General features: G+C 54.4%; 95 protein-coding genes, 1 tRNA gene, 1 pseudogene and 1 riboswitch (1 of these 98 only partly in view). Of the genes and pseudogenes, 56 read left to right on the top strand and 41 right to left on the bottom strand.

The features are described from left to right. Positions 1-164 precede the first annotated feature (164 nt). Positions 165-2,558, top strand: a complete 2,394-nt coding sequence (locus METMA_RS0107500) for a penicillin acylase family protein (RefSeq protein ID WP_020158459.1) — start codon at positions 165-167, stop codon at positions 2,556-2,558. Between the two features lie 155 nt (positions 2,559-2,713). Here the strand turns inward: METMA_RS0107500 and METMA_RS0107495 are convergent, their stop codons facing one another. After that, positions 2,714-2,896, bottom strand: a complete 183-nt coding sequence (locus METMA_RS0107495) for a hypothetical protein (protein WP_020158458.1) — start codon at positions 2,894-2,896, stop codon at positions 2,714-2,716. Positions 2,897-3,700: 804 nt separating this feature from the next. On the opposite strand from METMA_RS0107495, the gene METMA_RS0107490 reads away from it, so the two are divergent. The 8 genes from METMA_RS0107490 to METMA_RS0107455 all read left to right on the top strand — a co-directional run bounded on the left by METMA_RS0107490 (position 3,701) and on the right by METMA_RS0107455 (position 10,844). Beyond that, a complete protein-coding gene (locus METMA_RS0107490; RefSeq protein WP_020158457.1) occupies positions 3,701-4,681 on the top strand; it encodes a FecR family protein in 981 nt (326 codons plus the stop codon). Positions 4,682-5,206: 525 nt separating this feature from the next. After that, positions 5,207-5,491 carry a hypothetical protein gene (locus METMA_RS0107485; protein WP_020158456.1) on the top strand — a complete coding sequence of 95 codons (285 nt, stop codon included), beginning with the start codon at positions 5,207-5,209 and terminating at the stop codon, positions 5,489-5,491. Between the two features lie 73 nt (positions 5,492-5,564). Next, a complete protein-coding gene (locus tag METMA_RS0107480; RefSeq protein WP_020158455.1) occupies positions 5,565-6,344 on the top strand; it encodes a DUF3450 domain-containing protein in 780 nt (259 codons plus the stop codon). Then, complete coding sequence (locus METMA_RS0107475) at positions 6,341-7,717, top strand: MotA/TolQ/ExbB proton channel family protein (RefSeq protein ID WP_020158454.1); 1,377 nt, start codon at positions 6,341-6,343, stop codon at positions 7,715-7,717. Before METMA_RS0107480 ends, METMA_RS0107475 begins: the two co-directional genes overlap by 4 nt. Further along, a complete protein-coding gene (locus METMA_RS0107470) occupies positions 7,701-8,276 on the top strand; it encodes a MotA/TolQ/ExbB proton channel family protein (RefSeq protein WP_020158453.1) in 576 nt (191 codons plus the stop codon). The genes METMA_RS0107475 and METMA_RS0107470 overlap by 17 nt, the downstream gene beginning before the upstream one ends. Positions 8,277-8,551: 275 nt before the next feature. Further along, positions 8,552-8,956 carry an ExbD/TolR family protein gene (locus tag METMA_RS0107465; protein WP_020158452.1) on the top strand — a complete coding sequence of 135 codons (405 nt, stop codon included), beginning with the start codon at positions 8,552-8,554 and terminating at the stop codon, positions 8,954-8,956. Beyond that, positions 8,953-9,615 carry an energy transducer TonB gene (locus METMA_RS0107460; RefSeq protein ID WP_020158451.1) on the top strand — a complete coding sequence of 221 codons (663 nt, stop codon included), beginning with the start codon at positions 8,953-8,955 and terminating at the stop codon, positions 9,613-9,615. Before METMA_RS0107465 ends, METMA_RS0107460 begins: the two co-directional genes overlap by 4 nt. Next, on the top strand, positions 9,615-10,844 hold the full coding sequence (locus METMA_RS0107455; RefSeq protein ID WP_020158450.1) for a tetratricopeptide repeat protein: 1,230 nt from the start codon (positions 9,615-9,617) through the stop codon (positions 10,842-10,844). Before METMA_RS0107460 ends, METMA_RS0107455 begins: the two co-directional genes overlap by 1 nt. 678 nt (positions 10,845-11,522) lie before the next feature. Here the strand turns inward: METMA_RS0107455 and METMA_RS0107450 are convergent. The 6 genes from METMA_RS0107450 to METMA_RS0107425 form a co-directional block, all read right to left on the bottom strand. Further along, on the bottom strand, positions 11,523-12,350 hold the full coding sequence (locus tag METMA_RS0107450; RefSeq protein ID WP_020158449.1) for an alpha/beta hydrolase: 828 nt from the start codon (positions 12,348-12,350) through the stop codon (positions 11,523-11,525). A 66-nt stretch (positions 12,351-12,416) separates the two neighbouring features. Continuing rightward, positions 12,417-12,791 carry a hypothetical protein gene (locus METMA_RS0107445; protein ID WP_027147120.1) on the bottom strand — a complete coding sequence of 125 codons (375 nt, stop codon included), beginning with the start codon at positions 12,789-12,791 and terminating at the stop codon, positions 12,417-12,419. Positions 12,792-12,932: 141 nt separating this feature from the next. Then, positions 12,933-13,412, bottom strand: a complete 480-nt coding sequence (locus tag METMA_RS0107440) for a hypothetical protein (RefSeq protein WP_232216332.1) — start codon at positions 13,410-13,412, stop codon at positions 12,933-12,935. 213 nt (positions 13,413-13,625) lie between these two features. Further along, a complete protein-coding gene (locus METMA_RS0107435) occupies positions 13,626-14,183 on the bottom strand; it encodes a hypothetical protein (protein WP_020158446.1) in 558 nt (185 codons plus the stop codon). A gap of 183 nt (positions 14,184-14,366) precedes the next feature. Then, a complete protein-coding gene (locus tag METMA_RS0107430; RefSeq protein ID WP_020158445.1) occupies positions 14,367-14,837 on the bottom strand; it encodes a VOC family protein in 471 nt (156 codons plus the stop codon). A gap of 358 nt (positions 14,838-15,195) precedes the next feature. Then, the gene (locus tag METMA_RS0107425; RefSeq protein ID WP_020158444.1) at positions 15,196-15,672 is read right to left on the bottom strand and encodes an Lrp/AsnC family transcriptional regulator; all 477 of its coding nucleotides are present in this window, start codon (positions 15,670-15,672) and stop codon (positions 15,196-15,198) included. A 182-nt stretch (positions 15,673-15,854) separates the two neighbouring features. On the opposite strand from METMA_RS0107425, the gene leuA reads away from it, so the two are divergent. Continuing rightward, complete coding sequence (gene leuA, locus METMA_RS0107420; protein ID WP_020158443.1) at positions 15,855-17,507, top strand: 2-isopropylmalate synthase; 1,653 nt, start codon at positions 15,855-15,857, stop codon at positions 17,505-17,507. Between the two features lie 70 nt (positions 17,508-17,577). Here the strand turns inward: leuA and METMA_RS0107415 are convergent, their stop codons facing one another. Continuing rightward, positions 17,578-18,636: a winged helix-turn-helix domain-containing protein gene (locus METMA_RS0107415; RefSeq protein ID WP_040590437.1), complete on the bottom strand. Its 1,059-nt coding sequence runs from the start codon at positions 18,634-18,636 to the stop codon at positions 17,578-17,580. A gap of 353 nt (positions 18,637-18,989) precedes the next feature. On the opposite strand from METMA_RS0107415, the gene METMA_RS27460 reads away from it, so the two are divergent. The 3 genes from METMA_RS27460 to METMA_RS27760 all read left to right on the top strand — a co-directional run bounded on the left by METMA_RS27460 (position 18,990) and on the right by METMA_RS27760 (position 22,278). After that, a complete protein-coding gene (locus tag METMA_RS27460; RefSeq protein ID WP_020158441.1) occupies positions 18,990-19,838 on the top strand; it encodes a choice-of-anchor P family protein in 849 nt (282 codons plus the stop codon). A 118-nt stretch (positions 19,839-19,956) separates the two neighbouring features. Further along, a riboswitch (cyclic di-GMP riboswitch) is annotated at positions 19,957-20,038 on the top strand. A 33-nt stretch (positions 20,039-20,071) separates the two neighbouring features. Further along, positions 20,072-20,614 carry a hypothetical protein gene (locus METMA_RS27765; RefSeq protein ID WP_020158439.1) on the top strand — a complete coding sequence of 181 codons (543 nt, stop codon included), beginning with the start codon at positions 20,072-20,074 and terminating at the stop codon, positions 20,612-20,614. Between the two features lie 1,061 nt (positions 20,615-21,675). Continuing rightward, entirely contained in the window at positions 21,676-22,278 is a 603-nt protein-coding gene (locus METMA_RS27760; protein WP_020158438.1) for a hypothetical protein, read from the top strand. A 225-nt stretch (positions 22,279-22,503) separates the two neighbouring features. On the opposite strand, the gene METMA_RS0107390 is transcribed toward METMA_RS27760, so the two are convergent. Next, complete coding sequence (locus METMA_RS0107390) at positions 22,504-23,199, bottom strand: response regulator (RefSeq protein ID WP_020158437.1); 696 nt, start codon at positions 23,197-23,199, stop codon at positions 22,504-22,506. After that, positions 23,196-24,599 carry a histidine kinase gene (locus tag METMA_RS0107385; RefSeq protein WP_020158436.1) on the bottom strand — a complete coding sequence of 468 codons (1,404 nt, stop codon included), beginning with the start codon at positions 24,597-24,599 and terminating at the stop codon, positions 23,196-23,198. The genes METMA_RS0107390 and METMA_RS0107385 overlap by 4 nt, the downstream gene beginning before the upstream one ends. Before the next feature lie 281 nt (positions 24,600-24,880). Here METMA_RS0107385 and METMA_RS0107380 point away from each other — a divergent pair, with 281 nt between their 5' ends. From METMA_RS0107380 to METMA_RS0107345, 9 genes are all read left to right on the top strand, one after another. Then, positions 24,881-26,029, top strand: a complete 1,149-nt coding sequence (locus METMA_RS0107380) for an IS701 family transposase (RefSeq protein ID WP_040591051.1) — start codon at positions 24,881-24,883, stop codon at positions 26,027-26,029. Further along, entirely contained in the window at positions 25,986-26,231 is a 246-nt protein-coding gene (locus METMA_RS26320) for a hypothetical protein (protein ID WP_036251846.1), read from the top strand. The genes METMA_RS0107380 and METMA_RS26320 overlap by 44 nt, the downstream gene beginning before the upstream one ends. Before the next feature lie 18 nt (positions 26,232-26,249). Beyond that, positions 26,250-26,774, top strand: coding sequence for a DUF3280 domain-containing protein (locus METMA_RS0107375; RefSeq protein ID WP_020158434.1), 525 nt, complete (start codon positions 26,250-26,252; stop codon positions 26,772-26,774). Positions 26,775-27,505: 731 nt separating this feature from the next. Then, positions 27,506-28,558, top strand: coding sequence for an alpha/beta hydrolase family protein (locus METMA_RS0107370; RefSeq protein WP_020158433.1), 1,053 nt, complete (start codon positions 27,506-27,508; stop codon positions 28,556-28,558). Positions 28,559-28,626: 68 nt separating this feature from the next. Then, positions 28,627-29,490 carry an acetoacetate decarboxylase family protein gene (locus METMA_RS0107365; protein ID WP_020158432.1) on the top strand — a complete coding sequence of 288 codons (864 nt, stop codon included), beginning with the start codon at positions 28,627-28,629 and terminating at the stop codon, positions 29,488-29,490. Positions 29,491-29,527: 37 nt separating this feature from the next. Next, complete coding sequence (locus METMA_RS0107360; protein WP_020158431.1) at positions 29,528-31,108, top strand: patatin-like phospholipase family protein; 1,581 nt, start codon at positions 29,528-29,530, stop codon at positions 31,106-31,108. A 165-nt stretch (positions 31,109-31,273) separates the two neighbouring features. After that, on the top strand, positions 31,274-32,998 hold the full coding sequence (locus tag METMA_RS0107355) for a GMC oxidoreductase (protein WP_020158430.1): 1,725 nt from the start codon (positions 31,274-31,276) through the stop codon (positions 32,996-32,998). Positions 32,999-33,130: 132 nt separating this feature from the next. Further along, a complete protein-coding gene (locus METMA_RS0107350) occupies positions 33,131-34,633 on the top strand; it encodes a metallophosphoesterase (RefSeq protein ID WP_020158429.1) in 1,503 nt (500 codons plus the stop codon). A gap of 1 nt (position 34,634) precedes the next feature. Continuing rightward, entirely contained in the window at positions 34,635-36,599 is a 1,965-nt protein-coding gene (locus METMA_RS0107345) for a CHAT domain-containing protein (RefSeq protein ID WP_020158428.1), read from the top strand. 218 nt (positions 36,600-36,817) lie between these two features. On the opposite strand, the gene METMA_RS0107335 is transcribed toward METMA_RS0107345, so the two are convergent. Continuing rightward, positions 36,818-38,263: a mechanosensitive ion channel gene (locus METMA_RS0107335; RefSeq protein WP_198014478.1), complete on the bottom strand. Its 1,446-nt coding sequence runs from the start codon at positions 38,261-38,263 to the stop codon at positions 36,818-36,820. A gap of 634 nt (positions 38,264-38,897) precedes the next feature. Between METMA_RS0107335 and METMA_RS26315 the strand changes: the two are divergent. Further along, positions 38,898-39,077, top strand: a pseudogene (locus METMA_RS26315) (IS1 family transposase); the annotation flags it as partial. Positions 39,078-39,397: 320 nt separating this feature from the next. On the opposite strand, the gene METMA_RS0107330 reads toward METMA_RS26315, so the two are convergent. The 16 genes from METMA_RS0107330 to speE all read right to left on the bottom strand — a co-directional run bounded on the left by METMA_RS0107330 (position 39,398) and on the right by speE (position 57,834). Beyond that, positions 39,398-39,880: a hypothetical protein gene (locus tag METMA_RS0107330; RefSeq protein WP_020158425.1), complete on the bottom strand. Its 483-nt coding sequence runs from the start codon at positions 39,878-39,880 to the stop codon at positions 39,398-39,400. A gap of 1 nt (position 39,881) precedes the next feature. Then, positions 39,882-40,781, bottom strand: a complete 900-nt coding sequence (locus METMA_RS0107325) for a hypothetical protein (protein ID WP_020158424.1) — start codon at positions 40,779-40,781, stop codon at positions 39,882-39,884. Between the two features lie 316 nt (positions 40,782-41,097). After that, positions 41,098-41,913, bottom strand: coding sequence for a hypothetical protein (locus METMA_RS0107320; RefSeq protein WP_198014476.1), 816 nt, complete (start codon positions 41,911-41,913; stop codon positions 41,098-41,100). A 216-nt stretch (positions 41,914-42,129) separates the two neighbouring features. Continuing rightward, the gene (locus METMA_RS24195; RefSeq protein WP_232216331.1) at positions 42,130-42,396 is read right to left on the bottom strand and encodes a hypothetical protein; all 267 of its coding nucleotides are present in this window, start codon (positions 42,394-42,396) and stop codon (positions 42,130-42,132) included. A gap of 11 nt (positions 42,397-42,407) precedes the next feature. Then, positions 42,408-45,896 carry a type I restriction endonuclease subunit R gene (locus tag METMA_RS0107310; protein WP_020158421.1) on the bottom strand — a complete coding sequence of 1,163 codons (3,489 nt, stop codon included), beginning with the start codon at positions 45,894-45,896 and terminating at the stop codon, positions 42,408-42,410. A gap of 192 nt (positions 45,897-46,088) precedes the next feature. Further along, complete coding sequence (locus METMA_RS27455) at positions 46,089-46,466, bottom strand: hypothetical protein (protein ID WP_198014474.1); 378 nt, start codon at positions 46,464-46,466, stop codon at positions 46,089-46,091. Positions 46,467-46,480: 14 nt separating this feature from the next. Then, positions 46,481-47,731: an ATP-binding protein gene (locus METMA_RS24190; RefSeq protein ID WP_198014472.1), complete on the bottom strand. Its 1,251-nt coding sequence runs from the start codon at positions 47,729-47,731 to the stop codon at positions 46,481-46,483. Then, positions 47,728-48,951 (bottom strand): restriction endonuclease subunit S, encoded by a 1,224-nt coding sequence (locus METMA_RS0107300; RefSeq protein ID WP_020158420.1) that lies wholly within the window; start codon positions 48,949-48,951, stop codon positions 47,728-47,730. Before METMA_RS0107300 ends, METMA_RS24190 begins: the two co-directional genes overlap by 4 nt. Further along, on the bottom strand, positions 48,948-51,122 hold the full coding sequence (locus METMA_RS0107295; protein ID WP_027147115.1) for a class I SAM-dependent DNA methyltransferase: 2,175 nt from the start codon (positions 51,120-51,122) through the stop codon (positions 48,948-48,950). The genes METMA_RS0107300 and METMA_RS0107295 overlap by 4 nt, the downstream gene beginning before the upstream one ends. A 466-nt stretch (positions 51,123-51,588) precedes the next feature. Then, a tRNA-Arg gene (locus METMA_RS0107290) sits at positions 51,589-51,665 on the bottom strand. Between the two features lie 33 nt (positions 51,666-51,698). Further along, complete coding sequence (gene rep / locus METMA_RS0107285) at positions 51,699-53,702, bottom strand: DNA helicase Rep (RefSeq protein WP_020158418.1); 2,004 nt, start codon at positions 53,700-53,702, stop codon at positions 51,699-51,701. Positions 53,703-53,754: 52 nt separating this feature from the next. Further along, positions 53,755-54,324: a retropepsin-like aspartic protease family protein gene (locus tag METMA_RS0107280; RefSeq protein ID WP_020158417.1), complete on the bottom strand. Its 570-nt coding sequence runs from the start codon at positions 54,322-54,324 to the stop codon at positions 53,755-53,757. 142 nt (positions 54,325-54,466) lie between these two features. Further along, positions 54,467-55,975, bottom strand: a complete 1,509-nt coding sequence (locus METMA_RS0107275; protein WP_020158416.1) for a YifB family Mg chelatase-like AAA ATPase — start codon at positions 55,973-55,975, stop codon at positions 54,467-54,469. Positions 55,976-56,067: 92 nt separating this feature from the next. Further along, a complete protein-coding gene (gene ubiK / locus METMA_RS0107270) occupies positions 56,068-56,328 on the bottom strand; it encodes a ubiquinone biosynthesis accessory factor UbiK (RefSeq protein ID WP_020158415.1) in 261 nt (86 codons plus the stop codon). Between the two features lie 64 nt (positions 56,329-56,392). After that, positions 56,393-56,971 (bottom strand): MarR family winged helix-turn-helix transcriptional regulator, encoded by a 579-nt coding sequence (locus METMA_RS0107265; RefSeq protein ID WP_020158414.1) that lies wholly within the window; start codon positions 56,969-56,971, stop codon positions 56,393-56,395. A gap of 8 nt (positions 56,972-56,979) precedes the next feature. Next, positions 56,980-57,834, bottom strand: coding sequence for a polyamine aminopropyltransferase (gene speE / locus METMA_RS0107260; RefSeq protein ID WP_027147114.1), 855 nt, complete (start codon positions 57,832-57,834; stop codon positions 56,980-56,982). Between the two features lie 78 nt (positions 57,835-57,912). On the opposite strand from speE, the gene speA reads away from it, so the two are divergent. The 11 genes from speA to METMA_RS28010 all read left to right on the top strand — a co-directional run bounded on the left by speA (position 57,913) and on the right by METMA_RS28010 (position 69,464). After that, positions 57,913-59,751 (top strand): biosynthetic arginine decarboxylase, encoded by a 1,839-nt coding sequence (gene speA / locus METMA_RS0107255; protein WP_020158412.1) that lies wholly within the window; start codon positions 57,913-57,915, stop codon positions 59,749-59,751. Positions 59,752-60,034: 283 nt separating this feature from the next. Continuing rightward, positions 60,035-60,277, top strand: coding sequence for a type II toxin-antitoxin system Phd/YefM family antitoxin (locus tag METMA_RS0107250; protein WP_027147113.1), 243 nt, complete (start codon positions 60,035-60,037; stop codon positions 60,275-60,277). After that, on the top strand, positions 60,274-60,537 hold the full coding sequence (locus METMA_RS0107245; protein WP_020158410.1) for a Txe/YoeB family addiction module toxin: 264 nt from the start codon (positions 60,274-60,276) through the stop codon (positions 60,535-60,537). Before METMA_RS0107250 ends, METMA_RS0107245 begins: the two co-directional genes overlap by 4 nt. A 245-nt stretch (positions 60,538-60,782) precedes the next feature. Next, positions 60,783-61,637, top strand: a complete 855-nt coding sequence (locus METMA_RS0107240) for an NAD(P)-dependent oxidoreductase (RefSeq protein WP_020158409.1) — start codon at positions 60,783-60,785, stop codon at positions 61,635-61,637. A 452-nt stretch (positions 61,638-62,089) separates the two neighbouring features. Then, positions 62,090-62,626 (top strand): GspH/FimT family pseudopilin, encoded by a 537-nt coding sequence (locus METMA_RS0107235; protein ID WP_020158408.1) that lies wholly within the window; start codon positions 62,090-62,092, stop codon positions 62,624-62,626. Between the two features lie 37 nt (positions 62,627-62,663). Beyond that, a complete protein-coding gene (pilV, locus tag METMA_RS0107230; RefSeq protein ID WP_020158407.1) occupies positions 62,664-63,149 on the top strand; it encodes a type IV pilus modification protein PilV in 486 nt (161 codons plus the stop codon). Between the two features lie 23 nt (positions 63,150-63,172). Next, a complete protein-coding gene (locus tag METMA_RS0107225; protein WP_027147112.1) occupies positions 63,173-64,207 on the top strand; it encodes a PilW family protein in 1,035 nt (344 codons plus the stop codon). Positions 64,208-64,221: 14 nt separating this feature from the next. Next, positions 64,222-64,707 carry a pilus assembly PilX family protein gene (locus METMA_RS0107220; protein ID WP_027147111.1) on the top strand — a complete coding sequence of 162 codons (486 nt, stop codon included), beginning with the start codon at positions 64,222-64,224 and terminating at the stop codon, positions 64,705-64,707. Positions 64,708-64,757: 50 nt separating this feature from the next. Then, a complete protein-coding gene (locus tag METMA_RS24180; RefSeq protein ID WP_084254096.1) occupies positions 64,758-68,354 on the top strand; it encodes a pilus assembly protein in 3,597 nt (1,198 codons plus the stop codon). A gap of 90 nt (positions 68,355-68,444) precedes the next feature. Then, entirely contained in the window at positions 68,445-68,873 is a 429-nt protein-coding gene (locus METMA_RS0107205; protein ID WP_020158402.1) for a type IV pilin protein, read from the top strand. A 462-nt stretch (positions 68,874-69,335) separates the two neighbouring features. After that, entirely contained in the window at positions 69,336-69,464 is a 129-nt protein-coding gene (locus METMA_RS28010; RefSeq protein WP_020158401.1) for a hypothetical protein, read from the top strand. A 91-nt stretch (positions 69,465-69,555) separates the two neighbouring features. Here the strand turns inward: METMA_RS28010 and METMA_RS0107195 are convergent, their stop codons facing one another. Both METMA_RS0107195 and METMA_RS26310 read right to left on the bottom strand, forming a co-directional pair. Then, a complete protein-coding gene (locus METMA_RS0107195) occupies positions 69,556-70,041 on the bottom strand; it encodes a YchJ family protein (RefSeq protein ID WP_020158400.1) in 486 nt (161 codons plus the stop codon). A gap of 37 nt (positions 70,042-70,078) precedes the next feature. Beyond that, a complete protein-coding gene (locus METMA_RS26310; protein WP_020158399.1) occupies positions 70,079-70,474 on the bottom strand; it encodes a type IV pilin protein in 396 nt (131 codons plus the stop codon). 174 nt (positions 70,475-70,648) lie between these two features. Here METMA_RS26310 and METMA_RS28005 point away from each other — a divergent pair, with 174 nt between their 5' ends. From METMA_RS28005 to METMA_RS0107170, 4 genes are read left to right on the top strand one after another with little or no spacing between them, the layout of a single operon-like run. After that, on the top strand, positions 70,649-71,227 hold the full coding sequence (locus METMA_RS28005; protein ID WP_020158398.1) for a pilus assembly FimT family protein: 579 nt from the start codon (positions 70,649-70,651) through the stop codon (positions 71,225-71,227). Positions 71,228-71,243: 16 nt separating this feature from the next. After that, complete coding sequence (locus METMA_RS0107180) at positions 71,244-71,969, top strand: prepilin-type N-terminal cleavage/methylation domain-containing protein (RefSeq protein ID WP_020158397.1); 726 nt, start codon at positions 71,244-71,246, stop codon at positions 71,967-71,969. 25 nt (positions 71,970-71,994) lie between these two features. Continuing rightward, entirely contained in the window at positions 71,995-73,233 is a 1,239-nt protein-coding gene (locus METMA_RS0107175) for a hypothetical protein (RefSeq protein WP_020158396.1), read from the top strand. Positions 73,234-73,262: 29 nt separating this feature from the next. Then, on the top strand, positions 73,263-75,584 hold the full coding sequence (locus tag METMA_RS0107170) for a PilV family protein (RefSeq protein WP_156830467.1): 2,322 nt from the start codon (positions 73,263-73,265) through the stop codon (positions 75,582-75,584). Between the two features lie 626 nt (positions 75,585-76,210). Here the strand turns inward: METMA_RS0107170 and METMA_RS0107165 are convergent. The 4 genes from METMA_RS0107165 to METMA_RS0107150 all read right to left on the bottom strand — a co-directional run bounded on the left by METMA_RS0107165 (position 76,211) and on the right by METMA_RS0107150 (position 82,086). Beyond that, a complete protein-coding gene (locus METMA_RS0107165; protein WP_156830466.1) occupies positions 76,211-78,469 on the bottom strand; it encodes a multiheme c-type cytochrome in 2,259 nt (752 codons plus the stop codon). A 447-nt stretch (positions 78,470-78,916) separates the two neighbouring features. Next, positions 78,917-79,579 (bottom strand): ABC transporter ATP-binding protein, encoded by a 663-nt coding sequence (locus METMA_RS0107160; RefSeq protein WP_020158393.1) that lies wholly within the window; start codon positions 79,577-79,579, stop codon positions 78,917-78,919. Continuing rightward, positions 79,576-80,712 carry an efflux RND transporter periplasmic adaptor subunit gene (locus METMA_RS0107155; RefSeq protein ID WP_020158392.1) on the bottom strand — a complete coding sequence of 379 codons (1,137 nt, stop codon included), beginning with the start codon at positions 80,710-80,712 and terminating at the stop codon, positions 79,576-79,578. Before METMA_RS0107155 ends, METMA_RS0107160 begins: the two co-directional genes overlap by 4 nt. Positions 80,713-80,856: 144 nt before the next feature. Continuing rightward, positions 80,857-82,086: an NADP-dependent isocitrate dehydrogenase gene (locus METMA_RS0107150; protein WP_020158391.1), complete on the bottom strand. Its 1,230-nt coding sequence runs from the start codon at positions 82,084-82,086 to the stop codon at positions 80,857-80,859. 307 nt (positions 82,087-82,393) lie between these two features. Between METMA_RS0107150 and METMA_RS0107145 the strand changes: the two genes are divergently transcribed. The 5 genes from METMA_RS0107145 to METMA_RS24170 all read left to right on the top strand — a co-directional run bounded on the left by METMA_RS0107145 (position 82,394) and on the right by METMA_RS24170 (position 86,224). Beyond that, complete coding sequence (locus tag METMA_RS0107145) at positions 82,394-83,014, top strand: methylthioribulose 1-phosphate dehydratase (protein ID WP_020158390.1); 621 nt, start codon at positions 82,394-82,396, stop codon at positions 83,012-83,014. Beyond that, positions 83,011-83,574, top strand: a complete 564-nt coding sequence (locus METMA_RS0107140) for a 1,2-dihydroxy-3-keto-5-methylthiopentene dioxygenase (RefSeq protein ID WP_020158389.1) — start codon at positions 83,011-83,013, stop codon at positions 83,572-83,574. The genes METMA_RS0107145 and METMA_RS0107140 overlap by 4 nt, the downstream gene beginning before the upstream one ends. Continuing rightward, on the top strand, positions 83,571-84,281 hold the full coding sequence (gene mtnC, locus METMA_RS0107135; protein ID WP_020158388.1) for an acireductone synthase: 711 nt from the start codon (positions 83,571-83,573) through the stop codon (positions 84,279-84,281). Before METMA_RS0107140 ends, mtnC begins: the two co-directional genes overlap by 4 nt. Before the next feature lie 138 nt (positions 84,282-84,419). Then, positions 84,420-85,475, top strand: coding sequence for an AI-2E family transporter (locus METMA_RS0107130; protein WP_020158387.1), 1,056 nt, complete (start codon positions 84,420-84,422; stop codon positions 85,473-85,475). Positions 85,476-85,780: 305 nt separating this feature from the next. Next, positions 85,781-86,224, top strand: a complete 444-nt coding sequence (locus tag METMA_RS24170; protein ID WP_036251477.1) for a DUF4383 domain-containing protein — start codon at positions 85,781-85,783, stop codon at positions 86,222-86,224. A 105-nt stretch (positions 86,225-86,329) separates the two neighbouring features. Here METMA_RS24170 and zwf read toward each other — a convergent pair whose 3' ends face one another. The 3 genes from zwf to METMA_RS0107105 all read right to left on the bottom strand — a co-directional run bounded on the left by zwf (position 86,330) and on the right by METMA_RS0107105 (position 91,858). Beyond that, positions 86,330-87,814 carry a glucose-6-phosphate dehydrogenase gene (zwf, locus tag METMA_RS0107115; protein ID WP_020158384.1) on the bottom strand — a complete coding sequence of 495 codons (1,485 nt, stop codon included), beginning with the start codon at positions 87,812-87,814 and terminating at the stop codon, positions 86,330-86,332. 23 nt (positions 87,815-87,837) lie between these two features. Next, the gene (gene gnd / locus METMA_RS0107110) at positions 87,838-89,283 is read right to left on the bottom strand and encodes a decarboxylating NADP(+)-dependent phosphogluconate dehydrogenase (RefSeq protein ID WP_020158383.1); all 1,446 of its coding nucleotides are present in this window, start codon (positions 89,281-89,283) and stop codon (positions 87,838-87,840) included. Between the two features lie 289 nt (positions 89,284-89,572). Next, positions 89,573-91,858, bottom strand: coding sequence for a TonB-dependent receptor family protein (locus METMA_RS0107105; protein ID WP_027147108.1), 2,286 nt, complete (start codon positions 91,856-91,858; stop codon positions 89,573-89,575). Between the two features lie 652 nt (positions 91,859-92,510). Here METMA_RS0107105 and METMA_RS0107100 point away from each other — a divergent pair. The 3 genes from METMA_RS0107100 (at position 92,511) to METMA_RS0107090 (ending at position 97,010) form a co-directional block, all read left to right on the top strand. Next, positions 92,511-93,971, top strand: coding sequence for an OprO/OprP family phosphate-selective porin (locus tag METMA_RS0107100; RefSeq protein WP_020158381.1), 1,461 nt, complete (start codon positions 92,511-92,513; stop codon positions 93,969-93,971). A 145-nt stretch (positions 93,972-94,116) separates the two neighbouring features. Beyond that, the gene (locus tag METMA_RS0107095; RefSeq protein WP_051114332.1) at positions 94,117-95,622 is read left to right on the top strand and encodes a hypothetical protein; all 1,506 of its coding nucleotides are present in this window, start codon (positions 94,117-94,119) and stop codon (positions 95,620-95,622) included. Between the two features lie 101 nt (positions 95,623-95,723). Further along, complete coding sequence (locus METMA_RS0107090) at positions 95,724-97,010, top strand: lipopolysaccharide biosynthesis protein (protein WP_020158379.1); 1,287 nt, start codon at positions 95,724-95,726, stop codon at positions 97,008-97,010. Between the two features lie 12 nt (positions 97,011-97,022). Here METMA_RS0107090 and METMA_RS0107085 read toward each other — a convergent pair whose 3' ends face one another. The 3 genes from METMA_RS0107085 to METMA_RS0107075 are packed head-to-tail and all read right to left on the bottom strand — an operon-like array spanning position 97,023 to position 99,522. Continuing rightward, the gene (locus METMA_RS0107085) at positions 97,023-97,424 is read right to left on the bottom strand and encodes a hypothetical protein (protein WP_020158378.1); all 402 of its coding nucleotides are present in this window, start codon (positions 97,422-97,424) and stop codon (positions 97,023-97,025) included. Positions 97,425-97,469: 45 nt separating this feature from the next. Then, complete coding sequence (locus METMA_RS0107080) at positions 97,470-98,858, bottom strand: sensor histidine kinase N-terminal domain-containing protein (protein WP_020158377.1); 1,389 nt, start codon at positions 98,856-98,858, stop codon at positions 97,470-97,472. Then, positions 98,851-99,522, bottom strand: a complete 672-nt coding sequence (locus METMA_RS0107075) for a response regulator (RefSeq protein WP_020158376.1) — start codon at positions 99,520-99,522, stop codon at positions 98,851-98,853. Before METMA_RS0107075 ends, METMA_RS0107080 begins: the two co-directional genes overlap by 8 nt. Positions 99,523-99,684: 162 nt before the next feature. Here METMA_RS0107075 and can point away from each other — a divergent pair, with 162 nt between their 5' ends. From can to METMA_RS0107020, 10 genes are all read left to right on the top strand, one after another. Further along, positions 99,685-100,365, top strand: a complete 681-nt coding sequence (gene can, locus METMA_RS0107070) for a carbonate dehydratase (protein ID WP_020158375.1) — start codon at positions 99,685-99,687, stop codon at positions 100,363-100,365. A gap of 390 nt (positions 100,366-100,755) precedes the next feature. Next, complete coding sequence (locus tag METMA_RS0107060; protein ID WP_020158373.1) at positions 100,756-101,634, top strand: universal stress protein; 879 nt, start codon at positions 100,756-100,758, stop codon at positions 101,632-101,634. Positions 101,635-101,736: 102 nt separating this feature from the next. Next, positions 101,737-103,425, top strand: coding sequence for a SulP family inorganic anion transporter (locus METMA_RS0107055; protein ID WP_020158372.1), 1,689 nt, complete (start codon positions 101,737-101,739; stop codon positions 103,423-103,425). 386 nt (positions 103,426-103,811) lie between these two features. Then, a complete protein-coding gene (locus METMA_RS25720) occupies positions 103,812-104,210 on the top strand; it encodes a hypothetical protein (protein WP_156830464.1) in 399 nt (132 codons plus the stop codon). A gap of 223 nt (positions 104,211-104,433) precedes the next feature. Continuing rightward, positions 104,434-105,900: a complex I subunit 4 family protein gene (locus METMA_RS0107045; protein ID WP_027147107.1), complete on the top strand. Its 1,467-nt coding sequence runs from the start codon at positions 104,434-104,436 to the stop codon at positions 105,898-105,900. A gap of 23 nt (positions 105,901-105,923) precedes the next feature. Beyond that, positions 105,924-109,193, top strand: a complete 3,270-nt coding sequence (locus METMA_RS0107040; RefSeq protein ID WP_020158369.1) for a DUF2309 domain-containing protein — start codon at positions 105,924-105,926, stop codon at positions 109,191-109,193. 4 nt (positions 109,194-109,197) lie between these two features. Further along, positions 109,198-110,760 carry an NADH-quinone oxidoreductase subunit 5 family protein gene (locus METMA_RS0107035; RefSeq protein ID WP_020158368.1) on the top strand — a complete coding sequence of 521 codons (1,563 nt, stop codon included), beginning with the start codon at positions 109,198-109,200 and terminating at the stop codon, positions 110,758-110,760. Positions 110,761-110,767: 7 nt separating this feature from the next. Further along, on the top strand, positions 110,768-112,357 hold the full coding sequence (locus METMA_RS0107030) for a complex I subunit 4 family protein (RefSeq protein ID WP_020158367.1): 1,590 nt from the start codon (positions 110,768-110,770) through the stop codon (positions 112,355-112,357). Beyond that, positions 112,350-113,927, top strand: coding sequence for a complex I subunit 4 family protein (locus METMA_RS0107025; protein ID WP_020158366.1), 1,578 nt, complete (start codon positions 112,350-112,352; stop codon positions 113,925-113,927). Before METMA_RS0107030 ends, METMA_RS0107025 begins: the two co-directional genes overlap by 8 nt. 43 nt (positions 113,928-113,970) lie before the next feature. Further along, entirely contained in the window at positions 113,971-114,588 is a 618-nt protein-coding gene (locus METMA_RS0107020; RefSeq protein ID WP_027147106.1) for a class I SAM-dependent methyltransferase, read from the top strand. A gap of 22 nt (positions 114,589-114,610) precedes the next feature. On the opposite strand, the gene hspQ is transcribed toward METMA_RS0107020, so the two are convergent. Beyond that, complete coding sequence (hspQ, locus tag METMA_RS0107015; protein WP_020158364.1) at positions 114,611-114,922, bottom strand: heat shock protein HspQ; 312 nt, start codon at positions 114,920-114,922, stop codon at positions 114,611-114,613. Further along, positions 114,922-115,343: the 3' portion of a gamma-glutamylcyclotransferase family protein gene (locus METMA_RS0107010; RefSeq protein ID WP_020158363.1), read on the bottom strand. It continues 109 nt past the right edge of the window; only the last 422 of its 531 coding nucleotides appear in the window; its start codon lies beyond the right edge, outside the window — the gene reads right to left on this strand; it ends in the stop codon at positions 114,922-114,924. The genes hspQ and METMA_RS0107010 overlap by 1 nt, the downstream gene beginning before the upstream one ends.

Genomic DNA, 115,343 nt, shown 5'->3' with positions numbered 1-115,343 from the left:
CGAAAAATGGTTCGGAATTACAAGGCTTTATCCCAGTCTATAAGCTGATTGACATTACCCAAGCCCTATGAAAACAAAGAGCCCGAAATTTTATAGGCTTGCCCCTTCGAGGGCTTTATGATAATTCCAGAATAATCAAGAAGGGCACAAAATCCGGAACATCCATGCAACGAATTCGAAAACTATTCCTTTATACCCTGTTCACTCTCCTCGGTCTAAGCGTTCTCATCGCCGGCGCGGGCCTGCTGTTTCTGCAACAATCGCTGCCGCCGCAGGACGGCGAATTCATGGTGAGAGGACTGTCCGCGCCTGTCACGATCACATCCGACCGGCACGGCATTCCCGTGATCAAGGCCGGCGACCGTGCCGATGCCCTGCGCGCGCTCGGCTATGTCACGGCGCGCGACCGCCTGTTCCAGATGGATCTGATGCGCCGCAAGAATGCTGGCCGGCTGGCCGAGCTCTTCGGGCAAGTCGCCGTCGATAACGACATCAGAGCCAGAACCTACGGCTTTTCGCGCGTCGCGAAAGCGGTCGTGGCGAAACTGCCGCCTGAGCACCGGCGCTATCTCGAGGCTTACGCCGAAGGCATCAACAGCTATATCGACAACGCCCAGGCCCTGCCTTTCGAATTCACGGCCCTGGCGTACCGCCCCGAACGCTGGAAACCGGAAGACAGCCTGCTTGTGGTTTTGGGCATGTTCGATAACCTCACGGCTTGGGCGGAGCGCGAGGAGCGCATGCTGACGGTCATGGAGAAAAGCCTGCCGGCCGATGTCGTGTCGTTCCTGACGCCGGATACCGACCGGTTCACCGACAGCCTGTATGGCGACGCCAAGCCTTACCGGCCGGTAAGGCCGATTCCGGCGGCCTCGCTGGAAACCATGCTGGCCCGGCATGCGCCGGATGCGGTGAGGCTGGCCGAAGTCGTGCAACTGCGGGACCTCATGGCCGGCTCCAATGCCTGGGCCGTCAGCGGCGCGAAAACGTCTGACGGGCGCGCCATCCTGGCCAACGACATGCATCTGGGCATTTCGGTGCCCAATATCTGGTATCGGGCGGAACTGGAGGACGGAGCCGGCCGCACGGCGGGCGTGACCTTGCCCGGTACGCCCGTGTTCATCGCCGGCAGCAACGGCCGCCTGGCCTGGGGCGCCACCAACTTGACCGGCGATTTCCTGGACCTGGTGACGTTGGAGATCAATCCGGATAATCCCGATCAGTACCGCGTCGGCGATAAATGGCAACACTTCGAACAAACCCTCGAAAGCATCCGCGTTAAGGATAACGAGCCCGTGCAGATTACTGTCCAGCGCAGCATCTGGGGGCCGGTGGCCCTGGAGCCGTTGCTGGACAAACCGGTGGCCGTGCACTGGAGCGCGCTCGATGACAATGCCGTCAATCTCGAGCTGCTGGACCTGGGCCAGGCTGAAACGCTGGAGCAGGCCATGGCGGTGGTCAACCGCACCGGCGGCCCGCAGCTGAACTTCCTGCTGGCCGATAACCAGGGCCGTATCGGCTGGACGGTCATGGGCCAGATTCCCAGACGCGTCGGTTTCGACGGTTCGGTCAGCCGCTCCTGGGCCGACGGTTCGGCCGGCTGGGATGGTTACGTCGAGGCGGAGCAGTTGCCGCGCGAGATCGATCCGCCCTCGGGCTGGCTGGTATCGGCCAATGACCGGCGCATCGGCAAAGAATACCCGCACGTGATCGGGCGCCAGTTCGCCAGCGGCTACCGGGCCTACCGCATCACCCAGCGGCTGGGACAGATGCCGAGCATCAACGAGTGGTCGCTGTTCGCGTTGCAGCTCGATACCGGCAACGAATTCTATGATTTTTATCAGCAGCTGGCGTTGAGCGCGCTGTCGACCGGGAATGCCGAGCAGCAACCGGAACTGCGGGAACTGCGCGACACGCTGCTGGCCTGGAACGGCAGGGCCGACACGGACAGCCTGGGCTTTGCCCTGCTGGTGAGGTTTCGGCAACAGCTGGCGCAAAGCGTGTTCAGCCCATTCCTGGCGGCCAGCCGAAATATCGATAAAAATTTCAACTATGCCTGGACCTATATCGACACGCCGCTGCAGGCCATGCTGACCGAGAAAGTGCCGCGGCTGCTGCCTGACCCGGTCAATTACCGCACCTGGGACGACTTCATCCTGGGGCAGCTAAAGCGCAGCGCGCGGCAATTGAAGACAGCTTATCCCGATACGGCGCTGTCCGAACTGACCTGGGGGCGGAGCAACAAGGCGCAAATCAGCCATCCTTTCTCCAGGGCCGTGCCGCTGCTCGGGTTTCTGCTGGACATGCCGGCGGATGAATTGGCCGGTTGCGCCACTTGCGTGCGCGTCACCCGATCGGGCTTCGGCGCCAGCGAACGGTTGGTCGTCTCGCCCGCCCACCTCGACCAGGCGCTTTTGCACATGCCCGGCGGCCAGTCCGCGCATCCGCTGTCGCCCCATTACCGCGACCAGCACCGCTATTGGGTAAAAGGCCTGCCGATCGGCTTGCTGGCCGGTAAACCCGAGCATAGATTAGTGTTAAAACCCGATATCGACTGAACCGGTCTTATAATCTGAGTAGTTCACCACGAACGACTCAGGGGGCGAGCAGGGGTATATGAATTTTAAGCCAAAAAACCGTAGGTCGGGTTAGCCTTTGGCGTAACCCGACAGATCGAAGCCAAGCGGGTGCATTGTGGCGCGAAAGTGTCGGGTTACGCGGCGCTTTTATGCCCTTTAGGGTAAACCCGACCTACGAGCTTGCCCAACGGTTCGCCTTTGTCTGGCGGTTCTTCGATAACCCATTGCGCACCCGAAACAGGGCGGATACGTAGGGGCGAACCTGTGTGTTCGCCCTTGCTCAACGGTTCGCCTTTGGCCAGCGGTTCTCTGATCATTTATTGTGCACCCGGAAGCAGGGCGGACACGTAGGGCCACCCCTAGTGTGCCCGGCATGGGCTAAAACTTGTTATCTGAAAGGAGATAACCGGAAGTAGTAACGACAACCGTAGCGAAACGCAAGGGGGAAGCCGCGAGGCCAGCCTGAAAGAAGCGTGTAGCAAACGCACGACCGTAGGAATACGAACAAGCAGAGAGGCCGGGTGCGGGCGATGAGTGTGCTAGGGAACACGAAATCCAACCGTTACCGAAAGACGCATCAGGTAGAGCTTGGCGGCACGGGCGGAAAGTTTTAGCACCTTACCCGGGGAGATCTTCCAAATGAGAGTTTGGGAGAAGTCAGCAGAGGCCGTAGTAGTGAGGAAGGCTTGGAAACAAGCTGGAGCGAAGGGCCGAAGGAATCGAGATACGACGAAAGGACTCCTGTGAAAACACGAGTAGTCATCTGAAACAGGACGGAGCAGCCGCGAGCGGCAAGCTACCCAACTGCCATGTTTCGCTGGGCTTGGTGGATTCCAAGCAGTAGGCGAAGCCGGAGGTGGCGAGTGCAGTAACAGGGCGTTTACAACGTAAGATGTATCGACAAGGAGCAAAACCTTGGGCGGCTTAGCCGTTGATTCCAACCGCCGGATGCGGAAAACCGCATGTCCGGTGGTGTGGCAGGGGTGACGGGCGCAATCCCGTCACCTCGAGCCGATCAGGGCATCCGCACGATACAGACGCCCCTTTGATCTGACATTTTAAATGAGGTTGCGCGTGATCAAAATCGTCCACTGATAAACACGCTGATATAAAATACCGGTATGAAGCATACAGACAACGATTTTGACGAGGCATCGGATAGCGAGGATTTGATCGACGAACAGGCGGCCGCCTGGTTTGTCCGGCTGCGCGCGGACACGATCGGCGATGCCGAAAAAGCCGCGTTCGCGCGCTGGCGGGCTCAGAACCCGGCGCATCAACAAGCGTTTGATGAACTCTGTATGCTGTGGGGTGACCCTGGCCTGAAACGCGCATTAAGCGAGGCCGAAACACCATTAGCCGAATTTCCGCGGCCGAAAGACAAAGCGCGCCGTCACTTTCGGCTGCCTTTGGCGATGGCCGCCTGCCTGGCCTTGCTGTTCGTCTTCCGCATTGAGTTGGCCGTATTTTTCCATGCCGACTATGTAACGGGGGTGGGCGAACAGAAAACCGTCTATCTGGAGGACGGTTCCGCCGTCACGCTTAATACCGACAGCGCATTGGCGGTCACGATGAAGGGCGACAGGCGGAGCATCGAACTGCTGAAAGGCGAAGCCTTTTTCGACGTGCGGCCCGATGCCGGCCGGCCGTTTATCGTTCATGCCGACCATTCCATCACGCGCGTGCTGGGCACCCGGTTTTTCGTGCACGAGAAAGACCATAGCGATGAGGTCAAAGTGCTGTCCGGCCGCGTGGAAGTCACGGACGGCCAGCGCTGGCGGCAGTCGGTCGTTCTCCGGGACGGCGATGCCGTATCGGTCGGCCGGTCCGGGCATGGCGAAACCGGCCGGCTCGATACGAAACAGGCCACGTCCTGGCTGGACGGCTACCTGGTTTTCGAAGACATCGCCCTGAGCGACGTGATCGAACAGGTCCAGCGCTACAGAAACGGCATGGTGGTCTTCAGGGACAGCAGCCTGCGCGGACTGAAAATCAACGGCCGCATCAACCTGCGTGAGCCGGAGCGCATCCTGGACACACTGGAAAAGACCTTGTCGGTCAAAATAACGCGCCTGAGCGACTGGCTGGTCATCATCGGTTGACGGTTGAATTCATTGTCGATGCTAAAAAAGCATGGGCATAGGATGTGTCGACGCCAGGAGGCGCACTTGTGCCCTTTAGGGTATCATTCGCGAGCTTCACCGCATCGCCTGGAGCGTTTGCCTTTGAGCAACCCATCCAGTTCCCTTCGTCCCGCTTCCGCCTGTGCTGTCTCTAATAAATCCATATACTGCCTTTTCGGGCATCAATGCATCCCCGGCAATCAACTGAAACTAATTTTTTTTATTTTTCAGGTGAGGGTTTTTTTCGGCTGGATCGTCTATTTGTTTGAAGCTCTGTAATAGCGGCCTTTTCCCCCCCACACAGATCCCCTGTTCGGAACTTCAATAGCCTTAAAAAAACCGCCAGGCATGGCGTGGTAGAGTCCAGGGATGGATTTTTTGAATTCTGGCTCCGGCGGCGTCGGCAGACGTATTGGCCGGGCATCTGTATTTTGGGAACGTCTTTAATGTTATTGCCGATATGAATTTGGAGTGCCTTTACCGATCAACTCGAAGCGAGGAAGCATGAAAACATCAAAGTTGGTGCAAGAACGCAAAAGAAGAGCCATGCCCCCCAACATGCCTGAAGAGCGCAGCGTTCGCGAAGGCGATGACTTGCTGGATCTGTTTCCCTTGCCCCGGTATTTTCAGGTGCATTTCCAGCATGTTCATGAAAATACCCAGGATATACAAGCGCAAATGGCTCAGCTCAAGCAATATGTAACACAAGTGGATGTCAAACTGGACCGGCTCATGGCGTTATTGGGCGATGCTCCCGACAGGCAGCCGGACGATGGCGAAAAATTATAGAACACGGTCCTGACGCAACAATTTTCAGTTTCGGCAGTGACGACGGTTATTAATGACAAGAGGTTATAAATTCATGACATGTCCTTGGCGGAGCCTGCTCCGACAATTTTTAACGGCGCTTTTTCTGGGCGGCTTTTCAGCAACCTGTTTTGCCACGCATACGGAGTCGGCGGCGCTGAGCCAGCAACAATTGCTGAACAAGGCCCGGCAATCACAGAACACGGTAGAGAAACTGGATGATCAGACGCAATCGATGTTATCGGAATTCCGCGCCGCCAGCCTGGAGCTTGAAAACCTGAAGATTTACCACGACCAGCTGGAAAAAATCGTCGCCAGCCAGGAGCAGGAAAAGGCGGAACTGGCCAGACAGATGCAGGAAATCGATGTGACCCAGCGCAATATCATGCCGTTGATGTTGCGCATGCTGAAGGTACTGGACGAGTTCGTCGAGCTGGACGCCCCTTTTCTGGAAAATGAACGGCGCATGAGAATCAGCGAATTGCATCAGCTACTGGATCGTTCCGATGTCGATCTGGCCGAAAAATACCACCGCCTGATCGAGGCTTACATGGTCGAAACCGACTATGGCCGGACCATTGAAGCCTACAAGGGCGACCTGGACCTGGACGGTAAAAAGCGCACGGTGGAGTTCCTGCGCTTCGGCCGGCTGGGCTTTTATTACCTGACCCTGGACAATAGCCAGGCCGGCTATTGGGACCGGGACAAGAAAGACTGGCAGGTTTTGCCCGATGCCTATCGCGGCGCGATTTCCCAGGGCCTGAAAATAGCCCAGAAACAGGCGGCGCCCGATCTTCTTAAACTGCCGGTTGCGGCGCCGGAGGCTTTGCAATGATGTCTCGCAAGCGTTTCAAATGGCCGGCCGCGGCGGCTCTGTTGTTGAGTCAGCTGATTGGCGCGGAGTCGATGGCGGCGGATAATCCCCGTTCGCTGGATGATTTGATTAAACAGGTGCATAACGAAAGCGTTCTGGAAAGCAGGGAACTGGAGGCTCGGGAACAGGTGTTCCGCCAGGCGCGCGATAACAAGGCGGCGCTGCTGCAGGCGCTGAAAAGCAAACTGGCCGCCGAACGCGCTCGCGGGGCGACGCTGAAACAACGCTACGAGGAAAACGATCCCTTCATCCAGGCCGAGTCCGAGCGCCTGCACGAGCGCATGGGCTCGCTGGGCGAGCTTTTCGGCGTCGTCAGGCAGACGTCAAAAGACGTGCAGAGCCTGTTCAACGTTTCGCTGATCTCCGCGCAGCTGCCGGACCGCGAGCCGCTGGTCAAGCGTCTGGCGGAACGCAAGTCCAACCCCACGATCCAGGAAATGGAGGATTTCTGGTACTTGCTGCTGGACGAAATGGTGCAGTCCGGAAAGGTCAAGCGCTTCGAGGCGCCGGTCATTACCATCGGCGGCGAGGAACAACGGCGGGAAGTGGTGCGGGTCGGCGCCTTCAATGTCGTGTCCGACGGCGTTTATCTGCGCTATCTGCCGGAAACGGGGCGCCTGGTGGAACTGGGCCGGCAGCCTTCGTCCCGGTACACCGACCTGGCGCGGGAATTACAACAGACGAAAACCGGCATCGCGCCGGTCGCGCTCGACCCTTCGCGCGGCGCTATCCTGTCGCTGATGGTGCAGTCGCCGGATCTGGGCGAACACGTCAATCAGGGCGGCGTCATCGGTTACATGATTATCATGCTGGGCGTGATCGGGTTGGTGCTGATCGCCGAACGGGCCGTGGTGCTGATGCGGCTCCAGCGCCGCATGAGCCGCCAGCGGCACGGCGACGATACAGGCGAAGACTCGCCGTTGACCCGCCTGCGCCAGGTTGAGCGGGACAACCCGCTCATGGATGCCGAAACCCTGGGCCTGAAGCTGGACCAGGTCATTCTCAGCGAGCGCCCGGCCATCAAGCGCTTTCTGCCGACCGTGTCCATCTTTGCCGGCGTGACGCCTTTGCTGGGCTTGTTGGGCACCGTCACCGGCATGATCGAAACCTTTCAGTCCATCACCCTGTTCGGCAACGGCGATCCCAAGCTGATGTCCAGCGGTATTTCGGTCGCACTGGTGACCACGGAGCTGGGCCTGATCGTCTCGATTCCGCTGCTGCTGTCCCATAACTGGCTGTCCGGCGGCACCCGCAAGGTCATTTACATGCTCGACGAGGAAAGCGCCGCCATCGTCGCGCGCCGCGAGGAAAGCCTGCATGCTGTCGGCGACTGAACTGATCGATATCGCCGCCGCGTTCATGGACAAGGGCGGGACGGCGCTGTGGGCGATTATGGCGGTATCGTTGCTGATGTGGATACTGATCATTGAGCGGTATCTGTATCTGTACTATTCCTATCCGCGGCAACTGGAGGACGTGAAGACCGCCTGGCGGCACTATAAAAACGCGCCGCTGCCGATCGCGATGCGGCTGCGCACCGGACTGATCAGGGAATTGCAAGTGTCCGCCGGCGCCTATCTGCAGAGCATCACGGTGCTGTCGCAGACCTTGCCGCTGCTAGGCCTGCTCGGCACCGTGTTCGGCATGATCCATACCTTCGAGGTCATAGCGATGTTCGGCAACGGCAACGCGCGCGGCATGGCCGGCGGCATCTCGGAAGCGTTGCTGACGACCATGGCCGGGCTCGTGACGGCGTTGTCCGGCATCTACCTGAGCTCGAACCTGAACGAGCGGGTCAGGACCGCCATCGACAAGGCGGAGGACGAACTGGACTGGACGGACTGCGCTCGACACGCGCAGTCCCGGCTGGAGTTTCGCGGCAGCGATTATTAACCGATATAAATCGTAGGGTACGCATGGCGTACCATTTTCTATCCCGAGTTTAATAAAGGTACGCGGTGCGTACGAGACTGAAAGAATTCATTTTTTGGCCCAAATTAATCAATAACCACAGAGGAAGCAGAGTTGTTAAATCATTGAATTAGCCGACCTTATTTTCTCGGTGTCCTCTGTGCTCTCTGTGGTAAATCATTTTTTAACCTGACAGGGATAATACTTTCCCACTCTCGTAACCCAGAATTAAAAGCTGTTCTTAGATATTTATAAAAATGAAAATACATAGCGAAGAAGACGATACAAGCAGTACCGAAATCAACATGACGCCCCTGATCGATATGGTGTTTATTCTGCTGATTTTTTTTGTCGTGACCTCGTCAACCATCAAGGAAAGCGGCATTGAAGTCAGCCGGCCGTCCGCGAAAACGGCGGAACGCCAGGAAAAAGGCAACATCCTGATTTCCATCGCCAAAAACGGCGATATCTGGATTGACCGGCGCAAGGTCGATGTCGGCGCCTTAAGGGCCAATGTCGAGCGCCTGCATGCCGAGAACCCGGAAGGTTCGGTCATCATCGCCGCCGACAAGGACGCGCTGACCGGACTGCTGGTCCAGGCCCTGGATCAGGCGCGCCTGGCCGGCGTGGCCAATGTCTCCATCGCGGCCTATAGCGAATGATGATCCAGCGTTTTCTCGCCATTGGCCTGGGCGCGTTGACCGTCAACGTGCTGCTGTTCGTGATCATGGAGCGCATGTCGGCGCAAAAACCGACTACGCTGACGGCGCCTGCCGATGCCCTGACTATCGATTTTGTCCGCCTGAAACGGGAGCCTCCGCCTCCGCCGCCCACCAAGGAGCGCGTCAAGCCGCCCGAGAAGCAGAACGAGCAGTTGACGATGCCGGACCTGTCGATGCCCGCTCAAAAACCGATGCAGATCAATAATCTGTCCATGGCGATGCCGAAACTGGACATCCCGATGACTATCGCCGGCGCCCCGATGAAGGCCATTCTGGGCGAGGGCATGCCGAGCGGCGGCAAGGCGAACTTCGGCGGCATGGGTAACATGCACGAAGCGGTACCGCTGGTGCGCATCGCGCCGATGTATCCGCCCGGCGCTCTGTCAAAAAGGCAGGAGGGCATGGTCAGGATCGAGTTTACGGTGGCGGAGGACGGCACCGTCGTCGAACCCGCCGTGCTGGTGTCCAAGCCGAAAGGCGTTTTCGACCAGGCCGCCTTGCGTGCCATTCGGCGCTGGAAATTCGAGAAAAAGCTCGTGGACGGGCACTCCGTGCAATGGAAAAGCATGCAGACAATTTATTTCAAGCTGGATAAATAATGGCTGTTAATCAAATAACCAAGCGCTCAGCGACGTTACTGCGGCTGTGCATCCTTCTGGCCTCGCTGGCGGCGACCGGCGCTAACGCCGAGGACAAACAGAAAAACACCGTATCCCCCGAAACTTTCAAGGCTTTGAACAAGGCCCGCGAGCTGTCGGATACATCCCGGTTTCAGGAGGCGGTCTCGCTATTGAAAGCACATCTGCCGAAAGTGGCCGGCAACCGCTATGAAGCGGCGATGATCAATCAGTATCTGGCTTACGCCTATCTGGAAGATCACCGCAACGCGCAGGCGATGAAGGCTCTGGAGGCCGCGCTGGCAGGCGCCGACACCTTGCCCGCCGACAGCGTTCAGAATCTGCGCTATAACCTGGCGCAGGTCGCAATGCAGACCGGCAAGTACGAAAAAGCGGCGGCGGAACTGGATAAATGGTTTCCGCTGGAAAAAAGTCCCTCGGCCGATGCCTGGTACATGCGCGGCCTGGCCTACTATAAGCTGTCGCGCTTCAAACAGGCGACGGCGCCGCTGAAAAAAGCCATCGCCCTGTCGGCGCACGAAGACTGGTACGTTTTGCTGTTGAGCATTTATCTGGAGCAGAAGCAGTACAGGGATGCCATTTCCGTGCTGAACCAGCTGCTCAGCCTGTACCCCGGCAAACGCGAGTACTGGATGAATCTGGTGGACGCACAATTGATACTCAAGGACTACGATAAGGCGCTGGCGACGCTGATCCTGGTCCACCACCGCTTCGATCTGGAAGAAAAAGACCTGCTGCGGCTTGCCCAGCTCTACATGCACCAGAACATTCCCTACAGCGCCGCGAAACTATTGACGCAGATGTTCAAGACAGGACGCATTGCGCGTTCAGCGGCCAATATGGAATTGCTGGCGAACAGCTGGGCACTGGCGAGAGAGCACGAAAAGGAACTGGAGGTCCTGAAGCAGGTGGCGGCGATGAAAAACGACGGCGCCAGCTATCTGCGCTGCGCGCATATTCAGCTGAAGCTGACGCGCTGGAAAGAGGCGATGGCCATGCTGGAAAAATCCCTGGCCACAGGCAACCTGAAAAACCCCGAGCAGGCTCATCTGCTGATGGGCATCGCCGCCTTCAATGCCGGCAACGCCGGCCGCGCGGTCAGCGCCTTCACCGAAGCCGGTAAATACAGGAAAACCAAAGGCCAGGCGGCGCGCTGGCTACAGCAGGTCAATGCGAAAAAACATGGGTAACTGATATTACGCATGGGCCGTTTTTTATCCTGCCTGCCGTGCTGGCGATAGGTTGTTAAACTGATCTTTATTCAACTGACAGTGACCTCATCGCGTGAATGGTCATGCACGCGTAGGTGCGGATTCATTCGCACTCTTCGCACACCATGAATGCTCTGCAACTGTTGACTCGTCAGAACAAGACTGACTAAGGATTTGGTCGCAAATAATTTCCCTGTTTAAACATAGGATGTGCCGACGACAGGAGGCGCATCATTTGCGAGCGATGCGCTTCGCTGTGCTCAGCACATCCTATGCAAGATTCCAGTTTCAGGAAGCAATTGTTAGCCAAATCCTAAGTACTAAAGCATTTCCTCGTTCCCACGCTCCTGCGTGGGAATGCAGACCGCAGCTGAACTGGGCACCGGTATGGGTTCCCACGCAGGAGCATGGGAACCAGGGAATACTTTCACAGTCTCGTACCCTACTGTGTTTTTCAGGCAAGCTTGTCGATAACAAAACTCAATTTTCACAACAGTTGTTGCTTTCAATTAAGGGCTGATTGCTCTAAATAACAGCATTTTATTCAAGGAAGTTATCTTTAGCCGAGTCCTTAGAAAACATGCATAAATAACTGCCGGTGGCCGATTCTGCTGGCTTTTCTGACCACGTTCGTCCGCTTTCTGCCTATGTTGAAAACTAGCCCTGTTTATCCAGCCATTCGAACACATTCTTTAAGATTTGCGCTCTTTCGTTGGCGCGATGGTTTAAAAGCTCATGCTTCAATCCATCAAAAATAATTAACGATCTGTCATCGCCGCCCAGTTTTTCATACAGTAATTTTGCACCCGCAACCGCGGCAATAGGGTCTGCATCACCATGGCATATCAATGTGGGAAGCAAAATCCGGTTGGCATTGAGCAAAACAGCTTCCCGGGCTCGCTTAAACTCATGCAGCCAGTTGAGCGAGACGTTATTGACGATATAAGGGTCATGCTTAAAGGCTTCGATAATTAGAGGATCGTCCGTTAATTCATCGGGAACGATCATATTGGGAATCTTCAGTCGCGGCGCTATTCCCGACAGCGCATCCGCGAAAAAGCCGCCGAAATTGGCAAACCAGGAGGCAAATGCTACCGGACAGGAAAAAATCATCAGACCCTGTATTGTCGAGGAATAGTGCAAGGCGTAAGTCAGCGCGACGATAGTTCCCATGCTGTGGGCAAATATAAAAACCGGCTTTGCAGGGTCTGTGTTGACAATTTCATCAATAAATCGGGCTAAATCATCGACATAGTCCGCAAATGCCTTGACATGCCCGCGCTCGCCTTCGGATTGACCAAAGCCCCGTTGATCGAAACCGAAGCAGCTAAAACCCCGTGCCGCGAACGTTTGAAAAGTGGTTTCATAGCGGCCGATGTGCTCGCCCACACCATGCAGGAATACAATGGATGCCCTGGATGAAGCGACCGGCAGCGTTTTATAAAAAAGAGAAAGATGATCCCTGGTCTGAAAAAGTCCCGTCATATTGAAAATTCGTTTTAATGATAACTTTCCATGATAACTATCCAATAAATTGAATTGACACGCAATTTATGGTTCTTTTGCCTCGTCCTTATTTTTCTTATCCTCCTTTTCTTTTTCCTTGGATTTATAAAGATCAATCGAGATTAAAGCGAAAACAGCCGCCCAGAGCTTGGATGCGATATTCTGCCCGTACTGGAAAAAAGCGAAAGAATCCTTTACACCATAAGGCAAATAAATAAAAAAATACTCCAGAACAAACCACATGGGAGGGAAAATACCCCAGATTATCAGCAACAGGTATTTGGTTCTTAAAGTTTTTTTTTCATATAAAATCCATAATGTTGCCACTACGGCAAGCAGGCCGAAAATGATAAAAGCATAAATTCCATCCCGAATTGAGCCTTCGTAAACCATCCGAAGTCCAGGTGCATCATTAGTCATTGATTTTCCTCCAAATTCATATCAGCGCTGATTAAAATCAAATATCATCCCCTTCATGCATCAAGAGCGCGGAAACTTTAAGTTGAAGACCAGGCTGCGGCTTTGCTTAATTTCTGTTCAATAAAAAATCGTCTGTAAGTCTCACTGCTTGCTGTCCGATAAATGATGCTCGATAATGCCATGAATTTTAAGTTCTTCCATCAGTTCTTTAACCGAAGGCCAGGGCTGCGATTTTTCATAACTTCTGGGCCAGTCATCCCATCCATACCCCCAACGCCACGGTGTCGGCAGCCAGGGCGCCCCGCCTATGCGGGTGCCGGCATAGATAATATTGCCAAAAACCGGCGCTTTGTTGTTCACGCATCGCATGAGTTCCTGATCCGCTTCTTGACGATCCTGCTCACTGCCTCCGCACCAATAGGCAATATCATGCGCAATGCAACAGGCTGCCCATGAATTATCAAGCCACCGCGAACAGCCATCGGTAGTAAAAATAAAATCAGGCTGCGTTTCTGAATCGGCAGGATTTGGACTGGCGCGCTTTTTTTTGCAATACGTTTCCGCGACGCTCTCAAGGGCATCTCGCATCGGCTTGTTTTTGGTATAAGGCTCGATAGACATACGCGATTCCAACGTAGTACACCCCGTAAACAGGCCATTCACCAGTAAACCCATCAGAAGTCTGCGGCTTATTAGCGCTATTAAACGGTTATTTTTCATCCGGGACTTAATTCATGATCATGGTCGGCTTTATTTATATTAGCAGACAGGGCAGGCAATGTTTTTCTGCTCATCCTGAAATGATGATGCGCCGGAGCGGAAGCCCGGACAAAATCACCCCCCTGATTTGCGAAAAAGGATTGAGCTTCTGAGTTTTTCCATCAGCGTCTGTATAAACAGCCGGGGACCGGACAGCCGGTTATTAAGCCATTCTTTCACGGATTTAAGCCGGGCGACAATGTGCTGGTGGATGGCGCTGGCTTTGACCTTGCCGATGGCCCGCATTAACAGGTCGTATGACTGTCTGAACCAGCCGAAAGTCATGAGTTTTTCTTTCGAGACGTTAAACAGCCAGAAGGTAAACACGGCCACGGGAATTTTGCCGACATACAGCGTCGCCCCGGCGATGGCCTGGCCCGTGGCCATCAGTTTAAGTGCCACGATGCCCAGCAACTCCACCTGGATGAATAAAGCCAAAAAAAGCACCAGCAAGGCATGGCGATTGAGCCGGTAAATCAATGTCTCGACTTTCTGGAGAATTTTCAGGCCGTGAATAAAGGCATAAATCGGTTCGGCGATGTTGTCCCAGACCAGTTCTTCCAAAACGATATAAACGGTTACCAATATTCCCAGAACGATATCGGCTATTTTTGCGATGATTTTTTTCAGCATAACCCGATCCTCAACACGCTCATTGTCAGCGCTCCATTGTATAGCAGACCAGATTGAAGCTCGGGGAAAATCCTGCCTATTCCGTAAAAGGCGTTTATGGGATGGGTTTGATGCGTCAGCCCACCCCATGCGTTTCGGACTTTCCGGACAGGAACAGGCGTCAATCGGCGGATGGCGCGGCGCTTATCCGCATTGCGCGCTGAACAGCGCCTCGGCGCGTCTGCTGATTTCTTCCGGCGACAGGTCTTCGATATGGGAAGCCAAAAACCAGACATGCCCGAACGGGTCTTCCAGCGTGCCGGTACGGTCGCCGTAAAACTGATCCAGCAGCGGCCTGACGACCTTCGCGCCGGCATCGACGGCCTGCGCGAATTGGGCGTCGACATCCTCTACGTATAAATGCAGCCCGGTGGATGAACCGCCTTGTGTTTGGGGATTGCGCAGCGGACTTTGGTCGCAGGCGTCCGACAACATCAAGGATGAGTTGCCGATCCTGAGTTCGGCATGCCCGATCTCGCCGTTCGGGGTAGCCAGCCGGAACACTTCCGTCGCATCGAATGCGCGCTTGTAAAATTCAATGGCTTCGGCCGCGCCTTTAATACAAAGATAAGGGGTGATGCTGTGGTAACCGTCGGGGATAGGTTTGACTGACATGACTTTTCTCCTCTCGAAATGAACATACCGAGCTGCCTGACCAGGGGGCAACAGACAGCAGGCAGTATAGCGAACGACTGGTAAATCGTCATTAACGGACGTATTTTTAGACTCTGTTTCTGTATTTTGTTGCCGTTAAGTTCAACGCATGGGCCGGCGATTACAGGGTCCGAAATTGGCGCCTTCATCGCAAACCGTCACGCGTGGGCACGAATAGCCTGTGTCCGCCCCGCGCTCAGTGCGATTTGAAGCAAAAACAGGTTGTTGGACCTGACTGAACGGTGAGCGGGAGCGCGTCGCATCAACCCCCCCGCTGTCGGTACACACCCTGCCTTCAAAACGCCGAATTGTCCGAAAGCTATGACTCACCGTATCTCAACGGCAAAACCGTCGTGTCGATGGCCTTGCGCAGCACGAAACTGGACTGGACGCCGCTGACGCCTTCGATGCGGGTCAGTTTTCCGAGCAGGAAGTCCTGATAATGATCCATGTCCGGCACAACCACCTTCAACAGGTAATCCGCCGCCTGGCCGGTGATCAGGTAGCATTCGAGCACTTCCGGCCAGGCGCTGACATGGGCTTCGAAATTCTCGAACCGGTCCGGGGTATGCCGGTCCATGCTGACGTGAACCACGGCGGTCAGTTTCAGCTGCAGCTTGGCCTGGTTCAACAGGGTAACATGGCGGTCGATGAAGCCGTTGTCTTCCAGCTGCTTGACTCTTCTTGAGCAGGGTGAGGGCGATAGTCCTATTTTATCGGCCAGTTCCAGGTTGGAAATGCGCGCGTTCTTTTGCATTTCGTCCAGGATGCGTCGGTCTGTTCGGTCTATTTTCATGGCGGTTCAACAGGGTAGTTGTCGGCTTCAGGCGATCTAGGACAATGATTATACAAACAGATGACAAGCAGTAGGCAATAATTGCTTAAAAAGCCGTTTTTGAATGCATATTGGCAATCATTCACTCAGACCTTTTTCCTATACTGTCGCTTCACTTAACGACCATCGAGCGGGGAAGCATTATGAGTACAGCACAGAAAGCGGTTTTCGATCATCATAAGTACAGACCCAGCCCTGTCATCAATCTGCCGCGGCGGCAATGGCCCGACCGGCGCATTGAGCAGGCGCCCATCTGGTGCAGCGAGGATTTGCGCGACGGCAATCAGGCGCTGATCAATCCCTTGACCATCGAGCAGAAAACGGCTTTCTTCCAGCTCCTGGCACGGATCGGCTTTAAGGAGATCGCTGTCGGCTTTCCTTCGGCCTCGCAGACCGATTACGACTTTATCCGCCAGCTGATCGAGCAACGGCTGATACCGGACGACGTCACGGTGGCGGTTCTGATGCCGGCGCGCGAGACGTTGATCCGGCGCAGCTTCGAGGCCTTGAAGGGGGCAAAAAGCGTGATCATGCATCTGTACAATTCCACCTCCAGGGTGCAGCGCGAACAGGTCTTCAACATGGACAGAAACGGCATTACCGCGCTGGCCGTCAACGGCGCGCGGGTCATGAAGGAATGCGCCGCGGCGCAGCCGGAGACCGCGTGGCAGTTTCAGTATTCGCCGGAGAGTTTTACGGCCACGGAGCCTGATTATGCCGTGGAAATCTGCAATGCCGTCGCCGAGATCTGGCAGCCGACGGCCGAGCGGCCGATTATCTTCAACCTGCCGTCGACGGTCGAGATTTCGACGCCGAATGTCTACGCCGACCAGATCGAATGGTTCAGCACCCACATCCGGCATCGCGAGGCGGTCATCATCAGCGTGCATACGCACAACGACCGGGGCTGTGCCGTGGCGGCCGCCGAACTGGCGCTCATGGCCGGCGCCCAGCGCGTCGAGGGCACGCTGTTCGGCAACGGCGAGCGTACCGGCAATGCCGACATCATGGTAATGGCCATGAATCTGTACAGTCAGGGCGTCGATCCCGAGCTGGATTTTTCTGACCTGGACGCGATCAGCCGCCAGATCAGCCGCTTCAACCAGATCGCCGTGCATCCGCGCCATCCTTATGCGGGCGATCTGGTGTTCACGGCCTTTTCAGGCAGCCATCAGGATGCGATCAAGAAATGCCTTGAGGCGCGCCGGCCGGGGCAGCCGTGGAATGTCGCCTATCTGCCCATCGATCCGGCCGATGTCGGGCGCGATTATCAGGCGGTGATCCGCATCAACAGCCAGTCCGGCAAAGGCGGCGCCGCTTATGTCATCGAGCGGGAGCTGGGCCTGCAACTGCCGCGCTGGTTGCAGATTGAATTCAGTCGTATCGTGCAGCGCCGGACCGAAACCGAGGGGCGGGAAATCAGCGCGCAGGAACTCGTGGCATTATTCGAGCAGACCTATTTCGCCAGGGACGCGGTTTACCGGCTGGCCGGATTTCATCTCGATCACGACCGGGAGGAGACACTGTCGGCGCGCCTGGTGTCGGCGTCGGGAGAGATAACCGTGACCGGGACCGGCAATGGCGCGCTGGATGCCTTTATCAATGCGCTGGAACGGCAGTTCGGCCAGGCCATCGAAATCACCGACTATCATGAGCACGCGCTGTCGACCGGCAGCGATGCCAGGGCAGCCTGTTATATGCGCTTGAAATACGATGGCGAGACCCATACCGGCATCGCCTGTCATGATGATATCGTCAGCGCTTCGCTGAATGCCGTTTTGAAGCATATCACGTAATTTTATGAAGCCCCTCGGTCCGAATTGCTTCGGCCCGAGGAGCTGAATTCAAGCGAAGCAATCGGTTAACTTATCCAGATGCAGGGGCTTCGACTTGATCAAGCTGAGCCAGGCGCTGCAAGGGTAATTCCAGGCACAAGCCGCGATGAACCAGCTCTTCGCGTAGCTTTTCAATGCGCCGGACGCTGGCGTTGTTTTCGCTAGGACGATAACCGACGATAATCAGCAGTCTCGATGCGGAACGGCGAAACGCCAACAGGGCGATCAAGTCCAGTGTCGCGTCATCGCTCCAGTGGGCGTTATCGACGACCAGGATAAAGGGCGAATCGCCGCTCAAGGTCTCAAAAAACTCGGCGGCCTCTCTCAGCATGCGGCGTGTATTGTTTTCAGAGACTTTCGGCAGCAGGGCGGCCAGTTCCTCGGCGCTTAACAAGTTCGACATTTGAAACAGCCAGCAGGGCGCAACTTGATTCAAACGCTCGATCAGCGCTCTTCCGGAAGGTTCCCGGCAACGGCGCTCCAGGGCTTCCAATAAAGGCAGGAAGGGTTCCGCGACCCCGTGCAGTTGCACGCATCGGGAACGCAGCAAGGCCAGTTCGGGAGATTGGATTTTGGCCAGGAACATGTCGAGCAATGTCGATTTACCCGTGCCTCGCTCCCCCGCCAGAAAAACCACGCACCGCTCTTTATTTTTCGCCTGCTGAAAGGCTTTCCGGAGCAAGGCCAGTTCCGCCGGGCGTTCAATCCAGGCGGACGAGGGCTCAACTTTGGTCCGGTAATGCAAAGGGATCAGATGCTCGAGAGATTGCGTAACCGAGACCTCGGGCAGGAAACGATAACCCCGACGGGTCACTGTGGAGATAAAGCGCGGATTTTTACGGTCGTCATGCAAAATATTGCGCAGGGAATTAACAGCCAGCCTCAATGCCGAGTCGTCGACAAGCCGGCCATCCCATACCGCATCGAATAATTCCTCCCTGGATACGACCTGTCCCGTGTGCCGCAGGAAATAAAGCAATAACCGATAAATTTTGGGCGGCAAATCGACAGCGGTTTTACCTTTCCACAAGAGCTGGCTGGCCATTTCCAGGCGAAACGTTTCAAACTCGTAAATAGAATTTTGATCCATCGACGCAAGCATAAAAAGCCTGTAGTAGAGATAATGTCAGACTCTAACACAAAAATAACAAATTGCTAACAACTTACAGGAGGGGCTTAAGTATACTGGCACCGGACAAGGATTTAACTAAAAATTAACGCTTCTTTGAATTACAGACTGAAACTTATTGGAAGTATTGAGAATTAAAGGGATCTTCGACCAGGTTAAACCTCATCGGTTCGATTCCGGAATAGAGTTGTAGAAGTAAGGATAAGCCAAACTTGTTGTGAGGCGAAGAATAGCAAGCTACGGGTCTTTGGGTGGATGATGATAAAGAAGGCTGGGTTGCGTTTTTTTAATTTGTAAAAACTTGGAATTTAGTTATGGAAAAGCAAGCTTGTATTTTGGGGGCCGTCACATTGGCGCTGGCGTCTGTTACTTTTACCCCAAGCGCGGGTGCTGCGGTCGTTAATGCTTACAGTGAAGGATATGGGCTCTCTGTAAATTTGGATGTTGGGGGCTCAAACTTACTGGCAGTGGCAGCACCTGCTGGTATATCGGGAACAGCCCCGGCGCCCTATAATCTGAATGATGCGCTTTTAGGCTTTGACGTTGGCGTTGATTTACTAGTAGCTCAAGCTCATGCTTCGATCGATGTAATTACTGGATCGGCGGATTCCAATGTTGATGGATCGGCCGGTAATAAAACCACGAGCGCATCCGGCGGCATCGAAGGTTTAAACATCAATGCCAGTCTTTTCTCGATTTTTGGTCCTGGATTAAGCCTGTTTGAGCTGGATAATTGGACTTTTAGCTCCAGCGCCGAGGTAACGGGGGATTATGGCAATATGACCGCCTCGGGAAGCGCTAATATCACATCGTTAGGCTTGAGCATATTAGGCCAAGATATCCAAGTTGACACCAATGCCGGACCAAATTCCATGATTGATTTAAGTGCGCTCGGACTCATTGGCGCCACTTTGATTCTCAACGAACAGATAACGGATTGCTCCAATTCTTTTTGCTCAATGACGGTCAACGCACTGCGCTTATCCTTGAATGGTTTAAATAGTTTATTTGACGCCGACATCATCATCGGACACTCATACGCGGAAATGTCAGCTGAGAATATATCAGCCGTTCCCGTTCCAGCCGCTGTCTGGCTGTTCGGCTCGGCAATGGCTGGCCTGGCCGGATTCTCGCGCCGTCAAGCGGGCAGAGCGATTGCTTAACGGCTTAGGATAAGTATGGATATCAAAGCGGACAGGCTGTTTTGCCCGCTTTGCATAGGAAACTGGTTCAGGATGAACAAAACTTCTGAAAAGACCGAGGACGTGGTTGATGCGGAAGTGTTTAAAAAGCCAAACTCGTTGTAAAGCGGGGACGGAAAGCCACGGGTCTTTCAATGGCGAAAGATGGCTGGGTTGCAATATTTGTTTTTTAAATTATTGCAGAGGAAATAAAAATGAAAAGAGTTACTGTATTAAGCCTGGTGCTAGGCTTGGCGATGCTAGGCGGGGGGAATATAGCAAGTGCTGCTACTTATGGACCCGTAACATCCGACGGATATGCTCAGAGCCTGCTTTCTGAGGATGGCGACTTTGAAGATAGCAATGATGATGTATCGGATAATTTTTTTGGTGCTACCGATTGGACGGATATATCTAATGAACTGTCTTTCACAGGTGATTTGAGAAGCGGAACATGGTCGATTGATTCCTCTTTATGGGATACTTATCAAGCCATCACTCTGGTTCTTAAAGACGGAAGAACAGGCAGACCACCCAATGGTATTTTTTACACAGCCTGGCTGCTAGTAGAAGGTTCAATATCTGGTACTTGGGCAATGCCTGACAAAGATCTTTCACATATGAGTCTCTATGGTAGCAATATAAACATTGGTGGTGATGAGCCGCCAGCCGTACCTGTCCCCGCGGCAGTCTGGTTGTTCGGATCAGGTCTGTTGGGTTTGATCGGCGCGGCGCGCAAAAAATCAGCGGCCGCCTGAGGTTAAAATCTGATTCCAATTCAGTAAAGGGGCTTCGGCCCCTTTTTTTATGACCGCTGAAATGCAATATACCGATTAATACCGGTGTAATCGACAGGGCCGTTTGGCTTATACAGCATAAGGCTGATTTTCAGGCTTCTTTCAAGCCTGGTGATGACCGATTTCCTTTTTTATCAGGGCGAGCATAGCCAGGACCGACATTCCGCAGCAAAATTTGACCTAATCAGAATTATTTCAGTATCGATTGTTAATCGGCCTATTCATTTTTCTTGATTCCCAGGCGTTTTAATCCGGCAATTCCTACGGATTGATGCCCTGATGCCGTAAAATGAACAGACACGTAGGGGCGAACCTGTGTGTTCGCCCTTGCTCAACGGTTCGCCTTTGGCTAACGGTTCTCCGATAACCCTTTGTGCACCCGAAACAGGGCGGACACGTAGGTCCGCCCCTACCATGCATCCGTACGATACAGGCGCCCCTTTGATCTGTATGAGCCGCATCGCAAATTATTAGGTGATTTCCATGTTAAATATTATTCCGGTAGTGGCTGAATTGGCTGCGGAATGTCAGTCAGGACATGATACCTCATCGGCTGACTGTAGAAATCAAGCGCGTTTTCTGCGGCCGTCCTGCAAAATATCGCGCAGGGAATTAACGTCCAGCTGAAATCCCCGATCATCGACAAGCCGGCATCCTACACCGTATTGAGCAACTCTTTCCGGGATATTGACCAACCCTCGTACCGAACAAAGCCAGGCAAAAACATTGCAAATTCGCTATCTCGAAGTTGGCCATCGACACAAGCACAAAAGCCTGGTTAAAAAAAGTGACTTCAAGCTGTAACACAAAAATAACAAGCAGCTAACAAATAAACTAAGCGGCTCATGTATACTGACAACCGTCCAAAGAATTAACTGGAAATCAGTTTTATTTAATGGAAGCGCTGAAACTTAACGGAATAAATGTGAATTAACAACAAGGAGCACAGTGACGGGAGCAAAATAAATAGATTTTTCGATTGAGTAGTTTAACCCAGATTTTTTTAAAATTATTGCGGAGAAATGAAAGTGAAAAAACATAGTTTATTTGGCCTGATACTGGTTTTGGTTATGTTGGCGATGAATGTGGCAAACGCGGCTACTTATGGGCCTGTAACACCTTCCTTGGTTTCCAGGGATGGTCCGGCTAATGACGGAAGCGATTCCGTCGCAGATCTGAATGCTAATAATTATTTTGGCCTTAACACTTGGTCGGAAATAGCCAGAATAGAGATACCGGAAAATGATACCGCCAGTACAGGATTTTCCGACGATCCACTGAGCATAGGCGATCTGGTCAGAAATGACGAGGGTGAATTGATAAGTGGACGTTGGTCGCTTGATGCGTCTGTATGGCAAGGCTTTGCGTCTGTGATGCTGGTTCTGAATGATGGCAATGTGGGGAATATTTTTTGGACGGCATGGCTGCTGACGCCAGGCAGTACATTCGGTCACTGGATGACGCAAGTGCCCGATAGCACCTTTAGAGGTCTTTCACATATAACAGCCTATGTAAGCCCGGATGCAGCCGTTGTGCCCGTGCCCGCGGCAGTCTGGCTGTTCGGGTCCGGTCTGGCCGGTTTGCTCGGCGCGGCCCGCAGAAAATCAGCTGCTACTCAAGCTTAAAATCGGGTTTTATATTAAAGGGGCTTAGCCCGGATATTTCATGAAACCACAGAGAACACGAAGAACACGAAGAAAATCATGGCGTTATCATTTATCACCGATAACTTCATAAGCTCATCATGAAATATTTTTAAATATTTGAATTGAAAAGCCTTCGTGTACTTCGTGTCCTTCGTGGTGAAATATTCAGGTTAGGCCCCTTTTTTTGCCTTTTTTCAGCCGGTATCAAAACGTCTTCCTATGGGCCTGTCCCGGCGACGGCCCGGACAGCTCCAGCAGGTCGATTACGTTCATCCTGATGGCCAGGCGGGTCAGCTCGATATCGTTGGCGACACCCAATTTCCGCTTGATCAGGTAATGACAGTTCAATACGGTTTTCGGGCTGATATGGAGCATCAGCGCGATATCCTCGACCGGCCGCGCTTCCGCCAGCAGCCGCAGAATCTCGAATTCCCGCACGGTCAGTTCTTCCAGCGCGATGCGGTCGGCGCCCAGCTTTTCCAAGGCCAGGGCCTGGGCGATGTCGGGGCTCAGCGTGTGGCGGCTGGCATGGACATCATGGATGGCCCGGAGCAGGACATCGGGCGGACTGCTTTTGGTGACATAGCCCAGGGCGCCGGCTCGTACCGCTTGTATGGCAAATCCCGGATGCTGGTGCATGCTGAAAACCAGGATTCTGGCATCGGCTTGGCGCTGCCTGATGCGGGCAATCGCTTCCAGCCCGCCCTGATTGGGCAGCGACAGGTCCATGATCACCAGATCGGGGCCGCATGCCTTGAAGCGGACATAGGCTTCAAACCCGTCCGAAGCCTCCGCGACGATCTCCAGCCCAGGCTGCTTGGCCAGCAGCGCGCGATAGCCTTCGCGAACGATGGCATGATCGTCGACCAATAAAATCCTGATGCGGGTCGAAGCAGTCATGCCGGCGCGCCTGTGACAGATTGTACCGGCAACCATGCCCGGATCATAAGCCCGCCGCTTGGGGATGGCGCCAATGTCAGTTGCCCACCCAGTGCCGTAACGCGCTCACGCATGCCGAGCAGGCCGATGCCGGCGGCATCCTCATACGGTGGATTACCGGCGCTGCCGTCGTCGTCGACCCGCAACTCGACCAGTCCTTCGGACTGCGTGAGCGTGACCTGGGCGTTGGCGGCGGTCGAATGTTTGGCGATATTGGTCAGGCATTCCTGAATGATGCGGAAAATATTGGCCGGCACGGGTTCGGGCAACCGGTCGGGATCGCCGTCGATGGTCAGCCGATAATGAGTCTTGCCGCCGCTTCGGGCATTCCAGCCCGCCACCAGGCTGTTCAGCGCGGCCGACAGTCCCAGTTCATCGACGGCCATGGGCCGCAGCCGCAGCAGCATCCCGCGCAACAACGCCATCATGTGGCCGGTGATCCGGGCGATGTTTTCGCCTTCAGGCACCAGTGCCGGACAGTCCTGTTCCGCCGTTTGCGTTATGGAGGCCGCGACGGCATTGATCGCGGCTAGACATTGGCCGAACTCGTCGTGCAGCTCGCGTGCCAGATAGCGGCGTTCCTCCTCCTGCACCGTCATCAGCTTCAGGGCCAGTTCCCTGCGCTCGGCAAGCAGTTGCTGCTGGCGGCTCGCCAGTTGATTGATAGCCTGGCCGGTACGCTGCCATTCCGTCAATTCGAACGCGGGCAGGCGAGCCGACAAGTCGCCGTTTCTCATGCTCTCCAGGCCCGCAATGATGATTTGCGCCGGCCGCAAGGCGCGGCTCACCGTGCCATAAACCAGCAGGCAAAGGGCCAGCACGGTCGATGCCGACAAGCCCATTAATCCGCGCAGCTGTTGCCAGGCGTCGGCGATATCCATGTCCGCGCCGGGCGTGACGACGACTGTGCCATAAACCCGGCCATGGAAGACAATCGGCCGTTTTGTCTCAGCCCCGGGCGCGAAGGCCCAGCGGTAAAAGTTCTCGAACCATTCCGGCCTGCTTCGGGCGGGTGCTTTGCCGCCGCTGCAAACACTGCGGGCCTGATCGCCGCTTGCCGGCATAAAGCGCACGCAAGTGCCGGAAATGGTGTTGATTTGCTGCCATAAACCCTGATCCGGGAACCGTGTCGCAAGGTCGAAGCCCGCATTGATGCGCAGCAGCTGCATTTCCAGTTGCCGACCTATTGAATCGGCCGTTGCCCGGGCCTGATCCCTGGATGCCCTGTCGGCCTGATGCAGGACCCAGGTCGCCGTTGCGACCAGACAGATCAGGCCGATCAGGACGATGCGCGATAGCAGATGGAATTTCAGATTCATAGTCAATGAAGGATTGAGGTTCGGGCGCGTTATTGACCGCATTCTATGCGCCTGTGGCGGACATGAAAAGCCATCGCGACAAGGACGGGCAAATTACCCGTGTTTGACGGGTAATGATCAGGTTACGGACGCATGTCGCCACGTTACCCTGTCGGTACGCGACCCCGTAGGGGCAGACCTGCGTGTCTGCCCTGGCCGTCGCCCCACAGGTGCGGCGTTACATCGATCTAATACTACAGTTGTAATTTCAGGGATATTGATGTTGCCCGCACAGTCTAATGTGTTTTTGATCGTAAGCATTGGCGAGGTGAATGATGAATGCGATGGCAAAGCAGTTCGTGACCCAGGCGGCGAACTGGCAATCGGAGCTGCAGACCTGGTTTGTCAGAATAGGCCGGCACTTTGGCCGGCAGGCCATGCGGCAACGGGCACTGGATTACGTGACGGGCTTGCTCAGCCCGGTTGAGCGCAAAACCAGCTGGCAATTGTCGGAAGCGGTCAAACGACAGACGCCCTATAGCCTGCAGCATTTGCTGGACCGGGCACGCTGGGATGTCGATGCGGTGCGTGATGACGTGCGGACGTATATGATTGAGCATCTGGGCGAGCCCGATGCCGTGCTGGCGGTCGACGAAACCGGCTTTATCAAGAAAGGCCGACATTCGGTCGGCGTGCAGCGCCAGTACAGTGGCACGGCCGGGCGCATTGAGAACTGCCAGATTGGCGTGTTTCTGGCCTATGCCAGTACGCGGGGGCGTGCGTTGATGGACCGCGAACTGTATTTGCCCAAGGAGTGGGCTGACGACATGGTCCGACGGGCTGCCGCGAAAGTGCCTGAAGCAGTCGACTTTGCCACCAAGCCGCAGTTGGCGCAGCGCATGATCGAGCGAGCCGTTGCCGCGCAGGTACCGTTTGCCTGGGTCACTGGCGATGCCGTGTATGGTGACAACCGCAGCCTGCGCGCATGGCTGGAACAGCAGGACCTGCACTTCGTGCTGGCGGTGGCGAGCAACCAATACGTGTGGCCGGACTCGACCGGCCAAAAGACCGTGGCCCAGCTGGCGGCCACGGTCCAGCCGCAAGACTGGACCAGGCTGTCGGCGGGCGATGGCGCCAAGGGGCCGCGTTGGTATGACTGGCTGAGGCTACCTTTGCTGTCCTGGCAGATGCCGGGGGAACGCTGGCTGCTGCTACGGCGCCGGTTGACTGATGGGGAGCTGGCTTATTACGTATGCTATGTACCGCCTGGCACGGACCTGCAGACAATGGTGCGGGTAGCAGGCACGCGCTGGACGGTGGAAGAGTGCTTTGCGGCGGCCAAGGGCGAAATCGGGCTGGATCACTATGAAGTGCGCAGTTGGCACGGCTGGTACCGACACATGACCCTGGCAATGGCCGCGTTGGCGTATTTGGCGGTGTTGTGCCGCCATGAAAAAGACGCGTCATCGGCAAAAAAAACCGGAAACTGCTGAGCAAGCAAGCCTGGAAGCAGCGGCAGCTCTGATCCCGTTGACGGTACCGGAAGTGCGCAAGCTGTTGTGGCAATGGCTGTGGCGGCATCCGCCGAGAATCATGCATATCGTCAACTGGTCGCTATGGCGAAGACGCCATCAAGCCGTTGCCCGTGCCTGCCATTACCGACGACGCAGGGAGAAAAATAATCTACAACTGTAGTACTAAGGAGAAAATAGCATGAAAATAAAGAAATTAAGCAATCAACGGTCTGTTCCCGCCTGGATCATGCTGGGCATGGGGCTGATATTAAGCGGCGCCGTTAACGCGGGCCCCCGCATAGCGGTTTTAAACTTCGAGCTGAACGACATTACGTCCTTGCCGAACACGCCGGGGGAGCGCGTGCGCACGGCGTCGATCAAACCGTTGCTGGAGCAGGCGATCGGTCAGGCCGGCGATTATGAAATCATCCCCGTCGATATCGAGGCGCAAGCGGCGGCCAATGCCGGCTTTGGCTATCTGTACAGATTTCATGACAGTGCGGCGGAACTGGCCCGGCAATCCGGCGCCGATTGGGTGATCGTCGGGCAGCACAGCAAACCGAGTTTTTTATTCTCTTACTTGATGGCGTATCTGGTCAACGTGAAAAACCCCGCGCTTTCCGCACGCTATGCCATCGAGCTGAAAGGCAATCATGAAAAGGTGACAAGGCGAGGAGTCAAGGCTTTGGCGAAAAAAATTGACGCCACGATTGATCGGATGTAAATACCTATCAAAGTGCTATGAAATACATTCTGTTTTTAACGGATGCCGTACAAGGGATTGTGATCCTGTTTGCGCACCGGGCGCGGGGCTCCTTGTAAGCACTCGGCGCGCAAAGCGGCCGGATTGCCGGCCTGCAGGGATCGCCCGGTGCAAAAACCAGGGGAACTTCTTGTAACATCGATTATATAATCTATAATCAGATATTTACTCAAATACCGATTTATTCTATTTATTAATAACAAAATACTAATAATAATTAATAATAAAATACTAATATTAAAGAATAGAATTTAACAGCCTGTTACGGCTTTTCCACGGTTTTTATCGCTTAATTATATACAGCCTGAAGCTGCCATGATTTGGGCGGATTAACTCAAATAATTTTTTACCGATCAGATATTCAGGTCGGTAAATTCGGGGCAAGCTCCGCAACGGGCGAAAGGTTAACGAAATCCGTTAAAGCCAGGGAAGATTCGGCAGGCGGGCAGGGCATTTTCTGTCGCTGTTGATGTAGAGCTTGAGCATTCTATCCCTCATCCTGTCCCTTTCCGAAGGGAGAAGGGCAGGTGCCACAATATTTTTGTGATTATCCTTGAGGGTTTGAATGCATGGATAACGCAAAACATGGCAGAGCATCGCCGGTCTTTCCTGGAGACGGATACCAAGCCGATTTTCTAAAAACCCTTAAGGGCCAATAATAAATATTAATAAATGCCAAAAGGAGAATCTGTATGTCCTCGCAAGCGCCGAACGGGCAATCACCCTATGAGGAGCGCATCATCCCCTTTATTACCGATGATGGCGTCAATCTTAATCTGATCAATGTCCGCGGCCGCAAGCCGCCGGACAAAGGCCCGGTCATACTGGTGCATGGCGCCGGCGTGCGGGCCAATATCTACCGGGCGCCGGTGGCAACGACCATCGTCGATGCGCTGATCGAGCAGGGCTATGACGTATGGCTGGAAAACTGGCGCGGCAGTATCGCCTTTCCGCCGAATTTATGGACCCTGGACCAGGCGGCGCTTTACGATCATCCCAAGGCCGTCAAGACCATCATCGCCGAGACCGGCGCTCAACAGCTCAAGGCCATTATCCATTGCCAGGGCTCGACCAGTTTCACCATGTCGGCCCTCGCGGGACTCGTGCCCGAAGTCACCACCATCGTCAGCAATGCCGTGTCCCTGCATCCGGTCGTGCCGCGCTGGTCCACGTTCAAGCTTCGATACCTGGTGCCGTTGGTCAAGCTGTTCACGCCCTACCTGAATCCGCACTGGGGCGTCGAGGCGCCCGATCTGGCGGCAAAAATGATTACCTTGCTGGTCAATATGACCCATCACGAATGCCATAATGCCGTCTGCAAACAGGTCAGTTTTACCTACGGCAGCGGTTTTCCGGCCCTGTGGAGCCATGAAAACCTGAATGAGGAAACCCATGAATGGCTGAAGGAGGAATTCGGCGCCGTGCCGCTGCGCTTTTTCGAGCAGATCAATCGTTGCGCGCGGCAGGGGCATCTGGTTGCCGTTGAAGGCTTCAAGGAACTGCCGGACGATTTCGTCAAGGCGCCGCCCAAGACTGACGCCCGGTTTGCCTTCTTTACCGGAGAAAACAACCTCTGCTTCCTGCCCGTCAGCCAGATCAACACCTATAACTATTTTTCCGGATTGCGCCCGAATTACCATTCGCTGCATGTGTTGCCCGGTTACGGCCATCTGGATGTGTTCATGGGCCAAAACGCGGCGCGGGATACGTTTCCCTTGATCCTCGACGAACTCAATAAAGACTGATTCATAACAACAATAAAACCGCGCCATAACATGAACGGCGCCAAAAGGGGGTAAAAATCATGTTTTGCATGCCAAAACGCATTAAACAATACGCGGGCCGTTTTTCGCTGGTCGACGGCATTCCGTTCAAGCTGCCGGTCGCCGCGACCAACTCGCCGGCCCTGATGGCGATCTTCCCGATCAATGCGGAAAAAGCCAAGGCCTTCCTGCCCAAGGGGGTCCATCCCTTCCGCTTGTGGAACTCCGGGTTGCTGATCGTGACCGTTATCGATTACCGCGAGACGCCTATCGGCAAATACGTCGAGTACAGCATCGCCATCGCCTGCACGCACGGCGAGAAACCGGCGCCCAGGCTGCTGCCGGCCCTGTTCATGAACTTCTTCAAGACCGGCCAGTATGTGGTCGACCTGCCGGTATCGTCGGAAATATCGGTCAAAGGCGGCAAGGGCATCTGGGGCATGCCGAAGCATCAGGGACATCTGGATTTCAAAATCACCGAGGACAAGGTCAGCAGCCAGTATGACCTGGACGGCAAACTGGTGGCTTATGTCGAGATAGAACCGGCCAAAAAGGCCTGGATACCGGTCAAGATGCGCGCCTCCAATTACTGTTCATTCCGTGGCATGCTGATGAAGTCGGACATCCTGCTCGACACCCAATGCGGCGTCCGCCTGCTCAAGAGCGCCAAGGCCCGCTTCGTCATCGGCGACCATCCCCGTCTGCAGGCCATGAAGGAGCTGGAAATCGGCGATGCCCTCGCCACGGTTTACCTGCCGTCCATCACCGGCACGCTCGATGATCACATTGAAAGCTGGTTTCTGGATTTCGACCAGTTGCCCGAAAAAGCCCCGGAAGGCTTTGAGTCCGTGATCAATCTGGGCCTGAGTGAAGACTGGCTGTCGCCGCCCGACGCGCCGATCCCGCCGGCGTGATCATGATGGCAACAACCACTAGTCAGGAGTAACAGTTATGACGGCACAAGCCCATATTCCCCAGGGCGCGGCGGCCAACGACAACCGCCTGCCCAAACGGGCGCTTATTCTTCCGGGCGGCGGCATGCGCTTATCGTATGCCGCCGGCGCTCTGGCCGAAATTTTCGCCCATGACCTGAAATTCCAGCACATGGACGGCACGTCCGGCGGCTCGCTGAACCTGGCCATGCTGTTTTCAGGCCTGAAGATCGACGACATCTGCGAGCGCTGGCGCACCCTGAAGATGCGCGATACGATTTCTTTCCTCCCTTTCGGCAATTATCTCTGGCCGCCGAATTTTGTCGCCGCCGGTTCAGCCAAGGCCTTCCGCGACAAAGTCTATCCGCATCTGGGCATCGATTTCGAAAAAATCCGCGCGGCGGAAGGCCTGCAGGGCACGTTCAATGTCTGCAATTTCGGCAAAAAAATGAACCAGGTCATCCGCCACCAGGATATGACCGAGGATTATCTCGTGGCCGGCATGTCCCTGCCCGGCACGCTGCCGCCTGTCACGATCAAGGATACCGTTTATCTGGATTCAGGGTTTATCCAGGACGCCAATCTGCTGGAGGCCGTCAAGCGCGGCGCCAATGAATTATGGCTGGTCTGGATCATGGGCAATATCCCGGATTATAGAAGCGGCCCGCTGAATGCCTATGTGCAAATGCTGGAAATGAGCGCCAACGGCGCGCTGATCAAAGAGCTTCAGCACATCAAGGATATCAACGCCCGCATAGCCAATGGCGAGCACTTATACGGACATGAGCAACCCATCACTCTCCACCTGATCAAGCCCGCGCACCCGTTGCCGCTGGATTCGGCGTTATATACGGGCGCCATCAGCCATGCCGACCTGATCGAAATGGGGCGGTCCGATGCGAGAGCTTATTTCAACCGCATGAAACCGGAGGGGGTTCCGTTTGAACCTTATATATTGAAAATGACAGCACAAACAACAGGTCTGCAATTTAAAGAAACCATGAAAGGCGGCTTTTCGCTCGATGCCAGCGACCCTCGGGACGGCAAAACCAAAGGCAGGCAGGCGGGCACGCAATTGGCCATGCATGCCACGGTCAGCATCGATGACATGGACGCCTTCATCAAGGATGCCGAGCATCCGGGCGGCTTGACCGGCACCATCGATTTTGCCCCATTGGGCATGGGCATGGTCGCCGACACCGGCGTGTTCAATCTGTTCAAGCCCACGGACGACCCGAAATTGACCTTGATGGTTTACGAACTGGGTTTTGAGCATCAGGGCCAGGCCTATTACCTGGCCGGCCGAAAGGAAGTGCGCGATGGTTCGGTGTTCAAGCTGTGGCCGGAGACCACGACACTGTACACCCAATTGCACAAAGGCACCGACAAATCAGGCCCGGTCATTGGCGCCGGGGTTCTGACATTAGGCCCGGTCGACCTGATGAAGCTGGTGTCGACCGTCACGGTCACGCATGCCGACGGTTTTCCGAAAAAAGTAAAAACAGTCGGCGCTTTCGGCGGCTTTTTCCTGCGCGAGTTGTGGAGCACCTATGTCACGCATGACCACAAAAGCGGCGAAAGCACCCAAAGTCAGTCCTGACTTTAGCCAACAGCCGCGGGCCGGGCTGGCGATTTCTTAAGACCGGCCTTTCGAAGCCGCTTATGCCGGGTTTGCCAACTCAGCCCGCATAAGCGGTTTCCTGCGCAGTTCAGGAAGCTAATTTTTCACCAAAAATAATAAAAAACAGTATATCGGGGAAATACAATGGAAATCGAATACGATTACGAAGCTATTGTCATCGGCAGTGGTTTTGGGGGCTCAATCAATTGCTGCCGGCTAGCCAAGAAATGGCCCGGCAAGGTCATGCTGCTGGAGCGCGGCAAGCGTTATCCCCTGGGATCTTTCCCGCGCTCGCCGCATGACATCGCCAACAACTTCTGGAACCTTCCGCCGGAAAAGCGCAGCAGGCCGAAAAGCATCGCCGACAAGGAAACCCACGGCATGTTCGATATCCGCAATTTTGACCATATCGATGCCGTGGTCGGCGCGGGACTGGGCGGCGGCTCGCTGATCTATGCCAATGTCTTTCTCCAGCCGCCCGATGAAGTATTCGACCACAACTGGCCGGAAACCAGCAAGAAAGACGCCTTGCAACCCTATTACGCGGTCAGCAAGGAAGTCCTGGGCGCCAGGCCCGTACCGCAAAGCGACGACCCGCGCCGGCAGATCATCCGCACGGGCCTGTTTCAGGAGTTCGCCAAGGCCGATGGCCGAGAGTCGCAACTGCTGGATATCAATGTCTTCTTCGGCAATGATTTCGACAATCCCACCGACATCGGCGTGCAGGAAAAAAACCGTTACGGCGCGCTGCAAACATCCTGCGTCTATTGCGCCGAATGCGATCTGGGCTGCAATACGCAATCGAAAAACACGCTGGATCTGAATTACCTGCATGTCGCCGAGACCCGTTATAACGCCGCGATCAAGACCGAAGTCCTCGGCCAGAAAATCGTGCCTCTGGATGCGCAGGGCAATGAAAATCCCGCCGCCGGCGGCGAATTCGGTTACCGGGTTTATTGGCTGGATCTGAACGACGGCCATGGGCAGCACAGCGCCGTTACCCGCCGCGTCGTGGTTTCGGCCGGCACGCTGGGCTCGAACGAACTGCTGATGCGCTGCCGGGACGTCTACAAAACCCTGCCCCATATCAGCCAGCAGTTGGGCCGGCATTTTTCCGGCAACGGCGATTTCCTGTCATTCGTCATCGACGGCGACAAGCCGGCCGACCCCAATTACGGACCGGTCATCACCCAGGGCACTGATTACAATCTGTTCAAGAATTTCGACCGGGAGCGCGCCTTCATCCTGGAGGATGCCAGCTATCCCGGTTTTGCCGCCTGGTATTCGGAAGGGCTCAGACCGGGGCTTTCGCATTTCAACGCCTTTATCCGCACCGCCAAGGTGGCATTTGACCGCTTCATTAGCGGCCTCGCGAACGGACATATCGGCTATGCCTTCAATGAATTGCTGAAAGGCGATATTTCCTATACCAGCAGCGTGTTGTTGTGCATGGGCATAGACAAAAGCAACGGCGTCATGGAATTGAACGACGCCGGCTTTCTGCATGTGAAGTGGCCTTACAAGGACAGCATGTCCCTGTATCAGACCATTCTCGATACCGGCAAGCGGTTCAAGGACTGGTGCGGGGGCAAGGCGTTCATCCCGCTGCCGAACTGGCTGTGGCCCATGAAACGGAACGTCACGGTCCATTCCCTGGGCGGCTGCCGTCTGGCGAACGACCCCGCCGAAGGCGTCACCAGCGCGGCCATCGATAGCTTCGGCCAGGTGTTCGGTTACGCCGGACTGTATGTCGCGGACGGGGCCTTATTGCCGACGGCGGTCGGCGCCAATCCGGTGGCGACGATCTGCGCCTTGTCGGAACGTGTCGCGGAGGGCATTACCGGCATCAAGCCGGACGCGGACTTATAAACCGTTTCCGGATTCAGACCAATCGCCTGCTGGCCGGCTCTTGGCCCGGATCAACAGGCGATACCCGGCACAAACCATAATGATGACCGAGGCCGCGGATACCTCGGTTTTATTGCAACTAGAGGTAGACCTATGAGCGACTTTCCTGCTTATGACGAGATTCACGTAATCTCGGATATCCACATGGGCGGCAACAGGCCCAATTTCCAAATTCTGAGGGAGACCAAAAGGCTGGCCGGCTATATCGGCTGGGTGGGCAAGCAGTGCCCGGCGGGCAATGTCGCGCTGGTGCTGAACGGGGATGTCTTCGACACGCTGGCCGAGGAATTGCCGGGCTATATCGCCGTCGAACAAGCCGTCGCGGTCGTTGACCGGATCATGAATGACCCGTCGTTCTCCGGCATCTGGGAGGCTCTGGCGGCTTTCGTGGCGATCGAGCGGCGCACGCTGATCTTTATCATAGGCAACCACGACATCGAAATGTCGTTCCCGACGGTCCAGCGCCTGATCATGACGCGACTGGCGGGCGATGATCTGGTCAAGCGCGCCCGGATCGAATTCTCGACTATCGGCGCCGGCTATACCTGCCTGGTCGGCGGCGCCCGCGTCTACTGCACGCACGGCAATGAGGTGGACGCCTGGAACTACAACCGCTACGAGGATCTGGCCAAGGTCGGGCGGCGCCTGAATGCCGGCCGTTCGCTCGATCCCAAGGAATGGTATCCGAACGCCGGCACACGCATGGTCAAGGAGGTCATGAACGAGGTCAAGGAAAAATACAAATGGATCGATTTGCTGAAACCGGAAACCCAGGCCGCGGTCGGCACGCTGGTCGTGCTCGATCCGTCCCAGGCGAAAAAGATCACCGACCTGGTGTCAATCGTCGGCGAGAGAGTCAGCGGCGGCAGGGAAGTCAACCAACGCCTGTCCGCGGAAGGGTTTCAGCCGCGCGAACAGGTGGCGGATGCTTCGGCGCTGACGGTCGAGCAATTGCTGGGCCCCAATCTCAGAGAGGGCGTCAGCATGCACGCACAACAGGATTCGCAGGATGTGGACGCGATGCTGGCGCTGGCCGAGGCCAATCTCGGCAAACCGAATGCCCAGATCGTCGAGCCGGCGGCGCCGCTGGGCACCTGGCAGCTGATCTTCGACCGGCTGACGGGCTGGCTCAGGGATGTGCCCAAGGACGAGGCGTTGCGCCGGGCTCTGAAAGACTGGCTGGCCGACGACAAGACCTTCGATCATACCGACCGGGACGACACCTTCAAGGATGTCACGGCGGCGGTAGGCGCTTCCATCGATTTCATCATTACCGGGCACACGCACCTGGAGCGCGCCATCGACATGGGCGGCGGGCGGTTTTACTTCAATTGCGGCACCTGGATCCGGCTGCTGCGCTTCACCGATGCGATGCTGAAGGACCGGGACTCGTTCAAGCCGGTTTACGACGTGCTGATCGACGGCCGCATGGAACTGATCGACGAGGCGAAATTCGGCGGCCAGAGTTTCGTGATGAACCAGACCAGCGCCGTGTCCATCAAGGTTGAAAACGGCAGCGTCGTCGGCCGCCTGAGCCACGTTGTCGGCGACGGCACGACAGCGCCCCGGGTCATCCAGCAATTCGTGAGGAAATGACATGAGCAACAATCACACCTCGGAAATCCGCAACGTCAAACTCGAACTGTTGAGGTCCGGGCCTGCCCACAATCAGCTGCTGTCGCCGCTGACCAATTATATTGCCTTGTGCGGCTCCGACGGCCCGGTGACGCTGCAAATGCCGTTCGAGCATCGCCAGTTGCTGATGCGCTTGCGGCGGCTCAGATATCCCCTGGACAAGGACCCCGCCACCGACGACCAGCGGCAATCGGAAGTCCGCGACCTGGGCGAATCCATCGGCCGCGTGCTCGGCCAGGTGCCGGCCATGCTGTCCGAACTCGGCAATGCCGGCGCCGAGAACGGCAAGCTCGTGCATCTGCGGCTGGCGATGTCCGCGTTTGAACTGGGCCTGATTCCCTTCGAGGCGGCCGTGGCGCCGGACGGCTTCCCCGGGTCGGGCTCGCCGCTGTTCTTGCAAATGCGCACGCCGATCTCGATCACGCGGGAAATCCGCCGCGGCCGCCCGCTGCCGGTCAACTGGACGCGTCCGCCGCGCATTCTGTTCGCCTTCGCGGCGCCGAACGGGCTTTACGTGCCCGCGCAAACCCATTTGCAGGCCCTGCGCGAGGCCATCGAGCCCTGGATCAAGATCAAGGATAAGGACAAGGACCGTATCGACGAAGTCAAAAAGCTGCTGACTGTGCTGCCTAATGCCACGCTGGAGCAGATCCGTTCGCTGTGCGCGTCGACCGAATTCACCCATGTCCACATCCTGGCGCACGGCGCGCCGTTCAAATACTCCGGCGACGAGCGCTACGGCGTGGCCTTGTGCAGCGAGACCAGCGACAGCGCCGATATCGTCGACGGCGAGCGCCTCGCCATCGCCTTGACCTCGAGCGACTCGGCCGGCAATACCCGGTTTCGCCCCACGGTCGTGACGCTGGCGACCTGCGACTCCGGCAACATTGAGTCGGTGCTGACACCCGGCGGCAGCATCGCCCACGAATTGAACGCGGCCGGCATCCCGTGGGTCGTCGCATCCCAGTTTCCGCTGTGGATGAAGGCATCGGCCATCGCGGCCAAAGTGTTTTACAGCGGTCTGTTGAGCGGTGCCGATCCGCGCTGGGTGCTCTACGAATTGCGCCAGCGGTTGCGCACGGATTCGCCGGAGACGCATGACTGGGCCAGCATCGTCGCTTACGCCACGGTGCCGTGGAATTTTGAACAGCAGGTCAACCAGTTCCGCGACCAGCAGACGCACAAGAAAATCGAAGTGAAGTTTGGCCGGATCGACGAATTGGTCGGCGCGGATGTAGATAGTGGCGACGAAGCAGGGAAGGTGCTTAGCGAGGCTCAAAACAAGGAGTTGGCGGCGCTGTGCGCATCGGTTCGCGAAGATCTGAAAAACTGGCGCGCGGAACTGCACGCCGGCGTCTCGACCCAGGACCGGGCGAAACGTCTGGGCATCAGCGCCGCCTGCGAGAAACGCATCGGCATCGCCTATACCCTGGCGGAAGATCTGCCTTTGGCGCAGAAAGCCTACGAAGCCTGCCGCGACTTCTATCGCGACGCCTGGGATATCGATCCCTGCAACCACTGGGTGATCACGCAGTATCTGTCGATTATCGCCATACTGAACCGGGAAGACGACGGGCCCATGCTCAAGGAACTGGCGCGCAAATACGGCATAGTTTGGAACGCGGCCCGGCAGATCGTGGATTGGCAGATACGGAAAACGTCAGGCGATGAGCGGGCTTATGCGTTAAGCACGTTCGCGGAACTCAGTTTATTGGGCGCGGTTTACGGCGGACAAAGCGTCGACCCGGAAATGCTGGAAGCCGATATCACCTATTACTGCAAAGAGATGTTGAACGAGTTATGCGCCGAGGCATTTCCGATTATTTCAACGCGGCGCCAGTTCAGGCGGTATCTGAAAGACTGGAGCTCCCCGCTGTGGGCCGGTCTGGCGCAGGCGGCGCTGAATGCGCTGGGGGATGTATATTGATTTTAGCAGGGCCGAATTCGTGCTTGCGCGAGCAGGGCGCTCGATAGTGATTCTTGACTATGCCGCTGTGAATGTCTGGCGTACCCGCATCGCGGCAAGCAGCTTGAAAATCGATCCATGTCAACATCAGGTTCAGCAGGTCGGGTAAAACGTTTGCGTAACCCGACCTATATGACCACATCACCGGACAATATTTTATTTTGCTCGGGCCTTAAAGATTATTTAAGTTCTCCCCGCAACTGTTTAAACCAATATTCCATTTGTCTGCCCGCCGCCTCCCGGCCGCCCAATCCGAATGAAAGCGCTACCGCAACGGCGATGGCGCCCAGGGTTAAGCCAAAAGCCATGTTCACGATATCGTCAGCCAATCCCATTGCGTGCAGGCCCATTGCCGTCACAAGACCAAGTATGGCGAATTTTGCAATGCCGGCCAGTATTTTGCTTTCGCCGCTGCTTCTAATAATAACCAGGTAAGTTATATTGGCCAGCCAAAAGCCGACAGCCAGAATAATCGAGCCAAGCAGAATCTGACCACTGAATTCCACAAAGGTTGTGACAAGATCCCCCACTTGATGTAATCCCAGTTGGTTGGCCGCCTCAATAGTGGCAAACAGCATGGTAAAGAAAATTATCAACCTCCCGACCAGGATGGAGGGCGTGATTCCTGTTGTAAACACGTCTCCAAAGCCCAGCGCCGCCGGAACCCTGTCAAAATTCATGCCCTGCAAAAGAGAGGCGACAAGGTTTGCGACAAATCGCGCCACATAGAAAGCGATGATCAAAATCACCGCCGCCGCAAAAATATCCGGAATTGTCCGCATAATAATATTGAGCATATTCGTAGCGGGCGCGGATATCGCTTCCAATTCCAGGGCGTCCAATGCCGCTATCAGGGCGGGGACAAACACAAAGAAAAAGACGATAGCGCCAATAAGCCGGGACAGTCTCATGCCGCCTCCCAAACCGGCCCGGATGCCGATACGGTCCACTCCGGCGGCAGCGAGTAAATTTGCCACAATGTCGCGAAGAATTTTAGCCACAAACCAGCCGACCAGACCGATGATGAAGGCGGCAAGAATATTCGGCAACATGGCTAAGACTTTATTAACCATATTCTGAACGGGGCCCAGTAACCCCTCCAGTTGAAAAGCGCCCAGAATCGCGGGCAGAAACAGTAGAAAAATAAACCAGTAAACGACGTTACCGATATTTTTGCTGGTCGAGGCGCCGCTCTCCACAACACCAAGTCTCTCATCCAGATCAGTGGCGTCCAGTGCCTTAATGACCAGCAAGCGGACCACGGTTGCCAATAGCCAGGCGATCAGCAACAAAATCCCTCCGGCGACAAGCCGGGGAATATATTGGAATACCTGAGTTACCAAGGCATCCAGAGGTCTTGACACCAATTCAAGGTCAAGAACATTGAACGCGGCAATTAATACGATCAGCATAATGATCCAATAGACGCCCTTGGCGATGCCGGACTCAAGATCTATTGTAATATCACCGCCCTTGGCAACCTTCTGGTTCAGTCTGAACAGGGAAAGGGCTTTGCGAATACCGGCTCTAATCAAAACGGCCACCAGCCAACCGATGATAAGGATAGCCAATGCGCCGGCAATCCTGGGAAGATGCTGTCCCAATGTATCTTGGAGGGAATTCATTAAATTTGTTGTTTCCATGAAATTCTCCTTCGTGAATATATTTAATTCAACTGTGTATTTTTGAATTTTTAAAAAATACACAACCTCTTGCAGGCAATGTAGGTTAAAGAAAAATAAATTACTATTGGTTCAAATACTTAGGAACGGGTATGAAATAAAACCTGCAACTGAAGCAGATTTCTGTTCCTGTTCAACGACTGCATGGGCAGGAAATGATCCCGTCATTTCTCTGCATTCACCCCATCCCTGTAGGCAACGCCGAAGAGGGACGGAAAGACCAGTCAGTTGCGGGCGTTATTACGCAGATAATTGATTCACGCATCTGTAAGACCGAATTGATTCGACCCGAAACGCCCACCAGGCTTTCCAGAGGGTGGGGACTCGAGCGCGAAACCTCGTGGGAGCGATGCCTACATCGCGACTTGCCCGGCGGTTTTAAGTTGCTATGCAAGCATCGCTCCCGCCGAGGTTGTCCGAATTGGAAACAAGGCCGTACGGCGGCTGACTCGTAAGGGGGATTTGCCTCGGCAATCCACCAACAAACGGAGCCTCGTACTCGTAACCGTCATGTGTCTGCAAATATTACCGGTCTGCTTGAAATGGCGGTTTGCTGCGCGAAACCGCCCTACGATTTCTGCATACACAATCTAAAGCTGAAACCTATACTGTGGAAGGCTATAACAGCTTATTTAGGCATTTTCTTGCTCGGCTGTGCAGAAACTCAAAATGCTATGGCAAAAGCGAGATCATGCTGAAATATTCCGTCATGTTTCTGATGCTCAAATGGAGTGGAGAGCTGGATACTATACTTTAGGCGCGCATAAAATAACTTCTTCAAGTGCGCGGATGAATTTCCGGTGTAGGTGCGGATTTATTTATGCCCTATGGGCACAAGTGAATTCGCACCTAAAATTCCCTGATTTATTCCATGTCCATTACTTATTAATAGTGCCTCTTTTCCATTAGCGCATATCAATTTGGCATAACGCCACCGATGAAACAAAGCCAACACCAGTCACAGCCCGAAGCGGCCTTATAGCGAGGGAAAAAACCAACTGAGAGATAGTTACAATAGATATGCTGGTAGTCATATTTAAATTCACTACATGGAAAAGTGCATGTTGGAACTGGAAGCTAGATACCTTCAGTTATCCGATTATTTTTACGTTCGACCAGCTCTGCGCAAGCTTCGGAATTTGATACGTAAATAATTTTCCGGTACATAAACCATTGGTAAGAAACTGGCTCACAGATATTATAGCCTCGCCCTTCCAGGAAGCGCTCCACAGGGTAATGAATAACTTGTGGAAATATAATCATGGTAATGATGCTAATAAGTGCGCCACCATTTATTCTTTTATTAACTTTATTCGTAAGGGGCAGCCTTAGAATTGCTTCATATAGAGCTATGTAAGTCAATGTAGATAGTCCAATACCGACACCTAGCATGTAAAGTGCACCTTTATTAAATAAAATAACAGGATTATTCGATGCTATCTGGGTAATAGTTTGAAATAGGCTCCACCCAAACCACGCAAATGCACCTAATGAGAGGAAAATGAATAGTAAAAAACCACCAAACCTTATCAAAATTGATGGCTCATGAGAGTTTTCCATTCTAATGAATCCTCGGCCTTGTGGATAAGAACTTATCCAACTGATGCTGTGCTGCATTTATAATTATTTGTCTGGCTGAATCTATTGCGTAATCAATGATTGATTCTACAGTGTCATTAGCAGTGTTCCTTATATTTTGTCTGGATTTTACTATATAGGAATTTACATTTTCTATATAGGAGTTCGCATTTTCACCTAACTCATCCAGCGCTTCAATTACGCGATCTGTTATACCGTAGTGATCATCTAACTCAGTCAAAATCATGGATACACCAACACCAACCACCACCACTGCCAAGATGGGCCCCACAGCAGCAACAATTCCCATACCAACCACAAGAGAAGCTGCTGCTATTGACGCACCAGTTGCGATGCCTATCTTTACCACGTCAGTTGCGAGAGAACCGATTAATTGACTAAGCGTAGCCTGGTCGGTCAGAAAATAATCGGCTACCCGATAACTGGAAATTAAAACGACGGAAATAATGCCGCCAGACCTTGCAGCGTTAATGGCTCCCGCTCTGCCAAGCCCCATTGTGATTACCTTTGGATGCTTGATACCGTATTTTGTGCCTGTAAGTATCTTTCTCAATCCTGGATATCCCTTCAAAATAATGTGGGGTTTACCTCCATAGGTTTTTATGTAAGCTTGAGTTGTAAATCCTCCCAAATCACCGACAAGTTTGCTAAGTGTTATAAAATCATCGGCTGATGCATAGTAGCTTACGCCAAATTCCACCTTCCCTTTGATCTGTTGCCAGGCCTGCTGGACACTCGGCATTTTACCCCTGGGTGATGATTTAATAATGGCATCCATTTCTTCAATGGAAATCACAAATACTTCGTGCTGGTTAGATTGTATTTGCTGTTTCAGTGCTTTCTTTTCCTGATCCGTTAGCATGAAATGCCTCCTTGGTTATGTTTGTGACGAGAAGTTGTACTATTTGAGCTATCCGCTCAAGTGGGTGTGCATGCCCGGCATGGGCGTAAGCTAATGGGACGCAAGTCTCTGCCGGAAAATTGGCATTGATTAACGTTCAACATAAGCTGATAAGTATAGTGACTGGTCGACACTCAGGGCAATGTTGTGAAAACAGGGAACACAAAACTGTGATCTGATTCATATTTTTTTAAATCTCATCCGGAAACTGTCTTTTTGTCAACAGGTGGCGCTATTGGTTGGTCCTGAGCGCGTGCTCGGTATCAAACAAAACCGATTAACTCGCCGTCACCCCCAAAATCCAGCCCTCAACCTCTGCTACGCCGCGTACATGAGGCGGCAGAGCGGGGTTGAGAAAATCAATTAGTTGGTTGTCATGATCAGCTTGTCGCATCCAGGCCGCAATACTGAATGCGTCATGTTGGTCGGGAGTGCTATTTTCAAGGGCGAACTGTTTTTTATAAAGAGCAGGATAGGCTTCAACGATTGCGGATCGGCCGGATGGAATTTGCCATCCGTCGAAGGGCCAAAAATGTATTTTTTCGCCTAAATGTTGGCGTAGAAAGCGTAACCAAGGAAGGCCAGCATGAGTCGATTTGGCTACAGAGCCTTGCACATCGAAATGAAACACCGATTTAGCGCGGCAGCGTTCCTCGCAGAGTCGGCGCCAACGGGGATCACCCGTTCGCGCCTCGCCGTTTCCGACTGAGCCATCACGAACAAAGTCCACATAAACATGGTCTCGGTCGGTCGGCCAGTGGCTTTGGAAATCGTCCAGAAAGCTCGGCCAGTCCGGCAAGAGGTGATGGAATTCAAAATAGCGTAACGGAAAGGAAAAACCATGATCGATACCAACCAGCGAAGGGATGTCTTGCGATAGGGCTTCCAGCAACCATCCGGCTATGCCGCGCCGAGTCCAATATTTGCGAGGACTGGGCGGCAGTACCTCCTCCGGTAAAGCATCGCCATACGCCTGATAAACCCGCAAGCCTTTGAGGCTGGAAGTTGGTGTTTCGGCGCCGGAATAATCGATGCCAATATAACGATCAAAGCTCTGCATGTTTAGCTTCCCGTTCTGCGTAAGTTTTTCCACTGGCAAGTTTCCAAGCGATGCGGTCGTTCTGCTGCCAAGTCGTCATTTATGGCTACTCTGAAGAACATACATAGTTGACCAAACATCCAGATCAGGATTCGGTTAAAAATAACTTTCCGATTTTTCGCTGAAAATCAGCGCTTATGTAGGGGCGAATTCATTCGCCCTGGGCGACTAAAGTCGCCCCCACATCTAAAAATTCAGGGAAGTTATTTCTCACCTTATCCTAAGCATCATGGCGATCCGGATCTGAGACTGTCGATTTGAAATTACTATAATCATGTTGCGGATAGCGTCCGCAATGGCATTCGCTAGCTGTTCCCGGTCTATTCTTGCCCGATAGCGATAATCGCTTTCGGCTCCTATTTGCACCTCGGCATCTGGGAATACCTGTTGGATGTCGCCTGCCTGGCGGGCGCGAACCAATAAGGTTTTGCCGCTGGGGCCGCCCTTGTTGACAATCGAGAGAAAAGATTTATTCATGAACAACCACATTAAGCATTCTCCTGATTGAAAATTTCGCCGCTTACGCTTTGCTGCCAGACATGCTGGAAAACACGTTCCGCAACGTGATTCTTGTCGTCAGATGAATAAGGCGGTTCAGGAAGCGTTTGATAGATATGATCAAGAATGAAGGTTTTTACCTCGGCTTGAGTCTGTTCTTTCTCCGTCCATTGATCGAGCGGCCCTAGCAGGCGCAAAATGTCGGCAAGCAATTCGCGGCTGACTTCTTTGACCTTCTCCCGCTCCGATTTTGACAGGTCTCCGCGCCGGATCAGGTCGAAAATGGCTAATTGTTCTTCGCTCAGACCTTCTTCAACCGTGCGCTGTTGTTCTTGATCCAGGCTTTGGATTAAATCCATCACCTTGGCAAAAGTTTCCTCGATGGTGATGCGATCCTTGTCCCGGTTGTAGTCGGCGATAATCTCCTGATATTTTTTGTAATAATCGATGCGCAGGGGATTTTTGGCGAGCATCTGGGCAAGCTTTTGCTCAAGAATCTCGAAAATGTCCTGTAATGCCGTCGCTTTCCTTTTCACTTTTTTGGCGAACTCGTCACGCAGTTTTTCCAAATCGATCTGGCTCAGGTCGTACTGTTTACTTTCGGCATGATCATCACCGGCGGTTTCGGCCCGAATGGCTTCATTCACGATCCGGTGCAACTCCTTCAACAAGGAGGTTACGTCCGCCGTATCGCGCCGCTCCGACAGTTTCTTATAGATGGCTTCAATATTGTCATGCCGTTCCGCATAAGTAACTACCGAAGGCTCCATCAGCAATGCCTTGAAACGGCTGAATACGATCCTCGCCAATATTTCGAAGCGCCGTTTGGATTCATTACCGCCTATGCTTGCGTTTCCGCCAGTTTCGCTTCCGGACTTGTCTGCGGACGTTCCCGCATAAATCGCTTCGACCGCATCCTTCAGCAAGGCTATGCGTGTAAAACCTTTGCTGCCCAACAGCCGTGAAGGGTCAAAGCCAAGCCCGAGCAGATGCGCCTCAGTCACTTCAATCGCTTCCTGCAAGGCCGCCACGCGCTCTTCGACAGGCGCGACAATTTCTTCCCCATTGCTGCTGTCATCTCCCATCGCATATTGCGCCAGCGCTTCCCGCAATGCTTTCAGCATCCCGTTGTAATCGACGATCAGCCCGAAATCCTTGCCGGGATAGCGGCGGTTGGCGCGTGCGATGGCTTGCATCAGGGTATGCGCTTTCATCGGCTTATCGATATACAGCGTCGATAGCGATTCCACGTCAAAGCCGGTCAGCCACATCGCGCAGACGATGGCTACTCGAAAAGGATGTCCAGGATCTTTGAAAGCCGACTCTACATCCACCCGCCTGCCGTCCGGCGTTTCAAAACCGAGCTTCATACGCTTCCTATGCGGGATGATGTCGAAATCCCACTTCTTGAAATCGGCAACTTCGTTCTGCGCTTCGCTGATAATGATTTCGATCAGGGTCTGCTCGATCCATTTGGCCTTGGCCAACAAACGGTCGCGTTGCGCATGAAGCTGCTGTCGGGTCACCTCGTCGCTGGCTGCGTTGATCTCGACCAGCTTGGCCTCGGCCTCAGCGCGTATTACGATGCCTTTGGCTTGCCATAACGGCTCGATCAATTGCAGCATGCGAGCGCAGGTGATTTTATCGATGCACACCAGCATCGCCTTGCCGGCTTCCCAGCGCGTCGTGCAATGCTCGACGAAATCGACGGCGATTTTCATTAAGCGGTGATCGGCGGTGATGACCTCGTAATCCTTGCCCAGCAGTTTTTCCAACAGCGCTTCCTGATCGGGATTCAGTTCGGCTTTCTCAATCACCTCGGCGATTTTGTCGTTCAAATCCAGTCTCGCCAATTTCAGCTTCTCGCCCCGGTTTTCATAGACCAGCTTGACCGTTGCGCCGTCTTCCTCGCTGCGTTTGAAGTCATAACGAGACACATAATCGCCGAAGATGCGCTTGGTCAGCTGGTCGTGCTTGAACAACGGCGTGCCGGTAAACCCGATAAACGCTGCATTCGGCAATGCCAGGCGCATATTGCGCGCCAGCTTGCCCGCCTGGGTCCGGTGCGCCTCGTCGGAAATCACGACGATGTCATCGCGTTCGCTGTAGGGGTTATTGGGATTCACATCCTGATTGAATTTATGGATCAGGCTGAACACATAGCGATGATTCTGCTTCAGCAAAGCCTCAAGGTCCCTGCCGGAAGCGGCTCTCGGCGTGTTGTCATCGGCAATGCCGCAGCCGACGAAGGTCTTGTAAATCTGGCTGTCCAGATCGTTGCGGTCCGTCATCAGTACGAAGGTAAAATTGCCGGGGAGGGTGCGGCGAACCTTTTCGGCAAAAAACGCCATCGAATAGGACTTGCCGCTGCCCTGGGTATGCCAGACCACACCGAGCCGTCCCAAATCGGGATGCGCCCGCTCGATGATTTGCAGGGTTTGTTTTTTGGGCTTTACGTAAGGCTGGACGGAAGGCTCCGCTGCTTTAAGCGGAAGTGATTCTTGATTTGCCGTCGCTTTGTCCGGGGCTGGCGGTTCAACCAGCCGATGTGTCAAGCGTTCTTCAGGAGGAAACAAATTTTTTAATTCTTCCTGGCGCTTCGCCGCCGCTACTGCCAGATTCACCCCAAGCACCTGGTGATTCCGGGCGACCACTTTACGCACCGTACCGGGCTTGCTGGCATCGAAGAGGATAAAGTTTTCGACCAGATCCAACAACCGGTCCTTTGCCAGCATCCCGTTCAGCAAAACCTCGGCATCGAGGCTGCCTTTATCTTTTTCATCCAGCCGCTTCCATTCGCCGAAGTGTTCCCACTCGCTGGTGATCGAGCCATAGCGGGCTTTGTCGCCGTTGCTGACGACCAAGAACGCATTGTGATGGAAGGCATGGGCAATGACGTTTTCGTCCAGATAGTCGCGCAAATTGCCGTCGAAGCCGGCGCGGATATTCTTGTAAACCGCCTTGAGTTCGAAAATCACCAGCGGCAAGCCGTTGACGAAACACACCAGATCGGCGCGCCGATTGTAATGCGGCGACCTGAGACCGGTGATTTTGAGTTCCCGCACCACCAGAAAACGGTTGTTGGCGCTGAAAGGCTCGTCAAAATCGATCACCGCCGCTTGCGCGTGACGCAGCTGGCCTTTTTGATCGCGGTAACTGACCGGCACGCCGTCCCGGATCAGCTTGTACAAGGTTTGATTATGCTGCAGCAGCGAGCGGGAAAAATCGTGGTGGGTCAGTTTGGCGATCGCTTCGTCAATGGCTTTATCCGGCAGCTGCGGGTTCAACTTGACCAGTGCGGACCGTAAATCCCGCGCCAGCACCACTTCACGTTCGTTGCTGCGTCCCAGCGTTCCGGAAGCGCCGAAGGTTTCCTGATTCCAGGCATAAATGCTGTCCCAGCCCAGGTTATGCTCCAGGTGTTCGGCAAAGGTTTGTTGAACCAAACGGTCTTCGCTGTTGATGTTGGTGTAGGCCATGGGCGCTTCCTAATGTCTGAGTGTCTTATTGTTTTTTTCAGAACGGCTTGGCCTTAATAAAGGACAATAGGGTTAAAGATAAAAGACAAATTCTCCTTTTGTCATTTATATTTTGTCTTATAAATCATAATCTTGTATCTATTATAGAAGACAGTGCCGAAATTTTTCCAAAAACTACCGGACATTTGTCTTTTAAGGGTTACCTTCTGCGAGCCGATATTTTCGCCAACGCCCGTTACCGATAAATATCACTTTTCCTTTTTCAATCATGTCATCCAGCGCGCGCTTAACGGTTCTGGCGGAGATTTCCGCTCCGATCCGCCGATTGATATCCGTGCTTGACGAATCGGGATAGCGGCTCAAATCTTCTAAAATAAGCGCGCGTAAACGATGTGGCGGAATTCGGGTGAGTGTTGTCTTTTTGTCGAGTTGCGCGCCACGCAACCATGCGGACGAGATGAAATAACGCAAGGCGCTTGTTTTGCCGGCTGTTTCCACGCCTTTTATAGCAGGCAAGCGGCCCAGCCACATGCGTAAATCATCAATCGACGATAACTCCAGCTTTTGCATTAATTCCCTCGCCGTCATCCCCTCGGACAGCGCCAATGCCCCAGCGTGATGCGCTCCCGTTGAGTCAATTGACAACACCCGTCGGCCTCATCGACCAGTCGCATAACCTCCGGCTTCAGAATACGCCGCTGGACCGTAACTTTTACCCAATCCGCGCCTTCTTCGGGCACCGGGGCAGGGCGACCGGAAGACAATAAAAGATCGTAAAGCATATCGAAACCGCTGCCTTCCTTTTCCATCAAGCCCAGATCGTGGAATACGCGCGCCAAGCCTTCGTTACGGCGGCGGCTGGCGTGCAGAATGTTTTGCGGTGTCACGCCCAGCGGCAGGCGGCCGGGATTGACCACTTCGAGCCGGTCTGGGTACAGATTGAGGAATATATCGCCGCGCTGGGTATAGGGTCGATGCACCAAGGCATTGACCAGCAATTCCCGAACCACTTTTTCATCGAATGCGGGCACCTGGCGCCGGAACAATCCCTCGGCGACTTCATAGCTTTCGCGGAAGTCGGTGACCTCCTTCCAGACGGCATCGACCAGTTCCACCGGCGACAGAGCGTAATCGTCCCAGAGCCACTTGTTGATTTTCTGGCCGTGGTCGTCGTACTTGATCGCCTGCACCAGAGGCGCCGTGCCCAAATTGCGCCGTTGGCTGGCCGTGCCCAGCAACAATGCGCCCAAATGCGTCAATGTGGCGCCATCGGCCAGCGCATAATGCGTCAGCAATTCATCGGCGCTTTTTTCCTTGACCGATGCCTTGACCCGGCCCGAGGCGCGAATCGCCGCGATAAAATCGGCCTGTTTGTCAGGATCGGCCTCGCCGCGCGGAACCCGGCTGTCCATGGCTTCCCACGGCAGCCCCGGCCGATCGTTTGCCAGCCGTAGCACATCGTCACCGACGACCGGCTTGCAGGTATCGCTGATCCGCATGAAATAGCGGCCGTCACAGGTCGACGCCACGCCCGTGGAACGGGAAATGACGAGTTCGATGTACTGCCCGCCGTTTTCCGCCGTCACGGTTTGCGGCAGCGCCTGGACGTTCACGGTCAATTCGCCGATGCGCTTACGCAAGCGTTCGATCAATTCCGGCGCTACGTTTTGCCCGGCTGGCGGCAGTGTCTCGCCGTCTTCAATGCCGATCAACAGCCGTCCGCCCTGGCCGTTGGCGAAGCAGACGCAATCCTTGGCCACTTCATCCCAATTCGTAGTTTTGCCGATGATCGTGCGCAATGATTTGCAATCGGTGGTTTGATCTTCCAGGCTCATACGGTGATTTCTCCGCTCATCAGGCGCGGCAGCAGCAGATCGCGGGCGGCGCGTAGCTTTTGGTTGGTGAAGGTTAGAGATTTCAACTGAGCGATGATAGGTTGAATGACATCGTCAAAAGCATTCAATAAACCTTCAGGTGGTAAAGGCACTGGATAGGCTTGCATCTGCTTCCAGTCGGCACGGGGCATTTTTGAACCTTCTTTCATTTGTTGAGTAGTCACGGCAACAAATTCGTCGCTCGACATGGTCATAAGGACTAACCCGTGCAGCTTGTTATCGGTAGGACGAATAACGATACTGTCAGAAGAGGCGACACCATCAACAAAAGCTACCCCTACCTTGTGAAAGTAAGGGCGGATTTTTCCGAACAGAATTTCACCGGCTTTAAATCTACTTTTACTGCTGGTTACTTCATCAACCTTACCCCATTCGTTTAGCGCAATAGAGCGTCGTGGCATATGCTCGAGCCCTATATAAGGTGTATCCGGTTCTAAAGAACTGGGCGATACTAACTCGCGAATTTCACAACATAAATCACCTAAAGATTTCCGCTTCCATCCCGAAGGCACACCATCGACGATGCGAGTGTGTTTATAACCGGGAAAGCGCAGGCGGACGAACCATTCGCGATACAGCAGTCGCGCCGATTCCTCCAGCAGCGCCATCCGTCGCCGGTTGTTTTCGATCAAGGCATCATAGGACGAAAATACGTCGACGATTTTCTCCTGCACATTAACGGGGGGCAAAGGAATTTTGATCTTTGAAAGATCTCTAATTGGAAGTTGAGGTTGTGCCACCCCACTTCGAAGTTGCTCAACTTGACATTCGAAACTAGGCGAACGAATGAACCCGTAAACAAACTCCGGCAGGAGCTGCGCCAGATCAGTTCGGATAATGACCATGCCGCTATTAATCCGGACATGGTCAAATGCAATATCTTTCCTGTAGTAGGCTGAATTTCCCAAAGTGCCCCGGGTGGTTAATACAACGTCGTTTCGTGCGAGTTTTCCTTTGCGTAATTCATCGTCTTTTTGCTCTGATATAAACTGGCAATCTGAAAAATTGAAACCATTGACCGTAACGTTTGTGGCATTTAGAAACAGACAATGCCCGTCATTTAAGAAATCACTGTGCTTTGGGTAAGCCTTTCCTCTATCTCCATCAATAATTTGCAGAGGAGCGTCACCTAAAGGCAGTTCTTGCCAAGAACTCCTCATACCCCTAATTCCTCAAAGTTCTCCTGTATCCGCGCCGCCAGTTCGAATGCCTCCCGATTCAAGTCGGCCAGTTCAATATGAATGTCGCGTAATGCCTGCTCGAAATCAAAATCCTCATCGACTTCCGGCGGCGCGACGCCGACATAGCGGCCCGGCGTCAGGCTCCAGTCGGCGGCTTCGATCTCGGAACGGCTGACCACCTTGCACAGCCCCGGCACAGCGCGCATCTGCGCCTCCGGAAAACGTTCCTGCAGCCAGACGATCTGGCGATGGAAATAGGCGGCCAGTTTCAACTGTTCGACGGCCAGCTTGCGTTCTTCGTCCAGTTGCTTCAGGCGTTTGCCGGCCAGGCGGCGGTCGTAAAATTCCGCCGCTTCTTCGGTGGCGGCTAATTCATGAGCCAGTTGCGTACAGCGGGCGACCAGCTTGTACAGCAGGTCAATCTGCTTGACCATGCCTTTGGCTTTTTCCGCCAACAGGTTAAAGGCTTCGCGGGCGGCGTGTTGATCTGGATTGTTAGCAGGCAACGCATCCCGGTAATCGCGGCGAAAATCCGCCAAGCTATCGAGCAGGCTGTCGAGGTCTTGGCGATAGTCGGTTTCGGCGGCTTTTAGTTCGGCGATTGCATCAATCAGCGCCGACTTTTGTTCGATAGTGACAGCTTCCAGGTTTTTCAGGCTCTCGATGAAGCTTCCGATTTGATCCCGCAATTCGGTCAGCCCGTTTTCGAAGCGGTCCAGTTCGCCGGGGATGGCGGCGGCTTCCTCGCAGAGCTTGCCCAGGTAGTCCTGCACCAGACCCAGAAAACGGTCATTCTGCCCCCGATACAGCCAGACGATCGCGGTGAGGTTGGCGAGTTGTTCTGGGCTGAAGTCGTAAATCTTGCGGGTCACCTTGCGGTAGATGTTGCGGGCATCCAGCATCAGTACCTGGTCTTTGCGTTCCTCCGGCTTGGCGCGGTCGAAATGCCAGAGTTCGCAGGGCACGGTGCGGGTATAGAAGAAATTGGAGCGGATCGCGATCATCACGTCGACATCGCCGGTCTCGACCAGCTTGCGCCGGACTTCCGCCTCGCCGTGGCCGGCGCTGCTGGCTTGCGAGGACATGACGAAGCCGGCGCGGCCTTTGTCGTTCAAATAGCTGTGGAAGTAGGAGATCCACAAATAATTGCCGTTCGATACCGTGGGCTTGTTTTTCTTCGGATCGTTTTCGCTCTTTTTGCCTTTGCCCTTGCTGATGCCCGGCAAGCCGAACGGCAAGCGCCGGTCGCCCTTGATGCGGTCGGCATCGACCATATCGACATTGAACGGCGGATTGGCCATCACGAAGTCGCAGTTGCCCCATAACGGACGGCCGTCCTGCAGGCGGTGCAGATCGTCGTAAAAGGAATTGGCTTCGCGGATGTCGCCTTCCAGACCGTGCACGGCCAGGTTCATTTTGGCCAGCCGTATCGTGGTGGCGGTTTTTTCCTGTCCGTAGAAAGTCACGCGCTGCATCGTGTCCAAGCCTTCATGTTCGATGAAGTGGCTGGACTGCACGAACATGCCGCCGGAGCCGCAGGCCGGGTCGAACACGACGCCGTGATCGGGCTCGATGACGTTGACGAGGGTTTGCACCAGAACGGGCGGTGTGAAAAACTCGCCGTTATCCTGCGCGCCCTGAATGGCGAATTTCATCAGGAAGTATTCGTAAATCCGCCCGAATACATCGCCGGAAGCGGTCCGTAGCGCCTCGCTGTCGAATATGCGCAGCAAGTCTTCCAGCAGGGTGTCGTCGAAAATGTGGTAGTCTTTCGGCAGCTGGCCGGCCAGCGGTTCGAAACCGTCTTCGATCGCGTTCATCGACTCGACCAGCGCTTCGCTTAAACACGCGCCGGAAGGCAGCTTCAGCAGATAATCGTAGCGCGACTGTTCCGGCAGCATCAGCGCCCGGCGTTTGATGAAATCGGCTTTTACCAGCGGCCGATTCGATATCTTTCCCGCCGCCTTGTCGGCTTCGATCTGACGCAGCGCCGCTTCATAGCGATTGCTGGCATGACGCAAAAAGATCACACCCAGCACCGGCATGCAGTATTCGCTGGAGGTGAGTTTGGAATTGGCGCGGAGTTGGTCGGCGGCTTCCCAGAGATTGTTTTCGATTTTGGTAATGTTGTGGAATGCGTTGGCGGTCATCAAATTGTTGGGTTTTCTGGTGTCTATCGCACAGTGGTGCTTTCGGGAATGAATGTCGGCTCACTCCCGGCATTTCACGGCGTAATCTGCTTTTTGTTGCAATTTCTTTTGAGAAAGGGCGCTACTGTACTGATTTTTACCCATTAAGACAATGCGGCTGAGCTTCCCAAATGCGTTTCCTGAGGTTTTATGCATTCAACGCAGGAGCATAGAAACGAGTAACGCGCCGCCAGTTCAGGCGGTATCTGAAAGACTGGGGCACTCCGCTATGGGCCCAGCTTGGCGCAGGCAGCATTGGACGCGTTGGGGGATGAGCATTAGGCGCCGGGTCCGTGATGCGGGATAACGGGAAACAAGGATGTCCCGATTCCATGCGGCAGATTCGGTCCAGTTGGATTGAGGCGAGGTTGCGCCGGATTGCCGGATGATGGCCGGGATAAAAGTCTTTTTGGAGGGTTATTAAGAATGGCGCGCCCGAGAGGATTCGAACCTCTGGCCTCAGCCTCCGGAGGGCTGCGCTCTATCCAGCTGAGCTACGGGCGCGTAGGCGCGTATTCTAACCGATTGCGCGCGAAATTACGATAGCATTGTTTTTAAATGTGCAAGACTGGCCTTGCCGCGCTCCTTGATGACTTCCGGCGCCAGCTGTTTTTTGTTGGTCCATTCCAGGTCGTCGGGCGGCAGTTCGTTCAGGAACCGGCTGGGTTCGCATTCGCCGATCTCGCCGTAGCGTTTCCGGTGCGTGCAGTAGCTGAACGTGAGGGTGCGCTGGGCGCGCGTGATGCCGACATAGGCCAGGCGGCGTTCTTCCTCGATATTGTCGGTTTCGATGCTGTTCTGATGCGGCAGCAGGTTCTCCTCCATGCCGATCAGGAACACATGCGGGAATTCCAGGCCCTTGGCGGCATGCAGCGTCATCAGGCTGACCTGGTCGCTGGCTTCTTCCTCCTGATTGCGTTCCATGATGTCCATCAGCATGATCTTGGAGACGATCTCGGACAACGATTTTTCGCCGCTGTCTTTTTCGTCGATGCGTTTGAGCCAGTCGATCAGCTCCTGGACGTTCTTCATCTTGCGCTCGGCCGCCGCCGGCGTCTTGCTGTTCTCGCGCAGCCACTGCTCGTAACCGATCTGGTCCAGCATGGCTTCGATCACACCGAAGGTGTCGCCGCGCTCGATGCGATCGGCCGTATCGATGACCCAGTCGCGGAATCGGGTCAGCCGCTGCACGGCTTTTTCGGGCAGCTTCTGGGTCAGGCCCAGTTCGGAACTGGCCGTGAACAGGCTGATATGGCGCTCGTTGGCATAGGCGCCGAGTTTTTCCAGCGTGGTCGGGCCGATCTCGCGGCGCGGTGTGTTGATGATGCGCAGGAAGGCCGCGTCGTCATCCTGATTAACGAACAGCCGCAGGTAGCTGAGCACGTCCTTGATTTCGGAATAGGCGAAAAACGACGTGCTGCCGCTGATGAAGTAGGGGATGTTGTTCTCGCGCAGACTGCGCTCGAACAGTCGGGACTGGTGATTGCCTCGGTACAGAATCGCGTAATCCTGGTAACGGCTGCCGGTCTTGAATTTGTGGTGGATGATTTCGGACACGATCTGCTGCGCTTCGATCTGGTCGTCCCTGTGGCTCAGCACGCGCAATGGGTCGCCGTAGCCCAGTTCGCTCCAGAGCTTTTTTTCGAATGCGTGCGGGTTGTTGGCGATCAGGTGGTTGGCGACTTTCAGGATGCGGCCGGTCGAGCGGTAATTCTGCTCGAGCTTGATGACTTTCAGGCGCGCGTAGTCTTTTTGCAGCTGCGCCAGGTTTTCGGGCTGCGCGCCGCGCCAGGCGTAGATGGACTGGTCGTCGTCACCGACCACGGTGAACCGGCCCAGGTTGCCGGCAATCAGTTTCACGAGCTGGTACTGGGTGATGTTGGTGTCCTGGTATTCGTCGACCAGCAGATAACGGATCTTGTTGCGCCATTTCTCCAGCACCGCCGGCTGATCCTGGAACAGCAGCACGGGCAGCAGGATCAGGTCGTCGAAATCGACGGCATTGTAGGCTTTCAGGCTGCGGATATAGTCGTTGTAAAGCACGGCGGCCGGGTATTGCTCCGCCGTCGCGGCCGATACAGCCAGCTCCGGCGTCACGAAGGCGTTTTTCCATTGCCCGATCTGCCAGGAATAATGGTCGACCTTGTCGATATCGCAGTTTTTGCTGTCATGGCTGATCAGGTTGCGCAGCAGCGTGAGCTTGTCCTGCTCGTCGAACAGCGTCAGGCCGGCCTTGTAACCCAGCGTTTTATGCTCGGACCGCAATATGTCCAGGCCCAGCGAGTGGAACGTCGAGACCCTGAGGCCGCGCAGCTGCTTGTCGTCCAATAGCTTGGAGACGCGGCTTTTCATTTCGCGCGCGGCCTTGTTGGTGAAGGTCACGGCGGCGATATTGCGTGCCGGAATGCCGGCCTGGGTGATCAGATAGGCGATTTTTTCGGTGATCACGCGCGTCTTGCCGCTGCCGGCGCCGGCCAGTACCAGTAATGGGTGATCGATTGTTTTAACAGCGGCTTGCTGCTGAGGGTTCAGTTTGGCCATCACTACTATAAAAACTTAGGCTGAAATGGAATTTAATACGTTCTGCCAGGCATCAATCACGCGCCGAAATATGCATTTCGTCATTTTCTTGCTTGATGTTGAACTGTTGCAGGACATTCATGCCGAGCAAGGGTTGGCTCAGGTTCGGCACGATGGTCGCCGGTGCGTTTTTCATCACGAAATGCCCGAACTTGAGCTCCGAAATGACGGCGGTGCAGGCGCCGGTTTGGCCATTGGCGGTTTCCATGACCACCTGCTCCTTGCAGTCAATGCCGGCATCGGAAGCCAGTGAACCCGGCAACGAAACGGCGGAGGCGCCGGTATCGATCACGAATGTCAGGGGCTTATCGTTAACGGAGCCGTCCAGGAAATAATGCCCGTTGGCGCCCGGCTTGATGACGAGCTCCCGGTGGACCTTTTTTTCCGGTTCTTTTTCGGGCGGCTTTTCTTTTATCACGGACGTCCATGAAGAAACAGCCTCTACATTTTCCGTGCAGGCCGACTTCTGGTAAATGATGTTGCCTTGCTGATTCTTGCATTTGTAGATCGTGTCATTGCTCCAGGCATTCGTGCCTGATGCGGCCAGTCCTATGGATAACAACAATAAGTTAATTTTTTTCATGATTTCCCTCTGTTAATTGGAGCGGCTTGTCGGCGGGATTTACCTGCTTACGACTATTTTAAAGAATAGCACAGACGTTTCGGGTCGAATAAATTCGAACCTACAGGCCGGGCGGAATCCATGTTGATCAGGATAAGGCTCATTAAACGCTTCTATCCAGTTTGCGATAACCAATCGCCTCGCTCAAATGCGTGATTTCTATCGGTTCCGAGTTCGCCAGGTCGGCAATGGTGCGCGCGAGCTTGAGAATGCGGTGATAGGCGCGATTGGACAGGCCGAATTTGTCCATGGCCTGTTCCAGCAGCTGATGACCCTGTTCCGATAACGGGCAGAACTGTTTGACTTCCTTGGCGGTCAGCGCCGCGTTGGCCTTGCCGCCGCGCGCGACGGCAATGTTGCGTGCCGCCTCGACGCGCGCGCGGATTGTCGCGCTGCTTTCCTCGCCCTCCGGCGAGCCCTTGCGCAATACCTCATGCGGAACCCGCGGCACTTCCAGGTGCATGTCGATGCGGTCGAGCAGCGGGCCGGACACGCGGGCCCGATAGCGCATGACCTGCTCCGAAGTGCAGTGGCAGCGCCCCGAGACATCGCCCAGATAACCGCACGGGCATGGGTTCATGGCGGCTATCAACTGGAAGCGCGCCGGAAAATCGGCCTGCCGGCTGGCGCGTGAAATCGTGATATGGCCGGTTTCCAGAGGCTCACGTAGCACTTCGAGCACCTTCCGGTCGAACTCGGGAAGCTCATCAAGGAACAAGGCCCCGTTATGCGCCAGCGAGATTTCGCCGGGCCGGGGATTGCCCCCGCCGCCGACCAGTGCCGCCGCCGAGGCCGTGTGATGCGGGGCGCGGTAAGGCGGTTTCAGCCAGTTGGCCACATCGAGACCCTGGTCGCTGATCGAGGCGATGGCGGCGCTTTCCTGGGCCTGTTGCTCCGATAATAGCGGCAGGATGGTCGGCAGGCGCGCGGCCAGCATCGATTTGCCGGTGCCGGGCGGACCCAGCATCAGCAGGTTATGACCGCCGGCCGCGGCGATTTCAAACGCGCGTTTGACATGGTACTGGCCATGCACATCGGCAAAGTCGATGCTGTCGGTCCGGGTATTTTGCAGGGGTTGCTGGAATTGCGGCTGTATCAGGGACTGCCCGCTCAGGTGCGCGCAGACTTCCAGCAGATGGCCGGCCGGCATGATCTCTATGCCGTCGACCAATGCCGCTTCGGCGGTGTTCTCGCGCGGCAGCAGCAGTTTTCTGGCATTGTTTCTGGCCTGTATCGCGACCGGCAATACGCCGCTGATCGGCCGCAGTTCGCCGCCGAGGGACAGCTCGCCGATGCATTCATAGCGGTCCAGGCCCGTAGTCGGAATCTGGCCTGAGGCCGCCAGGATGCCTAAGGCAATGGCCAGGTCGAAACGGCCGCCTTCCTTGGGCAGATCGGCAGGCGCCAGGTTGATTGTGATGCGCTGGGCCGGAAACTCGAAGCGCGAGTTCAGGATGGCGCCGCGCACGCGGTCCTTGCTTTCCTTGACGGCGGCCTCGGGCAGGCCGACGATGGACAGCGCCGGCAGCCCATTGGCCACGTGCACTTCGACCGTGACCAAAGGGGCATCGATGCCGGCGCGGCCCCGGCTGTAGATGACAGCTAAGGCCATGGCTCGAAGCCTCGCGCTATTTCAACAGGGCGACCGAAGCCGCCCCCGCAAAAGCCTGACACTTGGAAGTCGTCCTGACAAAAATACGATCTTTACAGGTCGGCTTTATTCAGGATTTGCGCTTCCATGGCCGCGACGCGCTTTTCCAGCTCTTCGAGTTTTGAGCGGGTTTTGGCCAGCACGGCTTTTTGCACTTCAAACTCTTCACGCGTCACCAGGTCCAGCTTGCCTAAGGCGCTCTGCAAAATAGCGTGGAAACTTTTTTCCAGGTCTTCCTTCAGATTATTCAGGCCCGGTGGGATGGCTCCGGCCAGACGGCTGGCAATATCGTCAAAGGCTTTGGGATCAAACATGGGATATCTCTCTTTATTAAAAAAGGTAAAAGGCGACAGGCCGCCGGCTGGCGACCTGTCCTGATTAGTCGTCCGCTATGTCAGCCGGCCTATGCTCGCGGCATATTTTTTCCGTGTCCGAACGGCTTAAAGGCACCTGGGCCAAATCGCACTGATAGTGGCTGTCCACTTCGTTGAAATTAACACAGGTGTCACATACGCCAAAAGTCCGGGCGTTATTGGTTATCTGCAAGGTCCGCAGCATTGAATTCAACGCATCGCCGAGCGTCGCGTATTTTTTGATCGCCAGGGCGTTTTCGGCCTGCGCGAACACATCGAGCGCCGCCAGTTCGTCCAGCAGCCGCGTCCCGGATTTGGACAGAGCCAAGTGCACGACGCGGCCGTCCTCGGTATCATTGCTGCGCTCGAGATAGCCCTTGCGCTCAAGAACCTGTATCGTTTGCGAAACAGTGCCCTTGGTCAGGCCCAGATATTCCGCCACGGCCGCGGGCGTGTCGCTGCACCAGTTGCAGCGTGACAAATAGTCCAATACTTGGATATGGATGGGTTGCAAGCCGATCGCGGCGTATTTTTTGCGTTCTTCCGAACGCACCAGGGTGCTGATGCGTTCGATCAGTTTAAACGTATTTTTTAATTCCTGCATTCAATTGACTACTTCAAACCAAGGGCTTTCTTGAAAAACTCGGGCTGGGCCAGTGACGCCTTATGAATGTCGACGTTGTAATAAGTCGTGTCGAAGTTTTTGTTGGCCGAGTCCAGTTCCCTGAATTTTGCCAGACTGGCCTTGCCGGCGATGGTGGCGCTCCACCAGCCGGACGGATAGATGCATTGCGGGAAGAACAGCGTCTGCAGATGCCCGAAGCCGGCCGAGCTCATGGCGCCGCGCATTTCGCCGATCAGCTTCATGTGGTACAACGGCGATTCGCTTTGCTGCACGACCATGCCGTGCTCGGACAGGCAGTTGAAGCAGTCGTGGTAGAAATCCTTGCTGAACAAGCCTTCAGCCGGACCGACCGGGTCGGTGCTGTCGACAATGATGATATCCGCGGAATTGGGCTCGGCATCCTTGACCCATTTGATGCCGTCGATGAACTTCAGATCGGCGCGCGGATCGTTGTTGGACTCGCACAATTCAGGGAAATAGATTTCGGCCAGGCGCGTGACGCGCTCGTCGATGTCGATCTGTACGGCCTGTTCGACGGATGGGTGCTTCAGGACTTCCTTCAAGGTGCCGCAGTCGCCGCCGCCGATGATCCAGACGCGTTTCGGATCGGGGTGCGTGTATAAAACCGGGTGGCTCATCATCTCATGATAGAGAAAGTTATCGCGCGACGATACCATCGTGCAGCCGTCGATCACCATCAGATTGCCGAAGCCCTCGGTTTCATAAATTTCAATAAATTGATATTCCGATTGCTCCTCGTGCAACTTTTGTTTAAATTTTAACGAAAAGGCGGATTCAGCACCTGGGACTTGCTCGGTAAACCACTGAGACGGATTCATTATCTGTGTTCCTAAAAACGAATAAACAAACCGGTATTATATTAGAATTCTCGCGTATTTAGGCGGAACGGAGTTAAAAAGTTGTATTTAAATGATTCAAAGACGTGGACCATCGAGGATTCGGCGCAGACCTACGGCATAGACAACTGGGGCGACGGTTACTTTGCCATCAATGCCGACGGGCACGTCTGCGTAAGGCCGAGCTCCGAAAAAGCCGTGGAAATCGATCTGTATGAGATTGCCGGATCGCTCAAGGACAAGCACCTGTCCCTGCCGGTCCTGGTGCGCTTTACCGACATCCTGAAAGACCGCGTCCGGCGCCTGCAGGCCGCCTTCGAGAAAGCCTGCGTCAACAATGATTACCGGGGCCGCTACACCCCCGTCTATCCGATCAAGGTCAACCAGCAGCGCAAGGTCGTCGAAGGCATTATGGCCAGCGACAATGTCGGGCTGGAAGCGGGCAGCAAGCCCGAACTGCTGGCCATCATGGCCCTGTCGACCCAATCCGTGGTGATCTGCAACGGTTACAAGGACCGGGCCTATATCCGCCTGGCGCTGATCGGTCTGAAGATGGGGCTGAACCTGTTCCTGGTCATTGAAAAGCCTTCCGAGCTGGAACTGATCATCGAGGAAGCCGCGCGCCTGAACGTCAGGCCGCAACTGGGCGTGCGCATCCGGCTGGCCAGCATCAGCGCCGGCAAATGGCAGAACAGCGGCGGCGAGAAATCCAAATTCGGCTTCCATGCCAACGAGGTGCTGGGATTGATCGAGCGCCTGAAACAGGCCAATCTGCTCGATACGCTCAAGCTCATGCATTTTCACATGGGCTCGCAGATCGCCAACATCCACGACATCAAGGTCGCACTGAAGGAAGCCGGTCAGTTCTACGTCGAATTGCACCGCCAGGGCGCGCCCATACACATCATCGACGCCGGCGGCGGCCTCGGCGTCGATTACGATGGCAGCCGGTCGCGGCGCGAATCGTCGATCAACTACAGCCTGGACGAATACGCGCAGAACATCGTGCGCAGCTTCGCCGAAATCTGCGCCGAAAAACAGGTGCCGCAGCCGGACATCATCACCGAATCGGGCCGCGCGATCACCGCGCACCATGCCGTTCTGATCACTAATGTGACCGATATCGAATCGGTCTATACCAATGACTCGGCCAGGCAGCCCCTGGCCAACGGACAGAATATCGTCGAGCATTACCATGATGCGCAATTCGCGCTGTCGGAGGCTCGCGCGCAGTTCAATCAGGACAAGCTGAGCATCGTAGAACTGGCCCAGGCCGAGAACGATTATGCGGTTATCTGCCAGCAGATCAAAAACAGCCTGAATCCGAACAGCCAGAACGAGGCCACGATCCTGCAGGAACTAAGCGAAAAGCTGGCCGACAAGGTGTTCTGCAACTTCTCGCTGTTCCAGTCCATGCCCGACATCTGGGGCATCGAGCAGATCTTTCCGATCATGCCCATACACCGGCTGGACGAGCGGCCCGTGCGGCGCGCCGTGATCCAGGACCTGACCTGCGATTCGGACGGCCGCATCGACCAGTACATCGACGGCCAGAATATCGAAACGACGCTGGCGCTGCACGAAATCGACAGTAGGGAACCGTACCTGATCGGTTTTTTCATGCTGGGCGCCTACCAGGAAATCCTCGGCGACATGCACAACCTGTTCGGCGATACGCATTCGATCAATATCGAGCTCGACGACAGCGGTTACCATTTCTACGATCTGCTCGAAGGCGAGCATGTCGGCGATCTGCTCGATTATGTTCATATCTGCACCGAGGAACTGAAGGCGGCCTACCGCGAAAAACTGGCCAGGAGCCCGATCAGCGAACAGGAGCGGCGGGATTACGAACAAGAACTGGTCGCGGGCTTGACGGCTTATACCTACCTGGAACGGTAAGCGGTACGGAATTTATTGTGGGAGCGACGCCTACGTCGCGATTGCGGTCGGAATTTATTGTGGGAGCGACGCCTACGTCGCGATTGCGGTCTTTGAAATCGCGACGAGCACCCTAAAGGGCATAAAGGCGTCGCTCTCACGCCATGGTTTTTCATCAACCAAGCGGGATGGGGCAATAGGCCCAAACCGTAAAAGGTACGCAATACCCTGGCTCTGGTTACGTTTAAACACTGCTTGACGGTACGTACGCATACGCGTACGCTTTGGCGTGGAGGTAATGAATATGACCATACTTAACGTTACAGAAGCCCGTTCAAAACTCTATAGCCTTATTGACGAAGCCCAGGAAACCCATCGGCCTATTATAATTACCGGAAAAAGAGGCAATGCGGTTTTGGTTTCGGAAGCGGATTGGAACGCTATTACTGAAACCTTGCATTTGCTGTCCGTACCTGGAATGAGTGAATCAATCAAGGAAGGGCTTAAACAGGATATATCCGAGTGTTCCAAGGAACTTGAGTGGTGAACTGGGAATTGGTGTTCACAACGCAGGCTCAGAAGGATGCAAAGAAATTAGCCGCTTCAGGCTTAAAGGAAAAGGCTCAAGATCTTCTCGAGCTAATTAAAATGAATCCGTATCAAAATCCTCCGCCTTATGAAAAATTAGTGGGCGATTTATCAGGCGCTTATTCAAGAAGAATAAACATTCAACACAGACTTGTTTATCAGGTTTACGACGCAGAGCATGTCATCAAGATTATCAGGCTTTGGACACATTACGAATAATTGAAAAAATAACAACCAGATTTACCCGAGGCAAAAAAGCCGCTTGGTTGACTTAGGGTTTGGCCGTCAATAATGTTCCAGTCTAAGCACAGGATGTGCCGGCACCAGGAGGCGCATCGTGCCGCTAGCTAATTTCAGGAAGTCATTTTTAGCCAAATCCTAAATAATGAGCTTTTCGGGCGGAGCAATATGTCCCCGTCCGGCTATAGGATACGTATCACATATCATTTTCAACTGGAGATATCATGAAAGCAGGCATGATCGGACTCGGCGCGATGGGCGCCGGCATGGCCAGAAACCTAGCCGCCGCTGGCTATTTAACAGCGGTTTACAACCGCACGGCGGCAACGGCGCAAAGCCTGGCCGAAGGCCTGGGCGTGACCGCTTATGCAACACCCCAGGCATTGGCCGCTGAAGCCGACATTGTGCTGATCTGCGTTTCCGCTGATCAGGATGTGCTGGATGTCGTCAATGCCGTCGCCACTACTGTCAAGCCCGGCTCGATCGTCGTCGACATGTCCACGGTCAGCAGCGAAACGGCCAAAAAAGCCGCCGCGATCCTGGCCGAAAAACAGGCCGCATTTCTCGATGCGCCGGTATCGGGCGGCGTCGAAGGCGCCAACAAAGGCACGCTGGCCATGATGATAGGCGGCGATGCCGATACCCTGGAAAAAGTCCGGCCGGTACTGATGGCCATGGCGAGCCGCATCACGCACATGGGGCCGACCGGCGCGGGTCAGAACACGAAGGCCGTCAACCAGATCATGGCCGCCGGCATCAATCAGGCCGTGACCGAGGCGCTGGCCTTCGGTCAGGCGCAGGGCCTGCCGTTGGACAAGGTGATTGAAGTCATCTCAGGCGGCGCGGCCGGCAACTGGTTTCTCGAACACCGCGGCCCGACCATGACGCGCGGCACCTTCGCGCCGGGCTTCAAGCTGGCATTGCATCACAAGGACCTGAAAATTTGCCAGGCCATGGCAGGGCAGATCGGTGCATCGACGACATTGGTCGACAAGACGCTGGCCGATTACGAACAGCTGATGGAAGCCGGATTTGGCGATGAGGATATCTCGGTGCTTTACCGGTTGAAGAACAAGTAGTGTAGGGTATGCATTGCATACCAGACTGTGAAAGTATTCATTTTTTAGCCCAATTAATAACTAAGGATTTGGTCGTCAATAATTTCCCTGTTTAAACATAGGATGTGCCGACGACAGGAGGCGCATCGTTCGCGAGCGATGCGCTTCACTGCGCCGCCTAGAGCGCCTGGTTTTGGTCAGCGCATCCTATGCAAGATTCCAGTTTCAGGAAGTCATTTTTAGCCAGATCCTAACCACAGAGGACACAGACGACCCCAGGGACAGGAAATGATCCTGTCATTTCCTGTCCATGCAGTCGCTGAACAGGAATAGAAAGCCTGCCTCAATCGCGGGTCTTATTTCATACTCGTTCCTAAATCGAATTAAAGTTATAAATAATGTGGTTAATGAGCTTGTTTTTTTTCATCGGGCAGCTAGACTGAAATTCATCAATAAAAGGAGATTAACCACTGATGAGCAGCAAGCCGACAGGAAATCTTGGCGTTACCCTGATTGAACTTATAGTTACGATATCCATTGCCGCTATACTCATGGGTATTGCCATACCCAGTTTTACCTCAACAATAAGAAGCAACCAGTTAACCACTTATGCTAATGAGTTGGTTGCCTCGTTCAATCTGGCTCGCAGTGAGGCAATCAAACGAGGCGTGCGGGTCAGCGTCAGGAGAAAGGGAAGCGCAAGTCGGAACTGGGATTCAGGCTGGGATATTTTCACCGATTTAAATGGGAATGGCACGCTCGATACCGAGGATACCTTACTAAAAACCTATCCGGCTTTAACAAGCGGCTTTACGTTAAGAACCGGGGCGAACTTTGCGGACTTTGTGGTCTATTTGCCTACTGGCCTATTAATCCATATCAGCGACACATTCATCAGTGACACATTAAGGCTATGCGATAGTTCAGCCAACACCACTAACTCCCGCGCAATCACGATCAATGCAGTAGGCCGTCCAAGAGCTTCTGAAGGAACAACTGCCTGTCCATGATCCAGACAAAATAAAATTCCCTGTTTAGTGATGTCTTATGAAAAAAGCTAGCGGATTCACGTTAATTGAAGTTCTGGTTGCAACCCTTGTTTTAGCTGTCGGCTTATTAGGGCTGCTAGGGCTTCAAGCGACCAGCATTAAAAACAATTTGAGTGCCTATAATCGCAGTCAAGCTACGCAACTGGCTTATGATATGGCCGACAGAATGCGAGCCAATAAAAATGAAAGTCTGGATCCTGCAACCGGCAATGTCCTTACCGCCAGCACATACCTTACCATGGACTCGAGTGATGCCACCGTTCAGGCAAGCTGCGCAATCGTGACTGGCTGTACCGGCGCGCAAATGGCTCAAAATGATCTGTTCCAATGGAACAGCGGCTTAAAGCTCCTGCCCCAGGGCAGGGGGACAATAACAGCGGTTGCCGCTACGGGCGTTTTTAACATTACTATCAACTGGGATGATAACGGCGATGGAGCTGTCGACTCTTCCGATCCGAATTTCTCAGTAAGTTTTCAGCTATGAAGCATTTGAATCGTTTATACCCTATGACAACTAAGAACTCTCAAAGCGGTTTTACGTTGATAGAGCTGGTGATAGCCATGGTACTGGGTGTGTTTTTAATAGGCGGAATCATTCAGATTTTTATCAATTCCAAACAGACTTATAGAATGCAGGAGAACCTGTCTAGACTGCAAGAAAACGGACGGTTTGTAATGGATTTTGTTGCAAGGAATAATCGTATGATCGATTTCCGGGGATGCGCCTCTCGCTCCGGAATCGTCCCCAACGTCATTATCGATCCTAAAAATCCCAACCCGAATCCTGTGCCGGCCTCGTTTTCCGCCAATATTAGCGGTGGCAACAATGTCACCAGCAATTGGAGCACCAGCGCTTGCGGGGCTTCCAACGACTGTGTGGCCGGCGCTGATCAAATTACTTATCAATTTGGCGGAAGTTGCGGCGGTTATTTAACAGGGAATATGGCGACAAACAATGCCAATATCCAGATAGCGGCTGCCAACAGTTGCAATATCAATATGTATGATGTGCTTTTGATTTCTGATTGCAGTTCGTCGGATATTTTCATAGCAACGAGCGCTTCATCCGGCAGTGGGGTCCAGACTATCGCCCATGCCAATAATCAAAATACCGGTAACAACCTAAGCAAACTATACGGCCCTGATGCCGAAGTACTGGTATTTCGGACATTCAGTTTATTTATTCGTGAAAATGCCGCCGGCGAACCTGCCTTATGGCGTCTGGATAATTCCAGGCCTACCAGCGACACCAATCCTGTCGAATTGGTTGAGGGCATTGAGAATATGCAGATTTTATATGGTGCGGACACTGATGCAACGCCGGATGGCACGGCTAATTATTATGTGCCTGCGGGCACGGCCGGGCTCGATATGAGTAAAGTGGTCAGTATCCGTGTGAGTCTTTTGGTAAGAAGCATGGATGATAACTTAGCCGCCCAGCCGTTAGCTTACACTTACAATGGTGCGACGGTCACGCCGGCAGACAGGCGAATCAGGCGGGTTTTTACGTCAACCATTGCCTTGCGTAATCGGCTACCATGAAGGAAGGGCTAGTAATGTTGAACCAATATTCCTTATTAAAGCATCAGTGTGGCGTAGTGCTGCCCATTAGCATGATTATGCTGTTGTTGCTCACATTGATCGGTATCACTGGCAGTCAAGTCACCGGTCTTGAAGAGAAAATGGCGGGAAACAGCAGGGATTACAATCTTGCCTTTCAGGCGGCGGAAGCGGCCTTGCGCGCCGGTGAAGCCGCCACGGCAGGATCGCCCGTTCTTTATACCGGCGCACAGCCGGTAGATTGGACCAATGCCGCCGTGACCACTTATAGCGGTGGAACGTTGACGGATGTTAGCGAAGCCCCGATTTATGTCATTGAAAGCCTTCCCGGTACCACAGGCACTCAGACGGGTGCCGGCGGCAGCCTTGAGGCCGGAACGCCGCCGGATTCAGCAAGCATTTCCTGGTATCGGATTACTGCTCGCGGCACAGGCGGCAGTACTAACGCCGTAGTGGTGCTGCAATCTACATACAAACGATAAGCATCTAAATCTTGTAATCATAATAATATACCGGTATCCAGGAGATCGGCATGGGCATTAACAACAACCGTGGCATGGCTATTGTCCTCTTTTTTGGGGTTATTCTAGGGACTATGCCGGAGCCGGCGGAATCGGCAATTACACCAGCGCAAACCCCTTTGTATATAGGGGTGTCCGCGGCTAAACCCAATATCATGCTGATGGTGGATAATTCGGGTTCGATGAGTGCCTCGGTGACTGTTGGCGGGACGACCCCGTTGGCCCCGGATGCCGTTACGGGCTCATCCAGCTGTAGCGGTTCCCGTAGGCATTCTGGTGGCGCGTCGACGGCGGCAGGCGCAACAACCGCTATTACCATGCAGGTTTTCTCGGGCAGCGCTAAATTTTGTCCTGACTCGGGAAGTTGCACCGGCAGCAATTCCACCAGCTTCGGGAATTCAAATGGAAAAAAATGCTTCAATACCAGTAAATATTACAATATCTCCGGTTTAGGCGTTTACAAAGGCGATCAGTTAAACCGGTTTTTTAATACATATAACGGTTCCTTCAATGGCTCGTTAGGGAGCATCACAAGTTCAACAACACGGCTCCAAATTGTCAAAGATGCGGCTACGAGTTTTATAAACTCACTGAAGCCGGCTACTGGCGCTTCACCCACGGTCAGGTTAGGGCTCGCCCGATATAACAATGATGACGGAGGTGAGCTATTATCGGCCATTGGTGATCTCGATTCGACCAAAGCAACAACAATGATCAATCAAATAGCCGGGTTTAGCGCCAATGCCTATACACCGCTGGCGGAAACCTTGTCCGATATAGGGCGTTATTTTACAACAGGCTATACCGGGGATCTCGTACTGCATCCCGGCGGGGGCGCATCAACAAGCGCGGCGTTGGCCGACATATTCAACAACCACAGTATCCGGAATTCAACGGGGTCGGCACTCGCCAACCCTGTTCAGGGTGCTTGCCAAAAAAGCTCAGTGATCATTTTGAGTGACGGATTACCCTCCTCCGACAGGAATATCAGCACTTATTTGCAGGATTATGATGGCGATTGCTCCGGCGACAATAGCGGTAATTGCGGCCGTAAAAGCGGCGGTGGCTGGATTACGCCTCACTATGACATGAAAAGGCTTTATAACTATCCATCTCAATGCAATAACAGCGCTACGGCTACTTGTGTCAGCAGCAACGCCGGCGGTAATTCCAGCGATTACCTGGACGATGTTGCCCAGGCCTTGTTTGAGATGGATTTACGGCCGGACTTGGCGAAAATTAACGGGGAAAAGAATAATCTTAGCACTTACACCGTTGGCTTCGCCGATCCGGCCATTGACCCTTCGCTAGCCGGTGTCAATCCTCTGTTAAGCGATACGGCGACTAATGGCGGCGGCCAGTTTATCTACGCGGATAACACTACAGCGCTGGCCGATGCGTTGGGTAATATTGCCTCAAGCATTATCAGTAAAGTCAGTTCATCCTCCTCCGTGGTGGCTAATTCCGCGAAATTGGGAACCGATGCCGCCATTTATCAGGGTAAGTTTGACAGTGCCGATTGGACAGGGGACCTATCAATGTTCCCTCTCGGGGTTAGCGAGGATATTAATGGCAACGGGATATTGGATACCGGTGAGGATAGTAATAACAATCAAATACTGGATGCGGGCACTGTTGGGACCGCGCTATGGAACGCCGCGGAGCATATTCCGGCTTTCGGTTCCAGGAACATCTTCACCTATGATTCAGCTGGTTCCCCAAAAGGAGTCGCATTTGAATGCGCCAATTTAACGGCCGACCAGAAAACGGCGCTGGTTATATCGGATTGTTCCAGTGCGACCGATCAAGGCGTGTGGCGATTAAACTATATACGCGGTGATTGGAGCCATGAAGAAAAAAAACCTGCCCGTACCGACACGGACACTATACGTTCAACGACGGCGGCGGACAGAATTTTCCGGAATCGCACACACCTTGATAAGGCGACTCGTGCCAAGGTAGGTCCCGATCCGTGGGTATTAGGCGATATTGTCAATTCTAATCCAGTATATGTCAGCGATGAAAACTACGGTTATGACAAATTGTCAGGGACTGAAGGCACGTCTTACAAAGCCTTTGTGATCAGCAATGCCAGTCGGCGCAAGATGGTCTATGTAGGTGCCAATGATGGGATGTTGCATGGTTTCGACGCTAGTCCATCGGGTACTGATGCGGGTAAGGAAATTCTTGCCTATGTGCCTAACGCCGTTTTTAGCAGCCTGAATGAGCTGTCGTCGCCTGACTATGTTCATCAGTATTTGGTAGATGGTTCGCCGCGTGTCGCCGATGCGTATTTTGGCAATGCCTGGCATACGATACTCGTGAGCACGACCGGTGCAGGCGGTAAGGCCGCGTTTGCCCTGGATGTGACCGACCCAAGCAGTTTTGACGGTGGCGATGTGCTATGGGAAATCAGTGATACCGACAGTCCTGTGACCTCTGATCGAACCACCGATACAGCAGCGTTGCGCGGCTTTGCCAATAATATGGGCTATACCTTGCCGCAAGCATCCATTGTGAAAATGCATAATGGTTCATGGGCGGCTATTGTGGCTAATGGCTACGGCAGCGCTAACAATCTGGCGGTGCTGTACATTATTGATGTGCAAACAGGCAGTATCATCACTGCCATTGACACAAAAGCCGGCAGTTCGGCTATGCCAAACGGTTTATCCACGCCTATTGCCGTTGATGCTGATGCTGATCGAATCGTGGATGCTATTTATGCAGGCGATTTGCTCGGAAACCTATGGAAATTCGATGTCAGTTCATCGAACCCGAATCAATGGAAAGTCGCTTATGGAACAACAGCCACTCCGGCCCCTTTGTTTATCGCTTGCGTGAATCAAGGTTCTTGTGATGCCACGAGACAGCCGATTACTGCCAAACCGCAAGTGAGTCAAGTAGGACCAGGGCAGTCTACCGGCATGATGGTGTATTTTGGTACAGGCAAGTATTTTGAAACGATTGATAACAATGTGACTAACGCGCAAATTCAGACTTTCTATGGTATTTGGGACAATAATGGCACTGTCGCGAAAAACGATTTGCAGGATCAAGCCATTACAGCGGAAGTGACGAAAGGCGGATTTAATTTGCGGGTGACAACGGACAACACGGTCGATTATCCCACTCAAAAGGGCTGGTATTTGGATTTACTTAACCCATCGGCGACAACCAGTGATGGCGAGCGCGTCGTTAGCGCGCCACTGCTGCGCCATGGACGTATTGTTTTCAACACGTTAATACCGATTCCGCCAAGCGGCGGGGATATTTGTGGTGCGGGATCCGAGGGCACCAGCTGGCTAATGGAATTGGATGCCTTGACTGGCAGCCGTTTATCCGGCACCGGAGGGCTCACGCCATGGGACATTACCGGAGACGGGATAATTGACAGCAATGATCTGGTGATTATCAATGACATTAGTGCCGCGCCATCGGGCAAGCAGTCCACTGTAGGCAGCGCGGGCACCCCTGGTGTGGTTTCATCCGGAAAGTTGGAATACAAATACACGAGCGGTTCTAATGCCGCCCAAATTGAAGTGACGACTGAGCTAGGTTCAAGCGGTTCGCCTGGCGGCAGGCAATCTTGGCGGCAACAACAATAAAACGTATCCCGGTTAAAGAAATTTTATTATGCCAGGCAGCAGAGCTATTTATCGGTTGCTGTGATGTTTGATCTTTAAGGAAAATTGATAATGAAACGACAATATGGCTTCACACTAATAGAGCTAATGATTACTGTGGCAATCATAGGCATTCTTGCCGGCATCGCTTATCCAGCCTATCAGGATAGTATTATGAAATCACGTCGAGCGGATGCAAAAGGGGCATTGATGGGATTTGCTAATGCAATGGAACGGCATTTCACGGAAACTAACAGTTATTTAGGGGCTGGAACCGTTAGTGACAATACCGGCACTCCAACTATTTTTTCAGCAACTAGCCCAGTTGGCGGAGGGGGGCCATACTATAATTTGACTATTAATGCGGCAACCGCCAATACTTACACGCTACATGCGGAGCCAACGGGCGCTCAAAGCAATGATAAATGCGGTACGCTGTCATTGAATCAAGCCGGAGTACGAGGTATTTCAACCTCTCTTTCCGTTACAGATTGCTGGTAATAAACATTCACTGTCAGTTTTTTGTCGAACTCGATGTCTTACTAATAGCGCAGTTAAAAAGCAGCTTCCGATTTGTCGGTAAAATCAGCGCTTATGTAAGGTGACCTTACTTGTGCTCTATAGGGGATTCGCTGTTTAGGCGACTTGTCAAAATCCCGGGGAGTTATTTCTTACCATAGCCTAGCAGTCAGTCAATTTAATTAAGACGGATAAATTGTAGGTGCGAATTCATTCGCACTCTGCTAATTTTATTCGTCAGATCAAGACTGACTAAGTACTAGGGCATTAGATACAGTCACGAATTATGAGCCCGGATATCTCATAAAAATAACGGGTAAACCCTGTAGAGTTCAATAAAATTCAGCGGCTTAGCCACTATTCGGCTGCATACGACGTGCCGCTCTCAAAGTTCGGTATCGGTTTCCACGGAGGACCGTGGAAACCAGGAAAATATGCTAGGCCATGGCCGGGCAGATCGGTGCCTTGACGGCACTGGTCGACAAGACGCTGGCCGATTACCAGCAGTTAATGGCGGCAGGTTTCGGCGATGAGGATATCTCGGCGTTGTATCGGTTGAAGAACAAGGTTTGAGTAGGGTACGCATCGCGTACCATTCTGAAATTTTTTTCGGCGAACCAACCCTTAAAAGGTACGCGGTGCGTACCCTACGAAATTGGCCGGATCAGCCCGCTCCGCAGCAGCGCTTGAATTTCTTGCCGCTGCCGCAGGGGCACGGAGCATTCTTGCCCTGGTTGGTCTGGGCTCCGACCTTGCCTATCGATTTGACCACGCCGTTCAGGTAAAACCAGCGTCCGTCAATGCGGGTAAAGCGGCTGGTCTCATTCATTACGTGCTCCTCGCCGTCCTGCAGGAAATACGCTTTAAACTCCACCACGCCCTTACTGTCCTTGATGCCGCCTTTTTTGGTGCCGACGATTTCCAGTTTTTGCCATTCGGCTTTTTCCCTGGAAAAATCGATCGCCGCCGGCCGCGTGCCGGAATCCCAGGTGGTCAGCAGATAAGCTTCATCTTGCAAGGCATAAGCGGTAAAGCGTGAACGCATCAAAGCTTCGGCCGTGGGCGCGGCTTTTTCGCCGCAGTGATATTGGCCGCAGCACTCGGCATAATCAAGACCAGAGCCGCAAAGGCAATGTTGTTGAACAGTCATTTCAAGTCGATCGGGTTGGTTGGCTTAGCGGTACGAATTATTTACCCCAGCAATTTGCGGAATCGCTACCGGTCGCGGTTTTGTTTCCTTGTTCATCGATAACAAGCGTCGTGCATTTAGCATCGGTAAAATTGGGTGTTGCGGTAACTGTGTAAGTAGTTGCGGTAACGCCAGAACAACTAATAGCGTAATGACCATCTGGCGAAGGTGTTATGCATACAGTTGCGGCTGAACTATAACTTGTATTATTAGCACGCCACTTTTCCTGGGCCAACTGTACTTGCAGAATTCCTGCCTTCCCATCCGCGCGTTTGGCGCGCGCCACATACTCTGTATAAGACGGATAAGCAATTGATGCCAGAATGCCGATCATAGCCACAACAATCATCAATTCAATCAGCGTAAATCCGGCAGGTCGTTTAAACGTATTCATTGATACACCTTTCGAGTTGTTTTTTCAGGTAAGCATAGCATAAGCGGCTATATTTAATCGCGTAATGGGGACAAACCGATTAGCGTCCCAATCCAGCCGATAAGCGGTATTTCGCGCGCCTGTCAGAAACCGATACTTATCTATAATTATTAATAATAAAAAAGGGGAGCAGACATGAATAAATTAAGGCGCTCGGGCTTTACGCTGGTTGAGCTACTGATAGTCATTGCCATCATCGGCATTATTGCCGGGCTGGCCGTGCCTTCTTATCAGGATATGATTGAAAGGAACCGGTTAAAGCAAGCAATTGAAGGGCTAAATTCTGATCTTCAATGGATGCGCGCGGAAGCAATAAAGCAAAGCTGTAATCTTGAGGCGTCTTTTACTAATGGTGCCAACTGGTCGTACCAAATATACATACCTCCCGCTGCTGCCGGTACAACATGCGCCCTTCAGCATACACGCCATGGTTGTCCCGCTGCGGCTACTGCCAATTGCAATATTAAAACGGTAAACAGCACGCAATTTACTGGAGTTTCAATGGGGACAGTCTCTTTTAATACTAATCCTGCAACAATGGCTGCGTTTGATTTTAGGCGAGGCGAAGCCACACGAAATACAGCACCTAAAAATGGACGGGTAGAGCTGGATTCAGCCAACTATCATGTAAAAGTCGTTGTAGCTCCAGTAGGGCGGGTAAGAATCTGCAATATTGCAGGCTCAGATGGGTTGCCCGGATATCCAAATTGCTAATCAGGAGACAGCCAGGATGAAAAAACAAACCGGATTTACGCTTATCGAAATCATGCTTGCCTTGTTGATTGGCTTAATAGTTGTTGCGGCAACTATTTCCATTTATATCACCACGATTAGGGGCAGTTCCGACATCGTCAAGTCCGCTCGCTTGAACCATGACATGGATTCTGCCTTGGCCTTAATTGTTAACGATATCCGCCGAGCCGGGTACTGGGCCGGAGCGATGGTTGGCTCTGACAGCCGCGACAATCCTTTCACAGAGCCTGGCACCACTGATCTTCAAATACCATCCGCCAGTTGCGTTTTATATACCTATGATGCTAATGCCAGCGGCGCCAATACATTAAACGATTCAACCGATGATGTTGATGCTAATGAGTACTATGGCTTCAGGCTCAGCGGCGGCAATATACAAATGCGCTCTACAAATATCGATTGCGATGAGAGCGGATGGGAAACACTTAATGTGAGCGATGGCGGCGAGCAAGTCGATATTACCACCTTGGCCTTTACCGAATCCTTTAAATGTTTAAGAAAACGGCTAGGCGTTGCCGACCAAAGCTATGACACTACGTGTGCTGCTGCCGTTACGGCGGGCAGTATTGTCGCCGATGATCGTGTGATTGAAACACGCGAAATTTCCATTGCACTGGCTGGGCGCGTCAACGGGGATCATGCGGTTACCAAAAATCTCGTAGGCCGTGTGAAGATAAGAAACGACCGTATTTTTACGCAATAAATAGAGAAAAATCAGGGCAAAAAATATGAAAAGCCTAAACATCCGTAAAAATCAAAACGGTGCAGCCACATTATTAACTGCGTTGGTCTTGTTGATCTGCATTACCTTAGTGATATTGCTCTCGTCAAAATCGGTGGTGATGGAAACCCAGATTTCCGCCGATAACTATCGCATGGCCCAGGCCGTTGCAGCCGCCAATGCCGCAATGGATTTTGGTGTGGGTTATTTTGATCAGGGTGGATTTGATCAGGTTATCAACGCTACCGGCGTGGCCGGTAGTGATGGCATCGTCGATACCATCGCCGACAGAACTTATACCTCCGGTGATGGTACTCAAACCACTACGGCTACTCTTACTTTCAACAATGCCGCCGGTACACGCTGTGTCGCCGCCGGCGAAACGCCCAACATGAAAAGCGGTATGATTACAGCGGTGGGTTATAGCGACGATGGCCTGGCGGCCAGAACAATATCCCAATGTGTCGGCACCATCGATGTTTTTGGCGGCAACGGCCCCAAGCAATCGCTGATATCACGGGGCGGTGTAGGGTTAACCGGCAACTATAAAATCATTAACCGTTATAACAATACCACGGCGTGGTCGGGCAAAGCCGTCAATATCGGGGAATCGGCCAGCGCTTCAACATACCTGAGACCGGTCGGCACTGAAGAAGGCGATTACACCCGAGCACAACTTGAGGATGATAATACGGGTAACGCCTATACATCCGAAGCCGTTTCCGACCGCAATAAAGGCAATGGTGTGGATACGATTGCCAATGATGCAAGATTAAGTTCCTTAACCGGCGACGAGTTTTTTAACAATTTCTTCTACGGTGACAGAGAAACGATGTACCAGCTGGCAGAAAGCCTGGATCAGGTTTATAGCGCTGCCGACATCGGTTCGGCAAACGGCAAGTCGGGCGTGGTTTGGATCGAAGGAAACGCCACTATGAACGGCGGCACTTATGGTACTTCAGATAGCCCGGTCATCCTCATTATTAACGGTAATTTACGGGCAACCGGTAATCCTGATATCAATGGATTGCTTTATGTCAGAGGTCAACTCGATGCGGCGGGTACTGTTGAGGTGCTGGGTTCCACCATTGTTGAGGGCGATTCGGCTCTGGTGCCGGCAGGGGAAGACCCTGTTGTCGGGCATGGCGGCGTTGACTTGATTTACACGCCCTACACCTTGGACAAAGCGGTCAACCCAATCATTGGAACAACAACGGTTATCAGCGGCTCGTGGCGCGACTGGTAATGCATTTGGCAATCAGACAGGCGATTTTTATGGCTATTTATACAAACAAAATGAAAGCACAACAGGGTATTGGTTTAATAGAAGTGTTGATTGCCGCCGTTGTGATTGCTGTCGGCTTGCTGTCGCTGGCATCGCTGCAAGGCGAGCTAATGCACAGCAGCGGCGAGAGCAAAGCCCGCTCTGAAGCTGTCAAGCTGGCAGAAGAAAAACTTGAACAATTTCGGAACAATATTCTCAAGGCCAGCACTGATCCCAGCAAGAGCAGCTTCGACGTTGATCTTGCCACCGGTACCGGCACCGAGAGTATCAATGGCAGCAATGCTACGTTTGCCAGAAGCTGGACGTTGACAGACGCCACCAGTCCCGATAGGAAGAACATCAGTGTAAAGGTGACATGGGGTGGCGCCAGCGCTGATGAAACGGTCAATATGGTCAGTCAAGTGGTTTGGGCAGATCCGGGAAAAGCCACAGATTACGCAACAGATGGCAATGGCCTCGCAGCGCGTGCGCCTAGCCCGAATAACAATTCGTCGTCAACTCCGGCCGAACAGTTCGACCTTGATGAAATTGACGGCGAAACGGCGCTGGATGACGATTCCGGTCTATTTAAATATACCGATGACACGGGCCGTATCTATTTGCTGGATTCAACCGGCAAGGCCATGATCAAATTCAATGGCGGGTCAATTCATACAATTAAAGGGAATGTATACGCAGGTAATGTTGGAAATGGTCAGAACCCTACGGTCTCTATATCGCCATTGACCAGTTATCCGGTGACCTTTTCCGACTTGGCTTATTGTGTGTTTCCCGTTCATGAAAATCAGTCCGATTATATTTGTTATTTTGGCGGCGATTGCACGAATGGAGGCAACGGCTGTGTCAATCAGGACGATACAGTAACGTATACGGCAGTCTCAGGCGGCTGGTACGGCAAAGTGGGCTTAATTGAAACCAGTGATGCTAGCTTTCACAATAAAAAAGTCTGCTTTGCCGAAGATATCGCCGGCACCGGCATTGAAACTGCCACTACTACCGCTCGCTTGTATTTAACCCAGCGTCTGGATGCTAATAACAATGTGGTTGGCTCGGAAGGTATCAATCAGTCTTTTGCATGCCAGGACTTTCTGGTGGTGAGGGCAACCGGGAATAGCAATGATTGCAACCGGTTCCAGAATTTTGACGAATTGAGTGTGCCCAGTTCCACGGTATACCGTTCGTTAGGGCCTGATGACATTAATACTTCACAGGCAGAAAATGTATCAAGCTGCGGCTCAATTATTACCTACACTGTTGCCGGTAATATTTCTGGCGATCAGGCTAATTTGGTGCAAGTGTTTGTCAATGGCAATGGCTGCACCATTACCTCAAATAATAATAACTATACTTATCAGTGTACGATTACTGTTGTCGATACCACTGCATCCGTCACCATTACCGCGACAGGCGGCAGTGTAGCGCCAAATTCCACCGTGATTAACGTCTCAACCTCGCAGCCCAGCATCACAGGCCCTGCGCTTGTTGCCAATGACTCAGAGGCTGAAGAGACCGAGTATCATATTACCGGCAGCATATCAGGCAATCAGGCGGGCTCGGTGACCTTAACTTTAACGGATGGAACTTGTACAACAGCCTTGAATGCTGACAGCATCAGCTACAGCTATGAATGCACGATTACGGCAACACCCACAACCATTACCATTAATGCATCCGGTGGCGATGTAACTTTGGCAATGGATAGTATCAATACGGTGAACCTGGCGGATGCCGCGGATGTCGATGGGCCGGATTTTGTCGCGGCCGCACCGACTCTCATGACTTATGTCATTACCGGTGCAGTCACAGGCCATCAGGCAGATTCCATAATTTTCAACCTTGACGGAGGCAGTTGCACGAATAACTATGATAATACCTACACCTGCACTATTACCTCGCTGCCTGGTGATGTAACCATTAACGTGACGGGTGGAAATGTACAGCAAGTGAGTGGGGTAGCTACACTTGCAGGTGTGACTGCTGTTACCGGGCCAAGTTTTAATTCGAATAACCTGACGGATTGTAATGTAACAGTAACAGGCAATATTGCCCAGGGCATAAGCGGTAAAGATGTAACGAATGGTTCCGTTAGAGTTACTTCTTCTCCGGCGGCAACGCCTTCAAGTAACTGCTCGATTACCAATGTATCCGGTAATTACAGTTATTCTTGTGCCGCTGGAACAATTGCGGATTCAGGAAGTGTGACTATCGGCGGTAGCAAGGTTGCAGTTGATTCTGTAAATAATCCGGTATCGGTATCCTGCACAAGTAGCAATGTCACCATTATTGGGCCGTCGATTTTGACGACAAACTAATAAGGATGAGTTTCAAACGGGGCGGAGTTTGCCGTCCCGTTTCTAATGCTGAAGCAAGCGATTCCACTTAATCAGGGGTCAATCCTTTCGGACGGGGCGACACGCACCATCCGAAAGGATTGACCGCTGTTTTTATGTCCTACTATTTAAACCATAACCGATAGAGCGATGCCTGTTCGGATAGGCAGCGCTTCCCCCGTTCACTATTAGCGGCAAATGCCAGGTAAACGAAGAGCCGTGTAGGTCGGGTTGCATGCTGTTCGCAACCCGACATTAACCTGCCGCGAAAATCGTACAATCCAATAACCGCTGTATGCCTTACTTGGCAGCGGCGGTTTTTTATGAAAGTCCATTTCATGCGCAAGCCTGGCAAGTTAGGCAACGCTTGTCTGCCCACATTTTATCTACACGCTACACGATGAATTTTGCCCCATGTATTTGCGGGGCGATTAATCACACCCTGGTCGACGCCCACACATAAGCCGAACAGATTGGCTGATGCCCAATCAAGACGGCATTTCGGTTAAACGAACATTTCAAGGATTCTGGAAAAACCGGAACACATTATCCTTAACCTGTTCCGGCAAGAGGAGGAGGGAGACGCGTCCTTGCGTCCTGGGTATTGTCTAGCGTGAGACGCTGAATGCCTGTGTGGTTATGGTGGTGGATTTGGCGTTGGACGCCTGGAACATGGTTCGGAAGTCCTGGATTTCCGCACCGGAATCATTGAACAGATCCTGCGCGAAGCCGTAGGCCAGCGGCTGATGGATCAGTTCGGCCGTTACCTGGTAACCGATGCCGCTGAGTCCGGGAATCCGGTAGCTGACTTCGTCACTGCCGCCGATGAAGTTATCGTCGGTCAGCGCATTGCCGGCGACGCGGATGTCCGACGGAGCGGTCGCCTTGTCGAAGCCTTGCGGCAGGATGCGGTTGTCCTTCAGATAGGTCATGCCGCGCAGCAGCGTGTAGGTGACCTGATTCATGTCATCGCCCATGATCGCTTCGTAGACCTGCACCTGGTCCGGCGCGGTGATCAGGTCGTGGTGCGGTTCAAACGCGGCCGGATCGGTATCGGCATCGACGCCGGTCACGCTGCCGTCGGCGTTCACCTTGCCCGATTCGAACACCACATTGCCTGACGCGTCCTTGACCGTGACGTGCAGAATCACGCGCCGCGACGGATAGGCGCTGGGCAGCTTGTGGCCGGTATTGCTGTTCACGCGCAGGGTGAAGTCCAGCGTGTCGTCGGCCAGCGACTGGCTGACCGGCGTCACGGTCGCGGCGCTTTGCAGCATGGCTTCGGTCTTGGCGATGGTTTCCGGGAAGTTGTTCGACAATACGCCCAGTTGGGTTTTGTTGTCGTTGAGGATGTTCAGCATCAGCCGGTTGGCGCCGACCAGTTCATGCACGGCGAAATTGTCGCGGGTCTGCAGCCACATCGGCCGGTTCGAGATCGCCACGCCGTCGGCGCGGCTCATATGGCACTGCTGGCAGCTTTGCGGATTGCTGGTCGCGTAGCTGCTGTGCTCCCATTCGCTGTACGGCATCTGCTCGGGGAATTCGCTCTCGGGCGTGGTGCTGAGCACGTTGCCGAACGAGTCCACATAAGGCGTTTTCAGGTTGTGGCAGGAAGCGCACAGCTTGGATTCCTTGACATGGGCGCTGTAGGTCGGCGTGTAGCCGGTGTTCATGACCATCGGGTTGGGGAACAGATCGGTATACGGCCCGTAAATCAGCTTGTTGCTGCCGATTTCGTACTTGCCGGTGAAGCCGCTCAGGGTGCCCAGATTCGGCGAGTCCTGGATCTGATGACACAGCGTGCAGCTGACGCCGTTCAGGGCGCTGTCATGGCGATTGTGACTGGCATCGAGGACACCGCCGTCGAGGATCTGCATCGGTTCGCCGCTGGTTTTGGCTTCGAAGTTGGCCATGGGCGCGTGGCAGCGCGTGCACTTGTCGCTGATTACGTCGGCCAGTTGCGGGTTGCGGTTCAGCTCACTGCGCACTTTGGCGCGCCACAGCGGGTCGCGCGCCGAGTTGGCCATCATGGTCGATGACCAGTCTGTTTCAATCGAAACATCCTTACCCTGCGCGTCGGTCAGGTTGTTGTGGCACATCAGGCAGTTGCCCGAGCCTGAGAAATGCGTGGAGGTAAAGTTGGGATCGCCGCCCGAGGCCGGTTCCAACAGGAAGCCGCCGGCATCGGCCAGCGTGGTGACCTGAAATGCGCCCTGCACGCCGCCTATCGTCAACGTCACGGCCGTTTGCATGCTGTACTGCGCTGACGAGGTCAGTCGTACGCGCACGCTGTCGCCATTATTGATGCTGCCGGCCGCGCTGGTAAAGGCGCCACCGTTGATCGAATAGCTGCCGACGCTGACGCTGACCGGTGCCGGCGCATCGATGCCGGTGATCGTGGCCGCGTTCGACGTGACGGCGGTATTGAGCGCGACGTCGGTTTGCGCCGTGAAGCCGAAGGCGTCGGGCGTCGTATCGGCGCTGCCCGCCTGCGTCGTGACGCTGAAAGTGTCCTTTACGCCGCCGATGGTCAGGACGGTGTTCGTGGTCGTGCTGTATGAGGATGAAGCCGTCTGCCGGACGCGCACCGTGTCGCCGTTATAGACTTTGCCGCTGGCGGCTGTGAAGGCGCCGCCGTTGCGCGAATACTTGCCGCCGGTGACGCTGATGGAAGTCGAGGCGTTGATGCCGTTGACCGTGATCGTGTTCGAGGTCACGACCACGGCAAGGGCGACGCCGGTCTGGTCGATAAAGTAAAAGGGATCGGGCGTGGTGTCTTTATGGTGGTGGGGGCCGGCATGGGCGTCATGGATACTCAGGGCCATGATTAGCCATAGCAGGTAAGCGAAGAAATAATAACGCGGCATAAATACTCTCGTAACGGATGGAAAGCCGGCCTGGGCCGGGTTGTTGTCGTTGGCAAGTAGCATTGGCCAGAACAGGCCGGGTGCTGCTTGCTGCTTCCAAACACAAGTAATTGCATAGCAATAAATATGCCAATTGATACCTTGCTGATTTATAGCGCTTTTATTAGTTGTTGTTAATATAACCGCGGCATATGCCGCGGTGGGTGTGGCATATGCCGCGGTTGACCAGGCTGATAAGGATTTGACAATCAACAATTGCCTTGTTTTAAATTCGGTCAGCGGTTGTGGGAGCGATGCCTACATCGCGATTGACGGTCTTTAGTCGCGATGTAGGCATCGCTCCCACAGGGACTCATAAAGATCGGCATCGGGATGTTATTTGAATCCAGTCCTGAGTCCGGCATTCGCGGGTTTCCGCTAAAGCTCCAACCCAGCCTACAGCTTGAATCATGGCCTGATCTGGCCGTCGACAATGCGGATTTTGCGCCGCGCCCGGTCGCCTATGTGCTGGTCGTGGGTGATGATCATCAGCGTCACGCCTTGCCGGTTCAGGTTCTCCAGCAGGTCGATGATTTCGCCGCCGGATTTGCTGTCGAGGTTGCCGGTGGGTTCGTCCGCCAGCAGGATTTCAGGCTGCATGATCATGGCGCGGGCGATGGCGATGCGCTGGAGCTGGCCGCCCGAAAGCTGATCGGGCCGGTGGCTGGCGCGATCCTGAAGATTGACGTCGGCCAGCGCCTCGGCCACGCGTCGCTTACGCTCCCTGGGCGCGACGCCGGCCAGGATCATCGGCATCTCGACATTCTCGGCGGCGGTCAGGCGCGGGATCAGGTGGAAGAACTGGAACACGAAGCCGATGTTCTCGCGCCGGACCTGGGCCAGCTCGTCGTCGCTGAGCTGGGTCACGTCGCGGCCGTTCAGCCGGTAACGGCCCGACGACGGCTGATCAAGCAGCGCGATGACATTCAGCAGCGTTGATTTGCCTGAGCCCGACGGCCCCATGACCGAGACATATTCGCCCTTGTCGATGCTCAGGTTGATGCCATCGAGGGCGTGGACGGTCTGTTCGCCGACCTGGAAATAGCGGTGGATGTTTTCCAGCTCGATCATGGCTGTTCGCGCGCGTAAGCGCCGGCCACGACGCCCTCCTGGCCTACCGACAGCACGACTTTGTCCCCGATAGCGAGACCGGACAGCACTTCGACATAATTCCAGTTGGACAGGCCGGGTTCGAAGGTCCGCTCCTCGAGCAGGCCGTCGTCCCGCAACAGCAGCACGCGGTTGCTTTCCAGCACCGCTTCGGCCGGCACCCTGAGCGCCTGGTGCTTGTCGGCCAGCAACACCTCGATGTCGGCGCTATAGCCGGGCAGCAAGTCCCTGATGTCCCGCGGGTCGGTCAGTTTCACCTCGACCTCGACCGTGCGCGCCTGCTTTTCCTTTTCCTGCACATACGGCGCGATGCGGCTGACCGTGCCCGAACAGCGCTTTTCGCTGAAGGCGTCGAGCGAGACGCAGGCGCTCATGCCGGTCTTGATCTGCGGCGCATCGACCTCATCGATGGGCGCCGAGACAAAAAGACAGCTGACGTCGAGCAGGTCGATGGCCGGCAGGGTCGGAATGCCGGGCGGCGAGGGCGTGACGAATTCGCCCAGTTCGGCATTGATTTCGGCGACGACGCCGTCGAACGGCGCCCGCAGGAGCGTGCGTTCGATGGACGCGCGCGTGAAATCAAGATTGGCGCGACTGACGGCGATGGCTTCATGGGCGGCGGTGCAGGCGGCGCGCCTGGCTTTGGCGTCGGTGGCTTTGATGTCGACCTGTTCCTCCGACACAAACTGGTTTTTTTGCAGCAGGCGCGCCAGGCGATCGGCTTCGCGCTGGGCGCTGGCGGCCAGCAGGCAGGTCTGCTCGGCGGTCGCCTGGTTTGCCTTGATCTGGGCTTTCTGCAGTTTAACCTGTTCTTTCAGGTCCTTGTTCCAGACTTCCAGCAGCAGTTGATCCTGCTTGACGCGGTCGCCTTCCTTGACATGCAACTCGGCGACCTGGCCGCCGGTCGCGGGCGCCAGATAGGCGCGCCGGCAGGCCTTGACCGTGCCGACCCGGGTGTTGGCGACCGTGGCGCTGACTTCGCCTCGTTCGACGAGTGCTGTTTTAACGGTGACGGGCTCGGGTTGCCGCAAGGTGAAATAGGCGATGCCGACGGCGGCGGCAAGCAGGGTGAAGATAAGGGTTTTTTTGTTCATTAATTTGATGATACCAACCGTGGGAGCGACGCCTTCGTCGCGATTTCAAGGACTGCTATCGCGACGAAGGCGTCGCTCCCACCAATTTCTTATTATTTTGCGTTGAGACGCATAGGGCATGCTCCGGATAAAGTATAACCGTGTTCATTGTCCCAGGCTGTTCTCCAGATTGCGTCTTAATGTATCGAGAAAAGCCTCGGTGCTCAGGTAATGGGATTCATCGAGCCGGTCGCCGTGGATGCACAGCGCCAGGTCCTTGGTCATGTGCCCCGACTCGACCGTCTCGACGCAGACGTTTTCCAGCGTCTGGCAGAAATCGATCAGTGGCTGGTTGCCGTCGAGTTTGCCCCGGAATGCCAGGCCGCGCGTCCAGGCGAAAATCGACGCGATGGGATTGGTCGAGGTCGGCCGGCCTTGCTGGCGCAGGCGGTAGTGGCGTGTGACGGTGCCGTGCGCGGCTTCGGCTTCCAGGGTTTTGCCATCCGGCGTGACCAGCGTCGAGGTCATCAGGCCCAATGAGCCGAAGCCCTGAGCCACGGTATCGGACTGCACGTCGCCGTCGTAGTTCTTGCAGGCCCAGACGAAGGCGCCGCTCCATTTCAGCGCCGAGGCGACCATGTCGTCGATCAGTTTGTGCTCGTAGGTAATGCCCTGTTCGGCGAAGCCCTCCCGGTATTCGGCCTGGTAGATGGCCTCGAAAATGTCCTTGAAGCGGCCGTCGTATTTTTTCAGGATCGTGTTCTTGGTCGACAGGTACAGCGGCCAGCCGCGGTCGAGCGCGACGTTGAAGCAGCTGCGCGCGAAGCCCGCGATTGACTCGTCGGTGTTGAACATGGCCAGCGCCACGCCGTCGCCCTCGAAGTGGTAGACCTCGTGGGACTGTCCGGCGCTGCCGTCGTCGGGCGTGAACGTGATCGTGAGCCGGCCGGGGCCGTGGGTGGCGAAATCGGTGGCGCGGTACTGGTCGCCGAAGGCGTGACGGCCGATGCAGATGGGCTGCGTCCAGTTCGGCACCAGGCGCGGCACGTTTTTGCAGATGATCGGCTCGCGGAAAACGGTGCCGTCCAGGATGTTGCGGATCGTGCCGTTCGGCGACTTGTACATCTTCTTGAGGTTGAACTCCCTGACGCGCGCCTCGTCGGGCGTGATCGTCGCGCACTTGACGCCGACGCCGTGCCGCTTGATCGCCCGCGCGGCCTCGATGGTGACCTGGTCGTCGGTCCGGTCGCGGTTTTCGATGCCGAGGTCGTAATACTCGATCGGCACGTCCAGATAGGGCAGAATCAGCTGCTCCTTGATGAAATGCCAGATGATGCGCGTCATTTCATCGCCGTCCAGTTCTACCATGGGATGGTCTACGGTTATTTTTTTCATCGGACTGTCCTCGCGCTGGGAAGTAATGGTCGGATCAATATAATCGATCCCCGGGAATTTGTATCTATAAGCATGGCAGGCCGGGTTGGTAAACCTGGTCTACCGCGTTTTGTAATTCTGTAGGGTGAGCATCGCGTACCCTACCCGGGCCTAGACATCGCAGAAACGCTAGGGACGGGGTTGCAAACCCCGTCCCGCTTGATAGCCCACCATGCCTGGATCGGCTGCATCTATAAGATCATTGCCGCGCAAAAGTGTTAAAATCCGAACTTTCCGCTTCCCTTATCCTGTCTTTTAATTGACTGACATGACTTATACCGAAGAATTTCTCGCCCGGGCCAACGAACTGATTGACGCCGGGCGCTTTATCGACAACAAAGGCTGGGTGCCGGCCACCAGCGGCAACTTTTCCACGCGCCTGTCCGACGGCACGATTGCCGTGACTGTTTCGGGCAAGCACAAGGGCCGGTTGCAGATCGACGATATCATGCGGGTCGATACCGAAGGCCGGTCGCTGGACGGCAAGCAACCGTCGGCCGAAACCTTGTTGCACACATCCTTATATAAACGCTTTCCCGAGGCCCGGGCCGTGCTGCATCCGCACTCGGTCAACGCGACGCTGGCGTCGCGCATTTTCGGCGAGGAAATCGTGCTGGAGGATTACGAGCTGCTGAAAGCCTTCAGCGGCATCGACACGCATGAGACCCGGATTGTGGTTCCGGTATTCGCCAATGACCAGGATATCGCCCGTCTGGCCGGCAAGGTGGAGCAATATCTCGATACCCACGGTAACATGCACGCCTATGTCATCGCCGGGCACGGCTTCTATACCTGGGGCGGCAGCGTCGCCGAGGCGCTGCGCCATCTGGAGGCGCTGGAATTTTTATTTGATTGTGAACTACGACTGCACGGAGTTAAAAAACTATGAGCGCATTGACTATCTATGCCGATAACGCCCCTGAACAAGGTTGGCTCTACACCGATTTCGCGGATATTAAAGACCAGCTGGACGCGATAGGCGTGCAATTCGAGCGCTGGACCGCCAACCGCGAACTGGCCGCCGATGCCAGCGCCGATGATGTGATCGCGGCTTATGAGGATTCCATCGAGCGCCTGAAGCGGCAATACGGTTTCCAGTCCGTCGACGTGATCAGTTTAAAACCGGATCATCCCGAGAAAGCCGCGTTCCGGCAGAAATTCCTGGCCGAGCACACGCACAGAGATTTTGAAGTGCGCTTCTTTATCGAGGGCAGCGGGCTTTTTTATCTGCATGTGGCCGGTAAAGTCTATGCCGTGCTGTGCGAGCAGGGCGATCTGATCAGCGTTCCGGCCAACACCACGCACTGGTTCGACATGGGCGAAAACCCGAATTTCAAATGCATCCGCCTGTTCACGACGCCGGAAGGCTGGGTGGCCGACTTTACCGGCAGCGATATCGCCAAAACCTTTCCGACTTATGACCAATACCTGGCGGTGATGCGGTCATGATCAAGGCCATCGTCACCGATATCGAGGGTACGACCTCATCGCTGTCCTTCGTCAAGGACGTGCTGTTCCCGTATGCGCGCGCGCATCTGGCCGGGTTTGTGCGCGACCATGCCGATGAGGCCGAGGTCAAGGCGCTGTTGGACGATGTGCGTGCCGAAGCCGGCGCCGATCTCGATACCGGGCAGGTGATCGAGCAATTGATCCGCTGGATCGACGAAGATAAAAAAATCACCCCGCTGAAATCGCTGCAGGGCCTGATCTGGGAGGCTGGCTACCGGCAGGGCGACTTTACCGGCCATGTGTACCGCGATGCGGTCGAGCACCTGAAGCAATGGCACGCCGACGGCATCGCCCTGTATGTTTATTCGTCGGGTTCGGTTTATGCGCAGAAGCTGCTGTTCGGGCACAGCGACTTCGGCGATCTGACGCCGCTGTTTTCCGGCTATTTCGACACCCATATCGGCGGCAAGCGCGAGCGGGCCGCGTACGAGAAAATAGCTGGGCAACTGGGCCTGCCGGCCGCTAGTATATTGTTCTTGTCCGATATCAAGGAAGAGCTCGATGCCGCGCGCGCGGCCGGTTTCAACACCATCTGGCTGACACGCGACAGCACGCTGGACGCAGGGGCGGAACACCGGCAGGTCGGCAGTTTCGATCAGATTGATTTTAATCAGTCGACTGTAAATGTCGAGTCACGCTACCGCTAACCCGACCTACATTGAACACCAAACGAAGGCGGCACGATGAAGCAACTACAAGTTAGCACCAGGCTCGTCAATTCAGTAAATGTCGGGTTACGCTACCGCTAACCCGACCTACAATGAACACCAAGCGAAGGCGGCACGATGAAGCAACCACAAGTTAACGTCAGGCTCGTCAATTCAGTCTATTGGCTGTTGCTCATTGTCGTCGTTTTGGTTTTTCTTTATGTCGGACGCAATCTGCTGATTCCGCTGGTGGTGGCCTTGTTTATCTGGTATCTGGTGAATGTTATCGCCATCAGCTACAGCTCCTTTTCGGTATTCGGCAAACGCTTGCCGAAATGGCTGGCTTTCATCTTGTCCGGTACCACGATCCTGCTATTGACGCAGGGGCTGGTCAACCTGATCACCGGCAATGTTTACCAAGTCGTTGAGGCGGCGCCCCAGTATCAGGAAAACCTGGTGCGGCAGTTCAGGGCGCTGCTGGAAAATTTCTCCATCGAACACAGTCAGGCCCTGACGGAGTATTTCGCCAACCTGGAACTGGGCGGCATGCTCGCCATGCTGGTCAAAAGCATGGCGAACCTCATCGGCAATCTCGGTCTGATCAGCATTTATCTGCTGCTTTTGTTCATCGAGCAGCCTTATTTCATGAAAAAAATCGAGCGTGCCCTGATGGGAAACCAGGGGCATGATGATGTACTCGCGGTTTTTCAGGCTATCGATGCCGATATCCGCACCTATATCGGCGTCAAGACCTTCACCAGCTTTCTGACCGCGGCCATTTCCTTCGTGATACTCTCGTGGACCGGCCTGGATTTCGCCGAGTTATGGGCGGTGTTGATTTTCGTGCTCAATTTTATTCCCAACATCGGTTCCATTGTCGCCACCATACTGCCCAGTCTGCTGGCACTGGTACAGTTCGAGCCTCTGACGCCTTTTCTGGTGATATTCTTCGGTATCGGCGCTACCCAGATCGTCATCGGCAATATTTTGGACCCGAACCTGATGGGGCATCGGCTCAATATCAGCCCTTTGGTGATCGTGCTTTCCATGTTGCTCTGGGGGTATCTCTGGGGCGTCCCCGGCCTGTTTCTCGGCGTGCCCATGATGGTGATCCTCATGATTGTGCTCTATCATTTCGAGGACACGCGCTGGGTCGCGGTGCTGTTGTCTCGGGATGGGCGATTGCGGGAGTGAGGGCCGTTTGACTGTCCAAGGGGCGCCCGGCAAAGGTATTCAAATGCCGTGGGCCGAAAAATCAGTTGCGGCGTATCAAATTCTTAAAGGCCCCGGCTTTCAGTGCAGCGCGAGCTCTTCCTATCTGACTGATTTTTTTAAGGATTTGTCAAATTTTACTGAATGATTATTTTGCCGCGATGTCTAATTTGTTAAGTTAATTCACTACTGGCGTCACAAGCGACGGCAGCGAGTTTTCTACACAAAAAGCGAGAAGTGACTCTGATGCTTGTTTATTTTTTAACCCAACTGATGGGAGGTGAAAAATGCATACACGAGATCTGAGGCTTGACAAATTTGCACTTTATTACGGTGCAGTGTTCTTTATTGTTGGCATACTGGGCTTTATACCGGGGCTGGTGCAGGCACCGCCTATGAATGCGCCGGGCCTGGCTGTCGAGACCGGGTACGGCTGGCTGCTGGGTCTGTTTGCCGTTAACGTAATGCACAATCTCGTGCATCTGGCGATTGGGGCCTGGGGCATCATCAGTGCCAAAGACAATCGCAAAGCGCTGGTATTCGCGCGCGGCGTGACAATCTTCTATGGCGTGCTGACCGTTCTGGGGCTGATCCCGGCTACCAGCACCCTGTTCGGGCTGGCGCCGATTTTCGGCCATGACGTATGGCTGCATGCCCTGTCCGCGCTGGTTGCCGGTTATTTCGGTTATGGTCCGCCGGCTCATGTTTATCATCCAACACTTCAACACTGAGTGTATCTAGGAGTTGATCCTGGCTGATGTTTTAAAAGGGTACGCGGTGCGTGCCCTGCAATATTGATAGGACTGGGCCGCTTCGGAGTCGATCTTCGAAGCGGCCTAGTTGCATTCAGGCGTCAGCGAACTGCGCCAGAACTGACCTTCCTTGTCGAACAGGCGGCGGCTCTCCGGCGGTCCCCAGGAACCGGCCGGATAGGTGGCGATATAGTCGCGCTCAACGGCCCAGGTCTGCAGGATCGGGTCGATGATGCGCCAGGCGTATTCGACTTCATCAAAGCGCAAAAACAACGACCGGTCGCCGGTCAGTACATCCAGCAACAGGTCTTCATAAGCGTCGTGGGATGTCTCGTGCTGCTGCCGGAGGCTGGCATCGAGCGTGCTCATGCGCGTGCGCATTTCCAGTCCCGGTTCCTTGATCGTCATCTCGATGCGGATGCATTCCTCGGGCTGTATCCCCAGCAATATCCAGTTCGGGTTCATGCAACTCACTTCGGTGCCGCGAAAAAATTGCAGCGGCGGGTGGCGAAAGCAGATCGAGATGACCGATTGCGCCCTGGCCATGCGCTTGCCGGTGCGCAGATAGAAAGGCACGCCGCGCCAGCGCCAGTTGTCGACATACAGTTTCATCGCGGCGTAGGTTTCGGTAACGCTGTCGGGCGGGATATGGGCTTCCTGCAGGTAGCCGGGGACTTTTTCGCCGTTGATGCTGCCTTTGGCGTACTGGGCGCGGAACGCATGCGCGTGCACGGCTTCTTTCGGTATCGGCCGGAGCGATTTCAGCACTTTGACTTTTTCGTCTCGCAGGGATTCGGCTTCCATGGAGGCGGGCGGTTCCATCGCGACCAGCGTCAGCAACTGCAGCAGGTGACTTTGCAGCATGTCGCGCATGGCGCCGGCGGTATTGTAATAGTCGCCGCGGCTGCCGATGCCGATGTCTTCGGAATGCGTGATCTGGATATGATCGATGAAGTTACGGTTCCACAGCGGCTCCAGCAGGAGATTGGCGAACCGGAACACCAGCACGTTTTGCACGGTGCCTTTGCCCAGATAGTGGTCGATGCGGTAAATCTGTTCCTCGCTCAGATAGTGGCTGATGCGTCTTTGCAGCGACCGGGCGCTGTCCAGGTCATAGCCGAACGGCTTTTCGATGATCGCGCGCCGCCAGCCGTCTTCTTCGTCGAACAGGCGGTTGCGGCTCAGCAGTTCCATGACGAAGCCGAAGTCGGACGGGCTGACGGCCAGATAAAACGCTACATTATTCGGGAACTGGCTGGATGCGAGCGTCGAGGCCAGCCCTTCATAGCAGGCTTCCTGCCGGATATCACCCTGATGAAAATGCAGGCGCGCGCTGAAGCGCTGGAACACGGCTTCGTCGATGCCTTCGCGCGCCTTGGCCTCTATCATGCCCCGGGCTTCGGCTTGCCACTGGGCCTGATCCCAGTCCCTGCGCCCGATGGCCAGGATGCGCGTGCCTTCGGGCAGGCGCTGTTCGGCATCGAGATGATAGAGGGCCGGCATCAGTTTGGTCCGCGACAGGTTGCCGGTGGCTCCGAAAATAACGTAGGTGCAGGGGTCGGCGCTCATGATGAAAGTTCCAGGGACAATGATTAGACAGTATAGGTGGATGCCGAGGTTTTGCCGCCGCGCCCGGTCCAGTCGGTATGAAAGAATTGCCCGCGCGGCTTATCCACGCGCTCATAGGTATGGGCGCCGAAATAATCGCGCTGTGCCTGCAGCAGGTTGGCCGGCAGTCTTTCCGTGCGATAGCCGTCGTAATACGCCAGCGCGGCCGAAAATGCCGGCGTCGGAATGCCCAGCTCTATGCCCAGCATGACCGCTTTGCGCCAGCCCTGATCGGCCTGTTGGATGGCATCGACGAAGAAATCGGCCAACAGCAGGCTTTGCAGGTCAGGGTCGGCATCGTAGGCTTGCTTGATGTCATTCAAAAACCGGCTGCGGATGATGCAGCCGCCGCGCCACATCAGGGCGATCTCGCCATAGTTCAGCGCCATGTTGTATTCACTGGAGGCTTCGCGCATCAGGCGAAAACCCTGGGCGTAGGAAATGATCTTGGAGGCGTACAGCGCATTGCGGATGGTGTTGATCATGGTATGCCGGTCGCCGCCGAAGGTATGCGTGTGCTTGGGCAGCAGTTGCGCGGCCTTGAGGCGTTCCTCCTTTTGCGCCGATAGCGAGCGCGCGAACACCGATTCGACGATCAGCGTCAGCGGAATGCCGAGCTCCAGGGCGTTGATGCCGGTCCATTTGCCGGTACCTTTCTGGCCGGCCGCATCGAGAATGCTGTCCAGCAGCGGCTGGCCGTTCTCATCCTTGAAAGCGAAAATATCGGCGGTGATCTCGATCAGATAAGAGCTGAGCTCGCCCTGATTCCATATGGCAAACAGCGTGTGCAGTTCGTCGGCTGTCAGGCCCAGCCCCTCGGACAGCAGCTGGTAGGCTTCGCCGATCAGCTGCATATCGCCGTACTCGATGCCGTTATGCACCATTTTGACATAATGGCCGGCGCCGTTATCGCCGACCCAATCGCAGCAGGGCTTGCCTTCCACCTGCGCGCTGATGGCTTGCAGGATCGGTTTGACGGTGGGCCAGGCGGCCTTGTTGCCGCCGGGCATGATGGACGGACCGTGTCGGGCGCCTTCCTCGCCGCCGGAGACGCCCGTGCCGATGTAAAGAATGCCTTTTTCTTTCAGGGCCTGCGTGCGCCGGTGCGTGTCCGTAAACAGCGAATTGCCGCCGTCGATGAGGATGTCGCCGTGTGACAGCAGCGGCAGCAGGTCGTTGATATACTGATCGACCACGCTGCCGGCCTTGACCATCAACATGATGATACGGGGCGTCTCGAGGCTGTTGACCAGTTCCTGCAGTGAATGCGTGCCGATAACCGCGGTATTGCTGGCCGGACCGGTCAAAAACTCATCCACTTTGCTGGTCGTGCGGTTATAGACCGCGACTTTGAAACCGTGATCGTTCATGTTGAGGACCAGGTTTTGTCCCATGACCGCCAGGCCGATTAAACCGATATTTGCTTTCATATAGCCTCCGTAAGCATCAGGACTTGAGGAGCAATTTATGAGCTTAGCGCTCTTACTCTTTTCTGTGACTTGAGATGCCGGCAAGGGTTCACGGCATGTCATGCCATTATAACCGTCCGGTAGGGCGCCTGGTCCTTGAGACGCGCTGTGATCGGTAATGCGGTGTCGACTGCGGCGGTTGTTCCGGAAAAAATGAGCAAAACCGCTTTGACACGAGGCGGGCGGTTTGGGGAAAGCAAGGCCGGCGCGGAAAACCCTCGGCCCGTAAGACCGAGAGTGCACGAGGCGATTAAATGTCGAAATCCAGTTCGAAACCGCCGTAAGCAAACAAAGGCATGCCGGGGCGAGGGCCGTGCGGCTGTCTGGAGACCAGATATTCCTCGTCGCCGATATTTTGCACGCCGCCCAGAATTTTCACGCCTTTGGCGACCTGATAATAGGCCGAGACGTCGGCGACGATATAGCTGTCGGTCTTGCCGAACCGGGAGTCAGGCTCGCCGGCGCCGTTGAGCTGAACGTCGGTGTTGTTGGCGCTGGTATAGGTTTCATCGACGTAGCTGGCGGCGACATCGATGCCCCAGCGGTCGAAATGCAGGCCGCTGCCGAAGCTGACCGCATACTCGGGAATATAGGGGATGCGATTGCCTTTTTTGCCGAAGCTGAAAATCGATTCCGCATCGGTCGAGGTGGCGTCGTTCATCTGTTCGGTGTCGGTGTAGGTGAACGCCAGGTAGTAAGGATTGCTAAAACCCCATCCGAAAGCCTCGCCGGCATCGAAGTTTAACCCCAGCTCGACGCCGCGGCTGTCGACCTGGCCGAAGTTTTCGCTTTCTCCGGTACCGGCGCCGCCGATGTTGTCGACCACCAGCAAGTTATCGAACTGCGTATAGAAGCCGGTGACTTCGGCTGAAAAAGCGCCGTGCGTATAGCGCCCGCCCAATTCGAAGGCATTGCTGGTTTCTTCTCCCAGCTTGTCAACCACGGCGTTTTGCGGGCTGGGCGGCGAAAATCCACGGTGCGCGCTGCCGAACATCATGAAGTCCTCGTTGAAGCGGTAATCCAGGCTGGCCCCGCCGGCATACATGTCCAGCGAGCTTCTACCGTTCAGGCTTGGATTGAGATTGTTGACATAGACATGATTCAGATGCTCATAGCGGATACCCGGCGTAAAGCCCCAATTGCCGAATTCGATCCGGTCTTTCAGGAAGAACGCATAGGCATTGGTGAGGCCGGAACGATTATCCTGGCTGCCCGGCGCGCCGACGACGCTGCTTGAAATCGTGCCGCCCGCGGCTTGCGTGTAAGTCGTATCGTGCTGGAACCGGGTTTCCTTATCTTCGTGGTAGCGGAAGCCGCCGTTGAGTTCATGGTGCGTGGCGCCCAAATCAAAGCGGTAATCCGCGACCGTTTCAACGCCCCCCATGTAGTAACTGCGATTATTGTCACGCACGCGCAGGCGGCAACCGAGATCGCCTTTCAGGCACGCAAGGCCATTGCCGCCATTGGCCCCCGCCAATGCGGCGGACAACGTCATGTTTACGCCAGATCCGCCAAGCGCGTCGGGCACATTGCGAATATCGTTCAATTTACTCCAGTTACGATTAAACTCGCTGTAATACGCGGTGGTCACGATATCGAGGTTATCGGTCGGCGAAATGAAATAACGGGCAAAACCGCCGGAGCGGTCGGAGTCCATATTGTCGAAACGCGACGCGGAATAGCGCCGGAACGGATCATTCCTGAAATCAACCTCGCTCAAGCCCAGATAGGATTCGTCCGCGTCCATGCTGGAGTAGCCGAATTTGACTTCCAGCTTCTGGTAAATATCCGTGTTCGGCTCCCAGGACAAGCGCACCATCGGTTCAACCTGCTGGAAGCCGGTTTGGTCGCCGTTGTGGAAATCGGCGGTTTCATCAATGGATTTGAAGCCGTCCGAGCCGCGATAAAAGCCTTCGACCAGGTAACCGAAACGGCCGTGTTCCGTTTCCAGGGTATCGCCGACGAAGCCATGTGATCTGAATTCACCGTAGCTGCCGTAGATCGCTTTCAGGTAAGCCTTGCCGCTGTCCGGAATCGGGGTTGACAAGTAGTTGAGCACGCCGCCGGTGATATGAGGGCCGTATTCGATCTGGCTGGAGCCTTTCAGGACTTCCACGCCGCTCATGCGCCCGCCGGCCGGGTTATAGTAGGCCGGCGGCGCCGAATAAGCGGCCGGCGCGGTCAATACGCCATCTTCCATGACCGTGATCTTGGCGCTGCGGGTGGTGTCGACGCCGCGAAAACTGATATTGGGGAATAAGCCGAAACCGTCTTCCTCCCGGATGTTGACGCCGGGCGCCCGGCGCAAGATGCGGTTGATGTCGCTGTAGCTTTGATCGCGGATTTCCGAGGTATCGATGTATTGCGCCGAAGCCGGCAGGTCCTTGACCTGCTCCGGATCACCGATGATCGTTACCGTGCCCAGGACGGCCGGCGGCGCCTCTTTATCGACAGCCTCGGTATCAGCCTGCGCTGTCATGCTCACCGAAAGACAGGCCAATGATAATGGCCCTATGAGTTGTTTTGGTTTCAACATATAACCCCCTAAAGTTTTAATTCTTGTACAGTGCCGGTTTGAAGCATTCCGGTGTATGTGCACGGCAACACCTGTGGCTTAACAACAAAACATTGGGAACAAAAATACTATAATTCTTAATGATAATCAATCTTATTTGCAAAGGCATTAATATCACGTTCTCTTGTGCGGGGGAGGGGTAACACACTTCAGTTTGGCCGGGGTAAGGATTAGCGTGAAAAAATACCGGACAATACAATAAGGCGTTGGTCGTCAATAATTTTCCTGTTTAGGCATAGGATGTGCCGGCGTAAGCAGGCGCATGGTTCGCGAGCGATGCGCTTCACTGCGTCGCGCTGGAGCGCCTGCTTTTGGTCGATGGCATTTAAGGTTAAGGCGCGGCTATTGAGAGTGTCGCGCAGCGCCCGGATAGATGCTTAAAATGAAAAAAAGCCGGGCGGTAAATTCCGGCCCGGCGTAAACCTATTGACTGGCCCGGCCTGTCTTCTTCGATAACTACCGTTTCGATGCTCAACACCCCGAGCGGCCGCCTTCTCAAGTCAGCGGACTGGAGGATGGCGCTGTAATAAAACTGTAATAAAACTGTCACTAAATCGTCACCTTAATCCCCTATTCTTGCTGGACATTTTCTAATAATAATTGTGAGCAAGAAATGAAATTCTCCGAAGTTACTCTGGCAGTGGCGGGCGTTCTGGGGGCGAGCCTGTCATCCTCTGCTTTTGCTATTGATCTGTATGTCGACAGCACGACGCAACAAATCTACGCTCAACCCGGCCCCAACCGGATCAAGCTGGGAACTTTCGAAAAAGTGGAAGAGACCGCCAGCCAAAAGGCCGAGCTGGAGGCGATTCGCAATGACCTGGCGCTGAAGACCAACGAACTGAAGGCGCTGGACGAGCATATGAAGGAAGCCGAGCAAGTCAAGGTCAAGCTGGATAAGAAAGGCGTACAGTTTGAAACGGCGGATAAAAATTTTCAGTTCAAGCTGGGCGGCCGTATTCATGCCGATGCCTCATACAGCAGCGGTGACGATTATCTGGATAGCAAAGGCAATCATGTTGAAGCCAATGACGGCACGGAAATCCGCCGTGCGCGTATGGAATTCACCGGTGTTTTCTTCAAGGATTGGGAATTTAAAAGCCAAGTGGACTTCGCCGATAACTCGGTCGGGGTCAAGGACATGTTCCTGCAATATCATGGGCTAAAAGCGCTGGAAATTCCTTTGGCGATCACTGTCGGGCAACAAAAGCAGGCCTTCAGCCGCGAGTTGCAGGAAAGTTCAAACGACCTGATGTTTATGGAGCGGTCGTTGATGGATGTGTTGAACGCGCCTACCGTGGATCGTGCCATCGGTCTTAATGTCGCAAGCCTGAACAAAGACTGGACCGGACAAGTCGGTATCTACGGCGATACCGTCACGCCGAACAAAGAAAAAAATATGGCGGATGAAGGTTGGGGGATCAGCTCTCGCTGGACCTATGCGCCGATCAATGAAAAAACCAAGGTGATTCATTTGGGCGTTGCCGGCAACTACCGGGTTCCGGATCATAAAGACGATGTCAATGACAAGGATTTGCGGTTTTCCTATGAGACTTCTCACATGTCCAATCTTAATCTGATCGATACGGGGCATATCGAGGACGTCAACAACATCAAGATGGTGGGACTGGAAGCAAACGCGCTGTATGGTCCTTTCACGGTGGGCGGCGAATATACCCATATGTGGCTGGATCGGAAAGACGGTTCCGACAATCTGGAATTTGATGGCTGGTATGGCGAGGCTTCATGGACCTTGACCGGCGAATCGCGCAAGTACAAGAAAGGCAAGTTCTATCATGTGGACCCGAAAAAACCATTCAGTCTGGCCAATGGCGGATTGGGCGCCTGGGAGCTCGCGGCTCGTTACGCGGAAGTCGATTTAACGGATTATTCGAAGGGCGGGCAGATGAGCAACATTACGGTCGCGTTGAACTGGTATGTCAACAACAATATCCGTTTTATGGCGGACTACAACAGAGCATTGGAGGTTGAGAATTCGCCTTTGACCACGGTCGGCGGCGGCCAGCCTGACAACCTGGACACCTTCATGCTGCGCGGACAATTGTATTTTTAGAGTCCGCCGGCAATGCCAGGCCATTTACAAAGCCGCATCGATTTAGATGCGGCTTTTCTCTATAAAAATTTCATCTGTTGGGAATAAGCCGGACGGACGGTTAGAATACCTGCCGTTTAACTCTGCTTGTCTCATGAGGTTGTCGTTGAAAATTTTTTGCATTATCACCCTGGTTTCAACTCTTTTATTACCGGCTTGCGTGTCGACACCGGTCGAGCCGGTCAAGTGGGATTTAAAGCCCGTTTCCCTTTATTACTCGGGCTATGAAAAAGGCACGGAAATCGTCAGTGTGCAAACGCTTACACTGCGGGCGGTGCTGAGCAATTTCGACACGGGCGAGGTCGATGTGCTCGATGTCAGTCAGCCCGAGAGGCTGCGTCGGTTGGCCCGTTTTTCATTAGGACTGGGCCAGGGCGAGGAACTGACGTCCGTGGCCTTTCATCCGTCGCTCGACCTGTTCGCGGCGGTCGTCGACACGGGCGTCAAGCGCGGCCGGCTGGAAATCCGTTCGGCGTCGACCGGCGCGCTGATCGATCAGGTTGAGGCCGGTTTTGGGTCGGATGCGGTGGTTTTTTCGCCGGACGGCCGTCTGGCCATGGTCGCCAATGAGGGCGAGGATTTCTGGTTTGATCAGCAAAAGCGGCAATTTTTCAAGGCCAAGGGCGGCATTTCGATCGTGCACCTGGACCGGGACGGTCTGATCGAAGCCAATAATAACCTGAGGTTGGCCGACGTAACCGCGCGCAAGGGCTTTGTCATTGAAGAGAAGGGGCATTATCTGGAAGTCGGGATCGACTGGAACGGCGATGGAAACATCAGCAAGCAAATGGATTTCGACGGCAATGGCCTGATCGAGGACAAAAAAGTCCATCTGGGGCGTTTTGAAGAGTCCGAGGTTTTTGGCAATGAAACCAAAGGCGAGCGCAAAATAATGATTCCGGTAAGCCGGCACTCGTCTACTTTGCTGGAGCCCGAATACATCGCCATTTCGCCGGATGCAAGCCGGGCTTACGTGACCTTGCAGGAAACCAACGAAGTCGCCGTCGTCAACTTGATCAGCGAGAAGGTCATGGGCTATTACGGCATGGGATCCACGGAGCACATGGCGGATTTGACCAATGACGGCTGGGTGAGCTTCGATCAGTCCATTGTCGCCTTGCGGGAGCCCGATGGCATCGCCTTGACCGCGGACGGACGCTATTTTGTGACCGCCGATGAAGGCGATACGGAAACCGAAGGCCAGACCTTGAGCGGCGGCCGGACCATCAGCGTATTCAATGCCAGGACGGGCAAGTTTGTCGGCGATACGGGCAATCAGCTTGATGAGGTGACTTTTGCGCATCATCTCTATCTCGACAGCCAAAGCGGCCGCAAAGGCGCCGAGCCGGAAATGCTGGTTTCCTTTGATCTTGAAGGGGTGCCCTGGGTTGCTGTCGGCATGGAAAGAGCGGGCGCGGTCATGCTGATTTCCCTGGCCGATCCCGAACGCCCGAAAGTGGAGGCATTAGGCATGATTCCCGGGGAAGACGTCAAGTCGCCGGAAGGTATCGCGCATTTTATGGTGGGCGCGGACCATTATTTGCTGACCGCCAATGAAATGAACGGCACGGTTGCGTGCTTTAAAATCATCAAAAAAGAGCCCGAGGCTTAAACGGATCAGCGCCGGTCGCCGTTCGGCCATCGGGGCGAACGGTTTCCTGACCGCCTGTCGATTGGTGTGCCAGGCATGGCCTTACTTGAAAAATAACGTTAATGGATTACCACCTGGATCTGCAGTCGAACAGTTTTCGCTCACTCGGTTTGTTTGCGCTGGCGCTGGCTAATTACGGCTTGATGTATTCGGCCAATATCTTGCTGGCGCGATGGCTGAGCATCGGTGAATTCGACGATTACAGCGTGGCCGTGTCGGTGGTAACGATGTTGTCGACGCTGGCGACTCTGGGACTTGAAAAATACGCCTTGCGAACCGTCGCGCTGCTGCGTGACCGCGAGGACTGGCAACGATTCCGCGGTTTCTGGCTGTTTGCCCTGCGCGGCATCAGCGCTTTCAGTCTGCTGCTGGTGGCGATTTTGAGTATCAGTCTTGAAGCCGTTCTGGCGTTGCGTCAGGCCGATGCGCATATCGCCATTGTGATTTTCGCCGGTTTTTTGCCGGTCATTGCCGTGACGCTGTTTCTGGTTGAAGTCATTGCCGCGCATGGCGCTCAATTGCTCAGCGTCACGATTTACAGACTGTTTCTGCCGGCGGTTTATCTGGCGCTGTTGCTTGGTTTGTCCGCCAGTCCCGTGAAGGCATCGGCTTTGACCGCCGTGCTTTGTTTCGGCGGCGCATGGACCATGACGCTGATCATTATGTGGACAATCGCCAAACTGTTGGTGCCGGCAGGCCTTAACAAAACGGTGCCGGTCATGCACGGTAAAAAATGGCTCAGCGGGTCGCTGCCGCTGGTTCTGAGCAGCCTGATGCTGACCGTCATGACCAGCGGCGGCGTCATCATTCTGGAAATCCTTTTTCCTTCGGGGCTGGAAGTGGGCGTCTATGCCGTCGCCGCCCAGACTGGCGGTTTTATTTCGCTGATAGGGACCTCAACCAATCGTTATTATCTGCCCATGATGGTCGTAATGATAGGCCGGGGCGATAAACGGGCGATAAGGACGCTTATGGAGCAGAGGGCTCTGGCGGTCGGCGGTCTGATCCTGGCCTTGCTGGTTATTCTGATCTTCGCGGGTCGATTCATACTGGGCCTGTTCGGCGCGCATTTCGGCGATGGCTACCACCCCATGCTGATTATTGCTTCCGGCGCCTGTTTCAGCGCCTTGTTTGCCGATGTGCCTTATTATCTGCAATTCATGGGCTTGCACCGCATTGTATTAAGCCTGACCCTGGTAGCCATGAGCATCATGGTGACGTTGAGTTTTGTGCTGGGCGCCGAATTCGGCTCGCTCGGTGTGGCGACGGCTTATATGACAGCGGTCATGCTGCTGTTCGTCAGTCTACGGGTTGTGGCAAATGTTCATTTTCGCCGGCTGGGCGGATAACTCCTGGTCAGGTTACATCGTGTGCCAGTAGACCAGGAAACTGATGAGAACCAGGCTAACCGCCACGATCCCGGTTTTTCTGAGCCAGGAGGATTCCTGCCAATAAAGCCGCGCATTCGATTTTTGCCGGGTCCATGCGCCCTTGATTGTGTCAAACCAGCGCAGCGAGAGGCGCCACAGCCTGTAAAGCCCATAACCGATCAGTGCCAGCAGCAAATAAAACACGATGATTTGCGTTTCATGGGTGCCGGTATCAAAAAGGTGCTCGATCAGCACATCGAACACTTCTTCAAGCACTTCATACAAGCCATGCAGCACTTCATACACAAATCCGAACACGACATCGGGTATCAGAAGAACAGTGCCGAGCGCGACTGAGGCGAAGATGATTTTTAGGTTATGGGATGAAATCATCGCTAACTCCTGTTCTGTTCATGCCAGCGCTTGGGCTTGATGAGGTTAAATGGCCGTCGGTGTTAAATTCGGAAATACGATAATAACGCGCGTGCCGCCCGCGGCGCTGATCCGGCTCAGTTCAAGGCGCGCCTTGTGCAGATCGGCAATTTCCTTGACAATCGCCAGCCCCAGGCCGCAACCGTTGCCGGAGCTGCCCGGGATGCGATAAAAGCGCTCGAAAATTTTCTCCCGTTCCTGGTCGGGGATGCCGGCCCCGTCGTCTTCGACAATCAGGCTGGGCGTGGGATTCCGTCTCAGCTTAACAATAATACTGCCGTGCTCGTTGCCATATAAGATGGCGTTATCGAGCAGATTGGCCAGCAGCTCCCGCAGCAGGACCTCGTCGCCGCGCACGTAAACAGCCTGCTTCGGACCCTCGAAACCGAGATCCATTTTTCGCTGCAGGGCTTTAGGCGCCCAATCCATGCAGGTCTCCTTGACCAGCGTTTCCAGGTTGACCGGTTTGAGTTCGCTCATGCCGTCGACGGGGCCCGATTTCGCCAGCACCAGCAATTGCGTGATCGTATGGGACGCGCGGTCGGCGGAGCTCTGCATTTGCAGCAGAGCCGGCTTCATGGCCGACAGGTCCTGTTCCCGCAAGGCGCGTTCCGCCTGCAGTTTCAAGCCGGCCAGCGGCGTGCGCAATTGATGGGCGGCATTGGCGACGAACCGTTGCTGGGCGGCGATGGCCGCCGCCAGTCTTGCCAGCAAATCATTAATGGTGTCTGTCAGTGTGCGGACTTCGAGAAACACATGCGTTTCGGCGATCGGGCTCAAATCGCGCGGCGAGCGCTGGGCGATTTCATCGGCCAGCACATGCAGCGGCTTCAAGCCGCGCTTTAAGCCTGCCAGCAGATAAGTACCGGCAAACAGGGTCAAAATAATCTGCGGGACCAGGTCGGCCAATAAAATGTCGACCATCATGTCCCGGCGTTTATTCACCGTTTCGGCGACATGGACAAAAATCTTGTCCGGGGTTTCGTCGCGGATGACCAGCATGGACACGACCCGGACCGGTTCGCCGCGAATCTCGTCCTCAAAAAAGATCGGGCGCGACCAATCCACGCTCGGGTCGAAGGACTCCGGCACAAAACTGTCTCCGACGATCATGCCTTGCTCGGAGGAGATGATTTTAAAAAAGGTCTGATCTAACTCGTCCCATTTGAAAATCTCCAGCGCGGCGGGCGGCAGTTCCACGTGCACCTTGCCGTCCTTGACCTTGATTTCCTGCGTCAGTGAGCGGGCCGAATCCAATAGCCACCGATCATAGGTTTCATTGACATAGTGCAGCGTGACAAAGTAGGAAAGCACGCTCTCGATCGCGATAAAACAAATGAGCGGGATAATCAGACGGAACAGGATTTCGGTTCTGAGGCTTCTGACTTTAGCCATCGGCCGTCTCCAGCAGGTAACCCAGTCCACGCACGGTACGGATCACGGCATCGTACGGTTCTATGCGCTTTCTGACGCGATGGATATAGACTTCGATGGCATTGTCGGCGAGCGCCTCGCCGTCAGCCGACAGGCGCTGAGCGATGCGGTCCTTGCTGACGACTTTGCCGGCCTGTATCAACAAGATTTCCAGGACGCCGTATTCACGCGCCGACAGTTGTATCGGCTGGCCGTCGGCCAGCACTTGATGGCTCTGAGTGTCCAGTGCCAGCCGTCCGATGACGATATCGTTGCTAAAGCCGCCGTAGCAGCGCCGAATCAGGGCACGGACGCGCGCTTCAAATTCCCGCAGTTCGAACGGCTTGGTCATATAGTCATCCGCGCCCTGTTCGATGCCCTCGATCCTGTCGCTGATGCCGTCGCGGGCGGTCAGGATCAAAATCGGCAGCGCTATTTTATGCTGCCTGAACCTGCGCAACAGTTGCAGGCCGTCCATATCCGGCAGGCACAGGTCCAGTACGATTAAATCGAAGCCTTGCGAGTCTAGCAACTGCTCGGCATAACTGCCTTTGGTGGCGGAAGTCACCGAGTAGCCATTAGCGCTTAGCGTATGCATCAAGCCATCCGCTAATACCGCATCGTCTTCTATTAATAAAATATTCATGCATTCTTAATTTCATGTGAAAGGTTCTTGAAAGGTTACACACATACAATCATTTCATACTGAAATGTCAAGATTGGTAACTCTTGTTATACAGCTGAAAAGCATAACATTAATCATTGGTCGGGCACTTACTGACAATACAAATTAAAAAGAGAGATCACTATGCACTCATTTGAAAAATTATTAAGTGACAATAAAACTTGGGCCAGGCAAAAAAAAGTTAGTAATCCTGAATTTTTCACCCAGTTGGCGAAAGAGCAAAAGCCTGAGTTTCTCTGGATCGGCTGTTCGGACAGCCGGGTTCCGGCGGAAATTATCGTCAATGCCGAACCCGGCGAAATGTTTATTCATCGCAACATCGCCAACCAGATGATTGCGACCGACTTCAATTGCCTGAGCGTGCTGCAATATGCCGTTACCGTGCTGCAGGTCAAGCATATCATCGTGTGCGGGCATTATAACTGCGGCGGTATCAAGGCGGCACTGGGCCGGCAAAGCTCCCAACTGGTCATCACCAATAAATGGCTCTTGCACATCAAGGATATTTATCGCCTGAACAAGGCCGAAATAGATGCTCTGCCGACGGAAGAGCAACGCGTCAACCGACTGGTTGAATTGAATATTCTGGAGCAGGTGCAGACGCTGGCCCATACGTCGATCATTCAGCAAGCCTGGCATGAAGACAATCGGCCGACCTTGCACGGTTGGGTCTATGGTCTTAACGACGGTCTGCTGAAACCGCTGATTACGCTGTATCCCGATACCGAGATTGAGCCGATTTTCAAATACGATTACCACGAGACGGAAAGACCCTTGCCTGAGAAGAAATTGCGTTCAGCCTAAGATGATCGACGGTTTGGGTTGTTTATGTTCAACCCCCGACAACTGTCTGCCGCTTTTTGACCGGCAACACCGCAGGCACCATGAAAAAATCGTTCTCCTTAGTCATTGCCCCTCGTACTACCGGCGGCCGCCTGATCTGCACAGGCGGCCCATGAATATTGAATATGGCCCATATGCTGTGAATTATATGGCGTTGGTAGTACTTTTTTTCATAGATGGGCAGGAGATTACGGAGCACAAGTTTTATCCGCGGAGAGCCAGGCCGGTACAGTCTGTTACCGAGGGCGTTTCCGCATTTGACACGGCCACCGGCGATAGCGCTCGATGCTTCCGGCTAAAGCCGACTTTATTAGCATTATCAATTCTAACAATAGCTTTGGAGTTCAAGGCATGAACGAAGCACCAAACCCTTATAACATTCTTGTTCCCATCGATTTTTCCGGTTTTTGCCGTAAAGCCTTGCCGGTTGCACAGGAATTGGCGCGTATCTATAAAGGCCGGATCTCGCCGCTTCATGTCTATGATTTGTACTCGGATATGGAGGGGTTTCACTATGATGTCGATAGTTTTCATGCCGATGGCGATCCCGCCTCCATCGCTCAGGCCATCAAGGAAAAACTTCGGCGATTTGTCTCGGAGGCTGTGGGAACCGATTTCCTGGCGGATAGCGTGACCGAACAAAATAGCAATACGGCCCAGGCTATCGCCGATGCATCCGAGCGGTTCGATCTGGTGGTCATGAGCAGTCACGGAAGAGCCGGTTTCATGCGCATGTTAATGGGGTCCACTACCGAGAAAGTGCTGCGCCTCGGCAACCGCCCGATTGTAATCGTCGAGGATGAAGAAGCTTTTACGCCTTTCCGTAAAATCCTGGTGCCTACGGATTTTTCCCTGAATTCCTTTGCCGCCTTACCGTACGCACACGACATCGCGCTTGCGACCGGCGCCGAAGTGCATCTGTTCCATGCGTTGTGCGGCGACTTCAGCAAGCCTGAACAATTCGAGCGGCAAAAGCAGGAGCGGCTGGCAAAATTGCACGAGGTTGCCGAACAACACCTGCCCGGTCTTGCCGGCAACCTGAAGTTTTTTGTCGTTCACGGTGCCGACTCGGCTCACAATGCGATTCGTGAACATATCATCGAGCAGCATTACAACCTGGTCGTCATGGCGACGGCAGGGCGGACCGGGCTTGACCATTTGCGCATCGGCAGTACGACGGCGACGCTGATCAGGTCCGTGCATACGACATTCATGGCGATAAAGCCTTGAAACAAGGAATAGCGAGATTGCTGGTTTATTCGAATTAGGACTGGCTAATTGCGGATTAAGGTTCAACACAACAATTATTAGATCCAGATTTGGGACGGGCATATGATTCACAAACATTTTAGTTACTATATAAAGCACCTGCATCACGACATCCCCGCCGGATTGGTCGTGTTTCTGGTTGCTTTGCCGCTTTGCCTGGGCGTGGCGCTGGCCTCCGGCGCGCCATTGTTTTCCGGGCTGATCGCCGGCATGATCGGCGGCTTGGTCGTCGCCTGGATGAGCGGTTCGCAACTCAGTGTTTCCGGTCCGGCCGCGGGTTTGACCGTGATCGTGCTCAATGCCATTGACCATCTGGGCAGTTTCCAGGGGTTTCTGGTCGCCGTGGTGCTGGCCGGCGTACTGCAACTGGTGCTCGGCTTCCTCCGGGCCGGTGCTATCGGCGCCTATTTTCCCTCGGCAGTGATCGAAGGCATGCTGGCCGCGATCGGTCTGATCCTGATCATGAAACAAATCCCCCATGCCGTCGGCTATGATTTCAATTTCGAAGGCGACGAAAGCTATATGCGGGAAACCGCGCTGGCAACCGTCCAAGCGTTAGGCGGGGCATTAAAAGCGATTTCGCCCGGCGCCACGGTCGTCAGTGTCGTGTCGCTGCTGATCCTGATGCTATGGGAAAGCAGTTTTATCAAGCGTGTGACTTTATTCCGGCTGATTCCCGGCGCGCTGTTGGTCGTCGCCTGGGGCATTGTCTACAATCTGGTGACCTTGCGCATGGCGCCGGAATGGGCGATTTCCAGCAAACATCTGGTATCGTTGCCGGTCACTGAAAAGCCGGCGGATTTTCTGCAGTTGTTTACCTTCCCCGATTTCAGTTTCCTGGCCAAGCCGGAGGTTTATACGGTTGCCTTCACGATAGCCATCATCGCCAGTCTTGAGACTCTGTTAAGCCTCGAAGCGGCTGATAAAATGGATCCGTTGAAACGCGTGGCGCCAACCAATCGCGAGCTGAAAGCCCAGGGCGTCGGCAACATGCTCAGCGGCCTGATCGGCGGTATTCCCATTACCGCGGTGATCGTGCGCAGTGCCGCCAATATCAATGCCGGCGGGCAGACCAAAGTGTCGAGCTTCGTGCATGGCTCGTTCCTGCTGCTCAGCGTGATGTTTCTCGCGCGTTTCCTTAACAATATCCCCTTGTCCTGCCTGGCGGCGATACTGTTGCAAACCGGTTATAAGCTCGCGAAGCCGAAAATTTTTGTCGAGTTTTTCCATAAAGGCTGGAGCCAGTTGATACCCTTTGTGGTCACAATCGTCGCGATTTTGCTGACCGACCTGTTAAAAGGCATTGCGGTCGGTATTGTCGTCGGCCTGTATTATGTGATTCGGGCGAATTACCATGCCGCCATTTCAATAACTCAAATCGGCGATCATTATGTCCTGAATTTGAACAAGGACGTTACCTTCCTCAATCGCGCCCGGCTGAGACAGTACTTCAACCAGATCGAAGAAAACAGCACGGTTCTGATTGACGGTTCAAAAACGCAGTTTATCGATCATGACATTCTCGAAACCATTCATGATTTCATGTTGAGCGCCCAGGACAATAACATCAAGGTAGAGGCCAGGGAACTGGAGGGCAAGGGAAAAATTCAGCCGGTGCCCGATGACTTGAAGGAAGTTAAGGCGTTGAAGGAGAAAGGGAAAGTTAAAGCCTTGCTCGAACCGGAAACTGCCGGCCCCTTGGGTGGCGCCGGGAAAATTCAAGCCGCGCTCGATTCAAAGGCAGCCAGTTAATCGGCGCTGCGAAGAGAAGATAATGCTTGGTCGCGAGAAGGATTGCGCAATGGTCCGGCGAGTGAACAGCGCCGGCTGACCAGAAGAACTGAACGGCTGCAAAATTCAGCCCAAGCTCTGAAAGGTTATTGAAAGGTTACGCAAATACAATGACGCTGCACATGAGAGCGGCAAGGGTATGCATGCGCTTGATAACAGAGCCCATCGGGCCATGTTATTTAGTGGAAATGCCATTGGCATCTCTTGCCAGGCCCAGGCAGGGAAAATTGTAGAAGACAGGTAATCGATGATCAGGGCGTTTTAGGGCTCGTTTCGGGATGTACGACATAAACCGGGCAAAGTTCGGTTTTATTCCGATGTTTAACGAAATCCTGAGGATGCGCGTGATGTTTAAAGCTCATCGAAAAACGATCGTTTGGACCGTCCTGATTGTTGTTGTGATCAGTACCTATGATGTGCTGTTGCACGCATTGCTCGCGTTCGGCCATATTGCCTTCGAGTGGTTCGAGCTTGGGCTTGAGGAACTCATTGAGCATGTATTTCATACAACGCGCCACCAGAGCCAGATTATCGTGTTCTATCTGTTGCTGTGCCTGGCGTTGTTCGGACTGCATCGACTGTGGCGCGCGTTGCCCCGGTTTATCGGATATCTGCGCGCCAAGCGGGAGCGTTGCATGGCGGACATGAGCTGTTATTGGCGGGAATGCTCATCCCTTCAGAAAGCAAAATTGGTAACGACCTGCACAGTCGGTGTTACCGGATTGTACTTTTGGGTGTTCATGTGAAAGCCGGGTATGACAATCAAGGCACATTACTTGCTTATTAATATCGTTTTATTGGTATAGACTTAACCGGGGACTTTTTTAACATCAAGCTGAGTAGGCAACTCCCTCATTCTTACGGATAAAAGTGGATAGAAGGAGAAAGCAGACGGCTTGAAGGCATAATCGTCCGTTTGTAATACAGGCAACATCAGAGTATCCGATACTCCACAGGATAAATGTAAACATGGGGATTCTTAGCATACTACTCTGGACACCGGCTGTTGGCGCGCTTCTTTTGGCTTTAACGCCGGGTCAGAACACTCAGGTCATCCGTGGTATCGGCAATCTGTTCACCACTCTAGTTTTTATACTGAGCTGCTGGCTGGCGTACCAGTATGAACGGCATGATGCCGGCGTGCAGTTCAGCGAATATTTTCCGCTCAATCCCAAGTTCGGCAGTGCTTATGCATTAGGCCTGGACGGATTATCCATGCCGATGCTGGTGCTGGCGACCCTGCTGACGTCCATCGCGATGCTGGCGTCTCTTAGCATTAACCGCCGCGTCAAGGGCTATCATATCTGCATGCTGTTGCTGGAGTTCGGCATGCTGGGCGTGTTTCTGGCTCAGGACTGGGCGGTTTTCTATATCTTCTGGGAAGTGACCCTGATTCCGCTGTTTTTTCTGATCGATCGCTGGGGCGGCAAAAGACGCCATGCGGCCAGCCTTAATTTCGTGCTGTATACCATGGGCGGTTCGGTATTCATGCTGATCAGCCTGATTGCGGTGTATGAGTATGTGCCTGAACATGTGTCCCTGATGAGCGCGATGGTGCACGTATCGCAAAACATGCCGAAAGATCAGCAGGTCTGGGCCTTGCTGGGCTTTTTAATCGGTTTCGGCGTCAAGATGCCGATTTTTCCGCTGCACGGCTGGCTGCCGCTGGCGCATGTCGAAGCGCCCAGCCCGGTCAGTATTCTGCTGTCCGGCATCTTGCTGAAAATGGGGGCCTACGGTCTGCTGCGAGCCGTCGTCATGTTGCCGGAAGCGGCTCAAACCTTGCAGCCGCTGTTGGTTTTCATGGCCTTGTTCGGCATGATCTACGGCGGTCTGCTGGCTTGGCGGCAAAGCGATCTGAAAGCCATGATCGCCTATTCCTCGGTCAGTCATATGGGGATCATTTTGCTGGGTATCGCGGCCTTGAACGAAGCGGGTTTTACCGGCGCGGTCCTGCAAATGAACGCCCACGGCCTGATTGCCGGCGCCTTGTTCCTGCTGGTGGGGTTGCTGTATGAGCGCACGCATACGCGCAACATCCAGGATTACAGTTCGCTGGTTCAGGTGATGCCTCGTTTCGCCGTTTTTACTTCCTTGACATTGCTGGCCGCGATGGGCCTGCCGGGCTCGATCGGTTTTGTCGCCGAACTGCACGCACTGATCGGCGGCTTTGAGCGCTGGGGCAGTTTAATGGTATTTTTCAGCCTGAGCATGCTGATCAGCGCCGCCTATGCGATCCGCACTATCGGCATGCTGTTTACCGGGCCGGTAAAGCCTCACATGCAGCAGATAGAGGATCTGCGTCCTTCGGAGTTAATCGCTGCTGGTATACTGGTGGCGGGTATCGTGGTGTTCGGATTGCTGCCTGCACCGTTGATTGAACTGTCAACAGCAACCCTGTTCCAGATGAACAGCGTGATTAATCCCGTCCATTAGGAAATAAAACGAGTTCTGTAGTAATGCAAGTATCACCATTAAAATCCAGCGCCATAGCCGATTTGCGCGCGCAAGTGACCGAGGCTCTGGAGCACCTGGATCATGTGCTGCCCGGACAGGCGCCTATCCTAGATTTCGTGCATCACAATACCCTGCACGGTTTCCAGCATCTGCCCTTTGAAGAAGCTCTGGCGGCCTTCGAGGCGTTGACCGGCACTCATGGTTATCTGCCTGAAGCATGCAGCCGGGAGCATTATCGGACAGGGCGTATCAATGACCGGGATATCGAAGCCGCGCTGGGCGCCGAGCCCGGCTTGCAGGCCGAACAGATTATTTGTCACACGGGCGATAAAATCATCAGGCGCAAGGATATTTATCGCATCGCGCTGTTATATGATCTGCCGTCGATTACGGTCAGCCAATTGAACTGGCAGATAGAAGAAATGGCGGCCTTGGAGTCGGTGCAAGCCGATGTGCCGGAGCCGGTGCGCAATCAATTGCCGGCGAGCGCGATCAGGCCCTTGTGGGAAAGCATTCTGGCCAAGCTGGATATGGAGCAGGCCAGTCTGCATCCCGAGGACTTGCTCGAGTTATCCATGGAGCAGGCGGAAGACTGGCTGACCCGGGCGCGCATCAGCATGAAAGATTCGCCTTTGCATCAGCAAATGCAGCAGCAGGCGCGCCAGAATCTGGATGAGCTGCTGGCCGAGATGGGTGATGGCATGACCTTGCGCGGCTTCATCAAGCACTTGACCGGCATAGACATCCTCGATTCCGTGCGCCCGCAGCTGATCCGCATCTGCGCCTCGGGCCTGGATGAAGGCTTGGCGCCATGGCCTATCCCAGAGCGCAGTCAATTGGGTCTTTATGGTGCCTGGCGCGCAACTGCCGCCTATGATGCCAATCCGTTTTTGCATGAATTGCCGGACTGGCAACAGATTATGGCCGAACTGCCGGAGGATGCCGTCGATGCGATCATCCTGCAACTGAGCCATCTGGAAATACCGCAGGCCCAATGGGACGGGTATTTGCGCCGCCTGGCGCTGGAAGTGCCCGGCTGGTCTGGATTGATCAACTGGCGCCAGCATCATCCGCACTATCACACGGACAACGACGCCCACCCCAAGCTCGCCGACTATCTGGCGATCCGGCTGACGCTGGACAGGCTCTGGTTGAACCAGATTTGCCGCGAAACCTGGCTGATCGAGGCCAAATTGAGCAGCCTTAAGTCTTATTTCCATAAAAACCTGTCCGAATTCATCGTGCGCAGTAAGTTATACCAGGGCAATTTGCCGGAATACCTGGCCGACCGCGCGGAGTCATTGGCGTTTCTTGCCGGGTCTGAACGGCATGAGCGTCCCGACTGGCAGCAGCTTGCCGACCTGATCGGCATCTGGTGCTGCAGTCCGCTGGCGGTGCAGCAGGCGGAGCGCAATCACACCATCTATTGCAGCGGCTGGCGCTTGTTCCGGCTCTGTCAGCACTTGGGGATCAATGCGGCGCATATAAAAGCCCTGAAAAAGCAGGATTTGCTGCTGATGCTGTCCGTGCTGGACCAATTCAATGCAACAGAACGCGGCAAAGTCTGGCTATGCGCCTATGAACGTCATTATCGCGATATGCTGTTTCAGGCCTTGCACGCCAATCATAACCGGGGGCGCTGGGCCAGACGCACGACCCGGCCCGAAGCGCAAATCATCGTTTGCATGGATGAGCGCGAGGAAAGTTTCCGTCGCCATCTCGAAGAGCTGAACCCGGCTATTGAAACCCTGGGCGTGGCCGGATTTTTCGGCATTCCGATGAATTATAAAGGCCTCGATGCCACACATGTGACGCCGCTGTGCCCGGTCGTCGTCACGCCGGCCCATGAAGTCGATGAAATCGCCCGGCAGGGCCACGAAAAAACCTTGTCCGCGCGCCAGAAAGGCCGCAGCCTGAGCCGGGGCTTTGGCTATCTGTTGTATCAGAGCCTGCGCCGCAACCTGTTACTGTCGCACGCCGCGATCGATGTGCTGGCGCCGTTCACCCTGGCGGGGCTGCTCGGTAAAACCTTGCTGCCTCGCTATCATAAGACGGTTACCGACTGGCTGAGCCGGACTGTGGTGCCGCCGGTTGCCACCGAATTGCAGTTTACTTCCGAGGATACGTCCACGCCGGCCACGGCCGAACGGCCCAAACTGGGCTTTACCGATAGCGAGCAAGCCGAACGGGTTGCGGCGCTGCTGCGTATTTTGGGCCTGACCAGCGGCTTTGCGCCGATTGTCGCGCTGGCCGGGCATGGCTCGACCAGCCAGAACAATCCGCACGAGGCCGCGCATGATTGCGGCGCCTGCGGCGGGCGCCAGGGCGGGCCGAATGCGCGCGTGTTCGCGGCCATGGCTAACCGGCCGGAAGTGCGTGCGCTGCTGGCGCGGCAGAATATCGTCATTCCTGATGATTGCTGGTTCGTGGGCATGCAGCACGACACCTGCAGCGATGCGATGACCTGGTACGATCTGGACCTGATACCGGCATCGCTGCATGCGGAATTCGAGCGATTCAAGACCTGCATCGGCCGGGCGCAGGAATTGTCCGCGCATGAACGCTGCCGGCGGTTTGTCTCTGCCGGGCAGCCGGCATCGCCGGCCCGGGCTTTTCAGCACGTGACGTTGCGGGCGCATGATTTAAGCCAGGTTCGCCCCGAATTCGGTCATGCGACCAATGCCGCGGCCGTGGTCGGCCGGCGCGCCTTGTCCCAGGGCTTGTTCCTGGATCGGCGAGTGTTCCTGATTTCCTACGACCCGACGCAGGACCCGGACGGCAGCATCCTCGAGTCGATTCTGCTGACCGCCGGCCCGGTCGGCGCCGGCATCAATTTGGAATACTATTTTTCCACGATCGATAACGAACGTTTCGGCTGCGGCACCAAAGTCCCGCATAATGTGACCGGCCTGTTCGGCGTTATGGAAGGCACGGCCAGCGATTTGCGCACCGGTCTGCCCAAGCAGATGGTTGAAATTCACGAGCCGATGCGTCTGCAGATACTGGTTGAGGCGAAAACCTCGGTTCTGGAACAAATCTATGCGCGCCAGGAAGGCCTGCGCGAACTGATCGCCGGCGGCTGGGTGCATTTAAGCGCGAAAGATCCGGACAGCGGCGATATTTTTGTTTTCGAGCGCGGCGCGGGATTTGTGCCGTGGCAAGCCGAATCCCGGGACCTGCCGGTTTGTCCGAGTTCGCTGGATTGTTATCGGGGCAAATCCGAGCCGGTGGCACCCGTGTTGATCAAACAGCCTGAACTGTGGGGAGTTTAAGCGCGTGGATTTAATTGTTATTTTGATTCCTTTATTGCCGTTTACCGCCGCGGCAGCCATCGGGGTCGGCCATCTGTTCGGCTGGCTGGACGGTGAAGCAGGCGAAACCACGACGGTCGATATCGCGGTCTGGGCCATTATTCTGTCCAGCCTGCTGACTTTGACGCTGCTGGGCGGCGACATGATGGGCAAGAACGCCGGTTCCTTCAGTGTCGGTCAATGGCTGGGCAGCGAGACGCTGGATATCCGGGTGAATTTTCTCACCACGGGCTTTGGCGTCGTGCTGGCGGCGCTGTTTACCATCCTGCTGTTTATCGTTATGCGCTTTTCGACCAACTATATGCATAAGGAGGCAGGCTTTCACCGGTTCTTTTTTATCTTGAGCCTGTTTTCCGCCGCCATGCTGTTGCTGGTGCTATCGGGCAACGCGGTCGGCACGTTTATCGGCTGGGAGATTGCCGGCCTCTGTTCCTATTTGCTGATCGCCTATTATTATGAGCGCCCCGTCGCCGCCCAGAATGCCACGCGGGTTTTCGTGACCAACCGTATCGGCGATGCGGCATTTTTGCTGGGCATTGGCCTGAGCTATGCCTGGGCCGGCGACGTAAACTGGGCTAGGCTGACGTCGGCATCGGCGCAATTATCGACGGGCCAGGCCACTGTCATCGCTCTTTGTTTCGCCGTGGCGGCCTGTGTCAAATCAGCGCAGATACCGTTTACGCCCTGGCTGGCGCGGGCAATGGAGGGGCCTACACCGTCCAGTGCCATATTTTACGGCGCGGTGATGGTGCATGCCGGCGTTTATCTGCTGATTCTGCTGGAGCCGATTTTTGAGCAGGCGCCGCTGGCGATGGCTCTGGTCGCGGTCGCGGGGCTGTTGACGGCGGTCTACGGCTTTGTCGTTGGCTTGACACAAACCGATGTCAAGAGTTCGCTGGTGTTTGCCACCTCGGGCCAACTGGGCTTGATGTTCATGGAATGCGGCCTGGGTTTTTGGCAGCTGGCCAGCTGGCATCTTTGCGCGCATGCCGTGGTTCGCGGCTATCAGGTATTGGTTGCGCCTTCGCTCGTGCATCATGTCCATGATAATCCGATAAAGCCGGTCGCGCCGGCCATTGCACGCATGCGCTGGGCCTATGTTGCTTCCTTGCAGCGGTTCTGGCTCGATCAGATCACCGATTGGACCCTGGTCAAGCCGATACGCCGCCTGGCGCACGATCTGACTTATTTTGACGATCATATCGTTGACCGCACCTTGGGCGTATCGGCGCCTGCCATCCGCGCGATATCGACGCTGGCTCAGCTCGAAGAGCAGAAGATCGGCGCCCGGCTCGATAATGAAGTCGACAGTTTCGCGCAGGGCAGCGGTCTGGCCGGCAAGATCACCGAATGGGCAGCCGCCATTATGCATTGGTTCGAAGACAGCTTCGTACTGCGGGGTATCGGCAAAAACGCGATCCGCTATGGACGTCAGTTGGGCTACGCGGCCAACAAGGTCGAGCTGCTGTTATTCAGTCCGCGCTATCTGGTGCTGTTTATTTTTATAACCTTGCTGATTGCATTTTGAGGACCCGATGGATATCAATGTAACTTTCTGGTCGGCATCGGCAGCGTTTCCGCTATTAAGCGCCCTGACTTTCGTGCCGGTCGCGGCGATGATCGCCGTCGCATGCTCGCGTTCAACGGCTGTCGCGTTACGCTTTGGCTTTGCCGGCACGCTGGTGAATTTATTGCTGAGTATCTATTTGCTGAAGGTTTTCGACGCCGGCCGGGCAGGGATTCAGCTGGCCGAGCAGGTGCATTTTTTCGGCTTCAGTTATAGTGTCGGCGTCGATGGCGTGAATGTGCTGTTTATTCCGCTGACGGCCGTGCTGACGCTGCTGACGCTGATCTATTCGATCATTAACCGGCATGTCATTGACCGTAAGTTCATCGCCTGCCTGCTCGGTTATGAAGCAATATTAATCGGCGCTTTTTCGGCATTGAATGTGATGCAGTTCTGGCTGTGGAGCCTGCTGGAACTGTTGCCCGTGGCCTTGCTGACCATGCATGCCGGTACCGGACGCAAAAGGCCCTGGATCGTCGCCGGTTTAATGCAATACTGGGGCTGCGGATTGCTGATGACGCTGGCCGGCTTTTTGCTGCTGGGCTTTGGCTTGATCGATTCAGAGCACCCGCTGACGTTTGACTGGCTGACCATCAAGCAGAACAACGCCTATTTACACGACGAGACGCTGATTTTCATTTTGCTGTTTTACGGTTTCGCCATTCGCATGCCGCTGTTTCCGTTTCACGGCTGGCTGCCGGCACTGGCCGAACAGGGCACGGTGGCCAGTATCACCATTTTCCTGGTCGGGTTGAAGCTGGGCATTTATGCCGTGGTCCGCTTCATCTTGCCGCTGGTTCCCGGTGTCGCCGAAGCCTGGGCCGATTATATCGTGACGCTGGGCCTGATCAGTATTTTTTACGGTGCATTGCTGGCGCTCATGCAAATCAATATCCGGCGCTTGCTGGCTTTTGCCGTTATCAGTCACACCGGCATGCTGGTGATCGGCCTGTTCTGTTTCAATACCCAGGGCCTGGAAGGCAGTATTCTGCTGTCGCTGGCTTACGGTCTGGCGACGGCCGGCATGCTGTTCAGCGTCGGCTTGATTTATGAGCGTACCCGCACGGCCTTTATTCCGCGTCTGGGCGCCTTGTTCGATACTAATGCCACGATCGCGCTGCTGTTTCTGATTGCCGCGCTGAGTACGATGGTCATGCCCGGCACACCGGGCTTCGATGCCGCGCATTTGCTGATAGAGGGGGCGATTCAGGAACGCGGCTGGCTGGTGGCAATCGCTATTTTGACCGGCAACGTGCTGGCCGCGGCTTTTCTGCTCTGGGCGTTCCAACGTATGTTCATGAGCAGTTCCAAGCGTGCTGTACAACCCTATCGCAGTATTCATCATCCGGTAATCAAGGAGCGGATTATTACCATCACGATCAGTGCGCTGCTGATCGGTACCGGCTTTGATACAACACCCATACTGAATTTCATAGACGATGAGGTCGCCATCATGAGCCAGGCTTATCCCATGCATAGCGAGCAGCGGGCGGCCGATGCGCTGATAGAACCTACCGAAAGCGGCAATACCCATATAAAGAGTGTCCACCATGATTGAAGCCGGTTTTCCGATAATAACGCTGCTTATTGTGCTGCCTTTACTGGGGGCGCTTGTCACCGGCACCGCCGGCGATAGCCATCTGGCCAAGAGGATCGCGCTATCGATCGCAGGGGCGGAACTGATTGCCACGCTGGTCACCGTGTATCTGTTTAATGCCGATGAAAGCGCTTTTCAGCTAGTCGAGCATCATGCCTGGCTGCCGAATCTGAATATTCAGTATCTGGTCGGTATCGATGGGATTTCCGTGCTGTTTCTGCCGATGTCGGCGCTGCTGACACTGGTGGCGATTATCGCCTCGTGGAATTCGGTGCAATACCTGCCGCGATTTCATTTCGCTCTGCTGCTGGCTTTGGAAGGCGTCACGATCGGAGTATTCGTGGCGCTGGATATGGTGTTGTTCTTTTTGTTCTGGGAACTGACATTGCCGCCGCTTTTCTTCCTCATCGGGCTGTGGGGCATCGGTCCCCAGCGCCGCACCGCGGCAATGAAATACACGCTGTTCATGCTGTTCGGCGGCGTGCCTTTATTATTCGCCATTATCATGCTGGCCGTTAATCATGCGATTCAAATGCATGGCAGCATTCCTCAGGACTTGGCTTTCAGCTTGCCTATCCTGCTGGATACGCCGATCCCGGCTGATTGGCAGACCATTATTTTTCTGTTGCTGCTAGCGGGTTTCGCAGTGAAGGCTCCGTTAGTGCCGTTTCATACCTGGCTGCCGACGACAGCCATGGAAGCGCCGGCGCATACGACGGCCTTGTTAACCGGCCTGAAACTGGGCGCATTCGGTTTGTTGCGCTATACCATGCCGTTGACGCCTGCCGCCTCGGTCGAATATAGCTGGGTATTGGGGATTCTGGGCGCCATCACGCTGATTTATGGCGCCATGATTGCCTTGCAGCAAACCAATCTGCGCCGCTTGCTGGCCTATGCCAGTATCAGTCATGTCGGCCTGGTCATCGTCGGTATCTCCACGCTGAATATGCAAGGTCTTCAGGGAGCGATTTTTCAGTTGCTTAATTTTACCCTGATTGCCGGCTGTCTGATGCTGATAGCGGGATTTATCCAGCATCGCCTGGGCAGTACCGAAGCGATTCATCTTGGCGGCCTGGCGAAAGCCGTGCCCCGGTTGACCGCTTTCTTCTTTTTGTTTGCCATAGCCAGCATTGGCGTGCCCGGAGGCAGCGGTTTTCCGGCGGAATTGCTGTTGATTATCGGCGCGCTGAATGCGCATCCCAGCCTTGGCATTGCCGCTTTAATGGGGGCTATTTTGGGGGCGGGCTATATGTTATCCTTCATCCGTCGCGCATTTTACGGTCCGGTCGTGCATGCCAGCATCAGTCAACTGCAGGATCTGCGAACACGCGAATTGGGCTTGTTATGCCTGCCGGCCCTGTTGGTATTATTGTTCGGATTCTTTCCTAACCTGATATTGAACACCAATAAGCTGACAGCGGAGGCCTGGTTGAACCGTCTGACCAATTCATCGTTCGTGAGCAACGGCGATTATGTTCAGCAAAGCCAGGATCAGCATGAAACGGAACTTGTCTCCAGGCGTGTTCAATAGCAAGATCGGTTACAATCCCTGATTTACTTTGAATAAATTCATCATGAAGCCAGACAGCGCAGCCATCAAGAAACGTTATGACCGGATTGCCCCGTATTTTGACGGCATGGAGGCGGTCGTGGAAGGATTGTTGTTCAAAAGTTGGCGCGAAAGGTTATGGGATAAAGTGAATGGCCATCATATTCTTGAAATCGGCGTCGGCACGGGCAAGAATTTTGATTACTATCCCAAGGACGCGCGCATAACCGGCATTGATTTCAGTGAAAAGATGCTAACTCAGGCAAAACGCAAGCGGGACAGAAAACAGGTCAACGTGGACCTGGAATTAATGGATGTGCAGTCCTTGTGTTTCGCCGATAACAGTTTTGATACGGTTATCGGCTCTTTTGTTTTTTGTTCGGTACCCTCGCCGGTAAAAGGTTTGAAAGAGCTGTACCGCGTTTGCAAACCGGGCGGGCAGGTTTTGCTGCTGGAACATGTCCTGAGTTCAAAACCCGTCATCGCCGGCGCCATGAATTTGCTTAATCCGCTGGTGGTCGCTCTGGTCGGAGCCAATATCAACCGGCAGACCGTTAAAAATGTGCAGGCCTGTGCCTTTGGCTCCGTGCGTGTTGATGAGCGCAGTAGCGATATTATTAAATTGATCGAGGCGAAAAAATAACAGCCGGAAGACCGGTTTTAAATTAGTGTCTCGTGATCTTGAGCTGATAAATCCCCTGTTCCAGCTTCTCAAAATAATGCTCAATCCAGGGATGATAGACAGGCGTGAGAAGTTTACTCGGTTCCATATTGCTTTCGGCGACATAGGTGTGATGCGTGGCATTGTCCACCAGCACATGATACCAGGGCTGGTTTTTAGGCGGTCGGCTTCGGGCGATTTTGTTATACCAGACATGGCTGCCCAGAAATTCAAAATCAACATCAAAAATCACGCCACGATAATTAAAGAGTTTATGGTGGATAATCTGTCCGATAAAAAATTTTGCCCTGCGCATCAGAAATGCTCCTGCCAGATGGCCTTTTGCCCGTCCTGATCGATATCCCAGAATGAGGTGCTGCTGATAAAATCATCGATAAAAGGCTGGCCAAAAACAGAGCAGCCGCTAAGACACAGGTTTAGGTAATGGGCCTGTGCCTTTGATGATGATAAATAGCGGTAAGGCTCAAAATCGCGGGCTTTAAAATAATAAGCGTTAATAATCTCGGCCTCGTCATAATAGCCGAAGGCCGTGATCGGGCAGAAATCATAGCCGCTTTCGCGCGCCAGCAGCCGATCCAGTGATTGCTCATCCATTTCGAAGCAGGTGCCGTTCATGACGTGTGCCGGATCGGCGGTTTCGGCATTCAATACACAGACGGGGGCCTGGTGTTGTTCATCATAGCGGTAAGTCGAAGCCAGATTGAAAACCCGTTTCA

This window comes from Methylobacter marinus A45, assembly GCF_000383855.1.
In the GTDB taxonomy this organism is placed as follows: Bacteria; Pseudomonadota; Gammaproteobacteria; order Methylococcales; family Methylomonadaceae; genus Methylobacter; species Methylobacter marinus.
This window is presented reverse-complemented; position numbering and strand designations above follow the sequence as displayed.

Coding starts and splice junctions, on each gene's coding strand:
- METMA_RS0107500 (WP_020158459.1), top strand. CDS start 165: ATGCAACGAATTCGAAAACTATTCCTTTATACCCTGTTCACTCTCCTC.
- METMA_RS0107495 (WP_020158458.1), bottom strand. CDS start 2,896: ATGATCAGAGAACCGCTGGCCAAAGGCGAACCGTTGAGCAAGGGCGAA.
- METMA_RS0107490 (WP_020158457.1), top strand. CDS start 3,701: ATGAAGCATACAGACAACGATTTTGACGAGGCATCGGATAGCGAGGAT.
- METMA_RS0107485 (WP_020158456.1), top strand. CDS start 5,207: ATGAAAACATCAAAGTTGGTGCAAGAACGCAAAAGAAGAGCCATGCCC.
- METMA_RS0107480 (WP_020158455.1), top strand. CDS start 5,565: ATGACATGTCCTTGGCGGAGCCTGCTCCGACAATTTTTAACGGCGCTT.
- METMA_RS0107475 (WP_020158454.1), top strand. CDS start 6,341: ATGATGTCTCGCAAGCGTTTCAAATGGCCGGCCGCGGCGGCTCTGTTG.
- METMA_RS0107470 (WP_020158453.1), top strand. CDS start 7,701: ATGCTGTCGGCGACTGAACTGATCGATATCGCCGCCGCGTTCATGGAC.
- METMA_RS0107465 (WP_020158452.1), top strand. CDS start 8,552: ATGAAAATACATAGCGAAGAAGACGATACAAGCAGTACCGAAATCAAC.
- METMA_RS0107460 (WP_020158451.1), top strand. CDS start 8,953: ATGATGATCCAGCGTTTTCTCGCCATTGGCCTGGGCGCGTTGACCGTC.
- METMA_RS0107455 (WP_020158450.1), top strand. CDS start 9,615: ATGGCTGTTAATCAAATAACCAAGCGCTCAGCGACGTTACTGCGGCTG.
- METMA_RS0107450 (WP_020158449.1), bottom strand. CDS start 12,350: ATGACGGGACTTTTTCAGACCAGGGATCATCTTTCTCTTTTTTATAAA.
- METMA_RS0107445 (WP_027147120.1), bottom strand. CDS start 12,791: ATGACTAATGATGCACCTGGACTTCGGATGGTTTACGAAGGCTCAATT.
- METMA_RS0107440 (WP_232216332.1), bottom strand. CDS start 13,412: ATGTCTATCGAGCCTTATACCAAAAACAAGCCGATGCGAGATGCCCTT.
- METMA_RS0107435 (WP_020158446.1), bottom strand. CDS start 14,183: ATGCTGAAAAAAATCATCGCAAAAATAGCCGATATCGTTCTGGGAATA.
- METMA_RS0107430 (WP_020158445.1), bottom strand. CDS start 14,837: ATGTCAGTCAAACCTATCCCCGACGGTTACCACAGCATCACCCCTTAT.
- METMA_RS0107425 (WP_020158444.1), bottom strand. CDS start 15,672: ATGAAAATAGACCGAACAGACCGACGCATCCTGGACGAAATGCAAAAG.
- leuA (WP_020158443.1), top strand. CDS start 15,855: ATGAGTACAGCACAGAAAGCGGTTTTCGATCATCATAAGTACAGACCC.
- METMA_RS0107415 (WP_040590437.1), bottom strand. CDS start 18,636: ATGGATCAAAATTCTATTTACGAGTTTGAAACGTTTCGCCTGGAAATG.
- METMA_RS27460 (WP_020158441.1), top strand. CDS start 18,990: ATGGAAAAGCAAGCTTGTATTTTGGGGGCCGTCACATTGGCGCTGGCG.
- METMA_RS27765 (WP_020158439.1), top strand. CDS start 20,072: ATGAAAAGAGTTACTGTATTAAGCCTGGTGCTAGGCTTGGCGATGCTA.
- METMA_RS27760 (WP_020158438.1), top strand. CDS start 21,676: ATGAAAGTGAAAAAACATAGTTTATTTGGCCTGATACTGGTTTTGGTT.
- METMA_RS0107390 (WP_020158437.1), bottom strand. CDS start 23,199: ATGACTGCTTCGACCCGCATCAGGATTTTATTGGTCGACGATCATGCC.
- METMA_RS0107385 (WP_020158436.1), bottom strand. CDS start 24,599: ATGCGGTCAATAACGCGCCCGAACCTCAATCCTTCATTGACTATGAAT.
- METMA_RS0107380 (WP_040591051.1), top strand. CDS start 24,881: ATGGCAAAGCAGTTCGTGACCCAGGCGGCGAACTGGCAATCGGAGCTG.
- METMA_RS26320 (WP_036251846.1), top strand. CDS start 25,986: ATGAAAAAGACGCGTCATCGGCAAAAAAAACCGGAAACTGCTGAGCAA.
- METMA_RS0107375 (WP_020158434.1), top strand. CDS start 26,250: ATGAAAATAAAGAAATTAAGCAATCAACGGTCTGTTCCCGCCTGGATC.
- METMA_RS0107370 (WP_020158433.1), top strand. CDS start 27,506: ATGTCCTCGCAAGCGCCGAACGGGCAATCACCCTATGAGGAGCGCATC.
- METMA_RS0107365 (WP_020158432.1), top strand. CDS start 28,627: ATGCCAAAACGCATTAAACAATACGCGGGCCGTTTTTCGCTGGTCGAC.
- METMA_RS0107360 (WP_020158431.1), top strand. CDS start 29,528: ATGACGGCACAAGCCCATATTCCCCAGGGCGCGGCGGCCAACGACAAC.
- METMA_RS0107355 (WP_020158430.1), top strand. CDS start 31,274: ATGGAAATCGAATACGATTACGAAGCTATTGTCATCGGCAGTGGTTTT.
- METMA_RS0107350 (WP_020158429.1), top strand. CDS start 33,131: ATGAGCGACTTTCCTGCTTATGACGAGATTCACGTAATCTCGGATATC.
- METMA_RS0107345 (WP_020158428.1), top strand. CDS start 34,635: ATGAGCAACAATCACACCTCGGAAATCCGCAACGTCAAACTCGAACTG.
- METMA_RS0107335 (WP_198014478.1), bottom strand. CDS start 38,263: ATGAATTCCCTCCAAGATACATTGGGACAGCATCTTCCCAGGATTGCC.
- METMA_RS0107330 (WP_020158425.1), bottom strand. CDS start 39,880: ATGGAAAACTCTCATGAGCCATCAATTTTGATAAGGTTTGGTGGTTTT.
- METMA_RS0107325 (WP_020158424.1), bottom strand. CDS start 40,781: ATGCTAACGGATCAGGAAAAGAAAGCACTGAAACAGCAAATACAATCT.
- METMA_RS24195 (WP_232216331.1), bottom strand. CDS start 42,396: ATGAATAAATCTTTTCTCTCGATTGTCAACAAGGGCGGCCCCAGCGGC.
- METMA_RS0107310 (WP_020158421.1), bottom strand. CDS start 45,896: ATGGCCTACACCAACATCAACAGCGAAGACCGTTTGGTTCAACAAACC.
- METMA_RS27455 (WP_198014474.1), bottom strand. CDS start 46,466: ATGCAAAAGCTGGAGTTATCGTCGATTGATGATTTACGCATGTGGCTG.
- METMA_RS24190 (WP_198014472.1), bottom strand. CDS start 47,731: ATGAGCCTGGAAGATCAAACCACCGATTGCAAATCATTGCGCACGATC.
- METMA_RS0107300 (WP_020158420.1), bottom strand. CDS start 48,951: ATGAGGAGTTCTTGGCAAGAACTGCCTTTAGGTGACGCTCCTCTGCAA.
- METMA_RS0107295 (WP_027147115.1), bottom strand. CDS start 51,122: ATGACCGCCAACGCATTCCACAACATTACCAAAATCGAAAACAATCTC.
- rep (WP_020158418.1), bottom strand. CDS start 53,702: ATGGCCAAACTGAACCCTCAGCAGCAAGCCGCTGTTAAAACAATCGAT.
- METMA_RS0107280 (WP_020158417.1), bottom strand. CDS start 54,324: ATGAAAAAAATTAACTTATTGTTGTTATCCATAGGACTGGCCGCATCA.
- METMA_RS0107275 (WP_020158416.1), bottom strand. CDS start 55,975: ATGGCCTTAGCTGTCATCTACAGCCGGGGCCGCGCCGGCATCGATGCC.
- ubiK (WP_020158415.1), bottom strand. CDS start 56,328: ATGTTTGATCCCAAAGCCTTTGACGATATTGCCAGCCGTCTGGCCGGA.
- METMA_RS0107265 (WP_020158414.1), bottom strand. CDS start 56,971: ATGCAGGAATTAAAAAATACGTTTAAACTGATCGAACGCATCAGCACC.
- METMA_RS0107250 (WP_027147113.1), top strand. CDS start 60,035: ATGACCATACTTAACGTTACAGAAGCCCGTTCAAAACTCTATAGCCTT.
- METMA_RS0107240 (WP_020158409.1), top strand. CDS start 60,783: ATGAAAGCAGGCATGATCGGACTCGGCGCGATGGGCGCCGGCATGGCC.
- METMA_RS0107235 (WP_020158408.1), top strand. CDS start 62,090: ATGAGCAGCAAGCCGACAGGAAATCTTGGCGTTACCCTGATTGAACTT.
- pilV (WP_020158407.1), top strand. CDS start 62,664: ATGAAAAAAGCTAGCGGATTCACGTTAATTGAAGTTCTGGTTGCAACC.
- METMA_RS0107225 (WP_027147112.1), top strand. CDS start 63,173: ATGACAACTAAGAACTCTCAAAGCGGTTTTACGTTGATAGAGCTGGTG.
- METMA_RS0107220 (WP_027147111.1), top strand. CDS start 64,222: ATGTTGAACCAATATTCCTTATTAAAGCATCAGTGTGGCGTAGTGCTG.
- METMA_RS24180 (WP_084254096.1), top strand. CDS start 64,758: ATGGGCATTAACAACAACCGTGGCATGGCTATTGTCCTCTTTTTTGGG.
- METMA_RS0107205 (WP_020158402.1), top strand. CDS start 68,445: ATGAAACGACAATATGGCTTCACACTAATAGAGCTAATGATTACTGTG.
- METMA_RS28010 (WP_020158401.1), top strand. CDS start 69,336: ATGGCCGGGCAGATCGGTGCCTTGACGGCACTGGTCGACAAGACGCTG.
- METMA_RS0107195 (WP_020158400.1), bottom strand. CDS start 70,041: ATGACTGTTCAACAACATTGCCTTTGCGGCTCTGGTCTTGATTATGCC.
- METMA_RS26310 (WP_020158399.1), bottom strand. CDS start 70,474: ATGAATACGTTTAAACGACCTGCCGGATTTACGCTGATTGAATTGATG.
- METMA_RS28005 (WP_020158398.1), top strand. CDS start 70,649: ATGAATAAATTAAGGCGCTCGGGCTTTACGCTGGTTGAGCTACTGATA.
- METMA_RS0107180 (WP_020158397.1), top strand. CDS start 71,244: ATGAAAAAACAAACCGGATTTACGCTTATCGAAATCATGCTTGCCTTG.
- METMA_RS0107175 (WP_020158396.1), top strand. CDS start 71,995: ATGAAAAGCCTAAACATCCGTAAAAATCAAAACGGTGCAGCCACATTA.
- METMA_RS0107170 (WP_156830467.1), top strand. CDS start 73,263: ATGGCTATTTATACAAACAAAATGAAAGCACAACAGGGTATTGGTTTA.
- METMA_RS0107165 (WP_156830466.1), bottom strand. CDS start 78,469: ATGCCGCGTTATTATTTCTTCGCTTACCTGCTATGGCTAATCATGGCC.
- METMA_RS0107160 (WP_020158393.1), bottom strand. CDS start 79,579: ATGATCGAGCTGGAAAACATCCACCGCTATTTCCAGGTCGGCGAACAG.
- METMA_RS0107155 (WP_020158392.1), bottom strand. CDS start 80,712: ATGAACAAAAAAACCCTTATCTTCACCCTGCTTGCCGCCGCCGTCGGC.
- METMA_RS0107150 (WP_020158391.1), bottom strand. CDS start 82,086: ATGAAAAAAATAACCGTAGACCATCCCATGGTAGAACTGGACGGCGAT.
- METMA_RS0107145 (WP_020158390.1), top strand. CDS start 82,394: ATGACTTATACCGAAGAATTTCTCGCCCGGGCCAACGAACTGATTGAC.
- METMA_RS0107140 (WP_020158389.1), top strand. CDS start 83,011: ATGAGCGCATTGACTATCTATGCCGATAACGCCCCTGAACAAGGTTGG.
- mtnC (WP_020158388.1), top strand. CDS start 83,571: ATGATCAAGGCCATCGTCACCGATATCGAGGGTACGACCTCATCGCTG.
- METMA_RS0107130 (WP_020158387.1), top strand. CDS start 84,420: ATGAAGCAACCACAAGTTAACGTCAGGCTCGTCAATTCAGTCTATTGG.
- METMA_RS24170 (WP_036251477.1), top strand. CDS start 85,781: ATGCATACACGAGATCTGAGGCTTGACAAATTTGCACTTTATTACGGT.
- zwf (WP_020158384.1), bottom strand. CDS start 87,814: ATGAGCGCCGACCCCTGCACCTACGTTATTTTCGGAGCCACCGGCAAC.
- gnd (WP_020158383.1), bottom strand. CDS start 89,283: ATGAAAGCAAATATCGGTTTAATCGGCCTGGCGGTCATGGGACAAAAC.
- METMA_RS0107105 (WP_027147108.1), bottom strand. CDS start 91,858: ATGTTGAAACCAAAACAACTCATAGGGCCATTATCATTGGCCTGTCTT.
- METMA_RS0107100 (WP_020158381.1), top strand. CDS start 92,511: ATGAAATTCTCCGAAGTTACTCTGGCAGTGGCGGGCGTTCTGGGGGCG.
- METMA_RS0107090 (WP_020158379.1), top strand. CDS start 95,724: ATGGATTACCACCTGGATCTGCAGTCGAACAGTTTTCGCTCACTCGGT.
- METMA_RS0107085 (WP_020158378.1), bottom strand. CDS start 97,424: ATGATTTCATCCCATAACCTAAAAATCATCTTCGCCTCAGTCGCGCTC.
- METMA_RS0107080 (WP_020158377.1), bottom strand. CDS start 98,858: ATGGCTAAAGTCAGAAGCCTCAGAACCGAAATCCTGTTCCGTCTGATT.
- METMA_RS0107075 (WP_020158376.1), bottom strand. CDS start 99,522: ATGAATATTTTATTAATAGAAGACGATGCGGTATTAGCGGATGGCTTG.
- can (WP_020158375.1), top strand. CDS start 99,685: ATGCACTCATTTGAAAAATTATTAAGTGACAATAAAACTTGGGCCAGG.
- METMA_RS0107060 (WP_020158373.1), top strand. CDS start 100,756: ATGAACGAAGCACCAAACCCTTATAACATTCTTGTTCCCATCGATTTT.
- METMA_RS0107055 (WP_020158372.1), top strand. CDS start 101,737: ATGATTCACAAACATTTTAGTTACTATATAAAGCACCTGCATCACGAC.
- METMA_RS25720 (WP_156830464.1), top strand. CDS start 103,812: ATGTTTAAAGCTCATCGAAAAACGATCGTTTGGACCGTCCTGATTGTT.
- METMA_RS0107045 (WP_027147107.1), top strand. CDS start 104,434: ATGGGGATTCTTAGCATACTACTCTGGACACCGGCTGTTGGCGCGCTT.
- METMA_RS0107040 (WP_020158369.1), top strand. CDS start 105,924: ATGCAAGTATCACCATTAAAATCCAGCGCCATAGCCGATTTGCGCGCG.
- METMA_RS0107030 (WP_020158367.1), top strand. CDS start 110,768: ATGGATATCAATGTAACTTTCTGGTCGGCATCGGCAGCGTTTCCGCTA.
- METMA_RS0107025 (WP_020158366.1), top strand. CDS start 112,350: ATGATTGAAGCCGGTTTTCCGATAATAACGCTGCTTATTGTGCTGCCT.
- METMA_RS0107020 (WP_027147106.1), top strand. CDS start 113,971: ATGAAGCCAGACAGCGCAGCCATCAAGAAACGTTATGACCGGATTGCC.
- hspQ (WP_020158364.1), bottom strand. CDS start 114,922: ATGCGCAGGGCAAAATTTTTTATCGGACAGATTATCCACCATAAACTC.